General features: G+C 41.1%; 98 protein-coding genes, 3 pseudogenes and 4 riboswitches. Of the genes and pseudogenes, 71 read left to right on the top strand and 30 right to left on the bottom strand.

Going from position 1 to position 111,917, the window contains the following annotated elements:
• Positions 1 to 101 precede the first annotated feature (101 nt).
• The 3 genes from J2S74_RS21710 to rnz form a co-directional block, all read right to left on the bottom strand.
• Positions 102 to 290, bottom strand: a complete 189-nt coding sequence (locus J2S74_RS21710) for a hypothetical protein (RefSeq protein WP_307330025.1) — start codon at positions 288 to 290, stop codon at positions 102 to 104.
• A complete protein-coding gene (locus J2S74_RS21705) occupies positions 291 to 875 on the bottom strand; it encodes a hypothetical protein (RefSeq protein ID WP_307330023.1) in 585 nt (194 codons plus the stop codon).
• Between the two features lie 44 nt (positions 876 to 919).
• Positions 920 to 1,003: riboswitch (cyclic di-GMP riboswitch) on the bottom strand.
• 206 nt (positions 1,004 to 1,209) lie between these two features.
• Entirely contained in the window at positions 1,210 to 2,127 is a 918-nt protein-coding gene (gene rnz, locus J2S74_RS21700) for a ribonuclease Z (protein ID WP_307330021.1), read from the bottom strand.
• Positions 2,128 to 2,387: 260 nt separating this feature from the next.
• Between rnz and pgaC the strand changes: the two genes are divergently transcribed.
• The 10 genes from pgaC to J2S74_RS21650 all read left to right on the top strand — a co-directional run bounded on the left by pgaC (position 2,388) and on the right by J2S74_RS21650 (position 16,893).
• The gene (gene pgaC, locus J2S74_RS21695) at positions 2,388 to 3,617 is read left to right on the top strand and encodes a poly-beta-1,6-N-acetyl-D-glucosamine synthase (RefSeq protein ID WP_307330019.1); all 1,230 of its coding nucleotides are present in this window, start codon (positions 2,388 to 2,390) and stop codon (positions 3,615 to 3,617) included.
• Positions 3,614 to 4,018, top strand: coding sequence for a poly-beta-1,6-N-acetyl-D-glucosamine biosynthesis protein PgaD (gene pgaD / locus J2S74_RS21690; protein ID WP_307330016.1), 405 nt, complete (start codon positions 3,614 to 3,616; stop codon positions 4,016 to 4,018). Before pgaC ends, pgaD begins: the two co-directional genes overlap by 4 nt.
• Before the next feature lie 372 nt (positions 4,019 to 4,390).
• Positions 4,391 to 4,496, top strand: a riboswitch (SAM riboswitch).
• Positions 4,497 to 4,889: 393 nt separating this feature from the next.
• The gene (gene sfnG, locus J2S74_RS21685; RefSeq protein ID WP_307330013.1) at positions 4,890 to 5,990 is read left to right on the top strand and encodes a dimethylsulfone monooxygenase SfnG; all 1,101 of its coding nucleotides are present in this window, start codon (positions 4,890 to 4,892) and stop codon (positions 5,988 to 5,990) included.
• A gap of 277 nt (positions 5,991 to 6,267) precedes the next feature.
• Entirely contained in the window at positions 6,268 to 6,714 is a 447-nt protein-coding gene (locus J2S74_RS21680) for a PNPOx family protein (protein ID WP_307330009.1), read from the top strand.
• Positions 6,715 to 7,033: 319 nt separating this feature from the next.
• Positions 7,034 to 8,062 carry an agmatine deiminase family protein gene (locus J2S74_RS21675; protein WP_307330006.1) on the top strand — a complete coding sequence of 343 codons (1,029 nt, stop codon included), beginning with the start codon at positions 7,034 to 7,036 and terminating at the stop codon, positions 8,060 to 8,062.
• Between the two features lie 46 nt (positions 8,063 to 8,108).
• Positions 8,109 to 8,987 carry an N-carbamoylputrescine amidase gene (gene aguB / locus J2S74_RS21670; protein WP_307330003.1) on the top strand — a complete coding sequence of 293 codons (879 nt, stop codon included), beginning with the start codon at positions 8,109 to 8,111 and terminating at the stop codon, positions 8,985 to 8,987.
• 123 nt (positions 8,988 to 9,110) lie between these two features.
• Positions 9,111 to 9,983: a glycerophosphodiester phosphodiesterase gene (locus J2S74_RS21665; RefSeq protein WP_307330000.1), complete on the top strand. Its 873-nt coding sequence runs from the start codon at positions 9,111 to 9,113 to the stop codon at positions 9,981 to 9,983.
• Positions 9,984 to 10,062: 79 nt separating this feature from the next.
• A complete protein-coding gene (locus J2S74_RS21660; protein ID WP_307330034.1) occupies positions 10,063 to 11,253 on the top strand; it encodes a class I SAM-dependent rRNA methyltransferase in 1,191 nt (396 codons plus the stop codon).
• A 227-nt stretch (positions 11,254 to 11,480) separates the two neighbouring features.
• Positions 11,481 to 14,963 carry a BadF/BadG/BcrA/BcrD ATPase family protein gene (locus tag J2S74_RS21655; RefSeq protein ID WP_307329997.1) on the top strand — a complete coding sequence of 1,161 codons (3,483 nt, stop codon included), beginning with the start codon at positions 11,481 to 11,483 and terminating at the stop codon, positions 14,961 to 14,963.
• A 277-nt stretch (positions 14,964 to 15,240) separates the two neighbouring features.
• Complete coding sequence (locus J2S74_RS21650) at positions 15,241 to 16,893, top strand: 2-hydroxyglutaryl-CoA dehydratase (protein WP_307329995.1); 1,653 nt, start codon at positions 15,241 to 15,243, stop codon at positions 16,891 to 16,893.
• Positions 16,894 to 17,176: 283 nt separating this feature from the next.
• On the opposite strand, the gene J2S74_RS21645 is transcribed toward J2S74_RS21650, so the two are convergent.
• Positions 17,177 to 18,502 (bottom strand): DUF2254 domain-containing protein, encoded by a 1,326-nt coding sequence (locus J2S74_RS21645; RefSeq protein WP_307329992.1) that lies wholly within the window; start codon positions 18,500 to 18,502, stop codon positions 17,177 to 17,179.
• Between the two features lie 546 nt (positions 18,503 to 19,048).
• A riboswitch (cyclic di-GMP riboswitch) is annotated at positions 19,049 to 19,135 on the top strand.
• 157 nt (positions 19,136 to 19,292) lie between these two features.
• Between J2S74_RS21645 and J2S74_RS21640 the strand changes: the two genes are divergently transcribed.
• The 12 genes from J2S74_RS21640 to J2S74_RS21585 all read left to right on the top strand — a co-directional run bounded on the left by J2S74_RS21640 (position 19,293) and on the right by J2S74_RS21585 (position 28,363).
• Complete coding sequence (locus J2S74_RS21640; RefSeq protein WP_307329989.1) at positions 19,293 to 19,634, top strand: DUF192 domain-containing protein; 342 nt, start codon at positions 19,293 to 19,295, stop codon at positions 19,632 to 19,634.
• Positions 19,635 to 19,662: 28 nt separating this feature from the next.
• Positions 19,663 to 19,866 carry a Flp family type IVb pilin gene (locus tag J2S74_RS21635; protein WP_307329986.1) on the top strand — a complete coding sequence of 68 codons (204 nt, stop codon included), beginning with the start codon at positions 19,663 to 19,665 and terminating at the stop codon, positions 19,864 to 19,866.
• A gap of 22 nt (positions 19,867 to 19,888) precedes the next feature.
• Entirely contained in the window at positions 19,889 to 20,119 is a 231-nt protein-coding gene (locus J2S74_RS21630) for a Flp family type IVb pilin (RefSeq protein WP_307329983.1), read from the top strand.
• Between the two features lie 229 nt (positions 20,120 to 20,348).
• Complete coding sequence (locus tag J2S74_RS21625) at positions 20,349 to 20,873, top strand: A24 family peptidase (RefSeq protein ID WP_307329980.1); 525 nt, start codon at positions 20,349 to 20,351, stop codon at positions 20,871 to 20,873.
• The gene (locus J2S74_RS21620; protein ID WP_307329977.1) at positions 20,870 to 21,283 is read left to right on the top strand and encodes a TadE/TadG family type IV pilus assembly protein; all 414 of its coding nucleotides are present in this window, start codon (positions 20,870 to 20,872) and stop codon (positions 21,281 to 21,283) included. Before J2S74_RS21625 ends, J2S74_RS21620 begins: the two co-directional genes overlap by 4 nt.
• 10 nt (positions 21,284 to 21,293) lie before the next feature.
• Positions 21,294 to 22,238: a pilus assembly protein TadG-related protein gene (locus J2S74_RS21615; protein WP_307329975.1), complete on the top strand. Its 945-nt coding sequence runs from the start codon at positions 21,294 to 21,296 to the stop codon at positions 22,236 to 22,238.
• An 8-nt stretch (positions 22,239 to 22,246) separates the two neighbouring features.
• Positions 22,247 to 22,939, top strand: coding sequence for a Flp pilus assembly protein CpaB (gene cpaB / locus J2S74_RS21610; protein ID WP_307329973.1), 693 nt, complete (start codon positions 22,247 to 22,249; stop codon positions 22,937 to 22,939).
• Positions 22,940 to 22,972: 33 nt separating this feature from the next.
• Positions 22,973 to 23,788, top strand: coding sequence for a CpaE/TadZ family protein (locus tag J2S74_RS21605; protein WP_307329970.1), 816 nt, complete (start codon positions 22,973 to 22,975; stop codon positions 23,786 to 23,788).
• A gap of 15 nt (positions 23,789 to 23,803) precedes the next feature.
• The gene (locus J2S74_RS21600; protein WP_370876049.1) at positions 23,804 to 25,294 is read left to right on the top strand and encodes a TadA family conjugal transfer-associated ATPase; all 1,491 of its coding nucleotides are present in this window, start codon (positions 23,804 to 23,806) and stop codon (positions 25,292 to 25,294) included.
• A 5-nt stretch (positions 25,295 to 25,299) separates the two neighbouring features.
• Entirely contained in the window at positions 25,300 to 26,262 is a 963-nt protein-coding gene (locus tag J2S74_RS21595; protein WP_307329967.1) for a type II secretion system F family protein, read from the top strand.
• Between the two features lie 4 nt (positions 26,263 to 26,266).
• The gene (locus tag J2S74_RS21590; protein ID WP_307329964.1) at positions 26,267 to 27,187 is read left to right on the top strand and encodes a type II secretion system F family protein; all 921 of its coding nucleotides are present in this window, start codon (positions 26,267 to 26,269) and stop codon (positions 27,185 to 27,187) included.
• 276 nt (positions 27,188 to 27,463) lie between these two features.
• Positions 27,464 to 28,363 (top strand): SDR family oxidoreductase, encoded by a 900-nt coding sequence (locus J2S74_RS21585; RefSeq protein ID WP_307329962.1) that lies wholly within the window; start codon positions 27,464 to 27,466, stop codon positions 28,361 to 28,363.
• Between the two features lie 73 nt (positions 28,364 to 28,436).
• On the opposite strand, the gene J2S74_RS21580 is transcribed toward J2S74_RS21585, so the two are convergent.
• The 6 genes from J2S74_RS21580 to J2S74_RS21555 all read right to left on the bottom strand — a co-directional run bounded on the left by J2S74_RS21580 (position 28,437) and on the right by J2S74_RS21555 (position 34,099).
• Positions 28,437 to 29,441 (bottom strand): ABC transporter substrate-binding protein, encoded by a 1,005-nt coding sequence (locus tag J2S74_RS21580; RefSeq protein ID WP_307329959.1) that lies wholly within the window; start codon positions 29,439 to 29,441, stop codon positions 28,437 to 28,439.
• A 92-nt stretch (positions 29,442 to 29,533) separates the two neighbouring features.
• Entirely contained in the window at positions 29,534 to 30,532 is a 999-nt protein-coding gene (locus J2S74_RS21575) for an ABC transporter substrate-binding protein (protein WP_307329957.1), read from the bottom strand.
• Positions 30,529 to 31,284, bottom strand: a complete 756-nt coding sequence (locus J2S74_RS21570; RefSeq protein ID WP_307329954.1) for an ABC transporter permease — start codon at positions 31,282 to 31,284, stop codon at positions 30,529 to 30,531. The genes J2S74_RS21575 and J2S74_RS21570 overlap by 4 nt, the downstream gene beginning before the upstream one ends.
• A complete protein-coding gene (locus J2S74_RS21565; RefSeq protein WP_307329952.1) occupies positions 31,281 to 32,060 on the bottom strand; it encodes an ABC transporter ATP-binding protein in 780 nt (259 codons plus the stop codon). The genes J2S74_RS21570 and J2S74_RS21565 overlap by 4 nt, the downstream gene beginning before the upstream one ends.
• Positions 32,053 to 32,727, bottom strand: coding sequence for a thiaminase II (tenA, locus tag J2S74_RS21560; protein ID WP_307329950.1), 675 nt, complete (start codon positions 32,725 to 32,727; stop codon positions 32,053 to 32,055). Before tenA ends, J2S74_RS21565 begins: the two co-directional genes overlap by 8 nt.
• A 61-nt stretch (positions 32,728 to 32,788) precedes the next feature.
• A complete protein-coding gene (locus tag J2S74_RS21555; RefSeq protein WP_307329947.1) occupies positions 32,789 to 34,099 on the bottom strand; it encodes an acetylornithine deacetylase in 1,311 nt (436 codons plus the stop codon).
• 190 nt (positions 34,100 to 34,289) lie between these two features.
• Positions 34,290 to 34,390: riboswitch (TPP riboswitch) on the bottom strand.
• A gap of 156 nt (positions 34,391 to 34,546) precedes the next feature.
• Here J2S74_RS21555 and J2S74_RS21550 point away from each other — a divergent pair.
• Positions 34,547 to 34,726 (top strand): hypothetical protein, encoded by a 180-nt coding sequence (locus tag J2S74_RS21550; RefSeq protein WP_307329944.1) that lies wholly within the window; start codon positions 34,547 to 34,549, stop codon positions 34,724 to 34,726.
• A gap of 105 nt (positions 34,727 to 34,831) precedes the next feature.
• On the opposite strand, the gene J2S74_RS21545 is transcribed toward J2S74_RS21550, so the two are convergent.
• A complete protein-coding gene (locus tag J2S74_RS21545; RefSeq protein WP_307329941.1) occupies positions 34,832 to 35,008 on the bottom strand; it encodes an H-type small acid-soluble spore protein in 177 nt (58 codons plus the stop codon).
• A gap of 251 nt (positions 35,009 to 35,259) precedes the next feature.
• Here J2S74_RS21545 and J2S74_RS21540 point away from each other — a divergent pair, with 251 nt between their 5' ends.
• Positions 35,260 to 35,784, top strand: coding sequence for a DUF6944 family repetitive protein (locus J2S74_RS21540; RefSeq protein ID WP_307329938.1), 525 nt, complete (start codon positions 35,260 to 35,262; stop codon positions 35,782 to 35,784).
• Between the two features lie 126 nt (positions 35,785 to 35,910).
• Here the strand turns inward: J2S74_RS21540 and J2S74_RS21535 are convergent, their stop codons facing one another.
• The gene (locus tag J2S74_RS21535; protein ID WP_307329935.1) at positions 35,911 to 37,089 is read right to left on the bottom strand and encodes a pyridoxal phosphate-dependent aminotransferase; all 1,179 of its coding nucleotides are present in this window, start codon (positions 37,087 to 37,089) and stop codon (positions 35,911 to 35,913) included.
• Positions 37,090 to 37,301: 212 nt separating this feature from the next.
• Here J2S74_RS21535 and J2S74_RS21530 point away from each other — a divergent pair, with 212 nt between their 5' ends.
• From J2S74_RS21530 to J2S74_RS21520, 3 genes are all read left to right on the top strand, one after another.
• A complete protein-coding gene (locus J2S74_RS21530; RefSeq protein WP_307329932.1) occupies positions 37,302 to 38,396 on the top strand; it encodes an iron-containing alcohol dehydrogenase family protein in 1,095 nt (364 codons plus the stop codon).
• Positions 38,397 to 38,435: 39 nt separating this feature from the next.
• Positions 38,436 to 39,224 (top strand): carbon-nitrogen family hydrolase, encoded by a 789-nt coding sequence (locus J2S74_RS21525; RefSeq protein ID WP_307329929.1) that lies wholly within the window; start codon positions 38,436 to 38,438, stop codon positions 39,222 to 39,224.
• Between the two features lie 65 nt (positions 39,225 to 39,289).
• Positions 39,290 to 40,414, top strand: a complete 1,125-nt coding sequence (locus J2S74_RS21520; protein ID WP_307329926.1) for an NAD(P)/FAD-dependent oxidoreductase — start codon at positions 39,290 to 39,292, stop codon at positions 40,412 to 40,414.
• Between the two features lie 340 nt (positions 40,415 to 40,754).
• Here the strand turns inward: J2S74_RS21520 and J2S74_RS21515 are convergent, their stop codons facing one another.
• Positions 40,755 to 40,934 carry a small acid-soluble spore protein H gene (locus J2S74_RS21515; RefSeq protein WP_307329923.1) on the bottom strand — a complete coding sequence of 60 codons (180 nt, stop codon included), beginning with the start codon at positions 40,932 to 40,934 and terminating at the stop codon, positions 40,755 to 40,757.
• A 378-nt stretch (positions 40,935 to 41,312) separates the two neighbouring features.
• Here J2S74_RS21515 and J2S74_RS21510 point away from each other — a divergent pair.
• From J2S74_RS21510 to fdhD, 16 genes and pseudogenes are all read left to right on the top strand, one after another.
• A pseudogene (locus tag J2S74_RS21510) lies at positions 41,313 to 41,657 on the top strand (peroxiredoxin family protein); the annotation flags it as partial.
• An 810-nt stretch (positions 41,658 to 42,467) separates the two neighbouring features.
• Positions 42,468 to 43,511: an N-acetyl-gamma-glutamyl-phosphate reductase gene (gene argC / locus J2S74_RS21505; protein ID WP_307329920.1), complete on the top strand. Its 1,044-nt coding sequence runs from the start codon at positions 42,468 to 42,470 to the stop codon at positions 43,509 to 43,511.
• A 24-nt stretch (positions 43,512 to 43,535) separates the two neighbouring features.
• Positions 43,536 to 44,762 carry a bifunctional ornithine acetyltransferase/N-acetylglutamate synthase gene (gene argJ, locus J2S74_RS21500; RefSeq protein ID WP_307329917.1) on the top strand — a complete coding sequence of 409 codons (1,227 nt, stop codon included), beginning with the start codon at positions 43,536 to 43,538 and terminating at the stop codon, positions 44,760 to 44,762.
• A 12-nt stretch (positions 44,763 to 44,774) separates the two neighbouring features.
• Positions 44,775 to 45,584: an acetylglutamate kinase gene (gene argB / locus J2S74_RS21495; protein WP_307329914.1), complete on the top strand. Its 810-nt coding sequence runs from the start codon at positions 44,775 to 44,777 to the stop codon at positions 45,582 to 45,584.
• Positions 45,577 to 46,797: an acetylornithine transaminase gene (argD, locus tag J2S74_RS21490; protein WP_307329911.1), complete on the top strand. Its 1,221-nt coding sequence runs from the start codon at positions 45,577 to 45,579 to the stop codon at positions 46,795 to 46,797. The genes argB and argD overlap by 8 nt, the downstream gene beginning before the upstream one ends.
• On the top strand, positions 46,794 to 47,870 hold the full coding sequence (locus J2S74_RS21485) for a carbamoyl phosphate synthase small subunit (protein WP_307329908.1): 1,077 nt from the start codon (positions 46,794 to 46,796) through the stop codon (positions 47,868 to 47,870). The genes argD and J2S74_RS21485 overlap by 4 nt, the downstream gene beginning before the upstream one ends.
• Positions 47,857 to 51,126 carry a carbamoyl-phosphate synthase (glutamine-hydrolyzing) large subunit gene (carB, locus tag J2S74_RS21480; protein ID WP_307329906.1) on the top strand — a complete coding sequence of 1,090 codons (3,270 nt, stop codon included), beginning with the start codon at positions 47,857 to 47,859 and terminating at the stop codon, positions 51,124 to 51,126. Before J2S74_RS21485 ends, carB begins: the two co-directional genes overlap by 14 nt.
• The gene (gene argF / locus J2S74_RS21475) at positions 51,105 to 52,085 is read left to right on the top strand and encodes an ornithine carbamoyltransferase (RefSeq protein WP_307329904.1); all 981 of its coding nucleotides are present in this window, start codon (positions 51,105 to 51,107) and stop codon (positions 52,083 to 52,085) included. The genes carB and argF overlap by 22 nt, the downstream gene beginning before the upstream one ends.
• A gap of 78 nt (positions 52,086 to 52,163) precedes the next feature.
• A complete protein-coding gene (locus J2S74_RS21470; RefSeq protein ID WP_307329901.1) occupies positions 52,164 to 53,447 on the top strand; it encodes an argininosuccinate synthase in 1,284 nt (427 codons plus the stop codon).
• A gap of 403 nt (positions 53,448 to 53,850) precedes the next feature.
• Positions 53,851 to 55,224 (top strand): argininosuccinate lyase, encoded by a 1,374-nt coding sequence (gene argH / locus J2S74_RS21465; protein WP_307329896.1) that lies wholly within the window; start codon positions 53,851 to 53,853, stop codon positions 55,222 to 55,224.
• Positions 55,225 to 55,575: 351 nt separating this feature from the next.
• Positions 55,576 to 56,271, top strand: coding sequence for a Na-translocating system protein MpsC family protein (locus tag J2S74_RS21460; RefSeq protein WP_307329894.1), 696 nt, complete (start codon positions 55,576 to 55,578; stop codon positions 56,269 to 56,271).
• 161 nt (positions 56,272 to 56,432) lie between these two features.
• On the top strand, positions 56,433 to 57,161 hold the full coding sequence (locus tag J2S74_RS21455; RefSeq protein WP_307329890.1) for a Na-translocating system protein MpsC family protein: 729 nt from the start codon (positions 56,433 to 56,435) through the stop codon (positions 57,159 to 57,161).
• 118 nt (positions 57,162 to 57,279) lie between these two features.
• Complete coding sequence (locus tag J2S74_RS21450) at positions 57,280 to 58,506, top strand: ATP-binding protein (RefSeq protein ID WP_307329888.1); 1,227 nt, start codon at positions 57,280 to 57,282, stop codon at positions 58,504 to 58,506.
• 333 nt (positions 58,507 to 58,839) lie between these two features.
• A complete protein-coding gene (locus J2S74_RS21445) occupies positions 58,840 to 59,595 on the top strand; it encodes a Cof-type HAD-IIB family hydrolase (RefSeq protein ID WP_307329885.1) in 756 nt (251 codons plus the stop codon).
• Between the two features lie 353 nt (positions 59,596 to 59,948).
• Entirely contained in the window at positions 59,949 to 62,300 is a 2,352-nt protein-coding gene (locus tag J2S74_RS21440; RefSeq protein WP_307329882.1) for an FdhF/YdeP family oxidoreductase, read from the top strand.
• 41 nt (positions 62,301 to 62,341) lie between these two features.
• Positions 62,342 to 63,151 (top strand): formate dehydrogenase accessory sulfurtransferase FdhD, encoded by an 810-nt coding sequence (gene fdhD / locus J2S74_RS21435; RefSeq protein ID WP_307329880.1) that lies wholly within the window; start codon positions 62,342 to 62,344, stop codon positions 63,149 to 63,151.
• Between the two features lie 360 nt (positions 63,152 to 63,511).
• Here fdhD and J2S74_RS21430 read toward each other — a convergent pair whose 3' ends face one another.
• Positions 63,512 to 63,703: a YwbE family protein gene (locus tag J2S74_RS21430; protein WP_307329877.1), complete on the bottom strand. Its 192-nt coding sequence runs from the start codon at positions 63,701 to 63,703 to the stop codon at positions 63,512 to 63,514.
• A 167-nt stretch (positions 63,704 to 63,870) separates the two neighbouring features.
• Between J2S74_RS21430 and J2S74_RS21425 the strand changes: the two genes are divergently transcribed.
• A complete protein-coding gene (locus J2S74_RS21425; RefSeq protein WP_307329875.1) occupies positions 63,871 to 64,854 on the top strand; it encodes an aldo/keto reductase in 984 nt (327 codons plus the stop codon).
• Between the two features lie 44 nt (positions 64,855 to 64,898).
• Here the strand turns inward: J2S74_RS21425 and J2S74_RS27475 are convergent, their stop codons facing one another.
• Entirely contained in the window at positions 64,899 to 65,366 is a 468-nt protein-coding gene (locus tag J2S74_RS27475; RefSeq protein WP_370876048.1) for a VanZ family protein, read from the bottom strand.
• A 571-nt stretch (positions 65,367 to 65,937) separates the two neighbouring features.
• On the opposite strand from J2S74_RS27475, the gene J2S74_RS21420 reads away from it, so the two are divergent.
• From J2S74_RS21420 to yidC, 3 genes are all read left to right on the top strand, one after another.
• Positions 65,938 to 66,699, top strand: a complete 762-nt coding sequence (locus J2S74_RS21420; RefSeq protein ID WP_307329873.1) for a SurA N-terminal domain-containing protein — start codon at positions 65,938 to 65,940, stop codon at positions 66,697 to 66,699.
• 347 nt (positions 66,700 to 67,046) lie between these two features.
• Positions 67,047 to 67,412 carry a hypothetical protein gene (locus J2S74_RS21415; protein ID WP_307329870.1) on the top strand — a complete coding sequence of 122 codons (366 nt, stop codon included), beginning with the start codon at positions 67,047 to 67,049 and terminating at the stop codon, positions 67,410 to 67,412.
• A complete protein-coding gene (yidC, locus tag J2S74_RS21410) occupies positions 67,358 to 68,182 on the top strand; it encodes a membrane protein insertase YidC (RefSeq protein ID WP_307329868.1) in 825 nt (274 codons plus the stop codon). Before J2S74_RS21415 ends, yidC begins: the two co-directional genes overlap by 55 nt.
• Before the next feature lie 77 nt (positions 68,183 to 68,259).
• Here the strand turns inward: yidC and queF are convergent, their stop codons facing one another.
• The 4 genes from queF to J2S74_RS21390 form a co-directional block, all read right to left on the bottom strand.
• The gene (gene queF / locus J2S74_RS21405) at positions 68,260 to 68,754 is read right to left on the bottom strand and encodes a preQ(1) synthase (protein WP_307329865.1); all 495 of its coding nucleotides are present in this window, start codon (positions 68,752 to 68,754) and stop codon (positions 68,260 to 68,262) included.
• On the bottom strand, positions 68,744 to 69,433 hold the full coding sequence (locus tag J2S74_RS21400) for a queuosine precursor transporter (protein ID WP_307329861.1): 690 nt from the start codon (positions 69,431 to 69,433) through the stop codon (positions 68,744 to 68,746). The genes queF and J2S74_RS21400 overlap by 11 nt, the downstream gene beginning before the upstream one ends.
• 382 nt (positions 69,434 to 69,815) lie before the next feature.
• Complete coding sequence (locus J2S74_RS21395) at positions 69,816 to 71,780, bottom strand: electron transport protein (RefSeq protein ID WP_307329859.1); 1,965 nt, start codon at positions 71,778 to 71,780, stop codon at positions 69,816 to 69,818.
• Positions 71,781 to 71,937: 157 nt separating this feature from the next.
• Positions 71,938 to 72,744: a DUF2935 domain-containing protein gene (locus tag J2S74_RS21390; RefSeq protein ID WP_307329856.1), complete on the bottom strand. Its 807-nt coding sequence runs from the start codon at positions 72,742 to 72,744 to the stop codon at positions 71,938 to 71,940.
• Positions 72,745 to 73,120: 376 nt separating this feature from the next.
• Between J2S74_RS21390 and J2S74_RS21385 the strand changes: the two genes are divergently transcribed.
• The gene (locus J2S74_RS21385) at positions 73,121 to 74,770 is read left to right on the top strand and encodes a glutamine--tRNA ligase/YqeY domain fusion protein (protein WP_307329854.1); all 1,650 of its coding nucleotides are present in this window, start codon (positions 73,121 to 73,123) and stop codon (positions 74,768 to 74,770) included.
• A 426-nt stretch (positions 74,771 to 75,196) separates the two neighbouring features.
• On the opposite strand, the gene thrB is transcribed toward J2S74_RS21385, so the two are convergent.
• The 5 genes from thrB to J2S74_RS21360 all read right to left on the bottom strand — a co-directional run bounded on the left by thrB (position 75,197) and on the right by J2S74_RS21360 (position 81,622).
• Positions 75,197 to 76,138, bottom strand: coding sequence for a homoserine kinase (gene thrB, locus J2S74_RS21380; RefSeq protein ID WP_307329851.1), 942 nt, complete (start codon positions 76,136 to 76,138; stop codon positions 75,197 to 75,199).
• The gene (gene thrC / locus J2S74_RS21375; RefSeq protein ID WP_307329848.1) at positions 76,135 to 77,202 is read right to left on the bottom strand and encodes a threonine synthase; all 1,068 of its coding nucleotides are present in this window, start codon (positions 77,200 to 77,202) and stop codon (positions 76,135 to 76,137) included. The genes thrB and thrC overlap by 4 nt, the downstream gene beginning before the upstream one ends.
• Complete coding sequence (locus J2S74_RS21370) at positions 77,199 to 78,512, bottom strand: homoserine dehydrogenase (RefSeq protein WP_307329846.1); 1,314 nt, start codon at positions 78,510 to 78,512, stop codon at positions 77,199 to 77,201. The genes thrC and J2S74_RS21370 overlap by 4 nt, the downstream gene beginning before the upstream one ends.
• 263 nt (positions 78,513 to 78,775) lie before the next feature.
• Entirely contained in the window at positions 78,776 to 79,939 is a 1,164-nt protein-coding gene (locus J2S74_RS21365) for a M20 family metallopeptidase (RefSeq protein ID WP_307329843.1), read from the bottom strand.
• A 114-nt stretch (positions 79,940 to 80,053) separates the two neighbouring features.
• On the bottom strand, positions 80,054 to 81,622 hold the full coding sequence (locus J2S74_RS21360) for an FAD-dependent oxidoreductase (protein ID WP_307329840.1): 1,569 nt from the start codon (positions 81,620 to 81,622) through the stop codon (positions 80,054 to 80,056).
• Positions 81,623 to 81,802: 180 nt separating this feature from the next.
• On the opposite strand from J2S74_RS21360, the gene mscL reads away from it, so the two are divergent.
• The 3 genes and pseudogenes from mscL to J2S74_RS21345 all read left to right on the top strand — a co-directional run bounded on the left by mscL (position 81,803) and on the right by J2S74_RS21345 (position 83,972).
• Positions 81,803 to 82,315: a large conductance mechanosensitive channel protein MscL gene (gene mscL / locus J2S74_RS21355; protein ID WP_307329837.1), complete on the top strand. Its 513-nt coding sequence runs from the start codon at positions 81,803 to 81,805 to the stop codon at positions 82,313 to 82,315.
• A 77-nt stretch (positions 82,316 to 82,392) separates the two neighbouring features.
• Positions 82,393 to 82,717 (top strand): annotated as a pseudogene (locus tag J2S74_RS21350) (anion permease); the annotation flags it as partial.
• A gap of 103 nt (positions 82,718 to 82,820) precedes the next feature.
• Entirely contained in the window at positions 82,821 to 83,972 is a 1,152-nt protein-coding gene (locus J2S74_RS21345; RefSeq protein ID WP_307329835.1) for a thiolase family protein, read from the top strand.
• 210 nt (positions 83,973 to 84,182) lie between these two features.
• Here the strand turns inward: J2S74_RS21345 and J2S74_RS21340 are convergent, their stop codons facing one another.
• The 5 genes from J2S74_RS21340 to J2S74_RS21320 form a co-directional block, all read right to left on the bottom strand.
• Complete coding sequence (locus J2S74_RS21340) at positions 84,183 to 85,103, bottom strand: ABC transporter permease (RefSeq protein ID WP_307329832.1); 921 nt, start codon at positions 85,101 to 85,103, stop codon at positions 84,183 to 84,185.
• 15 nt (positions 85,104 to 85,118) lie between these two features.
• Entirely contained in the window at positions 85,119 to 86,120 is a 1,002-nt protein-coding gene (locus tag J2S74_RS21335; RefSeq protein ID WP_307329829.1) for an ABC transporter permease, read from the bottom strand.
• Between the two features lie 410 nt (positions 86,121 to 86,530).
• Positions 86,531 to 88,222 (bottom strand): ABC transporter substrate-binding protein, encoded by a 1,692-nt coding sequence (locus tag J2S74_RS21330; protein ID WP_307329826.1) that lies wholly within the window; start codon positions 88,220 to 88,222, stop codon positions 86,531 to 86,533.
• A gap of 177 nt (positions 88,223 to 88,399) precedes the next feature.
• Positions 88,400 to 89,383, bottom strand: coding sequence for an ABC transporter ATP-binding protein (locus J2S74_RS21325; RefSeq protein ID WP_307329824.1), 984 nt, complete (start codon positions 89,381 to 89,383; stop codon positions 88,400 to 88,402).
• Entirely contained in the window at positions 89,376 to 90,392 is a 1,017-nt protein-coding gene (locus J2S74_RS21320; RefSeq protein ID WP_307329821.1) for an ABC transporter ATP-binding protein, read from the bottom strand. Before J2S74_RS21320 ends, J2S74_RS21325 begins: the two co-directional genes overlap by 8 nt.
• Before the next feature lie 607 nt (positions 90,393 to 90,999).
• On the opposite strand from J2S74_RS21320, the gene coaA reads away from it, so the two are divergent.
• From coaA to J2S74_RS21290, 6 genes and pseudogenes are all read left to right on the top strand, one after another.
• Positions 91,000 to 91,950, top strand: a complete 951-nt coding sequence (gene coaA, locus J2S74_RS21315) for a type I pantothenate kinase (RefSeq protein ID WP_307329818.1) — start codon at positions 91,000 to 91,002, stop codon at positions 91,948 to 91,950.
• 124 nt (positions 91,951 to 92,074) lie between these two features.
• Positions 92,075 to 92,455, top strand: a complete 381-nt coding sequence (locus J2S74_RS21310) for a RidA family protein (RefSeq protein WP_307329815.1) — start codon at positions 92,075 to 92,077, stop codon at positions 92,453 to 92,455.
• A 215-nt stretch (positions 92,456 to 92,670) separates the two neighbouring features.
• Positions 92,671 to 92,835, top strand: a pseudogene (locus J2S74_RS21305) (ribosome small subunit-dependent GTPase A); the annotation flags it as partial.
• A 275-nt stretch (positions 92,836 to 93,110) separates the two neighbouring features.
• Positions 93,111 to 94,118: a LacI family DNA-binding transcriptional regulator gene (locus J2S74_RS21300; protein WP_307329812.1), complete on the top strand. Its 1,008-nt coding sequence runs from the start codon at positions 93,111 to 93,113 to the stop codon at positions 94,116 to 94,118.
• Positions 94,119 to 94,280: 162 nt separating this feature from the next.
• The gene (locus J2S74_RS21295) at positions 94,281 to 95,237 is read left to right on the top strand and encodes a sugar kinase (RefSeq protein ID WP_307329809.1); all 957 of its coding nucleotides are present in this window, start codon (positions 94,281 to 94,283) and stop codon (positions 95,235 to 95,237) included.
• Positions 95,238 to 95,271: 34 nt separating this feature from the next.
• Positions 95,272 to 95,901 carry a bifunctional 4-hydroxy-2-oxoglutarate aldolase/2-dehydro-3-deoxy-phosphogluconate aldolase gene (locus J2S74_RS21290; protein WP_307329806.1) on the top strand — a complete coding sequence of 210 codons (630 nt, stop codon included), beginning with the start codon at positions 95,272 to 95,274 and terminating at the stop codon, positions 95,899 to 95,901.
• Between the two features lie 225 nt (positions 95,902 to 96,126).
• On the opposite strand, the gene J2S74_RS21285 is transcribed toward J2S74_RS21290, so the two are convergent.
• Complete coding sequence (locus tag J2S74_RS21285) at positions 96,127 to 96,876, bottom strand: 5-formyltetrahydrofolate cyclo-ligase (protein ID WP_307329804.1); 750 nt, start codon at positions 96,874 to 96,876, stop codon at positions 96,127 to 96,129.
• A gap of 168 nt (positions 96,877 to 97,044) precedes the next feature.
• Here J2S74_RS21285 and J2S74_RS21280 point away from each other — a divergent pair, with 168 nt between their 5' ends.
• The 14 genes from J2S74_RS21280 to J2S74_RS21215 all read left to right on the top strand — a co-directional run bounded on the left by J2S74_RS21280 (position 97,045) and on the right by J2S74_RS21215 (position 111,703).
• On the top strand, positions 97,045 to 97,665 hold the full coding sequence (locus J2S74_RS21280) for a TetR/AcrR family transcriptional regulator (protein ID WP_307329798.1): 621 nt from the start codon (positions 97,045 to 97,047) through the stop codon (positions 97,663 to 97,665).
• Positions 97,666 to 97,670: 5 nt separating this feature from the next.
• Positions 97,671 to 99,185, top strand: a complete 1,515-nt coding sequence (locus J2S74_RS21275; protein WP_307329796.1) for an o-succinylbenzoate--CoA ligase — start codon at positions 97,671 to 97,673, stop codon at positions 99,183 to 99,185.
• The gene (locus J2S74_RS21270) at positions 99,185 to 99,601 is read left to right on the top strand and encodes a MaoC family dehydratase (RefSeq protein WP_307329793.1); all 417 of its coding nucleotides are present in this window, start codon (positions 99,185 to 99,187) and stop codon (positions 99,599 to 99,601) included. The genes J2S74_RS21275 and J2S74_RS21270 overlap by 1 nt, the downstream gene beginning before the upstream one ends.
• Positions 99,598 to 100,596, top strand: coding sequence for a 3-oxoacyl-ACP synthase (locus tag J2S74_RS21265; RefSeq protein WP_307329791.1), 999 nt, complete (start codon positions 99,598 to 99,600; stop codon positions 100,594 to 100,596). The genes J2S74_RS21270 and J2S74_RS21265 overlap by 4 nt, the downstream gene beginning before the upstream one ends.
• An 85-nt stretch (positions 100,597 to 100,681) precedes the next feature.
• Positions 100,682 to 101,965 carry a substrate-binding domain-containing protein gene (locus J2S74_RS21260; protein ID WP_307329788.1) on the top strand — a complete coding sequence of 428 codons (1,284 nt, stop codon included), beginning with the start codon at positions 100,682 to 100,684 and terminating at the stop codon, positions 101,963 to 101,965.
• A gap of 337 nt (positions 101,966 to 102,302) precedes the next feature.
• Positions 102,303 to 103,589 carry a substrate-binding domain-containing protein gene (locus tag J2S74_RS21255; protein WP_307329783.1) on the top strand — a complete coding sequence of 429 codons (1,287 nt, stop codon included), beginning with the start codon at positions 102,303 to 102,305 and terminating at the stop codon, positions 103,587 to 103,589.
• 127 nt (positions 103,590 to 103,716) lie between these two features.
• Positions 103,717 to 104,475, top strand: a complete 759-nt coding sequence (locus J2S74_RS21250) for an ABC transporter ATP-binding protein (RefSeq protein WP_370876050.1) — start codon at positions 103,717 to 103,719, stop codon at positions 104,473 to 104,475.
• The gene (locus J2S74_RS21245) at positions 104,462 to 105,160 is read left to right on the top strand and encodes an ABC transporter ATP-binding protein (protein WP_307329779.1); all 699 of its coding nucleotides are present in this window, start codon (positions 104,462 to 104,464) and stop codon (positions 105,158 to 105,160) included. The genes J2S74_RS21250 and J2S74_RS21245 overlap by 14 nt, the downstream gene beginning before the upstream one ends.
• A 23-nt stretch (positions 105,161 to 105,183) precedes the next feature.
• On the top strand, positions 105,184 to 106,071 hold the full coding sequence (locus tag J2S74_RS21240) for a branched-chain amino acid ABC transporter permease (protein ID WP_307329776.1): 888 nt from the start codon (positions 105,184 to 105,186) through the stop codon (positions 106,069 to 106,071).
• A gap of 6 nt (positions 106,072 to 106,077) precedes the next feature.
• Positions 106,078 to 107,130: a branched-chain amino acid ABC transporter permease gene (locus J2S74_RS21235; protein ID WP_307329774.1), complete on the top strand. Its 1,053-nt coding sequence runs from the start codon at positions 106,078 to 106,080 to the stop codon at positions 107,128 to 107,130.
• On the top strand, positions 107,127 to 107,318 hold the full coding sequence (locus tag J2S74_RS21230; RefSeq protein ID WP_307329772.1) for a hypothetical protein: 192 nt from the start codon (positions 107,127 to 107,129) through the stop codon (positions 107,316 to 107,318). Before J2S74_RS21235 ends, J2S74_RS21230 begins: the two co-directional genes overlap by 4 nt.
• 16 nt (positions 107,319 to 107,334) lie before the next feature.
• Positions 107,335 to 108,354, top strand: coding sequence for a 3-oxoacyl-ACP synthase (locus J2S74_RS21225; RefSeq protein ID WP_307329770.1), 1,020 nt, complete (start codon positions 107,335 to 107,337; stop codon positions 108,352 to 108,354).
• Entirely contained in the window at positions 108,351 to 109,874 is a 1,524-nt protein-coding gene (locus J2S74_RS21220; RefSeq protein WP_307329768.1) for a class I adenylate-forming enzyme family protein, read from the top strand. The genes J2S74_RS21225 and J2S74_RS21220 overlap by 4 nt, the downstream gene beginning before the upstream one ends.
• Before the next feature lie 329 nt (positions 109,875 to 110,203).
• Positions 110,204 to 111,703, top strand: a complete 1,500-nt coding sequence (locus J2S74_RS21215; protein WP_307329765.1) for a winged helix-turn-helix domain-containing protein — start codon at positions 110,204 to 110,206, stop codon at positions 111,701 to 111,703.
• Positions 111,704 to 111,917 lie beyond the last annotated feature (214 nt).

Below are 111,917 nucleotides of genomic sequence, written 5' to 3'. Positions count from 1 at the left end.
TTTTCTTTTTTCTACAAGAAAATATTATCGGAATATTCTGTTATATCATATATTTGTTATTGACTTTTTTATTAGACTTTTATGCAACGCTAGTGAGGAAATTATATTTTTTCTGAATGTGGATAACAGTAGCTGAATAATCGTCTAGCTTCATGCGCCATCTGCTCGAGAAAATTTCTGCCCGAATAAAAAGCAAAAAAGCGCTTTTTATCGATCAGAGCATTTTCCGTTCGAATAGGCAACGCGCGCGTTGCCGCTTCGATAGGCAGGCGCATTGCGCTTTTGTTCAATTAGGGAGCAAGGTAAAGAACTATAAATTGATTTCCGTCTTTTTCAACTTCCTTTAAACCTGCTTCCCTATCTTTATGATTAAAGTTTGTATGATGGTTAATAGTTTGGCCATCTATTGTAATTGTGTAATATACTCGTACAGTATTATTTTCATTCCCCCCGTTCCAACTTGATGACAGGGTTGTCGCAACTGGTAAAACAGAATCTGGCTTTTCTATTACTGTTATTGTTATACTCTCACTAATTTGAGTGTGGATTTGTCCAATTTTCTTTCCATTTTTAAAATAAGTTGTTGCTGTTACTTCTACAGTATGCTTTCCAATCGTTGTAGGTAATTTTATTTCTTCAATTCCATTGATAACTAATGTATCAATAGGGCCATCGATAACTAAATTCTCGATTCCTACTATAATTTCTTCTCCAACATAATAAGGTCCTTCTGAAACAACAATATCAAAACTACCATTTTTTTCACTATTACCATTACGGCCATCTGTTAACTCTGGGTTGGGTTTTGCCATAACACTAGTAGCCATGCTCATAAGAATAACTGTCGTAAAAAAGACTGCAAATAATTTGTTCATTTTCCATTTCTCCTCTTAAATAAATTTTTACTTGAAAAAAAATTAAATAAGAGGGCCGGTTACACTATTGGCTCCATATAACCCAAGTGTCCAAATAAAGGTTATACTTCATGGCTTCCCTAGGGTGACAATTACAACATTTGAAATATTACATATTTCCTAGATGTGTTATGACTTTAAAGACGAAAATGTAGTCTTTACCACCCGTGGCCACGGTTATGTAGTAATTCCTAAGCTTAATTATAATCATCTCTAAAATATCCACCAATTTCATGGCTATTAGTTTATCAATATCGGCTAAATGGTGGTGCAATTAATTTTTCCATTTTTGAAATCAGCAATCGAAGCTGGAAAAGTCCTCTGCTATAAATGTATTAGGAAAAATCTCTCTTGCTTCAGCTAGAAGCTGGTGAGTATCTTCTTGTTGATACCTGGAGCTTATATGATTTAAAATTAATTGCTTTGCACTAGCAAGCTTTGCCACTTCCGCAGCTTGTACCGTAGTAGAGTGAAAATATTCCTCGGCTATTACATGGTCCTCACTGGAGAAGGTGGCTTCATGGATAAGTGTATCCGCTCCTGATGCCAATTGGACCGCTCCATCTGTAAACCTTGTATCCCCTAGAACAGCAATAACCTTTCCTTTTTTAGGAGGCCCCACAAAGTTTTTCCCATAAAAAAACCGTCCATCGGGGAGTTGAACTTTTTCTCCTTCCTTAAGCTTCTGCAATAAAGGTCCAATGGGAATGTCTGCTTCCTTCACCTTATCCATAAGCAACGAACCAGGGGAATCCCTTTGTTCCAATCTAAATCCAAAAGAAGGTAATCCATGAACCAATACTCCAGTCCATACTGTAAAGTCTTTCTCTTCAATGAGTTGGCCGGTCTCTTCAAATTCTTTGATTGTTAAGGGGTATCTTAAATAGGTTCCGCTAACCCGCAAAGAAATATCTATATACTCCTTTATCCCCTTTGGCCCATATAGTTTTAGAGGCGTTTCGCCCCCTTGAAAGGATCTGCTCCCTAATAAGCCAGGTAAACCAAAAATATGGTCTCCATGTAAATGAGTGATAAAAATTTTTTCTATTTTTCGAAGCTTAATTTTTGTATGTAATATTTGCTGTTGTGTTCCTTCCCCACAATCAAAGAGCCAAATAGCGCCCTTTTTATCCATTAAGTGCAAGGCAAGGGAGGAAACATTTCGATGCTTGGCTGGAACTCCAGATCCGGTCCCTAAAAAGGTAAATTTCACACTAAAGCATTCCTTTCTAAATACATCCTCGTTTTAGTTATACCCTATCCAAACTATTGTTTTCCTAGTTGCTTTTTCCTTATTACTTTTCCAAAAACAAGGTTACCAACATTTACCTAACACAAAAATGGTAGAATGTCAATAAATATCCATTGACGTACCTGGTGAATAGTGGTTATATAATACTAGATTTGTAGGAGTTTTCTCCTGCAAATGCAAATTATTAAATTATAATATAGATAGATTGGCGGGGATTTATAATGGCTGAAGCTTTTTTCTGGATTGCTAATTTTGTATTTTGGTACCCGCTTATTATGTGTGTTATTTGGATAGGAGGCGCGTTAATCTTCCATTTTAGAATTGAGAGGAAACCGCCACTTCCTGTAACGGAGACTCCATTTGTTTCTATTTTAGTGCCTTGCTATAACGAGGAAGAGAATATTAAAGAAACAATAACGCATCTAGAAAATTTAAATTATCCTCATTACGAAGTTATTGCCATAAATGACGGAAGTAGTGACAAAACCGCTTCTGCTTTGTGTGAGTTGGCGGAAGAAATGGACAAGCTCCGCGTAGTGGATTTAAAGGAGAATAGTGGGAAAGCAAATGCCCTTTATCTTGGGCTGATGGCTTCGAAAGGTGAATATTTAGTATGTGTCGATGCTGATTCCATACTAGACCCTAATGCTTTAAACTACTTTGTCCCACACTTTACAAACCCAAATGTTGGGGAACGGGTAGGGGCAGTTACGGGAAATCCAAGGGTAAGAAATCGAAATACACTCCTTTCTCGCATCCAACTGTGCGAATATTCAAGCATTATTGGGATGATAAAGCGTACCCAAAGAATCCTAGGTAAAGTAATGACCGTTTCCGGAGTTGTCGTTGCCTTTCGCAAACGTGCAGTTTTAGATTGTGGTCTGTGGGATAGGGATGCCATTACGGAGGATATAGCAATCACATGGAAGCTGCAAAAACGATTTTGGGATGTCCGGTATGAGCCTAATGCTCTATGCTGGATGCTTGTCCCTGAAACGTTAAAGGGACTATGGACTCAAAGAGTACGCTGGGCACAGGGAGGCATTGAAATCTTACTTCGCCATTGGAACATCTTTACGGACTGGCGGCAGCGACGGTTGTTTCCCGTTTACTTTGAGCAGCTCTTAAGTGTTACGTGGTCCATTTGCTGGACCATATTAATCTTGTACTTTTTGGTCACAATTGCTGCAGGCGGCGAGCTATTGCTTCCTATCTTTTGGGCAGGCTCTTATTTAACCATTATTTGCTTAATACAATTTTTCATCGCAATTATTATGGATCGTAAATATGATAAAGATTTGGTTAAATATTACCTTTGGGCCATATGGTACCCTGTTCTCTACTGGTATTTCAATGCACTCGTTTTAGTTCGCGCCATTCCAAAGGCCCTTAAAAGGAAAAAAGGAAAATATGCAGTTTGGGAAAGCCCAGATAGGGGGTTACCACTATGATAATTGATGGGAGAGCGAATAAACCTCATAGAAAAGCCATTGAAGGCAGTATTACCTTCATGGGCTGGACCTATGTACTTATAATGACCTTTCAAATTATTATTTCTTTAATAGCCTGGTACTTTAATCTAGCCTATTTAATGAATTTCTTAATTTTTGTACCAAATATTCAAGGAACCATCTCCATTATTATTGTAACACTAGTAACATCCATCGTTACTTTCCTATTTTTATATACCTGGGCAAAATATAATAAAAAGCGTTTTGGGATCTTAAGAAGAAGAAGTTTCCCTAAAGATGTGGATAATAAAGAGTTAGAAGAATTATTTCAAATTAGTGCAGAAGAACTGGAAGAGTATCAGAAAGATAAAATTATAGTTATTCAAAGGCCATTGATTTAAACTGGCTTTTTCACAAAATTCTTAAAGAGGCTGTCTAAAGGATAGAGGCACCTCTTTTTACAAAAAATAAAAGAAGTCATTTCTCAAGAGAGTTTTAAAAGCAAGGGAACAAGCTTTTCCTTAATCATGAGCTTTGGGACTTGTAAAAAATACAGTGATAATCAAATCAGCTAGTAGAAAAGGCAGAAAGCTATTCTACCAAGCAAAACAACTAGGTCGCAATTACATAGTAAATAGTTAAAATAATTGTAATTAGGGCAATACTACAGTATTCATAGTGGAAATGTTGGAAAAATATGTTGACGTCTGTGCTCTATATGTTAAACTAATTCTAAACTCATTATTTTAAATAATTAAAAAAATTAATAGCAAGTCTTATCAAGAGAGGTGGAGGGACTGACCCTGTGAAGCCTCGGCAACCAGCATTCCATGCCCGGTGCCAATTTCAGAGGAGTATTTACTATTCCAAAGATGAGATAATGTTGAGCATATGTTTATGTATGTAGCCAACCCCTTTTCTCATTCTGAGGATGGGGGTTTTTTATGTTTAAGGAGGTGAAGCCAAGTATTGTTTTATAGGAGAAAGGCGGCGACTCCAGCGACGAGTGTTTACTTCACGAGTAAGCTGAAGCGTTGCCCGCGCGGAACCAAGACTCTGACATTACACCTGTAACGAGTTCGAGCTATAATCTTAACCAACAGCAATAATCTTTTAAAAAATAGCTTTAATAAAAAAAGAAAAAAGATGCGGCAACATCTTTTTTCTTGAGGTAACTAAACCATCAGTCAGGACATGACGAATGAGCCTAGTTAAAATTATTATAGCATAGGTCATTCGTCCATTCTAAAACAATTAGGGAGGACGATTATAATGGGAAATTTGAAATTTGCATACTGGGTACCAAATGTCAGTGGAGGTTTAGTGGTATCTAAGCTACCACAGAGAACAGGCTGGGACTATGAGTCTAATAAACGCTATGCGCAAATTGCAGAAGAGGTAGGCTATGACTATGCTTTATTACAAACAAGATTTTTTGCAAGCTATGGTGCAGAGAATCAATTAGAAGCTATCACCCTTGGAGCAGCGTTAGCTAGTGTAACTAAGAAACTTAATTTAATTTCTGCGGTTCATCCAGGACTATGGCATCCAGGAGTTTACGCCAAGATGATAGCAACATTAGATAATATTAGTAATGGCCGTGCTGCGTTAAACGTTGTTAGCGGTTGGTTTAAACAAGAATTCATCGGTTATGGAGAGCCTTGGCTAGAGCATGATGAAAGATATCGCCGTTCGGAAGAGTTTATCCGCGTTTTGAAGTCTATGTGGACAGAAGAAACAACTACGTTCAAAGGGGATTTCTATCGTATCAACGAGGCACCATTAAAGCCGAAACCAGTAAATGGAAGACCACCGATTTTTCAAGGGGGTAACTCCAAAGCAGCCCGTGAAATGGCTGCAAGGGTTTCCGACTGGTATTTCATGAATGGAAATACGTTGGAAGGCTTTAAAGAACAAATTGAAGATGTAAAGGAATTAGCGAAAAAGGAAGGCCGTGAAGAGGAAATTAAATTTGCTGTTAACGGGTTTGCTATTATCCGTGATACGGAAGAGGAAGCTGTACAGCTATTAAGGGATATCGTTTCCAATGCAGATACGGAAGCAGTAAAGGGTTTTCGAGAGGCAGTAAAAGACGCAGGGCAATCCTCGAAAGAAAAAGAAGGAATGTGGGCAAACTCTACCTTCGAAGACCTTGTACAATATAATGATGGGTTTAAAACAGGCTTGATTGGAACAGCAGAACAGGTCGCTGATAGAATTATTGAATTGAAGAAAATAGGAGTAGAACTCGTGTTAACAGGTCACTTCCATTATGAAGAGGATTTGCAGCGCTTTGGAGAAGAGGTTATTCCCCTTGTTAAAGAAAAGGAAGCAGCACTTGAAAATAGGAAATTAACGGCGACAACAAAATAATGAAGTTATTTTCTATCCAAACTCCCATGTTTTTATAGACACCACGATATGAAAATAAACAATGTATGGAAACATAGTTTTCGTAGGAAACAGGGATACAAACGTGTTCATTGAGTAAATTATAGATGGAGATACTTTGAATTGTAGATTTGATTATAGAGTTGGAAGCCCTATGACTGGAGCTTAAAAAAGCAACTTTGTTATAATACTTAATGAAAGTTTTTCCAAAAGCTGAATGTTAAATGTGGGAATGATCACTGGAAAGGAGAGGTATCTCATGGGAAAAGGAATGGATAAATTAACTCCTGAGTTAGTTGAATTATTAAACGGAGAAGTATTAGTATCCCTTGTAACCATTGATAAGGACTCAAAAGAGGCGGATCTAGGCGTAATTTCTTGGGTTAAGGCTTCCTCCGATGGAACAAAAGTAAAGTTTGCGTTAGGACACAAGGCAAGAAGCGCGGAAAATATTCAAGCGGAACCATCGGTAACCCTAGGATTAATTGGTGCCGGCAGCTGTTACGCTGTTAAAGGAAAAGGTACTGTGTCTGATATTAAAGACGGAACAATGAAATACCGAATTGTAACAGTGGATGTGGAGTCGGTAGATGATGTTATTTTCTATGGCGGTAAAATAACCACAGAGCCGGCATACGAAAAAACATACGACGCTGACCTAGCAAAGAAGCTAGACGACGAAGTGTATGAACTATTAAAAGATTAAAGTTAAAAAACAAGACGGGAGCCAAAGAATGCTGGCCCCGTCTTGTTTTTCTTTTTTTGTAGTGTTGTGGAGGGTCGAGTAGTGTACGAAAAGAGGAGCAGAAGAGAATTCGGTGCATTGGATAGAGGCTTTACATCATTTGAATAACTACAGAATAAATGTACCACCATAACAAACATTAACTATGAAATTAAAAGGGATAGTCCCCTCAATACTTGTCTGAAAAAATAAAGGATTGTAGGACGAAATGGAATGGTATATGATGTTCCTTAGGTTGAATAGTAACCATTAAATTTTTTCGCAAAGAGAGAGATGGGTAATGAATCCAAAAGACTTAAATTATAAGATGCCTCCTGAATGGGAAAGGCACGAGCGAACGTTTATTTCATGGCCTGTTCAAGATTCCATGGTATATCCTGATGATTTTGAAAAGGTCCGTGATGGGTATATAGAATTGGTTAGGGGAATAGCCGAATTTGAACCGGTAACAATTATCGTTAATCCCCAGGATGAAGCACAGGTAAAGGAGTTTTTTCAGCAAGAGAAAAATGTGGACTTCTTAACAATAGAGCATAATGATGCATGGTTCCGGGATAACGGGCCTACCTTCCTAAAGAATCCCAATGGAGAAGTGGCTGGTGTAAACTGGAAGTTTAATGCTTGGGGCGGTAAATATGCTCCTTGGGACAAAGATGACGAGGTTGCCCCAAAGGTTCTCAACCACTACAAGATCAAGCGTTTTGATGCTCCTTTAATTATGGAGGGTGGTTCCTTCCATGTGGACGGAGAGGGGACCCTTATTACGACAGAAGAGTGTCTCCTTAACCCGAACCGCAATCCTGAACTAAGCAGAGAAGAAATTGAGCAGTATTTAAAGGATTACTTAAATGTGGAGAAGATTGTGTGGCTTAAAAATGGACTAGCAGGGGATGAGACAGACGGACATGTGGATAATGTGGCGTGTTTTGCTGCGCCGGGCAAAATTGTTATGCAGGTTTGCGACGATCCGGAAGATGAAAATTATCAAATAACAAAGGAAAACTTGGAGATTCTAAATAATGCCACGGATGCGAAAGGCCGTGAATTTGAAATCATATCGATTGTCCAGCCGCCAAAGGTGGAGCATGAAGGGAAAAGACTTACATTAAGTTATTTGAACTTTTATTTCGTAAATGATGGGATTATCTTACCTGTTTTCGGGGGGACAGCGACGGAAACAGACAAGCTAGCGAAGAATGTCCTCCAGGAGACATTTCCAGATCGCCGCATTAAAACAATTGACGGAATGGCAGTAATTAAAGAAGGCGGCAACGTCCACTGCACCACACAACAAATGGTGGCAAAATAAAGTTTATAGAGGCAGGCAGCCTCATTTGAAAAAAGAGGTGAATACGATGAGAAAAGTAAAGGTGGCAGCAACACAAATGAGCTGCTCTTGTGATATTGACGAGAACATCCGAAAAGGGGAAGCCCTTGTGCGGGAAGCGGCATCCAAAGGGGCAAACATTATTTTACTTCAAGAGCTTTTTGAAACCCCTTATTTTTGCCAAAAAGAAAAGTCGGAGTACTATAACTATGCTAGGACACTAGAAGAAAACAAAGCCGTAAATCATTTTAAGGAAGTGGCCAAAGAACTTCGTGTCGTCCTTCCTATTAGTTTTTACGAGAAAAAAAATAATGCACGTTATAACTCATTAGCAGTTATTGATGCAGACGGGCAAGTGTTAGGAAGCTATCGTAAAAGCCATATCCCCGATGGCCCTGGCTATGAAGAGAAATTTTACTTTAACCCTGGGGATACGGGCTTTAAGGTCTGGAACACCCGTTACGGAAAATTTGGTGTAGGGATCTGTTGGGATCAGTGGTATCCGGAAACGGCAAGGTGTTTGGTATTGATGGGTGCAGAAATGCTGTTTTTCCCAACCGCCATTGGCTCAGAGCCGCAAGATGTCAGCATCGATTCAAGGGATCATTGGCAAATGGTGATGCTGGGGCATTCAGCTGCCAATTTAGTCCCGGTTATTGCATCAAACCGAGTGGGTACAGAAGACGATGAAGATTCAAGCATTACATTCTATGGATCCTCCTTTATTGCTGGACCTCAAGGGAATAAGCTCCAAGAAGCGGACCGTACAGAAGAAACGGTACTCGTGGAGGAATTTGATTTAGATGAGCTGGAGAGCCAGCGCATTGAGTGGGGAATCTTCCGCGATCGCCGCCCAGACTTATACAAAATTATTGCCTCCTATGACGGAGATTTAATAATTAAATAATTGGTGAACAAAGCATCTGTTTCAATGAAAAGCAGGTGCTTTTTGTATAGAAAAAGGAAAAAAATTCATAATAGAAATTCAAGCTTTTTTCATTCTAACACCAACGGCAAGGAGTGATGAGTAATGGGGAAAAGGAATTTACTTGTTGCATTTTTTCTTATACTAATCTTTGTAGCCACGTCCACACCTGTTGAAGGGATAGAAGGCCCCCTAATGCCTGAAACGAAATACAAGGTGTATAATATCGCCCACCGGGGAGTACCCTATTACGCTCCAGAGCACACGATGCCCTCGTTAGAAATGGCAGTAGAAATGGGTGCTGATTTCCTAGAAATAGATATTCAAATGACAAAGGATGGAACGATTGTCGCCATGCACGACACCACCTTGAACCGCACTACCAGCGGTATGGGCCTAGTTAGATATGCTACCTTAAGGGAGTTAAAGGAGTTGGATGCAGGTTCATGGTTTAACGAGAAATACCCGGAAATGGCTAATGAGAAATTCATAGGGCTTGAAGTTCCCACTCTAGAAGAGATTTTTCAGCGATTCGGGAGAAACATTAATTATCTCATTGAAATAAAATCTCCTCAAAAAAATCCTGGTATAGAAGAAGAGCTTCTAAGGCTGATAGAGAAGCACCATCTCGGTGCAAGGAACGGTATGTCCAATAAGTTGGTTGTGCAATCCTTTCATCCAGAAACCTTGCAAAAAATTTACAAGGAAAATCCAAACCTTCCCCTGTTTCATTTATTGAAAAAAAGAGCAAGTGAGGCTGAATTAAGGAAGATTGCTACATATGCTGTCGGTACCGGAATAAGTGGGAAAAAATTAAGCAAAAGCTTTGTGAAAGTTGTTAAAGAGCATGGATTATACATCCACACCTATAGTATCGACTCCCCGAAACAAATGAAGGAGGCCATTAAATTGGGAGTGGATGGAATAGTTACCAACTATCCAGATCGGCTTCAAGAAGTCTTAATGGAACTGAAATAACCTTCTTCCTAAGTTTGATACGGAAAGGAAAAACGTGTACCATATGGGAAGAACCTTAAGGGAGAGGCAGACGAAGCGAATGATTTATTTAAAGGTAAAACCAAAGGAAGTAAAAAAATATAAAGGGGGCTATCCCCTTATCAGTAAAGATACTATCTATAATTGTCAGGATTTACAGGAAGAAGGCCAACTCGTGACCCTCGTGGATGATAAAAATCACTTTATCGCCCAAGGCTATTATGGTCGTCAAAATAAAGGCTACGGCTGGCTGTTAAGCTGGAAGGAAGGGGAGTCGATTGATCAATCCTTCTTCCAACGGAAATTAAAAGTAGCTTTGGATGGAAGGATAGATTTTTTCTCAGATCCGGATACGACTGCCTTTCGAGTTTTTAACGGGGAAGGGGACGGAATCGGTGGGCTTACCATCGATTACTTTGATGGATATTATTTAATCAACTGGTACAGTGAGGGCATTTATCAATTCAAATCCTTTGTGATAGAGTCCTTAACCAATTTGACTGATGTCAAAGGTGTATACGAGAAAAAGCGCTTTAATATAAATGGAAAATACATAGATGATGACGACTTTGTCACAGGTGAACGGGGAGAATTTCCAATTATCGTGAAAGAGAATGGAGTTAGGTTTGCCGTTTATTTAAATGACGGAGCTATGGTAGGAGTTTTTCTTGATCAACGTGATATAAGGAAGACCATTCGGGATAACTATGCTAGTGGCAAAACGGTGTTAAATATGTTTTCCTATACCGGTGCATTTTCTGTGTTTGCAGCCTTAGGGGGAGCAGAAAAAACAACCAGTGTCGACCTTGCTAACAGAAGTCGACCAAAAACCATTGAGCAATTCAGTGTGAACGGTGTGGATTACGAAGCTCAGGATATTGTAGTCATGGATGTTTTCAACTATTTCAAATATGCTGCAAAAAAACAGCTGAAATTTGATATGGTCATCCTGGACCCTCCAAGCTTCGCCCGATCAAAAAAACACACATTCAGTGCTGCAAAGGATTATAAGGACCTATTGAAAGAGACCATCGTAATAACAGAGGATGACGGTATCATTGTAGCTTCCACTAATAGTGCCTCTTTTGGAATGGGAAAATTTAAAGGTTTTATTGAAACAGCTTTCAAGGAAATGAACGGAAAGTACAAAATTTTGGAGGAATTCACCCTCCCAAAGGATTTTAGAACGACTCCCGCATTCAAGGAAGGAAATTACCTGAAGGTTGTATTTATAAAAAAAATAATTGGGTAATCCCCCCTATGAGATCACCAAGAAAAATTTGGTGGTCTTTTTTATGGATAATTTTTCCTATTTTTGCATGTGTTTGAGTAGATGGGACAAACTGATATAAATATATATTTCCAAATAAAACCAACAAATAAGTAAAAAATAAGTTTTCACTATGTATATATTGCAAACTTAAACTACATATTAGAATTATACTTTTTTACGTTAAAGGAATTATAGGAGGCAGGTAAATGAAAGCTTTGGATGCATTTATTATCGGAATTGACGTTGGATCTACCACAGTGAAGGCTACAGTAGTAGATCCAAATACAAAGGAAATCCTTTGGTCCGATTATCAGCGGCACAACACGAAGCAGGCAGAAATGGTCATGGAATTTCTTATTCGAATAGGTAACGAGTTTTCCCATGTGAAAAAGGAAAACATCCGCGTTTTTATCACAGGGTCTGGTGGTTCCGTTATTGCTGAACATATTGGAGCCAAGTTCGTTCAAGAGGTTAATGCTGTAACGATGTCCGTGGAAGAGCTGCACCCAGATGTGGGAAGTGTTGTTGAACTTGGAGGACAAGACGCGAAAATCATTATTTTTAAAGAAAACGAAGAAACGGGAGACAAGCAGGCTATTACATCCATGAATGATAAGTGTGCTTCAGGGACTGGAGCCACTATCGACAAATGTATGATCAAGGTTGGTCTGCCGGAGAACGAAGTAGCCAAACTGCAGTTTGACGATTCCAAGCTTCACCATGTGGCAGCAAAATGTGGTGTTTTTGCAGAGACGGATATCGTTAATCTCGTAAAAAGCAGCATCCCTTCAGAGGAAATTATGTGTTCATTGGCTGACGCCATCGTTATGCAAAACCTTTCCGTTTTAACTCGGGGAAACACATTAAAACATAAGGTACTGCTTCTTGGAGGGCCGAATACATACTTACCATTCTTACAGCAATGCTGGCGGAAGCGAATCCCAGAGTCGTGGGAACAGCGTGGCTATGATTACCCAAAGGATGTTCCGTTAGAAGAGCTTATCTTTATACCTGACAATGCCCAGTATTACGCAGCTTACGGTGCCGTCATGTATGGGATGTTCGAGCCGGCGCATATAGGAGTTTACAAAGGTATCGAGGATTTAAAGAAATTTATCACCTATGGTAGAAAAGCAAAACTAGGTGAAAATGCAGGGAAACCTCTCGTAAAAAGTCAAGAGGAGTTGGATCAATTCCGTGCGGAGTATAGCATTCCTAGATTCACATCAGCAACCTTCGAAACAGGCCAAAAGGTAGAAGGTGTTATTGGACTAGATGGGGGCTCCACTTCATCAAAGGCAGTCCTCGTGGATATGGAAGGGAACATCCTTCTCAAAGAATATCAATTATCGAAGGGTAACCCTATTCAAGACACGAAGGAGCTCTTGAGGAAAATTCAAGACCGTGTTCATGAATCGGGTGCTACGTTGGAAATTAAAGGCTTTGGAGCCACTGGCTACGCCGCAGATGTGCTAGAAAAAACATTAAATGCTGATGTGAACATAGTGGAAACGGTAGCCCATATGATGAGTGCCGTTCACTTCTTTGGGGACATTGATGTCATTTGTGATATAGGTGGACAGGACATTAAAGTACTATTCTTAAGAAATGGAGATATCCGAAATTTCCGATTATCCAATCAATGCTCTGCTGGAAACGGGATGCTTCTTCAGGCAATGGCAGATCAGTTTGGTATTCCTGTTCAGGAATATGCTGATACAGCATTTCAAGCCTCCTTATCACCGAAATTTTCATACGGCTGTGCCGTTTTCCTAGACTCGGACCGGGTCAATTTTCAGAAGGAAGGGTACGCCAAAGAAGAGTTATTAGCCGGTTTAGCGATGGTTCTTCCAAAGAATATCTGGCAATATGTGGTGCAAATCCCACGAATGGCAGAATTAGGCCGCAAGTTCGTCCTTCAAGGGGGAACACAGCACAACCTAGCTGCTGTTAAAGCGCAAGTGGACTATATTAAGGAGCGTGTGCCAGATGCAGAAGTTTACATTCATCCCCACACTGGTGAAGCAGGTGCCATCGGGGCTGCAATGGAAACGATCCGTGTCGTCAAACGCCGTGGTTACTCCACCTTCTTAGGGTTAGAGTCCGCTATTGGCATGCAATACAAATCTCGAAATGACGAATCGACAAAATGTCATTTCTGTCCAAACAATTGCAGCCGAACCTTTATTGATACAGAAACGCCAAGGGGAGATACAGCCCGATATATCTCAGGGTTCAGCTGTGAAAAGGGGACTGTGGAGGATAAAGAAGCCCTCGTTCAATTAACAAAAGAACGGAATAGCTTGAAAAAGCGCTTCCCGAACCTCGTGGAGTACGAAGCTCGCAGGATGTACCAGCATTTTTATGATCCAGCCCCAATGCCTGAACAGGATCAAATGGTCCAAGACGTAAAGGTAAAAACTGGATGGCTACGGACAAAGAGGGTAACGTACGAGCGTCCTTTCCAACGATCTAGTGAGGAAGCGGCAGCTAGGAGGAAAGAGCTTCGCATTGCCATCCCGAAGGTTCTAAATATTTGGTCCACGGCACCTTTTTGGCGAACCTACTTTGAAACACTGGGAATCGACCAAAGGAACATCGTTTTCAGTGATGATACAAGTGAAGAAATGTGGCAAGAGGGTGGGAAGTACGGTTCCATTGACCCATGCTACCCTTCTAAGGTAGCCCAAGCCCATATTCATAACATCCTTTTTAAGAAGCATAAGAAAAAGCCTGTGGACGCCATTGTGTTCCCTTGTATTACCCATATTCCATCCCAGCTGCAAAATGTAATGGATTCCGCAAGTTGTCCGATTGTTGCGGGAGCACCGGAGGTCATTAAAGCTGCTTTTACAAAAGAGACGGACTTTTTTGAAACAAATGGTGTGAAGTACATGGACCCTGCCGTGACCTTTACGGAACCGAACATGTTGCAAAAACAATTATTTGAGGCCTTTCAAGAGTTTTTACAAATAACAGAGGACGAAAGTGACTTTGCCGCTAATGAAGCATGGAAGGCATTGGAGCAATTTGAGCACGAAATGCAGGAGAAAGGAAAAATGATCCTAGAACAGGTGGAGGAAGAAAATCGCCTGGCGATCATGATGATTGGTCGTCCATATCACTCTGATCCGGGTCTGAACCATAGTGTTCTAGACGAATTCCAAGTACTTGGCTATCCGATCCTTTCTATGCGTTCTATACCAAAGGACGAAGAGTGGTTACGACGATTTTTCCAAAAGGATCTTGAAGAAGGACGAGTAGATTACGCCTTGGAAGTAACGGATGTGTGGCCGGAAAACTTCAGCTCCAATAGTGTCCAGAAGGTTTGGGCAGCTAAGTTTGCTGCAAGGCATCCAAATGTGGCGGTCCTTGACCTGTCCAGCTTCAAATGTGGACATGATGCACCAACGTACGGCTTAATTGACTCCGTCATATCAACGGCAGGTACACCATACTCGGCCCTCCACGATATTGATGCCAACAAGCCGAGCGGTTCCATCAAGATCCGCGTGAAGACATATGCCCACAGCTTAGGACTTCACGAAGAGCGACTTCAAGACCTAGCAGAGAAAAAACGCCAGCTACAGCAGCTTATAGATAAAAAGCAAAAACAAATGTTAGCAAAAACAAGACGAGAACTGACAGAACAACAATACAAAGAAGACGAAGCATCGTCCTTTAGGTAGGCTCTTTCGCATAGATTGTTGGTTTATTAATCGAAGGAGTGGAAGGCGGCGACTCCAGCGACGAGCGTGGTATCTAGAGTTTGCTACGAGTTGTCTCGACGGATGTGCTACGAAGCAATACTCGTAGAGGAAGAGACAGGATAATAGCTGAAGACATCGCAGGGTGGTTTTCCCGAGGAGGCTGAAGCATTGCCCGCGGAAAGCGTCCGCCTGTAACGAATTCGAATACAATCTTTTGAAAATAGCCTTTAGATAAAAATAGGAGGCGAGTAATAACATGAAATCCAGTGAAAAAACAGATGGAAATGTAGAAAATATATTTGAAGAAGAAATGGATCGATTTATCCGGAGAAAGGAAGCAGAACTAGGTTTAAACGAAGAAAAAAGCCAATGGTTTGATCCCGTACCAAGGCAATTCTTGATGCGAGACAAGGACTCCACAACCATTTTATTCGGGGGCTTAACGATGGCTCACGACTATTTAGTGGAAGGGGCTCTGAAAGGCTTAGGTTACAATGTAGCACACCTAGATTGTCCAGACACGGATTCCCTCCGTTTAGGTAAAGAATTTGGAAATAGAGGGCAGTGTAATCCTACGTACTTTACCGTTGGAAATCTGATTAAGCATTTGACTCACTTGAGGGATGTGGAAGGGAAGTCAAAGGAGGAAATCGTAAAGAATTATTTGTTCATTACGAGCGGTTCCTGTGGTCCATGCCGCTTTGGTACCTATGTTACGGAGTATCGGAAGGCACTACGGGATGCTGGCTTTGATGGCTTCCGTGTACTATTGTTCCAACAGCAAAGCGGCTTGAAGCAAGCTACGGGCGAAGAGTCCGCATTGAAACTAGACAGCTCTTTTTTCATTACTTTCCTTAAAACAGTGTTAATCGGAGATATTTTGAATGCTATTGGCTATCGTATTCGCCCTTATGAAGTAGTGGAAGGGTCTACAGATAAGGCTCTTGACCGCTGCAAAACAATATTGTATGAAGCTTTACGAGGAAGGAAATGGCTCCTGCCAGTTTTACGTCGCTGCCGTAAGGAGCTGCAGGCTGTTAAAGTTGACCGGACAGTTGTGAAGCCGAAAGTGAGTATCATTGGCGAATTTTGGGCAATGACAACGGAAGGAGACGGGAACTATCAGCTTCAGAAGTTTCTCGAGGAAGAAGGGGCAGAGGTAGAGGTACAATCTGTCACTGCGTGGATCTTGTTTTTAATCTGGGAAGGCTTATATGACACGAGAAGACGAATGGATTTGCGAAAAAATGATGGCGGCCGCCATGGTTTAGAAGGGAAGCATCCACAAAAACGTCTTGCCATGTTAAAGGTGGCGGATAGTGTGGTGAGGGTGATGTTCCAAACTTATGCAAAGGCTATTGGATTAAGGGATTACCATCTCCCAAATATGCATGAAATTGCCAAGGTTGCACAGGAGCATTACAACAACCACCTACGAGGTGGTGAAGGCCACATGGAGGTTGGAAAGCTTATTTTAAATGTGAAGAAGAAGAAGGTAAATATGACCGTTTCCGTCAAACCTTTTGGTTGCATGCCTTCTTCGGGGGTCTCCGATGGGGTTCAATCACTTATTACAGAGCGGTACCCGGAGGCTATTTTCCTGCCGATTGAAACAACAGGTGATGGAGCAGTGAATGTATACAGCCGTATTCAAATGATGTTGTTTAAGGCAAAGCAAGCGGCCCAGAAAGAGTTTGAAGAAGCATTGGCTGCTCGTGGAGTAACTGCAGATGGATTAAAAACTAACAGTGGTGATGTTACAAGGCATTTTTCTGATCCACTGAAAACAACTCGCCATTTCGTTGCATGCTCCGCAGCTAATATGGTCTATGGATATAATAAAGCATTAGGGAACTTTGGGTTTGGCAGAAACAAACCAGCAGTGCAGGATGTAAATAGCGGTTCTTAATAGAAGATTTTCACAGTGGTTATTTACCTTAGGGTCACTTTTAGAAGTGACCCTTTCCTTTTTATATTTAAACTTAAAAAAAGAGGGAAAGACGCTATAAAAATCTAATGGGGCCCGAAAAGCTGGGAAGGAAGAAGAAAAGGTTACTATGGAAGCGTTATGGAGTCTATTTGAGGGGGAAGGAAGAGTAAAAGGTCACTATGAAAGCGTCATGAGGCCCTTTTAACCGAGAAGGGAAAGCGAAAGGTCATCATAAAAAAGCACCATATAGCCTTCTTCCGATTTATAATCCCTTAAACAACTTTCCCCGCCCGGTTGCTTCTGCTAATTCTTGGAACTTTTTATTCAAATACTTTCGATCCAATGTTAATATCTCATCTACTTTTATCCCCTCCAACACATACTCCGTAAATTCCCAGACAACATCTTTCACTTCCTTCGAGTTTTTCCGAGCAATTAACGTTAGTGCCTTTATCCCGGATGCTAATACGGATATATCATGGAAGCCACTTTGCCTGATTTGGTAGAAGCATTTGTATAAATAATCCTCGAAGTCAGGCTTCATCAAAATGAGGCGTAGATTTCGATGCTTATCATTATGGTAGGAGCGGGGTAGGTATTTTCCCCCTAATCTAGCCAATATCTTTCCTAAATTATCAATACAATTGATTGCGGTGTTAGGGTCATTTATTCCTGGAGAGAGGGCCCTTAATGCTACCTCTACAATTTTTGTTAACCCAAACTGCAGGCTGTCAACAGGGGCATTTTCCCTGCCGATCGATATATACTTTTCATAATCTCCCAACTCTTTGCTTCCACTCAATGACCAAATGGATAAGACAGTCGTATTCTCATCCACATAATCACTAATATTTTTTTCCACTTGGACAATACAATCATCCTCGGTGGCTTGTTGCAGGAGCCCATCCATGTCAATAAACTTGATATAACCCGTCTGGTTGAAAAAAATTTGCCGGGGCTCCATCAGTTTAATTTCTTCGCTCTCCCAATCTTCCCAAGGAGCATCACCGTGAACATCCTCCACGTTTTCGTAGTCCCTATCAATTTTTTCCATAAGATTCATAGTAATGTTATGGATTAAGTTACTAACCTGCATCCAGCGGGATACATGATGGATAAAAAAGATAAATACCAGTAAGCAAATGATAGAAAAGAGAACGGCAAAGGATGGAACGATAAACCTTGTGGTCATTTCCGTTTCCCGCAAGAACAACAACAAAAGAATCGAGTAAACAAAGCCCCCAACAAACACACCCATGACTCGCTGTGTACTAACATCCGTTATGAAATTCTGCAGTGTCCTGGGAGAGTATTCTGACAGAAAGGTAGTAAGGACCACCAGAATTGTAGAGAAAGTGATTGTTGTCATGGTTAATAGGGAAGCAGAGATGGAAGAAAGTATTGTCCTTGTTAAATCAATATCCGCAAAAAATATAGATGGGGTAATTCGATAAATAATTTCTAGGCTCATTAAATAGGAATCAATGTAAATACTGATGTACGCAAACAGAGCTGCCAATACCCCGTATTTAGATGGAATATACCAAAAGCTAGATCGAATCGTAAATAGTACCTTTGAAGCCCACATTTAAACCCCCCCTATTATCGACATACTCTTATTGTGGACAAGCGATACAACGGTTTATTCATTTTATTAATTCGACATACTTTAGAATATTGAAGAGGGCGAAGGGTCCCGGGGAGTCTATTAGCAAAGGATGACTAAATGACTAGAAATGGAATAATAACGTGTATCGTTCATACTAGAGACCCTTTTTAAAATTGAACAGAGGGAACTCTCTTCATGTGAATAAATCAAGTCAATAGGTAAAAATTAGGGTTAATTTTCATGTGAAATTTGTCGAATCGTCATTTTGTATAAATAACTTGAAATATCTGTTTTGAGGTAAATATGACCATATAAATTACATAAATTTTCCTGTTGGTAGGGAACGAAAAGGGGGAGGTAGGACTATAGGAGCGCTAAAAATTAGTATTTTGTTGCAAAAAGTAAGAAAATTCACAAAATAACTTTACAAACCTGCAAAATAATTAAGCATTCTGTTGGATTTTGGAATTTTAAGGACTGTTTTATCATTTGGTCAAGAGATCAGTCGGAAAACAACGTAACTAATCTCGATAAAGGCAAACCTGGTGAAAACCAGTGACGCAAAGCTAAAGGGGCTTCTGTGCTAAAGCACAATGCCAGCCAGTTACCGAAGGATAAAGGAGTAATTAACCAAATGAAAATGGAAGTTTTCTCCAGGTGAGAGGTAGTATTGCTTCGCTGATAACTTCCAGCCCTATTTGTTTAATTGCAGCTACAACCCCTCCTTTCGGTAAAGGCGGGGTTATTTTGTTGAATCGGAGGTGAATCGTTGAAGTTAGTTAACCTTAGTAATGGGAAAGTGATTGCTTCTAATGTGAACGAGGCTAATACCTTTTTTAAGAGATTAAAAGGGTTAATGTTTACGAAAATGCTTCACAGGGACGCCGGCTTACACATCAAACCCTGCCAGTCCGTTCATACTTTCTTTATGAACTATTGCCTAGACATCTTATACATAGACAAAAGCGACACGATAGTGGCAATTGATGAGGCAATGGCACCTGGGAAAGTAGGAAGGCATTACAGAAAGGCAGCATCCGTTATTGAGCTACCCGCCGGCAAAGTTAAGGAAACGGAAACTAAAGTAGGGCAATCATTAAAATTTATTTAAATCTTAAAAAACTAAAGGAGAGATTGACATGTTAAACAAATTCAAAGAATTAGTAATAGAAGAAGAAGGACAAGGGATGACGGAATACGCGTTGGTGTTAGGGATTTTAGCTGTAGGGATTGTTGGAATTCTTGCTTTGTTTAGGGAAGAAATTACGGCAATGTACAATGAAGTACTTGGAGAACTTAAAGGAAGACATGATGTACCAACTTCAAACAACACCACCGAATAATTTATAAAAGGGTGTGTTAATTATGTCAAGCAAACTAAAGAGACTAGTCGTAGAAGAACACGGACAAGGTATGACAGAGTATGCCATTGTTTTAGGTGTTTTAATGGTTCCAATTGTAGCCCTCTTAACATCTCTTGGTGGCCATATTGAACAGATGTATTTAGACGTGTTGAGCAGCTATGATAGGTCCAATGCAGAGGAAGTGCTATTAGGGGATGAAGGAAATTCAACTCAAATCGTTACACCTATGTAAACTCACAAGTTAATTGATACTTTTTCGACAAAAGTTCACTATTTAGAACGAAAAGGCTAGGACAAAACTAAAGTGTTTAATTGGAAATACGAACAATGCACAAGCTTAGGGAAGTATATTTTCGAAGCGGGTAGATTGCACCTACATCTAGTTTGTTCGGATTTCTTATTAGTAAAAATACTTTTGTCCCAGCCTTTTTTCAAGAAACTACGATAGGAGGGTAATGAAATTGTTTCTTAATCTATTATTAATTACCGTCTTAATTATTTGTATAGTAACAGATCTTAAAAGCAGGAAAATCTATAATAAAGTAATATTTCCAGCATTACTTTTAGCCCTCCTATTGAATACTGTGGAATTTGGCTTGGCTGGGTTAGGGAGCAGTGTAGTAGGTTTTTTTGTGGGATTAGGAATACTAATTATTCCATATTTAATGGGAGGAATGGGCGCTGGCGATGTAAAACTACTGGCATTAGTTGGAGCAATAAAAGGAGTCTCCTTTGTTTTAATAACGGCAGTATATATGGCAATTATTGGAGGGGGCATTGGCTTATGCATCCTTTTATTTAGAAAAGGTTTTCTATACCGGATTCGAACCTTCTTATTTTCCTTAATTACCCTAAGGCTGAAAACTGGTATTAAACCTTCACTAGGTTTAGATAACAATACCCTTAAGAAAACTTATCCATATGCAGTGGCAATAGCAGGCGGAGCCTTTATGGCTTTCTTATGGAATGGAGTTGTACTGTTATGATTCGTGATGAAAAAGGACAATCATTGGTGGAGATGGCACTAGTTATCCCCCTTTTAATACTTCTTGTTGTTGGAATCTTTGATATAGGCAGAATCCTCTATACATATTCGGAACTTCATTTTACTACACAAGAAACAGTTAGACTGGGGGCATTTGGGAGAAGTAATAATGAAATCACTGATTTTGCCGAAAGAAACTTCAAATCTGGTAACTCCATAGATTTAATAGTGGAAATATGCACATTTAAGGTGAATGGGGAAAATAAAGTTTGTTCACCTGACTCACTTAAGTCTGGTGATTATGTAAATGTTAAATTACAATACCCTGTCAAAACTCTAGTTCCTTTCTTTAATAGTATTTTCCAAGATCCAATTCTATTAACTTCAGACTCAACGATTAGAATAGAATGAGGAATTAATTATGAAATGGATGAAAAAGCTTTTAACAAATGAAAAGGGAAATGTTCTTTTAATAGTTTCTATAGCATTTACAGGATTACTTGCAATGACGGGCTTAGTTATTGACGGTGGTTCCTATTTTATGAAAAAAACCGACCTGCAGAAAGTAGTAAATGCAGCTGCCCTTTCAGGAGCACAAGAACTAGTTGTAGGAGATATGAATCCTGTTTTGGTAGAAAGTAGGGTCAGACAAATAGTTCATGAGGTTGTTTCTTTTCATGACGAATCAATAGTTTTAAATGATGAGGATATAGAAGTACAGCTAAATAATTCCGTTACTGTAAATCTGAAAAAACCATTAGCCCTTGCCTTTTCTAGTCTGTTTGGAATAGAGTCTGTGGACATTGTTACAAGGGCCACAGCAGGACTTGGAATAATGGGAAGTGCACAAGGAGCTGCCCCCCTAGGGATTGAAAGGTCCACCCTAATTGAGAATGGACACGGACCTAATCATGAATTCAATTTAAAAGTAGACCAACGGAATGTAGAGACGGGGAATTTTGGTGCATTGGCATTGGGTTCAACTGGTGCGGATACATTTGAAGAAAATTTAAAGACAGGTTTTAACGATGTAATAAGTATTAACCAAATATTAGACACGGAAGCAGGTAATATGAATCAACCAACCAATCGAGCTGTTACTCATCTTATAAACCAGCCTTGTGATGGGCCAACAGAACGAAACTGTCCAAGGAGAATTTTAGTACCTGTATATGAACCAATTATTGTATCCAATGGTCGAATACAACAGATTAAAGTAGTAGGTTTTGCTTATTTCTACATTTCAGCACCGTTTAATAGCTCCGATTCAACCGTAAGAGGATATTTTGTAGAATATGCCGATACGGGAATAGTAAATGAAAATGCCGAATCCCATGGAGCATATAGTATTAGATTAATAGAGTAGGTGACATGATGAAATCAAGAATAATTTTAGCATTGGCTTTAATTATGGGAGCATTTACAACGTTTTTGTTTGTTCAATATGTGCAGCAGTTTAAAGCGGCAGAAGCTGTTAATGACAGTGTAGTAGATGTGGTAGTCGCGAAACATCCCATTGTGGAGAATCAAATTATAACTTCAGATATGTTAGAAATCATCCGCGTAACGGAGAATAATTTGCATGCAAACACAGTTCATTCAATGAATGAGGTTGTGGGGCACTTCGCCATCACCACCATAGAAGAAGGGGAAATACTTTTAAGTCATCGTACGAAATCAGATAAGGAAGAGATGACGCTAGTATCAAGAAAGGTGCAAGAAGGCTATCGGGCCGTGTCAGTGAATGCTGATTTCGTAAGGTCAGTATCTAACTTAATTGAGCCAGAGGATTATGTTGACGTCATTCTAACGGAAACGGTGGCGACAAATGAAAACGATACAGAACTGCAATCAACACTAATCTTCTCCGAGGTAAGAGTTTTAGCCGTAGGGAGAAAAATGCTGCCCCCAGTTAATGACCAGGTAACCTATATGGAATATAGCTCCGTAACTTTAGAGCTAGAACCAGAAGAAGCAACAAAATTAATTAATTCGGCAGAAAAAGGAAACATACATTTCACATTACATTCTAGTATTACTTCAGAAGACGAAAAAGAAAAAGATTAATACAACAAGGAATTTAAGTAAGGAGGTATCGCTATGGCAGAGGATAATCAACATCGTAAACGGAAACAAGGTAAATTAATTGCTATTTGTAGTGCAAAAGGTGGTATTGGCAGAACACTTGTCTCTGTGAACCTAGCTGTAGCGTTAAGTAAGAAAAATCTTAAGGTTTGCTTAGTTGACGGGGACTTACAGTTTGGTGATGTTAGTCTAGCATTAGACCTCCAATCATCTTTTACGATACAAGATGTGGCAGAAGATATGGAAGGAATGGATGACCATGCTCTAGTAAATTACTTATCTCAGCATACCTCTGGTGTCCATGTACTACCAGCGCCTGAGAGACCTGAGTATGCGGAATTAGTCACTAGTGAAATTTTAAAAAGAGTCTTGAAACTACTATTAAAACAACATGATTATGTAGTAGTGGATACGGCAATAGGATTGCAAGAGCAAACGATTGATGTTTTAGAACTAGCAGATGAAGTTATCATGTTAACAAACTTAGAGATGACCACATTAAAAAACTCAAAGCTCATGATAGAAACATTGGAGCAGTTGGAGCTTCGGGAAAAGGTTCAATTAATTATAAACCAATATAATATTGACAGCCTTATAAATATTGATGATGCTACTAAAATGCTAGGAGAAAGAAGGGCTATCTCCATTGCCAATAATCCAAAAATAGCAATTCATTCTATCAATGTAGGTATACCTTTTGTTATTGGTCAAGGAAAATCGGATCTATCGAAAGCTATTTTTAAAATGGCGGAAAGTCTGATTTCCACTAAGGAATTTGCATTAGAAAAAAGAAAAAAACGTTCAATCTTGAAAAATGTTTTTGGTCATTAAAGGGGTGAATTTTGAATGAGTCTCTTAACTCGCTTAAAGGATAAAAATGAACAGGGCCATTCCAGTGCTTCATCAAATATGAATACTAGGGTAAACATAGATGATAACGATCCCATGTCCTTTGTGAGAGCTGCTCGTAATCCTAATGGAGAAGCAGAGAATTCTCACGGAGGGTCAATTACTATGAAAGTACAAGAATCACCACGAAAATTAGAGTTGAACAAAAAGAAGATAGCGAACCCTAAAGCAGTAGAGAAGCACCGAGAGTTAAAAAGCTTGTTACATAAACAAATTCTTCAAGAAATGAAGGATGAAGAAGATATAGACAAGGTTGTTTCGAAAATTGATGAAATGGCCATTGAAATTATAAAAGAGGATAACTCTTTTAAAGGAACCATTGATCGAAAAAGAGTAGTAGATGAGCTCATAAATGATTTAACAGGATTTGGACCAATAAACCCACTTTTACTAGACGAAAATATATCGGAAGTAATGGTGAATGGGCCAGACCAAGTCTATTGTGAGCAAAATGGAAAGATAGTACTAACGGATGTCACCTTTAGGGATAACGATCATGTATTAAATGTAATTGAAAGAATCGTTGCTCCCATTGGCAGAAGAATAGATGAAAGTAGTCCAATGGTAGATGCAAGACTACCAGACGGCTCCCGTGTAAATGCCATTATTCCACCATTAGCATTGAATGGACCAACGATTACGATCCGTAAATTTGCTAAGGATCCATTTAAAATTGACGATCTCGTTCGTTTTGGAACATTAACGGAAACGATGGCTGTTTTCCTTGATGCTTGTGTAAAAGCAAGATTAAATATCTTTGTCAGTGGTGGTACAGGCTCCGGTAAAACAACCTCCCTAAATGTTTTATCGAACTTTATTCCAAATGATGAACGAATTGTAACAATTGAGGATGCTGCTGAGCTTCAATTAGGGCAGGATCATGTTGTTTCCTTAGAGTCCCGGCCTCCAAATATTGAAGGAAAAGGGGCAATAACCATACGAGATCTCGTTAGGAACTCATTACGTATGCGTCCTGATCGTGTCGTCATTGGGGAGGTTCGTGGGGCAGAGGCATTGGATATGCTTCAGGCCATGAACACAGGTCATGATGGGTCCTTGGCGACAGGCCACTCTAATAGCCCACGTGATATGATTGCTAGATTAGAGACAATGGTTCTCTTTGCTGGGGTAGAACTCCCTATTAAAGCTATTAGGGAACAAATCGCAGGTGCTATCGATTTAATTATTCAGCAAACAAGATTAAAGGATGGCTCTAGAAAAATAGTAAAAATCACGGAAGTACAAGGGTTAGAAGGAGATGTCATTGTTCTTCAAGATATTTTTACCTTTAAACAAGAAGGTGTAGATGAAAACGGAAAAATAAAAGGTAGATTAATACCAACTGGAATTCGGCCCAAATTCTATGAGCGTCTAGAAACGTCAGGATTATCTATTCCACCGAGTGTATTTATTAATGATGAGGGGTGAAGAGAATGATAATAATAATTGCATTAATGGTTCTCTTCACAACGTTTCTATTTTGTATGTATATTTTACAGAAAATTTTCTTAAGTGATAAACGAATTGAAAAGCGAGTACAACGATATTTACAGCAATCGGATAAGGAAATTTTGGAGTCTAAGAAGTTTCGTTTAGCCCTTCAGTTTATGCAAAAAAGAAATAGCATTAAAAATAAGCTATTAACAAAGGAGAAAAACTCAAAACTGGAGAGTCTTTTAACTCAAGCTGGACTTCCTTTGAAACCAGAAGAATATATTATGTTCCAAGGTATAGCAACGATACTAGGGACGGGCTTGTTCTTTCTATTATTTGAAAATGTATTCATCATGATAATAGGTGGTATTTTCGGTTTCTTGTTACCAAAAATTATTGTTAGAAAGAAGATAAATGAAAGGTTGAAGAAGTTTCAAGACAGTTTACCAGAAATGATTTCTACTATTGTCGGTGCATTAAGGGCAGGTTTCAGTTTTCCCCAAGCCCTCAATTCTGTTATGGAAGAAGCACAATCTCCAGTTAAAGAAGAAATTTCTATCGTTTTAAAAGAAATGCAATATGGGACATCGGTGGAAGAGGCCCTCAATAACCTTAAGGAACGGATGCCAAGCGAAGATTTGGATATTATGATCCAAGCTATTGTCATTCAAAGACAAGTGGGTGGAAATTTAGCTACGGTATTAGAAACGATTGTAGATACCATCAGGGATCGGATTAAAATTCAAGGTCAAATTAGCACATTAACAGCACAAGGAAGAATGTCAGGATGGGTATTAGGCTTATTACCAATATTCGTTGGTGTCATGATTTATTTTGTAGAGCCCAGTTACATGAGTGTATTATTTATGGAACCAATCGGAATTATCCTATTAATCATTGCTGCTATTTCTTGTTTTATTGGATTTATGCTTATACGAAAATTGACGTCAATAGAGGTGTAAGTTTATGTTATTCCTAGGATTTTTCTCAACGATAGTCTTATTGATATATGGTTTATTTCTGTTCAGGGGAGAAAAGAAGGATAGAATTAGAAGTCGAGTCACTACTGTTTTTCAAGGCAATTACACAGAAGCAACAACAGACGAAAAGGATGAAATAAAGAAACTCTCCTTTTCTAAACGAATAGTAGCCCCTGTCTGGAAAAAAATGAAGGGGAGTACTCAAAAGAAGATCTCAAATGAAAAACTAGAAAAAATAGAAAATAAACTCCTTCAAGCTGGAAGCCCATTTGGGATGACTCCTGGTGACTATAGGATATTACAAATAGTAGTAATGATTTTGCTCCCCGTTTTATTTGGGTTTTATGCTTATATTCTTGATTCTACAAACACTGGTTTCATAGTAATGTTAGTTTTCGGTGGGATTATATGTGGGCTTTTTCTTCCATCGTTTTATTTAAAAGTGAAAACTAACTCAAGAAATAAGCTGGCTTCAAAGGAGCTTCCAGACTTTCTGGATTTAGTAACAGTAAGTATTGAAGCTGGGTTAGGTTTTGACTCTGCCTTAACAAAAGTAGTGGAGAAAAGGCAAGGTGTCCTTTCCTATGAATTTCAAATTTGTCTTGAGGAAATGAGATTAGGTAAAACAAGGAGAGAAGCCCTATCAGGAGTTAGGAACCGGTTAAACAATTCAGATGTTAAATCGTTAATAGGAAGTATTATCCAGGCCGAGCAACTAGGGATCGGGTTGGTTCAAACTCTACGAGTTCAGTCCTTAGAAGTACGTCAACGGAGAAAACAACGGGCAGAGGAAGCGGCAATGAAAGCTCCTGTTAAAATGCTTTTTCCACTGGTAATCTTTATTTTCCCATGTATTTTCATAGTAATCTTAGCCCCAGCAGTGTTGCAGTTCCTTAACGGATTTTAATATATGCCTACCCAAGATAAGTTAGTGCGATTTGGAGCAGGCATTATTTATTTTTTACAATTTAATAGGCTGACCTATCTCTGCTGAGTCGTTAGCGGCAACAGTTACCTGTTGCGTTTGCCACGCATCTTCATAGTTGGGAGAGGATCTTTGATTTATCACCAGTTCTTACGGCAGGTACTGTTACCCCATCTTCCAAGGGGAGAGAAAAAATCACTTCGGTCAAGCTTTTAGAATAGGCTATAGGGTACAAACGCCTAAGAGGAGGAGTTATCATTGTATCCCCAATATCCTTATTATGATAAAGAGGTTGAATGTGAGGAGAAACCTATATCCTTTCCACCTCAGCATCAGGAGCAGCATCCAGGCTTAGAGTATCCCATGGTTCCAAGGCCAATAGCAGAAAACCCCAACTACACAGGTTCACATAAATTACATGATAAAGTGGCTATTATTACTGGGGGAGATAGTGGAATCGGCAGAGCGGCGGCCATTGCCTTTGCAAAAGAGGGAGCCCATGTTGTTATTGTGTATTACAACGAACATAGAGACGCGGAAGAAACGAAGGAGAGGATCCATCAGCTGGGGAGGAGTTGTCTTACCATCTCCGGTGACTTAAAGGAGGAACGTTTTTCGTACCATGTCGTACAACAAACAATGCAAACCTTTGGGCAAATAGATATTCTTGTTAACAATGCTGCTGTTCAATATCCTAAGAAATCCATATTGGATATTTCCACCGAACAATTAGAAACTACTTTCCGAACAAACATCTTCTCTTTCTTCCATATGACAAAGGCAGTGCTCCCTTATTTACAACGGGGAAGCACCATTATAAACAACGGATCTGTTACTGCCTTCCGTGGTCATAAAAAATTAATTGATTATTCCGCATCCCAAGGTGCTGTTATCACATTTACCCGATCGTTAGCCATGTCCTTAGTGGATCAAGAAATACGGGTAAACGCTGTTGCACCAGGACCCATATGGACACCATTAATTCCTTCATCCTTCGAAGAAGAGGATGTGAAAACATTTGGAACAAGAACTCCGATGGAAAGGGCAGGCCAGCCATTTGAATTAGCCCCAACCTTCGTTTATCTGGCATCAGATGACTCCAGTTATATTACCGGCCAAGTGATACATGTGAATGGCGGAGAAATAGTAGGCTCATAAAAAGACAAGGACCCGGTTCCGCACAATTTTGTGACAGTTCACAAAACTGTGCGGGACCGGGTCCTTGAACAAATTAGTCTACGATATTGACAAAGATATCTTCTAATGATGGTTCTACGTCGATAATACCGAACTTCTTCATCCAATCAATGGTTTCTTGCCAACCATTAACATCCTGACTGCCGAATCCATCGGTTGATTCCATCTTTGGAAACAATATTTCTAAGCTTTGTTTTTCTACCTCTTCAATCAGTGGAAAGTTTGCTGCGTCTTGGTTGCGTAATAGAATATCAAGAGCCTCATCTGGGTTTGCTACCATGAAGTCATAACCCTTTGTTGCTCCACGCCAGAAAGCACGAATGATATCGCTTTGTGTTTCCCATGTCTCATCGCTTGTAACAAATAAAAGCTGATAGAAGCTAGGAACACCGTACTCCACTGGATTAAAATGACGAGTTTTATAACCTTCATGTTTGAGTACAGGAACTTCGTGGTTAATATAGGCACCAGTTACTGCATCTACACGTCCGGTCACAAGAGAGGATCCTAATTCAAAACCAACATCAATTAATTGAACTTTTTCAGGGTTTCCCCCATCTGTTTCCACCATTGTTTTAATAAGAGCTTGATTTACAGGGGTTCCAGGATACCCAATCGTTTTACCTTCCAAGTCTTTAGGTCTCCGTAAAGGACTGTCTTCCAAGAAAATCGTATGGTTTAAGGGAGAACGGACAATTACTCCAATGGATTTAATTGGGACGTCTTGGTTCGCCCTGGCAGTAATAACATCAGGTTGATAGGTAATTCCTAATGTAATTTGTCCTGAGGCAGCTAAGTTAATAGGATCTGTTGGGTTAGCGGGAAATTGAATATTGACCTTAAGACCTTCTTCCTCAAAATAACCATTTTCTAGAGCGGCATATAAGTAACTATGTACAGCATTTGGATACCAGTCTAGCATAATATCAATCTCTGTTAATTCTTCCGAAGCTCCCCCGGCAGAAGATTCCTGATCTCCACAAGCTACAAGAGCGATTAGAACTACAAAACTAAAGAATAAAATGAAAACCTTTTTCATTCAACTTCCTCCAATTAAAATTGTAAGGGCCCGGGTCCCGTACAACTTTGTGACAGTTCACAAAAAGTTCGGGGACCGGGTCCTTGAACAAATTAGTCTACGATATTGATAAATATATCTTCTAAAGAAGGCTCTGAGTCAATGAGACCGAATTCCATCATCCAGTCGATGGTTTCTTGCCATGAAACTTCATCTTGACTTCCAAAACCACTGCTAGACTCCATTTTCGGCAGTAAGATCTCCAAGCTTTCTTTCTCTACTTCTTTTACTAATGGGAAGTTAGCTTCGTCCTGGTTGTTTAATAGGATGTTTAATGCTTCCTCTGGGTTCGCTACCATGAACTCGTATCCTCTTGTTGCCCCACGCCAGAATGCACGAATTACATCACTTTCATTTTCCCAAGTCTGATCATTAGTTACAAACACAAGCTCGTAAAAGCTAGGAACCCCATAATCTACTGGGTTGAAGTAACGAGTCTCATGTCCTTGATGACGTAATACTGGAACTTCATGGTTAATATAAGCTCCAGTTACGGCATCCACACGGCCACTAACGACGGAGGAACCCAGCTCAAAACCAACGTCAATCAATTGAACTGCAGAAGGATCTCCACCATCATTTTGAACCATTGTTTTAATAAGGGCTTCATTTACAGGAATCCCAGGGAAACCAACTTGCTTTCCTTCTAAGTCCCTAGGTGTTTGAATTTCGCTGTCCTCTAAGAAAATCGTATGGTTTAATGGTGAACGAACGATGGCACCAATAGATTTTACAGGAACATCCTGGTTGGCACGGGCTGTAACAACATCGGGTTGATATGTAATCCCTAGCGTAATTTGCCCCGCTGCAGCTAAGTTAATAGGATCCGTTGGGTTAGCTGGGAATCGAATGTTAACCTGAACACCTTCTTCTTCAAAATAACCATTTTCGATTGCAGCATACAAGTAACTATGTACTGCATTAGGATACCAGTCGAGCATAACGTCAACTTCCGTTAACTCTTCCTCTCCTGCTGCTGACTCCCCTTCTCCACAAGCAGCAAGTGTCAATAAAACTACCACGCTAATAAACAAGATTAAAAGCTTTTTCATTCTGTTTTCCTCCATTTTAATGTTATTTTTTCTAGTAAAATAACGAGTAAGAATAAAACAATACCGACGATAGATAGTAAGACAATAGGAGCAAATACCCCAGCTCCATCAAATTGGGTCATCATCCGCCGGCTAAAATACCCTAAGCCAGCTTGTGCACCGAGCCATTCACCGATAGCAGCCCCAATAACACTTAACGTAACAGCCACCTTTAGCCCAGAATAAAAGTGGGGTAAGGCAGAAGGAACTTGGAGTTTAAAAAAGATGTCCATTTTCCTCGCCCCCATCGTTAAAAGCAATTCTTTTAATTCTTTACTACTGGAACGTAAGCCATCAAAAGTATTAACTGTTATTGGAAAAAATGTTATTAAAATAGTAACGACGACCTTAGCCCAAATCGTCGTGTAACCAAACCATAGGACAAAAATTGGAGCGATGGCAATAATGGGAATCGTTTGTGACGAAATGATAATAGGATAAAACGTTTTTTCCGCCACTTTACTAAGATTCATCCAAACGGCTAACCCTACACCTAAAACGATAGATAGGAAAAGGCCTGTTAGAATTACCTGCAACGTTGCTGGTAAATGAACCAATAATAAAATATTTTTTAACTCCCATAGTTTTACAACCACTTGGGTAGGCGATGGTAAAATAAAGGCCATTCCAATAAATCGAGCAATCATTTCCCAACAAACAATTAAAGCAAAAACAAGTAAACTGGGTGCAATAAAATCTTTTAGCCTTTTCATAGCTCTACCCTCGCCCGAAGTTGATCTAATAAATGCTCCTTCAATTGAATAACTTCGGGATGATGAATATCCCGTAATTTCCTAGGACGGTCAAGGGGAACATTTACTTCCTCTAGTTTTTTCACAGGCGATTTTGTAAAAACAAAGATACGATCTGATAAAAATAAAGCTTCATCTACATCATGTGTAATAAATAAAACGGTGGTTTTCCACTTCTCCCATTGATCAAGAAGCCATTCTTGCATCGTTAATCTAGTAATAGCATCCAGTGAGCTGAAGGGTTCGTCTAACAGTAACACGTTGGAACCACTTAAAACGGTTCGTAAAAAGGAAACCCTTTGCCGCATACCACCGGATAAGTCGCTCGGATATTTATGTTCTGTCCCCTTTAAACCAAATTCTTCAAGAAGCCCCATCACTTGATGATGGGCATCTTGTTGTTTAACCCCTTTTAATTCAAGTGGTAAGGCAGCATTAGAAAGAATGGTGCGCCAGGGCATAAGCAAATCCTGCTGTGGCATATAGCCCACCCGGCCAAGTCGATTGTCGTAGGACTCACCGTTTATTAGGATGTCTCCGAAGGATGGCTCTTCAAGGCCTGTGATTAATTTAAATAAAGTACTTTTTCCGGAACCACTTGGCCCAACAATACTAATAAATTCTCCAGGCTTGACATTGAAACTCAACTTTTCTAACACATTCTGCTCAGGAGCGTTTTCGTTACTGTTTTTATAATGAAAGGAAATATCCTTGAACTGTAGAGCCGAATTACTCATCCGTCGGCCACATCGCTTGGTTGTATGACATCTCCCAGAACATATACTCGAAGCGCGTAGTATTTAAGAAGATTTCCTCAAGATGAGCAAGCTCCTCTTCCGGCTTTTCTTCTGTTAATTCGTCAAGAAGATCGATGCACCATTGTGCCACTTGACCAAATTCTTCGGAACTGTACATTTTAATCCATTCTCCATAAAATTCATGTTCACTAGCTCCTGGAATTTGGCTTAACTCCTTACCAATTTCCCAGTAGCTCCAAGCACATGGCAGAAGTGCTGCAACAAGGTCAGCCAAAGTTCCATTTTGCCCCACATGCAGCATGTAATGAGTATACGCAAGGGTTGTAGGAGATGGAGCTGCTTCCTCAAATTCCTTTGGAGTAATACCGAACTTCTCCCCATATTGACGATGGAGGGACATCTCTTCATTAAGGGTGGAATCTAGCATTGCTGCAAACTTCCCCATTGTTTCCACATCCTTGGCTTTTGCAGCACCAATGGCAAACAGTTTTGCGTATTCAATTAAATACAAATAGTCTTGAATCATGTAAAAACGAAACTTTTCCTTGTCTAACGTTCCATTTCCGATCTCTTGAACAAAGGGGTGGTCATGATTCTTTCTCCAAATTGGCAACAGCTTCTCATGCAATCTCTCACTAAATTTCATCCTTTATCACCTCAATTAAAATTGTTGGAGACCCGGTCCCCGAGAATTTTGTGAACGTTCACTAATTTGTACGGGACCCGGTCTGTGAATTTTCTTTCTTTGTATGGCTCCATTCGTAGATGAACGTTAATAATGTTTTCGTATACTGAATTAATTGATCAATGGACACTTGTTCGTTAACGGCGTGGGCATTCTTTAAATCTCCTGGTCCATAAATAACGGTTGGGATTCCTTCTGCACCTAGCCAACCTCCATCTGTTACAGTTGGGGAAACATCGATCACTGCTGACTGCCCTGATACAGTCTCATGGACACCTGCTAACATTTGAACACCAGCATTTTCTGGATCCACTTCTAAAGATGGGAAGATTTCCCCTCGATCCTCAATCATGGAGGTTCCACCCCACTCAAATGTCGGTGGGTTATCCTTCAACCACATATCCCCTTTTGCAACATTTAAAATGTGTTCTTCTATTTCCCCGGACACCTGTTCATAGGACTCGTTCGGGTAATAGTGAACCGTAATCCATAGGCGACACTCGTCGGCAACAAAGGCTGCGTGTCTACCTCCTTCAATGACCGCAGGGTTAATCGTATTAGCTCCTGGTGGGCAACCGGGATAGCTCTTTGTCACTGCCCAATGCCTTTCCAGTTCCTGCAAACCTTGAATTATTTTCGTCATTTTTTCAATGGCGCTGGCTCCAACCAAGCCACCCCCGGCATGAATCATGTTTCTCCGGGTAGCGTCATGAAATGTCTTCTCACTTTTAACGGTGATCCAACCAGTGATAACACCACCCTGCCCTTGAATATGTAAATCACTCGTATCCACAACCACGGCAAAGTCTGCCTTAGCTCCGCCATTTCGTTTGCACGCCTGTAAAGTTCCTGCCTCACCAACCTCTTCTCCAATCACTGACTGAAGAGTTAAATCTCCCGGAAGTTCAATCTCATTTTCCCTTAGTAATTGGATAGCAAACAATGCTCCGGCCAAACCGCCCTTCATATCAGCAGCACCACGACCAATCACTACTCCATCTCTCATGATAGGAGTAAAAGGATCCTTTTCCCAGTTTTCATCCTCACTAACCTCTGCCACATCCATATGTCCGTTAATAATTAAACTTTTGTGGTTGTCAGAGTCAGTCCCTTTTAGAAGACCAACCACATTTGGATCACCAGGATAAACGTCCCACATATCAATGGAAAACCCTAAGCTCATAAGATAATCAGCAACATAGGACTGTGCTTCCTTCGTATTCCTCGCTGGTGGAGCGGGAGTCTCAAACCGAATTAACGTTTTCAATAACGCAATAAGCTCTTCTTGCCGATCATCCACCTGTTTCAACACCAATGCAATATCCTTCGCCAAAACAATCCCCCTCTTTTTTGTCACAGACCGGGTCACCGAAGTTTTTGTGAACATTCACATAATTGTGCGGGACCCGGTCTCTGAACATTTTCAACACAAAAAACCACTTCTTTTGGAAAGAAGTGGTTGTATACATATAAATTCATACGTATGTACATAGACCCAAACGTAAACAAATACCATTTGGCTATACATCTCCACACTTCTTCCCTACGCTAGTTCTAACTAGATCAGGTTATAAGGGTTAAGACAAACGTCTCTCTCAGCTTTCAAGCACCCCTAGGAGTGGTTCCATTATTAAATTGAAAAACAATTAACAAAATTAATAACTCGATTATAGTTTTATCATAATAATGGAAATACTTCAACATAAAAATTTAGACTCATAGTATTTTAGGGAATGTTCTATCCATTTCTTGTTGCCTTCATATGATGGCAGTTGTAGCGATGAATAATTGGATAACAGGGGAAGCCACTGGCGTGTTTGAAGTCCTATTTGGATTCAACAGCATGGCTTATTTCCTTGTTTTCCTTGTCTCCTATGGATTTCTAGCAATTGTAGCCATCATTATCACCCTGTTCGGGAGAAAGTTTAAATATCCAATCACTATAAAATTCATCAAATAAACTCAAGGCAGTTCCTTTATAATAATTAATTTCCGGTAAATTATTTTAGAATATTAATGAACCATCTGAAGGTTTTGTCAGATGGTTCATTTTCGTTATTATGTATTATTTCCCCTCAATTAACCCTTCCACATCTACTTCCTGAACATTATCCATTTCGTCCAGTGGAAAAACCGTCGCCATATTATTGTTCACTTCTTTAATGTAGACAGGAATCCCATTGTAAGAAACGTTAATCATCGTTGGGGAATCAATTATTTCCTGTGCTCGTTGTGTATCCATAATGAAAAGCCTCCTTATGTTATACTTCCTCAAATTATCTTTTGTCGCCAGTTGGGTTTTTATTCAAGGTGAAAAAGCCAAAAGTGTTATTTGCCAAAATAGGAGAAGAAATTTTTTTTCTGGTTCCTCTACCTCAAACCATGATAGTTGTCCATTCTGTGGGAGACCTGTGCTATCAGGCTATACCAGTTTAGGACAGGTGAATAAGATGTACTAGCGTTTACCTTGTAATAAAGTAAGGTGGGCTCATTATGAACGAGGCTCTAATTTTAGTTGGACTTTTGGTAGAAGTAATTGGACAAATTACATCAGCAACATCTGAAACGAGGGAACTACTAGAAGAGAGTGACCTTAATATATTATTAACTGTTATTGGAGAGGGATTACAGTCCATTGGAGAGGCATTACAGGGGATAGGGGTGGAGGATCCTGTTATCAGTGCCAGCAGTTATATTGAGTCAGCAGGTGCCGGAGCCAGCTCCTTCGCAGCTTGGAAAGAGTTGATGGAAAACGGGGAAGAAGCTATTAAATTAGGAATACTTGGAGACGGATTGCAAGGGTTAGGGGCTGCGTTATCTGCAGAAGCAGGTGATGTACCAGTCCTTCAACTTGGGGATAGTCTAGAATCTATCGGAGCTACATTAGAATCTATAGGAGGAGTCGCGGAATTGAAAGGGGAAGAGGTGCACGCACAGCACCTCGCTGTACTAGGAAGCTGGCTGCAAGCTACAGGAGGATTAATTCAGCTCATTTATTTGACCTGGGAGGCGCGGTAGTAACGGTTTCGGAAGTGGCTGTAAAACCCCAACCTCCCCTATCTGGTAAAGAATGACCTCTTTTTTCATAAAAAACCAATAAAAAGCAGGCATTTCACAAGAAATACCTACTAAACTAACTATCTATTATTTAAAATCAATCTCCAACTTCGAAATTCGCTCTACAGCTTCTCGCAATCGTTCCTCACTGTCCAGCAATCCGATGCGAACATAGCCTTCACCGTATTCTCCAAAGCCGTTCCCCGGTGCCACTACAACATGAGCTTTTTCCAACAACAAGTTTGCAAATTCTTCAGAGGTGAAGCCCTTAGCTACAGGTGCCCAAACGAAGAAGGAGCCCTTTGGAGCCGAAACCTTCCAGCCGATTTCATGGCAGCTGCTGATAAATGCGTGACGGCGCCCCTCATATGTTGCGACTAACTCATCTACGCAAGCTTGGTCCCCCGTTAGCGCTTTTGCTGCGGCCTGTTGGATACCGCTGAACAAGCTTACATACAAGTGATCCTGAATTAAGTTGATACTCTCAATAACAGACGGATTTCCCACAGCAAAGGCCACGCGCCAGCCTGCCATGTTATAGGTTTTGGACATGGTGTATATTTCCACCCCAATATCCTTCGCCCCTTCTGAAGAGAGGAAGCTTTGAGGTTTTTCTCCATCAAAACCTATGGCACCATAGGCAAAATCATGAATCACGCAAATGTTATGCTTCTTTGCTACCTCCACCGTTTCATCGAAGAAAGCCTTGTTGGCAATTCCTGCCGTTGGATTATTTGGATAGTTTAAAAACATTAGCTTTGCCCGATCCAATGCGCTTTCGTCCATTTCCTGATAATCTGGCAAAAAGTCATTTTCCTCACGCAACGGCATTAATGTGGTCTCTGCATTGGCTAAGGCTATTCCTGACATATAATCCGGATAGCCTGGATCCGGCAGCAGGGAATAGTCTCCTGGATTCAACAGACACTGACTGACCTCCACTAACCCCGTTTTTGCCCCGAACATTACAGCAACCTCTGTCTCAGGATCAATGTCTACATTATATTCCCGTTTATAGAACTCAGCGATAGCTTCCTTTAAGAAGCGCTGCCCTCGGAATGGGGAGTATTTATGGAAATTAGGATTATCTGCGGAGTTCTTTAATTCCTCCACTACATGCTGAGGCGTCGGCAAATCAGGGTTTCCTTGCCCCAGATTGATTACGTCATGCCCCTGTTTTTTTAACGCCTGAACCTTCAGTACTAAATTAGCAAAAAACTGTTCCGGCAACCGCTTTAATGTATCTGAAAACTCAAAGTTACGCACTAGACCACACTCCAAAAACTATTATAATAATATACATACAGTACTTTATCCTATTAAATTTGTAAAGTGAAGGTAAGGATATTCCATCCTTGATATAACAAGGATTAAATGTCATAATTTTCTTCATATAATTATATGATCAAAAGGCTTTATATTACAAGGATGTGTATGCAAAAACTAGATTTAACTCTTACATAAAATGAGGTGAAAAAATGTCTATTATAACTGTCCAAGGAGCACCAAACATCTACCAATGTACCGAAGGAGCACTTAAGTTAATACCAGAACAAGTAACAAAGCAAACTTTCAAGCAAGGTCTATTAATTAGAGGGGAAAAATCGTGGGAAGTGGCCAAGCCATTTTTTGAGGAGCTAGACTTAGACCTCAAAGATGTTATTTACAATGGGGAATGCTCCTTTGAGGAAGTAAAACGTATAAAGAGCATAGCCCAAGAGGCCGATTACGTCCTTGCTGTTGGTGGCGGCAAGGTGATGGACCTGGGGAAAGCCGTTGCCGACCAACTGGATATTCCTTATATTTTAGTTCCCACATTAGCTTCCAACTGTGCCCCATGGACACCGCTGAGCGTGTTTTATGACGAAGACGGAAATTTCATAAAATACACGATTTTTTCCAAAGGAGCTTTTATGGTTCTTGTGGAACCGAAAATAATTATAAACTCACCGGTCCCCTACCTTACAGCAGGAATTGCCGATACTATTGCCAAGTGGTATGAGGCAGATGTGCTATCTAGAGAGCTGGAGCCCAAGCCAATTACCGTGGAAATTGCCCTTCATGCGGCCAAACTTTGTCGTGATGCCCTTTTGGATGAAGGGCGTTCCGCAGTAGAAGCCCTTCATAAAGGTGAAGTAACGTCCTCCTTTGTCCGTGTAGTGGAAACAATCATCATGGCAGGGGGAATGGTAGGGGGCTATGGGGACAAATACGGCAGAATCGCTGGTGCTCACTCCATACATAACGGCCTTACCCATGTGGAGGAAACCCACGCCTACTTGCATGGGGAAAAGGTAGCCTACGGTATTCTTGTTCAACTTGCCTTGGAAAAAAACTTTGATGAGATCGAAAAACTATTGCCTTTTTACGCAGATTTGAAGCTTCCAGTAACATTAGCCCAGCTAGGAGTTGGGGAAGGAAGACTGGAGGCGGCGATGGAAACGACGGCGAGGCTTTCAACAAAAGAAGGGGAATCCATACGACTGATGAATGTAACGGAGCCGTCCCAAGTTGTTACGGCCATTAACGAATTAGAACAATTTATTAAGGAAAAACAACCGAGTCACTCCTAATCAGAAGGAGGGGCTTTTCATTAGAAGGGAGCGAAATATATGAGTTTTCAAGTTGCAATTGTACAAATGGACATTGCCTTCGGAAATCCAGAGGCAAATTTCCAATATGTGAAAGACCGTTTTCAACAGGCTGAGTCAAATAAACCAGATGTCATCTTATTACCGGAGCTATGGTCCACTGGCTATGACCTTACCCGTTTAGATAAAATTGCCGATCCTGATGGGGAGAAAACGGTGGACTTTATTTCCCAGCTAGCGAAGAAGTATCAAGTAAATGTGGTGGCGGGATCGATTGCAAAAGCTACGGACAAAGGTGTGTCCAACACGATGCTTGTGATTAACCGTGACGGAGAGCTAGTGAAGGAATATAGTAAAGCCCACCTATTTCGCCTTATGAGTGAAGAGAAATTCTTAATTGAAGGAAATGGAGATGGACTTTTCCAGCTAGACGGAGAGCTATGCGCCGGGGTCATCTGCTACGACATCCGTTTTCCGGAATGGATCCGCACCCATATGCTAGACGACACGAAAGTCCTTTTCGTTGTCGCCGAGTGGCCGAAGCCGCGCATTGACCATTGGCGTGCCTTGCTCATAAGTCGCGCTATTGAGAACCAATGTTATGTGGTGGCCTGTAATAGGGTAGGATCCGACCCTAATAATGAATTTGGGGGACACTCCATCATTGTAGGGCCGTGGGGCCAGATTGTGGCCGAGGCCCAAGATGAAGAAATGATTTTAACTGGGGAAATCGACTTTGCTGAAGTAGATAAAGTAAGAAAAACAATTCCTATTTTTACAGACAGAAGGACGGAATTATACAAACTGTAATTTTCGTTAAAAAGCATCCATATATTTTTACAAGGGAATGGGACATTGAAAAGAGGGGGATTTCCGTGAAAATAATTGTTATAGGTGCCGGTATCGTTGGCAGCAGTGTTGCCTACCACCTCACCAAAAAGGAAGCGGAAGTAGAAGTCATTGTGGTGGACCATGGCCATGAAGGCCAAGCAACTGCTGCAGGGGCAGGAATCGTCTGCCCATGGTTTTCGGTACCAGATAATCCAGACATATACCGTTTGGCAAAAGCAGGAGCCTGCTATTATCCCAACCTTATTTCCGAATTGAAGAAAATGGGCGAAACGGAAATAGGTTATAAGCTCGTGGGAGCCATTAAAGTGAGCGCTGACCCTGAAGAATTGGATGTTATGGAAAAATTAGTAAGGGTCCGTCTTTCGGAAACCTCCGAGGTTGGTGAAATTACTAGGCTGTCTGGCGAAGAAACGAAGAGGCTCTTTCCTCCGTTAAGGGAGGATCTACAGGGAATTCATGTTACAGGTGGAGCCCGAGTAGACGGTCAATTATTAAAAGATGCCCTTTTACGTGTAGCAGAAAAACAAGGTGCCAAAGTTCAACACGGAGATGCTCGCCTGAAAGTAGGGGATGGTCAAGTAGCTGGTGTACATGTGGAAGGGGAATTTATAGTAGGAGATGCTGTCGTGGTAACAGCAGGTGCGTGGGCAAAGGAGTCGTTGTATACAGCTGATGTGAATGTACCGGTGGAGCCACAAAAGGGGCAAATTGTTCACTTGGAATTACCAGACGTGGACACATCGGAATGGCCGGTTGTCTTGCCGGAAAGCAGCCATTATTTGTTGGCCTTTGATGATTCCCGGGTCGTTGCCGGTGCAACAAGGGAGCGGGGCTCTGGGTTTGATTACCGTGTTACTGCACGTGGAATGGATGAGGTCCTTAGGGAGGCACTCACTGTCGCCCCTGGTTTAAAGGATGCCACGTTGAAGGATGTGAGGATCGGCTTCCGTCCAGTCAGTCCTGATTTGCTGCCGCTAATTGGTGAAGTACCAAGTGTTCCGAACATAGTTGTGGCTAATGGATTAGGTTCATTGGGACTTACTATGGGGCCATATGTTGGAAAGCTTGCCAGTCAGCTTGCCTTAGGGGAGTCGGTAGATATGGATTTAGAGGCTTACTCTCCAGTTCGGAAGGTGGAGGAGAAGTAGTAAAGGGTAGTTGCATATTCATAAGGACGAGAATGAGTGTTGGAGGCTGGGACATAACTAAAGTGTTTAAATGAAAATGTGAACAATGCAATACCGTAGCGTAGGACATATACGTAGACTCCTCGAAAATGTTAGCACATTTTCTTCGTGCGTGGGCAATCTCAAGGATGTGTAATCAGTGTCCTGCAGGAGCAAAGGCAAAGGTGAGACCCCACAGTGCGTATGCACAAGGAGGCTCACCAGCCGCCCGCGTAAAGCAAAGTATATTTCCGAAGCGATTTATAGGCTCCGTTCGGATTTCTCATTAAGAATACACTTTTGTCCCAGCCTCTTGAAGAAATTACTCCTCAATTAAATTATCCACTTGAACCTCTTGCTCATTTTGCGGATCTTCAAGAGGGTAAACCCGTGCCGTTGCATTTTGATCATCTACGTGTTGTATGTACACTCGCTGACCATTGTACTTTACATCCTTCATATCTGGTGACTGTGCAATTTCTTTCGCTCGCTGTACGTTCATCGTTTCCTCAACCTCCTTATAAAAACTACAAGGATATTTTGCTCCGATTCCACTCTTGTTATGCTTATAAAATATATTTAAATATATGCACTTTCAAAACAGTGCAAATACAATAAATTGGGAACTCTTCTGAGGGCTTTGGTATGTTATTTGAAAGGGGCGAAGGCGTCCGTTATTATAAAGGAAAATACTTGTTTTTTTTCAAAAGAGAAAGGAAGTTTATCTATGCCGAGAAAGAATAAAGGTTTGAATCCTGGGTCGCAAGCTCCTACCTTTCACCTGAAGGGGATTGATGGGAAGAGTTATTCCAGTGAACAGTATAGGGGAAAGCCGTATATTCTCTATTTTCTTCGGGCTACGTTTTGACCGAATTGCCGGAAGCAACTGGGTCAGTTGCGTGAAAATGCACATAAATATGAGGAACTGGGGGTTCCTATTGTTGTGATTGTTGGTCAAAAGGGGGAAGCAGTGGCGAAATGGGAGAGGGAAAATCCAATGCCGTTTCCTATGTTGATTGATGAGGATCGCAGCGTCATTAAGGCTTTTGATGTTTATAATCCCATCAATATTGATGCTTTTCGGATGGCGCACCCAAGTACATTTTTAATGGATGCTCATGGAGAAATTGTTTACGCCTATGTAGGCTCCAACCAAAGGGACCGTCCCAAGCAAGTCGAATTATTGGAGCAAGTGCATCAATTGTTGTCTAGTATAGAGGTTTGATATTTTATTTTGAATTTTAGATATGAGGGATGAAGGAAATACTAATTTTAGAAACACCTACCTATCTACTACGGGGAATGGATTTGAAACTCTCGGGCTAAACCGAATTGTTGGGGATATATTCTTTGTTAAAATCGGAATATGAAGCACAAATAAAATAAGAAATTTACAAGGGATGCACTGTCAGTTACGGTGCTTTTTCTTTTTGTATGAATATAAGGATCACCTGCGATCGCGACAAGTTGAAAGGAAAGAAAGAGCGAAGTGTCACGAAAGTGTCTATCAATACTGTGATCAAGGCTAGAATGGTACCCAAAAATGGCGTCCCCATTGATTTGGGTAATAATAAAGCCAAAAATGTTCCCGAAATTTGTTGGATCCATCCTGTTCGGTAACAATTAAGCCTTAAATGTTCCCCAAAATCGACCAATCTATAAATTTCAGTAACAATTAACCAACAGAAGCCCCTAACTAGTTTATTTTTACAGTTTTCGCCCCTATTAATACCATCCTTTCGTCCTTTCTCCATCCATTCATCCTCTCCCTTAAAATCCGCAAATTGTAAATTTTTATGCACATATATAACCCTACTTTAATACTGTAGAGTAGTTACTTACCTACATTCCTAAGAGCACTCCTAAACGGAAAAGCTAGTGTTTACAAGCTTTTCTCCTCAACGACCAAAATAGGTTATAAGTAACTTTACTACCAACACCAAAAATATCAGAAAAATTTTTTAATATCTATTGCATAAAAATGTAACCACGAGTATAATAATTAACTAATTGAAGGTATGGGAGGTAAATTAACGTGTTAAGAGCTGCAGTTGTTGGAGGAACAGGATATGGGGCGGTTGAGCTTATAAGATTAATAGATAAGCATCCGCATCTACAATTGAATACAGTTATTTCCCATTCTCAGAGCGGGACGGAGATAGAAGAAATTTATCCTCACTTAACAAATCTCATCCATATAACGATGGATGAATGGAATATACAGAAGCTTGCAAAAATCATAGATGTGGTATTTTTTGCGACCCCTCCGGGAGTGAGCCAGAAGCTAGTTCCAGAGTGTCGCCAACACGGTTTACAATGTATTGACTTGTCTGGAGATTTCAGACTAATAAATCCAGAAACCTATGAAACTTGGTATGCATATTCCGCGGCACCGCAGGAATATCTCAATGAAGCAACTTACGGTCTCACAGAAATATACGGTGACGACATAAAAAACAGCAAACTTATTTCTAACCCAGGATGCTATCCGACGGCAACCTTATTAGCCCTCATTCCAGCGGTAAAACAAGGCTGGGTGAAGATGGATTCCATCATTATCGATGGGAAATCAGGGGTTTCAGGTGCTGGAAGAAAGGTCTCACTAGCTACGCATTTTTCAGAAGTTAATGAAAATTTAAAAGCTTATAAATTAGGAGCTCATCAGCATATCCCGGAAATTGAGCAATACTTACAACAGGAATCGAAGGAACCAAACACACAAGTGACCTTCTCCACTCACCTCATTCCGATGACGAGAGGACTTATGTGCTCTATCTATTTCGATTTAACAGAAAAAAAGACTACAGAAGAACTAATTAATTTTTATACAGAAGTATACAGTAATCATCCATTCATAAGGATTAGGCCAGAGGGAATCTTCCCGGCTACAAAAGAGGTTTCTGGTAGTAACTACTGTGATATTGGTATTCATTCGGATCCAAGGACAGGAAAGGTAACGATTATATCCGTTATCGATAATTTAGTAAAAGGTGCGTCAGGTCAGGCTATTCAAAATTTGAATCTCATGAACGGTTGGGACGTTCGGACCGGACTATTAGAAATCCCCATTTACCCGTAATAAACAAAAGGAGGCGCTGATCAGATGCAATCAGTAATAACAGAACACATTCAAATGGTGAAGGGCGGTAATGTAACTACGCCAAAGGGATTTACAGCAGGAGGTCTCCACTGCGGGATTAAGAAGCGGAAGCTGGATTTAGGCTGGGTGTATTCTGAAGTACCAGCAACAGCTGCTGGAGTTTATACAACAAACCAATTTCAAGCGCCCCCACTGAAGGTGACAAAGGAAAGCATTTCCGTAGAGAATAAGCTTCAAGCTATATTAGTAAATTCCGGAGTTGCTAACGCCTGTACCGGCGAGCAAGGTCTCCTGGATGCCTATGAGATGCGAAATGAGTTTTCCAAGGCAATGGGGGTGGAAGATCATCTTGTTGCTGTTGCTTCCACAGGGGTGATTGGAACACATCTCCCAATGGATCGACTAAAGGCAGGGATCGATCAGATAGGAACGAATGAGCATAACGGAGCAGAACTCTTTGAGATGGCGATACTTACAACAGATACATGTATAAAGAATATAGCGGTACAACTTGAAATTGACGGGAAAACTATCTCCATTGGTGGTGCTGCTAAGGGGTCAGGGATGATTGACCCGAACATGGCAACGATGCTTGCCTTCGTTACGACCGATGCGGACGTAAACGGGGAAAGTCTTTCCACTGCCTTAAAGGATGTAACCAATAGAACATATAATCAAATCACTGTTGACGGTGATTCAAGTACGAACGATATGGTTCTTGTGATGGCAAACGGCCAGGCTGACAACAATCAGCTTTCTGAAGTTCACCCACAATGGGAGCAATTCAAGAACGCCCTTGAACTAGTTTGTCAAATACTAGCAAAGAAGATTGCTAGAGACGGGGAAGGGGCAACAAAACTTATTGAGGTTCATGTTCAAGGGGCAGCAACGGAAGAAGCTGCGCGTAAAATTAGTAAAACAATTATTTCTTCTAATTTAGTAAAGACAGCCATATACGGTACTGACCCGAATTGGGGGCGAATCGTATGTGCTATCGGTTACAGTGAGCGGCCTATCGATCCAGATAAAGTGAAGGTTTCTTTAGGACCATTTCCAGTGGTGGAGAATGGCTTACCACTTTACTTTGACGAAGAAGAGGCGACGGAATATTTAATGCAGGAAACAGTAGAGATTTTCGTAGATCTCCAGCAGGGCAATAAAAGTGCGGTTGCTTGGGGCTGTGACTTAACGTATGACTATGTGAAAATCAATGCTTCCTATCGAACGTAAGGAGTGTAAATAATGGGTGATTATTTGGTCATTAAATGTGGCGGTAGTGTTTTAGAGAATTTACCGAAATCCTTTTATACAAATCTCGTGGAGCTTCATCAGCAAGGCACCTGTAAGCCTGTGATTGTACACGGTGGCGGGCCCCTAATTTCCTCCCTATTAACGAAGCTCAATATTGAAACGACCTTCGTAGATGGATTGAGGGTCACATCCAAAGAAGTGCTGGATGTTGTGGAGATGGTCTTGAGCGGCTCCGTTAATAAAAAGATAGTAGAGAACCTTCAGAAGGCTGGAGGGAGTGCTTATGGGATCAGTGGTGTAGACGGCGGTCTTATCCAAGCGGAGCCGACAGATCATACCATGAAGCTTGGCTTCGTTGGAGATGTTATCCACGTAAAAACGGAGTTAATTGATCAAATATTGGGTCAAAATCACATTCCCGTAATTTCACCCATCGGGATGGACGGATCCGGTCAGAAATATAACATAAACGGTGATATTGCTGCTTCAGCAGTGGCAAAGGCACTTGGTGCAAAGCTTTGCTTTATCAGTGATATCCCAGGTATATATGTTGAAGAAAATGGTGTTCAGACCACCATTCATGAGCTGTCAAAAAGGGAAGCGGAGGACCTCATTGAACAAGAGGTCATTACTGGCGGAATGATTCCAAAGGTAAGGGCAGCCATCGACGGACTCACCCATAACGTACAGCAGGTCGTTATTCTTAATGGAATGGAAACGAACAGTATTCACCAGTACTTAGCTGGAAACAAAATCGGTACGAAAATGATTGCAGATAAGGAGATGCACCAACATGTCTGAAGTAACGAACACTCCCGCAGCACAAATAGATTCCATTATGAACACCTACCAGCGTTTTCCCGTAACATTTGTGAAAGGGAAAGGGAGTTATATTTGGGATGATACAGGAAAAAGATATTTGGATTTCACCTCAGGGATTGGGACGTGTAACTTAGGACACGTGCCTAACTCTGTAAAAAACGCAGTGGAAGCACAGCTTCAAGAGTTATGGCATTGTTCCAACCTATATCATATTCCAGCCCAGCAAAAGCTGGCTGACCTACTGACCTCTAACAGCTTCGGGGATCAAGTTTTTTTCTGCAACAGTGGGGCGGAAGCAAATGAAGGGGCTATTAAATTAGCAAGAAGGTACGCGCAAAAAGTAAAGGGAACAGATGCCTTTGAGGTGGTAACCTTTCAACGATCCTTTCATGGGAGAACAATGGCTACACTAACGGCAACGGGCCAATCCAAAATTCAGGATGGCTTTGGACCTTTAGTACCTGGATTCCGTTATTTACCGTACAACTCTGTTGAGGCACTATCGGAAATCTTAACTCCACAAACCTGTGCCGTATTATTGGAGTTGACACAAGGGGAGGGAGGGGTTGTTCCGGCAAAAAAAGATTGGTTACAACAACTAGTTGCTATTTGTAAGGAAAATGATATCCTTCTTATGGTTGACGAAGTGCAAACGGGGATGGGCCGTACAGGAAAGTTATTTGCTTACGAGCATTACGGCATCGAGCCAGACGTGCTGACTCTAGCAAAGGGCTTAGGCTCAGGACTTCCCATTGGTGCCATTGTAGCAAAGGGGGAAGTAGCGGAAGCCTTTGGACCGGGTACACACGGCACAACCTTTGGAGGGAATCCAATAGTTGCAACGGCAGGGGTGGCCACCTTAACGGAGCTTGTGGAAACGGACGTTGTCCAACAAGCAGGAGAACTTGGTGCTTACTTAGCTGATCAACTTCAGGAACTAGCTGAAGATTATCCAGCGCAAGTGAAAGAAATTCGTGGTATCGGCCTTATGCAAGGAATTGTCACGGAGGGGCTTGCAATAGATGTTTTAAATGAGGCAAGGGAGCAGCATAATGTTCTTCTCCTTGTTGCAGGACCAAATGTGGTTCGCTTGCTGCCGCCGTTAACAACTACTCAATCTGAAATTGATCAAGTCATTAATGTCTTGAAAACTATATTTGCAAATCAAACGGAAGGGGGGAAATCCCTGTGAAACAAGGCTATTTAATTCTAGAAACGGGAGAGGTCTTTGAAGGGACACTTATCGGTGAGCTGAACAATATGATTGGGGAAGTAGTCTTTAATACGAGCATGACTGGTTACCAAGAGATCGTTACAGACCCTTCCTACGCAGGGCAAATCCTTACCTTTTGTTACCCATTAATTGGAAACTACGGACTAAATGATGAGGACAATGAAAGTTTCTCCACTGCTGTCTCCGGGGTCATTACTGGAGACATGTGCGAGGCGCCTAGTCACTACCAATCAACAAAAAACTTTTCTGAGATGCTTCAGCAGGCTGGTGTTCCCGGCCTCACGGGGGTAGATACCCGGGCACTTGTAAAGGTGATCCGTAAACATCATACGGTTAAGGGAATGATCGCAACGGAACCGTCCCTTAAGGGCGGAATGGATGTTTCTCAAGAATTCTGGGTAAAAAAGGTTTCCGTAGATGAACCGGTTACCTACACGAATGAAGGACCTCATGTTGTCCTAATAGATTACGGGTATAAAAAATCAATCTTAACGGCTTTATTACATGAAAACTGCCGTGTGACCGTTGTGCCATACGACTTTTCTTACGAACAAATAAAGGCATTACAGCCGGATGGAATACTCCTAAGTAATGGACCTGGGGATCCAATGAAGCTGGAACCTTACTTCAATGAAATTAAAAAGATTACTGAGAGCTACCCTACGCTGGGAATTTGTCTCGGCCATCAGCTTATCGCCCTTGCACATGGGGCGAAGACAAAGAAGCTGGCCTTTGGGCATCGGGGAGGAAATCATCCTGTAAAGGAACTGCTCACTGGGAAGGTAAGTATGACCTCCCAAAACCACGGCTATGTCGTCGTGGAGGAATCCATTAACTATTCTCAATTTCAAGTGCTATTCCGTAATGTAAACGATAAAACGGTTGAAGGACTGAAACACGTCAGTCTACCGATCCAATCGGTGCAATTCCATCCTGAAGCCCATCCAGGACCAAGCGACACGGAATATATATTCAACGAATTTTTGCATCAGGTGGTTTCTTCAGGAGGGAAGAGGTATGCCAAAGTATAGTCATTTAAATAAAATTCTTGTTATTGGCTCCGGCCCCATTGTTATTGGGCAGGCGGCTGAATTTGATTACGCAGGGACACAGGCCTGTCTCGCCTTAAAAGAGGAGGGCGTGGAGGTTGTCCTTGTGAACAACAATCCAGCAACAATCATGACAGACGAAACGATGGCGGATAAAGTGTATATTGAACCACTTAATGTCCAAACCATCGAAAAGATCATTGCCAAGGAAAATCCTGATGGTATGATCGGTACTCTTGGGGGCCAAACGGGCCTTAACTTAACGGTGGAGCTTCATGAAAAGGGGATTCTCCAGAAATATGGAGTAAAGCTCCTTGGAACCTCTGTAGAATCCATTCAAAAAGGAGAAGACAGAGAGAAATTCCGTAACCTAATGCTTGAAATTGGGGAGCCAATTCCAGAGTCGAAAATTATTGAGGACTTTGATTCGGGAGTAGCATTCGTGAAGGAGGTAGGCTTTCCTGTTATCATCCGCCCAGCCTATACATTAGGTGGTGCGGGCGGCGGATTTGCTAACAATGATGAAGAGCTAGAATATATTTTAAAGCAAGGCTTAACTCAAAGTCCTATCCATCAAGTGCTCGTGGAAAAGAGCATCAAGGGCTGGAAAGAAGTAGAGTACGAGGTGATGCGGGATGAGAACGACACCTGCACCATCGTTTGTAATATGGAAAACATGGATCCCGTTGGTGTACACACTGGAGATTCCATCGTCGTAGCACCGTCTCAAACATTATCAGACGTCCAATACCAAATGCTCCGAAATTCTTCGTTGAAGGTTATTCGGGCATTGAATGTGGTAGGAGGATGTAATATCCAGTTTGCATTGGAGCCAGATTCTAATCAATATTACATTATCGAGGTCAACCCAAGGGTAAGTCGTTCTTCCGCTTTGGCATCCAAAGCAACGGGATACCCAATTGCAAGGATTGCTGCTAAGTGTGCTATTGGCTATCATTTAGACGAAATACTTAATCCTATTACTGCCAATACGTATGCTTCCTTCGAGCCAGCTTTAGACTATTGTGTCGTAAAGCTGCCACGATTCCCATTCGATAAGTTTTCTGAAGGAGATCGTACATTAGGGACGCAAATGAAGGCTACTGGAGAGGTAATGGCTATCGACCGTTCCTTTGAAGGGGCGCTGAATAAAGCACTTCGTTCCATGGAAATGAACGCACACAGCTTGTTTGCCAAAGGGATGGCCACAAAATCACAGGAACAAATTATCAAATTGCTTAAAACACCAACAGATTTACGATTATTTGCTATTGCGGAGGCCTTTAAACGAGGTTTTACCATAGAAGAAGTGATCATTTATACAGAAATAGACCGTTGGTTCCTCACAAAGGTAAAGAGAATAGTAGACTGCGAACTAGAATTAGCAGCATACCCGTGGGAGGAAGCACCGGCTGCATTGTTAAAGCAGGCGAAGCTTATGAACATGGGGGATAAGCGAATTGCTGAAGTCTTTCAAATTACCGAAAAGGATGTTCGGACGAAGTGGAAGGAAATGAAGGTGCAACGTGGCTATAAGCTTGTTGATACTTGCGCAGCGGAGTTTGATGCCGTAACACCGTACTATTACTCTACCTTCCAAGGCGCCGATGAGGTGGAGGCAACGGATAACAAAAATAAAATTCTTGTCATTGGATCTGGACCTATCCGAATTGGTCAAGGGATTGAATTCGATTATTGCTCCGTACATGCGGCACTTGCCGTAAAGAAAAAAGGTTACGAAGCTATCGTTATGAATAACAATCCGGAGACAGTTAGCACCGACTACTCCATCGCAGATAGACTATATTTTGAGCCGTTAGCAGTAGAAGATATACTCGCTGTAATTGAAAAGGAAGGGGTAACGGGAGTCCTTGTTCAATTCGGCGGCCAAACAGCTATCAATCTAGCTAATGAATTGGAGGAGGAAGGGGTTAACATCCTTGGTACCTCCACGAAGGTTATTGATCAGTTAGAGGATCGCCACCATTTTTACGATTTATTAAATGAATTAGACATCCCGCATATTGCCGGGAAAACAATATATAGCGGGGAAGACCTTTTACCTGCAGCAAAAGAGTTAGGTTACCCAGTACTTATTCGTCCGTCCTACGTTATTGGTGGTCAGTCCATGTTCATCTGCCACAATGACAGGGAGTTAACGAAATACCTGCATCGTATTTTAGAAGATGGAAACGATCGTTGTTGGCCACTACTAGTGGATCAATACCTTCCAGGAATGGAATGCGAAATTGACGTTATTAGTGACGGGGAATCCATCGTCGTTCCAGGGATTTTTGAGCATTTGGAAAAAGCAGGTGTCCACTCTGGAGACAGCGTAGCTTTATTCCCACCAGTTACCATGTCGGAGGAGCTGAAGAACACGGTTGTTAATTACGGTGAAAGGATTGCGAACCACTTGCCAGTCATTGGGATGATGAATATTCAGTTTGTGGTTCATGATTCAGTAGTTTACGTATTAGAAGTGAATCCACGATCATCAAGAACGGTTCCAATTATGAGTAAGGTCACTGGTGTTCCAATGATAGAATGGGCGACCCATGTTCAGCTAGGAGCTAAGTTGAAGGGATTAAGCAGTGAGAGAGGCCTCGGCCTACTTGAGGAGCCAAACTATTATTCTGTGAAGGCACCGATTTTTTCTGCTAGCAAGCTAAAAGGGGTAGATCACGTCCTTGGTCCAGAGATGAAATCTACTGGGGAAACATTAGGACTAGGTTCGACGCTCCAGGAAGCCTTATGGAAAGGAATGCAGCTTTCTGGGAAAAAATCAGAGCTAGAAGCTTCACCTACCATTTTTTGTTCCATAGCAGACAGGGCGAAGGGAGAAAGTCTTTGCAGTATCCAGGCCTTTGTGGACGCTGGTTATCAAGTGGTTGCCACAGAAGGTACAGGGAAGTTCCTTGTGGAAAATGGAATTGCTGCGGAGGAGTTGCCGAAGGATAAGAACCTATTACACGATTACTGGAAAAACAATAAACCGAGTCTCGTATTGAATATTCCAAACGAAGGTCGTGATGGGGAGAAGATAGGTTTTTATATTCGCGAGTTATCGGTACGCTATCAAGTTCCTTACTTTACTAGTTTTGATACATTAAAGCCGTGGATTCAGTCATTGGAAAATGGGGATGTTGTTGAAGAGCCGCGGACGTTAAAGGAATATCGTGGGATGAATAAACTATGCATAAATGAGGTGGAGACATGTCAACTGTCCAAAATATAAAAGATAACAAGTTAGCTATAGAACAGAAGCTGCGAGGGAAGGATTTCCTTACCCTTGCAGAGTTGGAGTCAGAGGAGATTCACTATCTCTTGCAAGAAGCGCTAGATTTGAAGAAGAAACAAAAGCAAGGGATTCCTACCCCTTATTTACAAGGAAAAACATTGGGGATGATCTTTGAAAAGTCATCTACTAGAACGAGAGTATCCTTTGAGGTTGGTATGCTCCAGCTAGGTGGTCACGCTATTTTCCTGAGCTCCAAGGACTTGCAGCTAGGCCGTGGCGAATCTATCTATGATACGGCAAATGTACTAGCGAGATATGTGGACGGGATTATGATCCGCACCTTTGAGCATGAAAAGGTAGAGGAACTGGCAATGCATTCCTCAGTACCTGTAATTAACGGCTTATCCGATACACATCATCCTGCACAGGTACTAGCCGATTTGCTTACAATATTAGAGCATAAAGGAAAATTGAAAGGATTAACCCTTTCCTACGTAGGAGACGGAAACAATAATGTGGCCCACTCATTAATGGAAGGTGCCGCAAAGGTGGGAATGAATATTTCCATGGCATGTCCAGTAGGGTATGAACCGAGCGGTGAGATTTTGCAAGGGGTAAATGAGGTTGCAAAACAACAGGGAAGTAAGGTAATTGTAGGAAATGATCCAAAGGCTGCCGTAAAGGATGCTGACGTGATCGTTACAGATGTTTGGGCGAGCATGGGGCAAGAGGAAGAGCAGGCGGTACGTTTAGAAGCATTGCAACCTTTCCAAGTGAATAGTGAATTATGTTCTTTGGCCAAAGAAGATTTTATTTTTTTACATTGCTTACCTGCTCACCGAGAAGAGGAAGTAACGGCTGAAATCATTGATGGACCGCACTCTGTCGTGTTTGATGAAGCGGAAAATCGACTGCATGCACAAAAGGCTTTATTAAAAGTTTTAATGAAAGATTAATTTTTTTGGTTGATTATGCATAAAAATACGTTATAATAGATATTAATTCGTTGATTAGGGAAAAGGAGAGTTTATATAATGGCTAAAGAAAAGGTTGTTTTGGCATATTCCGGTGGATTAGACACTTCAGTTTCAATTAAGTGGATACAAGAACAGTACGGTTATGATGTTATCGCGTTAGGCTTAGACGTTGGGGAGAAAAAGGATTTTGAAGCGATCAAAAACAAAGCTCTTGACGTTGGTGCAATAAAAGCAATTATGGTGGACGCGAAGGAATTATTGGCTGAGGAATATATTTTACCTGCACTAAAGTCAAACTGCCTTTACGAAGGAAAATATCCAATTTCCTCCGCATTATCTCGACCGTTAATCTCAAAATTGTTAGTGGAGGTTGCGGAGCAAGAGGGTGCGGTAGCCGTTGCTCATGGTTGTACTGGAAAAGGGAACGACCAAGTTCGTTTCGAGGTTTCTATTCAAGCTTTAAATCCTAACTTAAAGGTGATTGCTCCTGTACGTGAATGGGGGATGACCCGTGACGAGGAGATTGCTTATGCGAAGGAAAAGGGAATTCCAGTACCTGCTACATTAGAAAATCCTTACTCCATTGATGCGAACATTTGGGGAAGAGCGTGTGAAGCTGGTGTATTAGAGGATCCATGGGTAGAAGCACCTGAGGAGGCCTTTGAATGGACGGCACCAATCACTATGACTCCAGATGAAGCGGAATATGTTGATATTGAATTTGATAAAGGAGTTCCTGTAGCTCTTAATGGAGAGAAAATGGAGCTTGTTGAGCTTATTGAAACATTAAATGCTGTTGGCGGAAAACATGGTGTAGGTCGAATTGACCACATTGAAAACCGCCTTGTAGGAATCAAATCCCGTGAAGTGTATGAAAATCCAGGAGCGTTAATTTTGATTAATGCTCATAAGGAGCTTGAGTTTTTAACGTTGCCACGTGAAGTAACGCAATTCAAAACTCAGGTAGATCAACAAATGACACAGCTTACTTACGATGGACTTTGGTATTCTCCATTGAAGAAAGCTCTTGAAGCATTCGTGAATGAAACACAAAAGGTTGTTTCTGGTACAATCAAGGTAAAGCTTCATAAAGGAAACCACACCGTTGTAGCACGTAAATCTGCTAACAGCTTGTATAATGAGGAGCTAGCTACGTATTCTAAAGGAGATGCTTTCGACCACAACGCAGCAGTAGGCTTCATCAAGCTATGGGGCTTAACAACAAAGGTTTACACAGAAGTAAACCAAAACAGTGGAGCTACCCAGCAAGAGAAACTACTTAAAGAAGAGCACATCGCCCTCCAAGGAGAAAAACAAAACGACTCCAAGATCTACGGGTAAACGGTGAAATTAGTCCTATAATATAGAAATGAAATTCAAGTTTGCTGGCCACACCGCCAGCAAACTTTTTATAAGAAGTTGACTCTTGAGTCATCACAAGGTTTAGAATTACTTGTATAAACGTACAGTAATTAGATTCTACCATGTCATATGAAAAAGGTCGCATTAACCTTGTCTCTCGACTCCGTTACAGGCGGATCAATTACGCCTAAGGGCAGCCCACGTCCTGCGTCTGCGATTACTCGACGCAAACTATTTAGGGAAGCGTCTTAGGTCCCGCTTGTGGGCCCCACAGGGCGTGAGCACGAGGAGGCTTGCGGTTCGCCCGCGGAAAGGGAGTGGGTCGTAGCGAATGAACTCAATAGTTAGAGTTAGAGCCATAATTAAGGGAGGAAATTAAGTAATGTCTAAACTATGGGGCGGAAGATTCACAAAAGAAACAAACAAACTAGTGGAGGAACTAACAGCTTCCATTTCCTTCGACCAAAAGCTTGCATCTGAGGACATTGAAGGAAGCCTCGCCCATGTACAAATGCTAGGCGAGTGCAACATCATCTCCACGGAGGACGCAGAAACGATCAAAGCAGGGCTCCTAAAGGTAAAGGAAAAGCTAGAAAACGGTGAGCTGGAATATTCAGTTGCCAATGAAGACATCCACATGAATATAGAGAAATTTTTGATCGATGAAATCGGTGCTGTGGGTGGAAAGCTTCACACTGGCCGTAGTCGTAATGACCAAGTGGCTACTGATATGCACCTTTATTTGAAAAACCACACCCAGGAGATCATTGGGTTAATTGAAGGTGTCCAGGCTGCCATCTTAAAGCAAGCGGAGGCTAATGTGGATACAATCATCCCAGGCTATACTCATCTTCAGCGAGCGCAACCAGTATCCTTCGCCCACCATTTAATGGCGTACTTCTGGATGCTCGAGCGTGATAAGGGTCGCCTCGTAGACAGCTTGGAGCGTGTTAATTGGCTACCACTAGGTGCTGGTGCTTTAGCTGGAACGACATTCCCCATCGATCGTCACCGAGTAGCAGAATTACTTGGCTTCGAGCATATTTATCCGAACAGTATGGATGCTGTAAGTGATCGTGACTTTATTTTAGAATTTTTATCAGCAGCTTCTATTATCATGATGCATATTTCCCGTCTGTCAGAAGAGCTTGTTATATGGAGTAGCCAAGAGTTCCAATTTGTAGAGCTGGATGACTCCTTCTGCACAGGGTCAAGCATCATGCCACAGAAGAAGAACCCTGATGTACCAGAGTTGCTTCGGGCAAAAACAGGTCGAGTTTACGGTAACCTTATGGGACTGCTCACTGTGTTGAAAGGTCTCCCATTGGCCTATAACAAGGACATGCAAGAGGATAAAGAGGGCATGTTTGATACGGTAGAAACGTTGGAAGGTTCCCTTCAATTGTTAGGACCAATGATTGATACAATGACCGTAAATGATGAAAAAATGCGTCAGGCTGTTAACCAAGATTATTCTAATGCCACAGACATTGCAGATTACTTAGTGACGAAGGGCCTCCCATTCCGTGAAGCACATGAAGTCATTGGAAAAATTGTATTATATGCCATTGAAAATAAAAAGTTCTTGCTAGAATTAAGCATAGATGATTATCAGAAGTTCCATGAGCTGTTTGAAGATGATATTTACGAGGTGCTGGCCCCAGATAACGTAGTTGCCGCAAGGGGAAGCTACGGAGGAACCTCCCAAGCTCAAGTAAAAGAACAAATTGAGTTAGCGAAAAAACAATTAAGCTAAATGAAGGTTTGGCGCTCTACGTTCTTCTTGAACGATAGAGCGTTATTAGATATGTTTTATCTTACTGTAAACAAACAAGGGTAATGTTTTACCTGCGCAATTGTCTTTGTATACAAAATATGTTACACTCTAATAGATTAATGTCTAGCGGTCATTAATATATTAATATAGTATTTTAGAAAATTGAATTTGAGCTTCATAGTTATAATAAGATATAATATTAGGATTGGTAAATGGAAGAACAGTTTATTATTAATTGAGTCTTATCCATGGCCTAACTTCAAGGGACATTGAAGTTAGGTCTTTTTTTATTATATTGAGATAGGGATGTTTTCGGAGGGATTTAGCTTAATGATAAAGGAGAAAAAAGATCAGGAAGATTTAATATATATTAGCAGTCAGCTAAGTAAGTTACTTAAGAAAAGCTTTGGTAAGGGACCAGACTCTTGTTTTAGCATATTGCATCAGAACATGTTGTTTGTAAACCTTCGTCAATTTACAACTCCAGCAGAAGAGGTCCTTCTATTTAAGAAGGAAAAATCCTTTGCTTTAAAGTTTCGTTCGATTATTTTACAGTCGGTATTTGAGAAATTTAAACCAGAAATGAAAAAAACGTTATCCTTGGAGTTCGATAGCTTTTTTCACGACTGGAATTATGATACGAATTCAGGTTTTATATTGTTTACAAAAAAAACAAAAACAGCAAATCAGACTGGGAAACTAGATCGTCTAAAAAATCAATACTTAGAGGAAAGTATTTTTAACTGCTATTCAGAAACTTATAAAACACCTCAATCAATTGACCTTTGGAAAATAAATAATAATCTTATTATGGCAAAGTGTCACGATATTTTATTACCCATTGAAAAGGAACTGTTTAGACAAGGCCATTATGAACTCCTTTATAACCACCTTGTGGAAATAAAATATAGTATCATAGAACATAAACGTAATTTCTCTTTTTCCTTAGATCGTGAAATTATCGATATGTTTCTTGTTTGGGATTACGATCTTAACAATAATTATTTAATCCTATATTTGAAATAAATTATTGTTCTAAAGATGTTAAAAAAATGAAAAAAGAGTAATACTAATATGGAGGCATTAACAAAAATACCAAGGGATGCCAATATATTTTTGCCAGAAACACCAAAGTTCTTTAATAGTTCACTACTCCTATGCTATTATAAAAGAGATTATTGTTATAAATGGCAATAATTAAAACGATTGGCCCCCCTTTCGAAAGAAGTGTTTCCATGCAAATTCAGGATAAACTGAAACATATTAGCAGTTACACAAGTAAGTTGTTAAGGAAGAAATTTGGGAGGGGTCCCGAATCATGTCAAGCTACAATGAGTAAGAAATATCTAATTCTATATATTCGTGGGTTTATTTCCCCAATGGAAGAAGTTTTAATTAAAAAGGGGCAAATTTCCTATGTAGATCATGCCCGGGAAGTCATTATTGGTCATTTACTAGAGGAAATTAAGGGTGTTGTTCAAGTAGACCTTGATGTAAACGTGGAAGGGTATTTTCACGATTGGAATTTTCCAAATAACTCTGGAGTAATCTGTATGGTACTGGATGATGATACTTGTGCTCCTGTACATAGCCCAACCTTTAGCTTAAAGGATTTGGAACTAGAAGTTGCAAGAATTACTGCAATGGTGCAAAAGGAACCAGATAAAATTAAAACTTACCCCCTTTCACCGCATATTGTACTAGTGGAAAGGGTTGGGATTCTAATTCCCATAGAAAAAGCATTGATTCAAAACGGTTACCAAGAAGAGTTAAAACTAACAAAGGGTAATTTAGAAAAAAGCTATTTTCATCACCAAAGCAATTTCGATGATATATTTAATACATATGTCCTTGATATTTTTATCGATTGGGATTTTAAAATGGATAAATCAATGATTTGTTTCGTACTTAAGTAATAGGTAAATGATGTGGAAAAGTCACTGCGATAAAAGTCACACATGGCCTGATCTGATTACGTTTATTTTGTAGTCTGATTAGGCTTTTTTTAATTGTGGATAAAGGATGATGTAAATTATGGGACAGAATAGTGGTATAAAAATGATTGACCCTAAATTTTTTCTCGTGATGACAGTTTTAGCAGCAACTCTATTTTGGCTGGTCATAGCCCTTAGTTCAAATTTAAACCTGCTGGCAGTTCTTTTAATTGTCTTATTATCTTTAATAATTTTTACAGGTATAATTTATCTACTATGGGAAAGGAAAAGGGCTAGGTGTAAAGAAAAGGAATATGAGCTTTTTATTGAAAATTTACCCATTACTGTTCTATTTATAAAAAAGAACAAAATCCATTATATTAATAACCGGGGTCTGTATTTATTTGAGGCCGAGTCAAAAGATGATATAACAGGGAATTCCCTTTATGATTTTACATCCATAGATAAAAACATGTTTTTGGCTGAAGAAAAATCCGACCTCAATGAAAGCGAGGGAGGCACGATCATTGGCAAGCTGCGAACCTGTCAAGGACAAATGAAAGATGTAAAAATAAATTATTTTTATAATAGCTTTCTCCAACAAGAAGGCTACAGTGTAGTAATTAAAGATATAACGGAATTTAAAGAAAATGAGAAAAAACTTCACCATTCAGAACAGCTTTCTGTCATAGGTGAGCTAGCAGCGGGAGTAGCCCATGAAATTCGAAATCCATTAACGAGTATTATGGGATTTCTCCAGCTAATTGATAATGATGGGCATTCTACGAAAATGTATAAAGAAATTATGGCGTCTGAGCTAGATAGAATTAATCTCATCGTAAATGAACTTCTATTGTTAGCGAAACCGAAGGAATATGAATATGTACCAAGGAATTTATTATCACTAATAAATACAGTTGTAACGATCGCCAATACCCAGGCAATTTTACATAACATACAAATTGTAACGAAATTCTCTGATGATATAAGACACCTTTTGGTAAATTGTGAAGAAAATAAACTAAAGCAGGTTTTCCTTAACCTTCTCAAAAATGCCATCGAAGCCATGTCAAAGGAAGGTCAGATTACAATTGAAATAAGGAAGAAGTCTGATCAATATGTAATCATTTCCTTTATCGATCAAGGTGATGGTATTCCCGAGGAAATGCTGCACAATCTAGGTAAAAGGTTTTACACTACGAAAGATGATGGCACGGGTTTAGGCTTAATGATTAGCATGAATATCATCCGAGAGCACAAAGGAGAATTGAACATTACTAGCAAGAAAGGTGTAGGCACGAAAATCGACGTAAGCTTACCTATATAAGTTCAATATTGAGAACAAAGCAGTATGATAGCCACTAATTATCATACTGTTTTTTTAAGGAAGGCACTTTGAGTATAAATTGATTTTTTATATAGCTCGAATGAGTGAAGAGCAATAATTCCAGCGGCGAGTGTTTACTTCACGAGTAAGCTAAAGCGTTGCCCACGGAGCCAGGACGGTGACATTACTGTAACGAATTCGAGGGATAACCTTATTATGAACAACAGAATTTTAGTAAAAATCTTTATGGTAATGGATTAATTACTAAAAGTTCATTGGAAATTAAGGTATACTAACCATATCTCATAGAGATAAAACTGGGAGGTAATAAAAGTGGAGCAAGATATTAAATTGATCGCCTTGGATATGGACGGAACACTTTTAAAGGACAATCACGAAGTATCCCCAGCCAATCGCAAAGCCATCAAGGTTGCCAAAGAGCAAGGAATACATATTGTACTTAGTACGGGAAGGTCTATTTTGTCCTGTAAGGAATATGCAGATTCCCTGGAGCTAGACTCCTATTTAGTTACAGTAAACGGCAGTGAGATTTGGGATACTCAAGGGAACTTAATAGACCAGAATCCAATTGATGCTGAGTTAATTGAAATGCTTTGGGACTTAAAGATGAAGCACAACACGCAATATTGGGCCATTTCTTCGGAAAAAGTTTGGCGGGATGATTTTCCAACAGATATTCAATCCCAAAATTGGCTGAAGTTCGGCTTTCATTTTGAGGATGCCAAAATTCAAAAGGAGGTTACTGAATTACTAACGAAGCACGAGGCTTTAGAAGTGAGTAATTCTAGTCCGACCAATTTAGAAATTAACGCTGCAGGAATTAATAAAGGGTTCGCATTAGAAAAAGTGTGTAATTGGTTAGATATTACGATGGACAACGTTATGGCCGTAGGTGACAGCCTTAATGATATAGTCATGATAAAGGAAGCGGGTGTTGGTGTTGCCATGGGCAACGCCCAACAAAAGGTAAAAGACGCGGCCAATTGGGTAACCAGCTCTAATAATGATGACGGTGTCGCCAGGGCTATAGAAAAGTTTATATTAGACAAATCTAAAGCTGTAGAATAATACTCCGTATATCTTTAATTACTCCTATATGCTAACGGTTTTTAACCGAAGTGAGATGAACCCGGTTCAGGTGACCGGGTTCATTGCATAAATCAGGGAAAAAGTGAGTCTTCCCTACATCCTTTCCACAGCAATTCTAACTATTCAACAGGTCGGCACACAATTAAGCTTCTATAAAACATATTAAAAGCAGGACAATCGTGCTTAATGCTATAATAATAAATATATAACATTGTATATATAGTATAAATGGCGAAAAAGGGCGATATAATCTTTCAATCTTCTTAGTTTACAGAACCTTTCGAATTTTTTCACATAAAAATCATTGGATGTAAATAGAAGGGGTGTTTGTGGTGGGGAAGACGAAGCATGAAGGACCGATGAAGTTACCGAAGTGGCCGGATCCGAGGCTTTGGGCGAGCTGGGTTCCTTTTGGCTTAGGGAAGGTGAAGCAGAAGCATATTCGGGATACGGCGAAGGTGGCGTGGGAGAACAAGGATAATTGGCCTTATGCGACAAGGATTTTGACGCAGGGTGTTTGTGATGGCTGTGCTTTAGGTGTTTCGGGGTTGCGGGATCAGACGCTTGTGGGGACGCATATTTGTACGACTCGTTTGAATGTGCTGCGCTTAAATACGATGTCGGCGATCAAGGATGAGGTTCTCTTTCAGGATATCGTTCATTTAAGGACGTTGTCTAGCTCTCAGCTGAGGCAGCTTGGGAGGATCCCTTATCCATTGTCGAGGAAACCTGGGGAGAGAAAGTTTAGAAGAATTTCGTGGGATGAGGCGTTGGATCGTATTGCAGCAAAAATAAAGCGGGTGAAGCCAAAGCAGCTGACATTTTTTTTAACGGCTCGTGGAATCACGAATGAGTCTTATTATGTGGCTGGGAAGGTTTCTAGGTTTCTTGGAACAAACAATATTGATAACGTGTCTCGAATTTGTCATTCTCCAAGTAAAACAGCGTTGAAGCGTTCTATTGGGGTAGGAGCGTCAACGTGTAATTACCAGGACTGGATAGGTACGGATGTTCTTGTATTCTGGGGATCGGTGGTTGCAAACAACCAGCCTGTATCTACGAAATATATGTACGCAGCAAAACGGAAGGGTACAAAAATAATTGTCATCAATCCTTACCACGAGCCTTCCATGGATAAGTATTGGATTCCGTCTATTCCTGAAAGCGCTTTATTCGGGACAAAGATGGCAGATGATGTGTATCAGGTGAATATCGGTGGGGACATTGCTTTTATGAATGGAGTCATGAAGCATTGGTTTGAGATGGAGAAGAAGGAGTCTGGTTCTGCCATTGATAGGGAGTTTGTTAGGGAACATACAAATGGTTTTGAGAAGCTGAAGCGGCACGTGGAGCAGCAGGATTGGAAGTCGTTAGAGAAATCAAGCGGGTTGTCCAGGGCAAGGATGCTGGAGTTTGCACGGTTACTGGCTGGTTCAAAAAGCGGTGTGTTCGTTTGGTCCATGGGCTTAACCCAGCATCGCTTTGGAACGGACAATATCTCACAGGTTGCTAATTTAGCGTTGCTCCGTGGATTCCTTGGGCGAAAGCATTGTGGTGTCATGCCTATTCGTGGTCACTCTGGGGTGCAAGGATCCGGGGAAATGGGGGCAGATCCTTTCGTTTTGCCTGGAGGGGATTTTGATTCGGCGAATAAAAAGCGTTTGGAGAAGCTTTGGGGATTTACAATTCCTGACTGGCAGGGGGATATTATAGGGGTATCCTTGGAAAATGCCATGCTGCCGAAGGGGCACGAACGGAAACTGAAGGTTTTATACACTTCTGGAGGAAACTTTTTGGAAACGATGCCCAACCCAGATTTTGTTCAAGAATGCTTGGAGAATGTGGATCTGCGAGTGCACCAGGATATTATTTTAAATACATCGGCGCTGCTGGATGCCCGGGAAGAGGTCATTGTTTTACCGGCCATGACACGCTACGAGCAGCCTGGGGGTGGTACCTCCACTTCAACGGAGCGTATGGTTTATTTTTCCCCGGAAATTAAAGGTCCTCGAGTTGGAGAGGCACGAAGCGAGTGGGAGATTTATGTGGATTTGGCGAAGCGGGTAAAACCTGAGTCGGCAGAGTTGATTGATTTCCGTGATGTTCAGGAGGTACGGGAGGAAATTGCTAAAGCCAATGTGAATTATGACGGTATTCAGCATTTGAAAAATAAAGGAGACGTATTCCAATGGGGCGGAGCATGGTTGTGTGAAGATGGTGTTTGCCCTACGAAGGATGGCAAAGGCCAGTTGCTCCCAATCGTCATACCAGAATTACGGAAGCCAGAGGGCCATTTCTATGTGACTACACGTCGTGGCAAGCAGTTTAATTCGATGATTTACGAGGGGGTAGACCCAGTGAACAATGCGGACCGCTATGATGTGTTAATTCATCGGGAGGATGCCCGGGAGCTTCGGATTTTAGAAGGAGAAAGGGTTGTAGTCTATAACAAATTTGGTGTGTTTCACGGCCGTGCCAAGTTCGAGAATACGAAGCGTGGTAATATTCAAGTCTATTGGCCGGAAGGAAATGTGCTTATCCCTAAAGGCATTTATGAACAGTATGCAGGCATCCCAGAATATAATACAGCAGTAATAGTGGAAAAGGCCGACACCTTCCACGCAAAGAAGGATACAAAATATGTGGAGCGCCGAATCGAAGAACTAGAGACAGAGATTAGTTAGATGGATTGGAAATGATAGAAGACACAAAGGAGTTTACTAGCATGGAAAACTCAGTGATGAGGAAACAAGCCATCGTAAAATATGATATTGGTGAATTCCTCGAAGTGGAGGATGTGGTAGCAATAGAAGCTCCCCTAACAATTGTGATTAATGGAGAGGAATTTGCTACAATGCTTTGCACCCCTTCCCACTTGGAGGAGCTTGTCGTCGGGTTTTTAGCGGCGGAAGGATTGATCAGAACTTACAAAGAGATCCAGAAAATAACGATCGATGAGGATAAAGGTTTTGCCTATGTGAAACTGGAGAAAGTTAGTTTGAGTACGAGCGATGCTACCACAAAACGGGTTGTTGGCTCATGCTGTGGGAAAAGCCGCCAGTTTTATTTTCAAAGTGACGTGAAGACAGCAAAAACAGTGGTGAAATGTTCCTCCATTTCCGTTGAGCAGTGCATTAAGTTGATGCGAAAGATGCAGGAAGGTTCTGATGATTATCAGAGAACCGGGTGCCTCCACAATGCAGCGTTATGCACCAAAGACGATATTGTCATCTCAAGGTCTGACATTGGCAGGCATAATGCTTTGGATAAAATTTATGGTTATTGCTTGATGAATGGAGTAGGGGTGCGGGATAAGGTGATCGTGTTTAGCGGACGGATATCATCTGAAGTTTTGTTGAAGGTTTCAAAAATTGGCATCGGTATTTTGCTATCGAAGTCAGCACCCACTACCCTTGCTATCGAGTTGGCTGAAGACCTCGGAATTACTGCTGTTGGCTTTATTCGGGGGCAGAGACTTAATGTGTATAGTAGGAGTGATAGGATTATATGTGATAAGGAGTTAAAGGGAGACTAGATGTAATTTCTATGAAGTAGGTAAGGGAATCTGAGTGAGGAAAAAATGTTTCATGGAAGCTTTTATGAGACGCGTAAGGAAGAGTAAGGTATACCCGTTTCATAAAGTGTTCATGAGACAGGTAAGGTATATACAGCGAGTAATACTTGTTTCATAAAGCTATTCATGAGACAGGTAATGGGGTGAGGGCAAGGAATACCTGCTTCATAAAGTGTTCATGAGACAGGTAAAGGCATGAGAGCAAGTACTACCTGTTTCATAAAGGCTTCATGAAACGTGAAAACGAAGCGAACAAGGGAAATGGCGTTTCAAAACGGTAGTATGAAACGCGAGAGCGAAGCATTCAAAGAAGTTCGCGTTTCATAGTATCTCTTTCACCCTTCCAACCTGTCCATCCTCCAGTCGGACTTTGATTCCATGGGGATGGGTATTTGATTTTGTTAAAATATCCTTCACTATTCCCCTTGTTAGCTTTCCTGTTCGTTGATCCTGTTTAAGAACAATATTAACTTCCATTCCTGGGGAAATATTTTTACGTTGTTGTCCATTCACCGTGAGCACCTTCTTTCGTTCACTTAATGTACTACGTTTTCCCCATTTTAGTCAAAAAATTTATTTCTCTTTAAAAAACGATCGGTTCATTATGGTAGTATGTAATCAGTAATACATAAAGTAGTTCAATGTACAAATAATTAACCAATAAATGGAGGATAATGAAAATGAACTATCGCCAACTAGGTAATACAGACTTGAAGATCAGTGAACTGAGTTTTGGCACATGGGCTATTGGAGGATCATGGGGTAAAACTGATGATCAAGAGTCCCTAAAAGCTTTACAAAGGGCCATGGATGCTGGGGTTAACTTTTTTGATACTGCTGATGTGTATGGTGATGGACATAGTGAGGAGCTACTTGCGAAAGCAACAAAGGGAAAAGAGGATGACATTTACATTGCTACGAAGTTTTGCCGGGGCGGTGATATTCACAACCCGGAAACGTACTCTGACGAAACGGTGAGACACTATCTCGAAAACAGTTTAAGAAGACTTCAAAGGGAAAGGATTGATCTCTACCAGATTCATTGTGCCCCTTTTGAAATTCTCAAACAAGGAAAAGTATTCGAGGTACTGGACAAGCTTCAGCAAGAAGGGAAAATCAGACATTATGGTGTGAGTGTGGAAACGGTGGAGGAAGGACTGTTTTGCCTTACTAACCCGAATGTGAAGGCACTTCAGGTTATCTTCAACATCTTTCGTCAAAAACCAATTGATGAACTCTTCCCACAGGCGCAAGAAAAAGGGGTGGGAATTCTTGCAAGGGTTCCTCTGGCGAGTGGCTTACTAACTGGTAAGTTCAAAACGAATACCGACTTTGAAGCAGATGACCATCGAAATTTTAACCGGGATGGGCAATCCTTTAATGTAGGGGAAACTTTTGCTGGGGTGGAATTCAAGAAGGGCGTTGAGCTAAGCGAAAAGCTGAGTTGGATAGCCGAAGGCCGAGGGACCATGTCCCGTGCGGCACTAAAATGGATACTGCAGCATGAGGCAATAACTACGGTTATACCTGGTTTCAAAACAACCAAACAGGTGGAGGATAATCTTGCTGCGACAGAAGTACCTGACTTTTCCCAAGAGGAATTGGAAAAGCTAGCGCAATTCTACAAGGAAGAAATTCACGAGCATATTCGAGGTGCTTACTAATCAATTAACAATAACCCCGAGCTTCCCTCCGGAGCTCGGGGTTATTATTTGTCTTTGAAAATTTTTGCAAGGGAGTTGTAAAGGAGGAACCCGATCCAGGCTCCGAGCATATTCAATAGTACGTCATCCACATCGAAGACGCCCATGACGGAAATGTATTGAATAATTTCCAGGGCAGTGATTGGAAATAGGGAGATGAGTAATATCTGCCGTGCTTGATTAAAGGTTGGGAATAGCAGGGCTATAAAGTATCCTAATGGGATGTAGGCGAGAATATTCCCAAATAGATTGTAAAACCAGATTGAAAAGTTATAGTGTTCGAAATTCATGATGTAGGTCAGGATGCTGGAAAAGGGTATGAAATTGGTAGCGGGTTCTTGATAATGTCCCAAAAATAAGACCAGCGTAGGGACTGTGCCCCAAATACTTATGGTTATTAGCAATAAAAGGTACAATAGGAATAGAAAGTAGAGGGATCTATTCTTACTGTATTTCACATAGTAAACTCTCATTTTCCACGGTCCTCTCTTGTTATCTATCATATTTCTAGATGTATGACGAAAGGACGAGATTATTCACAAGAAAAAAGACAACCCCCTGAATATTCCAACGTGAGTTACTTTGCCAACACAGTACGCAGCTTCTCGGTATAAATGTCTGGTTGAAATGCATAAGAGGTAAGATGACTGAAGTCTTCTATTCCTACAACATCAAAATGGCTTAATAGAATAACGTTTTTTTGGAAGGGATGTTCCCTTTAAACAGGGCCTCCATAGATGACCTCAAAGTGGGTCATTCTTTACTTGACAGTCCATAACTAGATCGGGATTCTGTTGAAAGGATGGTATTTAATTTATAGGCTGGCGCTGGCACTTTTACATGATTTTTTAGCTTTCATAAAAACATTTTACAAAAAGTGCTCTGACATGGGCTTTTCCAACGAGAGTTTGTCTTACAAAATTTCATAATTTCATATTTCGTCAAATTCCTCCTTGCTTATAATTAGGGTGTCCTTTTTTTTTATAAAAGAGATATGTTACAATGACCACTAATTGTTCCAAAAGAAAGGGAGGAGTTTTTGACATGAAAAAAATCGTAGGACTTTCACTTGCCGCAATGCTTGTACTTGCAGCATGTGGTGGGAATGAAGATGCAGACATAGAAAACACAGGAGAGGAAATAGAGGATCCAGCTGTTGAGGTAGCTGCGGAAGAAGAGCCAAGTGGAGATACACCATTTGATCCAGAGGATTATCCAGAGGTAATTGCCACTGTAAACGGTGAGGATATACAGAGGGAAATGTTTTTAACGCATTTAGAACAGCAAGCAAGCATGTTAGCTAGTCAAGGGATTAGCCTTCAAGATGAAGAGGGAGCAGAATTCCTTGAGATGTTAGAAATGCAGCTTGTAGAGCAGCTTGTTAATGAGCAAATTCTTGTTCAATCTGCCACTGATGCTGGGATAGAAGCTACTATGGAAGAAGTGGACGCTGAAATAGAACAGCTTATGGCTGAAGCAGGTATAGCTACAGAAGAAGAACTAGAGGAAATTTTAGCAATGCAAAATAACACGACGGATGACCTTCGTGAAGAGCTTATGCCGCTAGTACAGCGCAATAAATTTTTAGATTCTCAAATAGAGCTTCCGACTATTTCAGAGGAAGAAATCCAGGAAGTGTATGATGCTTATGTAGCGAGCATGGAAGGGGAAGACGTGGATATTCCTTCCTATGAAGAGGTTAGGGATGACATTGAACGTGACCTCCAAAATCAGCACAGACAGGAGCAATCTGCTGAAATCCTTGACCGATTAAGGGAAGAAAGCGAAGTTACAATCAACATCTAATTGTAATTGAAAAGGAATATGGACAAAGGAGGGTGTCTAAAAGGTATGTTTATAACCTTTTGGACACCCTCTTGTGCTATACGACCCATGGAGGTTGTAATTTTGAAACTGAAGATAAAATAAAACCGTAATAAAGGTTGCAACTAAATTTTTGAATGGTTGTTTACCCTACAGCCATAGATTGTAAAAGTTACGTTTAAATAAATAGGATTCATGGCAATGCTCGTAATACAGAGATTTTTGTGGAAAAAACCCAATAAATACTCTTTGACTTTTTCAGTGTAATCAACGATGATAAATATACTCATTTTGATTAGGACAGCCTTGTAAAGGAGGTGAATACAGAGATGTTTTTCGAGCTATCCAACGATCTAGTCCCCATAATACTATCCATGAGCTTATATTTGACGGTGCTCGGGCTGCAGCTAGTGAATGGAATGGCCCAAGACTATGCTATGAGCCGGCGGTCTATAGCCAATGAGAGCCTTCGCACAATCGAAGTCAATTCTTCCAATGAAGAAGAAGCGACGGAAGAAATGGGGCAGAAGCAAAACTTTATAACAAGAATTGTGAAACGAAAGGAAGCCCCTGAAGACGATTCAGATTATCTTTTCTCCTCGATTAAAATGGATTTTGATAGAAAACGAGGAGGACAACGATGGAAAATAAATCTGTATTCAACTTCTTTAAAAGGTATGGTATTTTCCTTTTAATCGGACTATTAGCACTAACATTAACGGGATGTGGAGCCACCAATGAACCTATTGATGAAAACACAGCAGGTTTTTTCAATCATTATGTGGTGTATCCATTTTCTTATTTGATTAAATTCTTTGCAGTATTATTTGATGGGAACTATGGCTTGTCGTTGATACTCATGACATTGCTTATTCGGTTGGCTCTGATGCCCCTAATGCTGAAGCAATACAAATCACAGCTTACCATGAGAGAGAAAATGGCAGTCATTCAACCGGCAATGAACGAGCTAAAAGAAAAGTACAAGGATAAAAAGGACTCAGAATCCCAACGGAAAATGCAACAGGAAATGATGCAGTTATATCAAAAGCATAATTTTAACCCCATCGCTTCTATGGGATGTTTGCCAATGATGATTCAACTGCCAATCATGATCGGTTTCTACTGGGCTATTATGCGTACTCCGGAAATTGCGGAGCACTCCTTTTTATGGTTTAACCTAGGAGAAACAGATATGATATTGCCTATCATTGCCATGATTGTGTATTTTGTGCAATTTAAAGTATCACAAATTGGCGTGCCGGTACAGCCTGGCCAAGAAGGTATAATGAAGATAATGGGCCTTATGATGCCTGTCATGATGGGAGTATTCTCCTTCTCCATGGCTGCAGCTTTGCCCCTGTACTGGACAGTGGGGGGAATATTCTTAATTGCCCAGTCACTCCTGTCGAAAGCCATCTACAAGCAACCTGAACCAGTAATGGCAACACCTTCCGTGGAAAAATAATTGGAATATATGAAACCGTAAAAAAGCAGCAAACCAACTAAAGGGTTCGCTGCTTTACTTTTTTTCAAAAAAGTCATTTAACGGTTATCAATGGTTTCCGGATACATATCGTGGTTCATCATACGGTGTTCAGCCATTTTCTCGTATTTTGTTCCGGGCTTACCGTAGTTCACGTATGGATCGATGGAAATTCCTCCACGTGGAGTGAATTTTCCCCATACCTCGATGTAACGTGGATCCATTAATTTCACTAGGTCATTTAAAATAATATTCATACAGTCCTCATGGAAGTCTCCATGGTTCCGGAAACTAAATAGATAAAGCTTTAAGGACTTACTTTCTACCATTTTTTTATCTGGAATATAACTGATATATATGGTTGCAAAATCAGGCTGACCTGTTTTGGGACATAGACTAGTAAATTCAGGGCAATTGAACTTAACGAAATAGTCGCGGTAATCGTGTCGATTTTCAAAAGCCTCTAAGATACCAGGGTTATATTCAAATTCATATTGTGTCCCTGCTTCCCCAAGCAAGGAAACCTCATCATGTCGACTATGCTTATGAGACATTTGGAACTGCCTCCTTATTGCTATTATTTGTTGATTTATTGCTGTCACCCTTTAACCATTTAACAGTTAAATAAATAAATGGTGTATCTGCTGCAGCAATGGCTAATTTTACTAAATATTGTGTTCCAATCATGGTAAATAATGCAGACAATGGCATTACTCCATAAAACGCGATAAAAACAAAGATCGTAGAGTCAATAAGCTGACTTGCCATTGTGCTTCCGTTGTTACGGAGCCAAAGGTGCTTTCCTTGTGTTTTCTCCTTCAATTTATGGAATAAATTCACATCAAACATTTGTGAAATAAAGTAAGCAATTAATGAAGCGGCTACCATTCGAGGAACAGCTCCTAAAATTGCCTCAAACTCTCCTTGCATTGGCCAATAACCGGCAGGAGGTAATGTAATAGCTAAATAGAAGAAGCCAATCATCAGTACATTCATAACTAAACCAATGATAATAACTCTCTTAGCAATGGATTTACCATAAACCTCAGCAATAGCATCTGAAATTAGGAACGTTAAAGGGTACATTAGAATCCCTGCAGTCAAAACGATGCCGCCAATGTCGAACAATTTGGCTGAAATGACATTTGATACAAGTAATGCCGTAAAGAAGATCCCCGCCAATAGCACAAGCTTATACACCTGTGTCTCGTTTAAAACTATTGAATTTTTCATAAAATCATCTCCCTAGTTTTTATTTATAGAGCGGAGGATGGTTTCGAACTCCGCTAACTAAACTACTTTAACACATATCTATGAAAAAAGAAAAAGGAAAATACAACTAATATTAGATCCGATGCAGAAGGAATTTTCCCACCTTGGAGAATAAAAATTTTATTCTGATTGGAATGGGCGAAGGTCCGTGAGACTCCCGTGGGAGAATGGCCTAGCCAAGACCCCACAGCGACGTAGTCGCGAGGAGGTTTGGCAGGTCACCCACGGAAAGCGAGCGGACCGTAGCGAATGACAACCTGATTTGTATTTTCAGGGTAGACTTATGCATAAAAAGAAGCAGATAAGGGTTCATCCCTTGTCCTGCTTCTAAATCACAATCATTTTATTCTTCGTTTTTATTATTTTCGTCTTTAATCCTCGTGATGGACATGAGATACTCCACCAATGCTTCCTTTTCTTCTTCTGTAAATCCTGCCTCTTCATCAACCCAAAACTCATGGCCTTCTCCGGTTACGTGAACCTTCTCCAAGCTAGGGTCAGCTTTGTTTGCCTCAATTACTTTTTGCCGAAGGTTACGGTCTACTAATGCCATTAAGCTGTTTGCTGGATCTGGCTTGATGGCTTTCCGTAGTGTCCCTGGTATTCCAAGATCCTTTTTAATATCTGGACCTACTGCAACCCCACCATCGTGTAAGTATGGAGCAGACCACACTAATCCAAGAAGTCCTTTAACCTTGTATCCACCTTCGTTTCCTTGTGCTAAGACAAGTTTCAACTGATCTTCATCCAAGTGATTCGTAGGCACCTTCAGTTTTTTTGCCCCCTTAGGAACGGGAACTGGTGTATCAAAGGAATAGATCCAAGCTGTATCCATGATTTTTACGGCGTCACGGAAAGCCTTTGCTCTTGAAGGTTCAGTCTTCATTTTTTCCGCAGGAATGACCTTATTATTGGTGTAGCCTTGTCCCGCATGGCAAGCTGTACATCCGGCTTTATCAAATACTTCTCGCCCAGCTTCAACTTGAACACTATCTTGTTCTACATTTGATGGAGGGCGTAAGGAATTCTGGAAAGCAGACATGGCATTTATTTGCTCGCCTACTTTAAAGCCAGGTGAACTTACAATTGTTCCATTTGGTGAAAATAACGATACATTTGGGAAATGTGGAGGCTTTACCATCTCATTCACCCCAGGTACTTCTGGTGAATCATCCAGTCTTGCAAAAAACTCGGATGGCTTCTCCCCACTTTGTGGGTCATATCGATAATTGTCATTAGCTGCATTTTGTAAAATGACTCCAATATACACTTCCTTATCAATGTCAAACAGCTCGTTACTTTGTTCAAACTGAGACAGTAAATCGGAGTTTTGTGCATGGACATTATTGTTCAGTGAGCTAAGTCCCTTGAAAGGACCGACGGACGCGAAACCGTTCCAGCCGTATGGATGGTCCTCAAAGGTAAAGGAATCGGGAATTTGTGCCGGATTACTTTCTAAATCAATGGTGGAATCGAAATTTCCCTTTGGCCAGCTAGCCAATGTCTTATCCACTTCTGCCTCCATTTTTTCCGGATCCGGCAGGGGAGCTTGTCCCCCTTCACTTGTAGCCACATAAAGGGAGTCCTCGCTTATATACTCCTCCATAACCTCCACTTCCGTGTTTGGAAAAAATGCAGTGGAGTTAGGAGCTAACGCCAACAGCATTCCCGCATCAAAATCAGCATTCGGAGCTCCTTCCACAACCTTCCCTGTACGATCATCGATGGTAGCGTGACAGGAGGCGCAGCTTGCTCCAACACGAATTTTTCCCCTTTCATAGCTTAAAGGCATTCCCATGGGAGCAAGGGCGCCCTTAGGTAAATCGAGCCCAGTGTCAATAAGTTCCCCTTTTTCATACGTACGATCTCCAATGGTCACGTCCTTAGCCAGCCTAACTTGCAGATTACTTGTTGGTTCACCACTTAGCTTTTGTTTTATGATAGCCATTGCCATACTTGAAAGAGTTATTCCACCATCAAGCACCCCAAGGATATCCGTTAAATACTCCTCATTATTAAAAGTTTCCCGATAAAATTGTTCCCTACCAAACTGAAGGAACTCCTCGTCAACACGAACAGCACCCTCCTTAGGGGTGAGATCATGACTATTAATGTTGGAATGGATCATTGTATTTGCTTGATCCATAGGAATTCTTTTTCCCCACACATCATAGCCAGTAAAGTTATCATATGTGTCATTCAGAAGGTCCTCTTCATTAGGGACATAGGCGTATTCAAATTCAATAGTAAAGGCTGCAAAAATTAGTGCAACCAATACACCCACTAGAATCCACCAACGTTTTTTCATTTTCTGTCATACTCCTTTCCTACAGATCTTCTTCATAATTTCTACCAATCGTCACAGAATATACAAGGACCCGGTCTGTCATGAACCGGGTCCCGTACAATTTTGTGAATATTCCTGGGATTTGTATGAGAGTGAGGTGGGGTATTATTTATGCTATTTATTCTGTCCTTGGTTTTGTTGGGTCACATTGTGGCATGGATAGCTCTGTTGTCTCTGCCAGTTTCATTAAGTAGTAGCATTCCTCTCTAGCCATATGATCTGCCATAAGGGGAGTCAGTACGCCTAATACTTCTTTACCGAGCCTCATTTCTTCTAATTCTCTTAAAAAGGCTTTAAACACTTCCATTTCTAATTCGATATCCTTATGAAACTTAGATAATGCAGGGAACTGGGTGATATTTGAGCGTAAATAACCGGCTAATTCCACAGCTTTAATGTAAAAGTCTTCCCACTCATTTTTAAACCTTTCACTCTTCAGCTTTAAATCATACTCTACATGATCTAGGTTATCATTTATGGCACCGGAATGACCGGCAGCATCCAGTAACCAAAGTAAGTCATGATGAAGAGGGTGTACTTCAGGGGGGGGTTCCCTTTTTAGTAAAAAGGAGAACAGCCTCAAGGCCTCTTCTAGCTCATTTACCATATGATTTAAAAAGGTAGTAGGAAGTGTGATTTTCACATCACCAACAAGTTGATCCCGTATAATTGCCAGCTTTAGTTTTCGGAATTCAAAAGTGGTATCATTGGCCTGTTTCAATAAAGTCATTAAGTTTTTATCGTTCAGTGATCGACGCGCTTCTGCAAGTAATTGATCATACCGTTTAATAAAATAATCTGCTGTTTCTACATATTCTGTTTCCCCGGGAGATAAGGAATCATAAATAAAACGACCATGGTCTCCTAACACCTGTAACCAGAAGTTCAACTCAAACAATGCTTCTTCACGAAAGGTCTTAGCCAATGTATTTTCCCACCTCCATATTCATGACACATTAAATATATGTATAGAAAGTAAGTATAATGATCATTATTCACATAAAAATGGGTGTAATCTAAAAACACCTTAAGACAGTATTAAATAGTGATCAATTGTAAATTCAATGAATAACTCCGGTAAAGAATCACCGATACTGTTTATATGTGCGTTTTCTCAAGAAAACGTGGTAAAATAGTAAAGTTATATTTGCAAGCAGGAAGTAAGCTACTAGCATTTCAAACGATTTTTTTCAAAAAGTAAGGGAGATTCTTTTTAATACATAGATATATCTATGCATTTATGTTATAACAACATATAAATATAGGTACTTGTGAAAATTGTCATGAAAGGTTGATACAGAATGAGTGAACTAAATAACACGTCATCCAATTTTATAAAAAGCATTGTAAAAGAAGATTTGGCGACAGGGAAGCATGATCAAATTATTACTCGTTTCCCACCGGAACCGAACGGTTACTTACATATTGGACACGCCAAATCTATTGTTCTCAACTTCGAGCTTGCTGACGAGTTCGGTGGAAAAACGAATCTCCGCTTTGACGATACGAACCCGTTAAAGGAGGATACGGAATTTGTTAATTCCATTAAAAAAGATATTGAGTGGCTCGGCTATGAGTGGGATGGCTATCATTTTGCATCTGACTACTTCGATGAAATGTATGACCGTGCTGTTCTTCTTATCAAAAAAGGTCTTGCTTATGTTGAGGATCTTTCCCAAGAGGAGATACGTGAATATAGAGGGACGTTGACAGAGCCTGGAAAGGAGAGTCCATCTCGTAGTCGATCCATAGAAGAGAATCTTGATCTATTTGAGCGTATGAAAAATGGGGAGTTCGGAAATGGCGAGAAGGTACTCCGGGCAAAAATTGATATGTCCTCCCCCAATATTAATATGAGAGATCCCGTTCTTTATCGTATTTCCCACACTACTCACCATAATACAGGGGATAAATGGTGCATTTACCCAATGTACTCCTTTGCTCATCCGTTAGAGGATGCCATCGAAGGGGTGACTCACTCCATTTGTACCCTGGAGTTCGAGGATCAACGTCCGTTATACAACTGGGTCGTTGAAAAGTGTGAAATGGAAGCAAAGCCAAAACAAATTGAGTTTGCCCGTTTGAATTTAACGAATACGGTGATGAGTAAGCGGAAGCTTAAGCTTTTAGTGGATGAAAACTATGTGGATGGTTGGGATGATCCACGTATGCCGACGTTATCTGGCCTGCGCCGCCGTGGTTTTACACCAGAGTCTATTAAGCAATTCTGTCGGGAAATTGGAGTGGCCCGCGCTGATAATACAGTAGATGTTCGCATGCTAGAGCACTTCATCCGTGAAGACTTGAAGATGAAAGCACCGCGGACCATGTCTGTACTGCATCCGTTGAAGGTTGTTATTACGAACTATCCTGAGGGTGAAGTGGAATGGCTTGATGCGGAGATCAACCCAGAGAACGAAGAGATGGGGACGCGAAAAATTCCATTCTCCAGGGAAATCTATATTGAACAAAGCGACTTTATGGAGAACCCGCCGAAGAAATATTTCCGCCTGTTCCCAGGTAATGAGGTACGTCTGAAGCACGCTTATTTTATTAAGTGTAACGAGGTTATTAAGGATGATGCGGGGAATGTGGTGGAGCTTCACTGTACGTATGACCCGGAAACGAAGAGTGGTACCGGCTTCACTGGACGAAAAGTGAAGGGAACGCTCCATTGGGTGGAAGCAACCCAATCGAAGGAAGCGGAATTCCGATTATATGATTCTTTGGTCCTGGATGAAGGCAGAGGGAATGATTTCTTAGATCACATTAATCCTAATTCCCTGGAGGTTGCACACGGATATGTGGAGCCAAATATGGTAGACGCGAAACCTAACGATAAATTCCAATTCTTCCGTCACGGCTACTTTAATGTAGACCCTAAGGATTCTGTGGACGGTAAGCTGGTATTTAACCGAATTGTAGAGCTTAAGAGCTCCTTTAAGCTGTAGTTATGTTTGTTTTGTTGGAACAACACTGTTGGTTTTATGCACCAGCATGTTGTTCTTTTCTTATTGTTTAGGAAATTATATTTTTTCTGAATGTGGATAACAGTAGCTGAATAATCGTCTAGCTTCATGCGCCATCGGCTCGAGAAAATTTCTGCCCGAATAAAAAGCAAAAAAGCGTTTTTTATCGGTCAGAACATTTTCCGTTCGAATAGGCAACGCGCGCGTTGCCGCTTCGATAGGCAGGCGCATTGCGCTTTTGTTCTTGCCTTGGGAAAATAAGAAAGAAATTACGCGCCCGCAGGAGTCTCGCGCCTTTCGCTACAATCAACCCTGTTTAAAAATCAACAATGACCTTTAACAGAGCCAACAAAAAAGGTAACCTTGAAGCATCTGCCCCAAAGTTACCATCTATCAACCAAACTATAATCAAGCCTCCATAGACCCGACTACCATTTTAACTGAAACCCCGTTCTTATCCGCCTTTAACACCTGCAGCTCGTGTTCGCGGAAATAACCACCAGCCTCCAACGCTTCGACTAACTTACTACCTTCATCTTCAGGAGTATAAAATAATACAATAGGTCCAGCTCCACTCAAGGAAGCTCCATAAACGTTCAAACCACCATCACCAAAACTATCAACCAACTCCAGGGCTACCTTCAGTTCTGGAACTACCTCCTTGCGGTATGGCTGATGCAAGAAATCCTTACTCATCATTTTTCCAGCTAAATCCCAGCGTCCTTGCAGCAAAGCAGCAACTAATACATTACTAACGCCGCTAGCCTTTACAGCCTCCCCAAACGCCAATTCACGAGGCAGTAAATCCCTAGAAACAACGGTCTTCAACTCATAACTAGGTACGACAGCCACAATGTCAATCTCCGGACACCCTCCTAATACAACATCCGTACCGTCATCTCCTCGATGACTTCCAATTACCAAACCACCATAAACAGATGCCGCAACGTTATCTGGATGCCCTTCCCAAACACTAGCCCGGCGAACCTTCGCCTCTGCACTCAACCCTAAATCTAATAATTGATTCGCTAGTTCAATTCCAGCTACAATAGCCGCCGCACTACTCCCTAATCCTCGGGACATGGGGATGTCGCTGTACATTCGAACCTCACAAGGGGGGAGTTCAAGCCCCGATTCATCCGCGACCGCAGTAGCAACCTCATAGATCAAATTATCCTTCCCTACTGGAATGCCATCCAAATTCTCGGACAAAGGGATAAAACGCCACTCATCGCCCCGTTCCACATGTAAGGTTAAATAACGGTCCACTGCCATTCCAACGGAATCAAAGCCAGGTCCTAAATTAGCCGTACTTCCAGGTACACTGATGGTAAAGACGCCCCGAATCATAGCCGAACACGCCCCAAAATATGATCAAATACCGCCTCTTCCTCATTTGGAAGAACAACAGGCTCGAAGCCTCCATTATCAATAGCACAATTAGGGTCCTTCAACCCATTTCCTGTTAATACAGCAACTACTCGCGAACCGCGCGCAATTTCACCAGACTTAACCTGCTTTAATACTCCTGCAAGGGAGGCACAGGATGCCGGTTCCGCAAAAACTCCTTCCGATTGAGCTAATAATTTATAGGCGGCTAAAATCTCTTCATCGGAAACCTCATCGATTTTTCCACCAGACTCCATAGCAGCATCTACAGCATAACCCCAGCTTGCTGGATTTCCAATACGAATGGCTGTTGCTACTGTTTCCGGTTCTTCAATGATCTCCCCCCGAACAATGGCAGCAGATCCCTCAGCCTCAAAGCCGCGCATTTCTGGGAGGCCGCTTCCCTTCAGTTCATTATATTCCTTAAACCCTTTCCAATAGGCTGTAATATTCCCCGCATTCCCCACTGGTATTGCCAATACATCCGGCGCTGAACCGCCCAACTGATCACATACTTCAAAGGCGGCTGTTTTCTGCCCCTCAATCCTATAAGGGTTAACGGAATTTACAAGGGTAATAGGGGAGACCTCGCTTAAATTACGGACCATCCCTAAGGCATTATCAAAGTTTCCTTTTATAGCGTAGATCTCCGCACCGTACATCACTGCTTGAGCAAGCTTCCCCATGGCAATCTTCCCATCTGGAATAACAACAATACAGCGTAATCCGGCTCGGGCCGCATAGGCAGCAGCTGCGGCGGAAGTGTTCCCTGTGGAGGCACACATAATTGCTTCACTGCCTTCCTCCTTCGCTTTGGCAACAGCCATCACCATGCCACGATCCTTAAAGGATCCTGTTGGATTTGCACCTTCATATTTTACATAAAGCTCTACACCCCATTTTTCTGACAAACGCTCCAAGGCTATCAATGGTGTGTTTCCCTCATTCAAGGAGAGCATCGGTGTCCCTTCATTTACTGGTAAAAATTCTTTATATTGCTGCAGTAAGCCTTGCCATCTACTCATCGTTGCTCCTCTCCTTCTACACGGTAGCTGCTTTTTACCTGATCAACTACATCTAAATCATTTAACTGCATTAATACCATCTCATAATCCTTCTTAGAAGCAGCATGGGTAACCATAATGATTTCCGCCGCCGCATTCGTAGCATCGTTACCCTTTAAAGGTAACTGCAGGATTTTTTCCAAGCTTACGTTCATTTCCGAAAACAACGAAGTCAACGCAGCAAAGGTTCCAGGCTGATCCTTCGCGTGAATTCTTAAAAAATACTTCGCTAAAATTTCTCTATCAGACTTCAGCTTCTTTTCAAATTGAGGCAAGATTGCGCTATTTCCATTCACACCTAGGCGCATATTTTTCACCACTTCTACAAGGTCAGACACAACGGCAGTTGCAGTAGGCAATTTCCCAGCACCTGGTCCGTAGAACATCGTTTCCCCAACAGCTTCACCGTACACATAAACAGCGTTGAACTCGTTGTTTACAGCTGCCAATGGGTGGGAAAGGGGAATGAAAGTTGGCTGTACACTAATTTCCACCTTGTCATCCATACGGCTTGCCAAGCCAATAAGTTTCATTTCATAGCCAAGCTGTTTTCCATAATCCAAATCTTCCTTTGACACTCCTGAAATACCAGCAACGCTCACATCTTCTAGATCTATCTTCATGGAAAAACCAAGTGTTCCGAGGATACAAATTTTTCGTGCAGCATCAAGCCCCTCCACATCAGAAGTGGGGTCACTCTCCGCATAACCAAGCGCTTGCGCTTCTGCTAAAACTTCGTCGTATTCTCTTCCATCTTGGGACATTTTCGTCAAAATATAGTTTGTCGTTCCATTAACAATTCCCATCATTTTTGTAATCCTGTCGGAGGAGAGACCCTCTACTAAACTACGTAGAATAGGAATACCCCCAGCAACACTAGCTTCATAGAAGAGATCACATCCATTTTCTACTGCCACAGCAAGCAATTCGCTTCCATGGAGGGCCATTAAATCCTTGTTGGCTGTTACGACATGCTTTTTATTTCGAAGGGCCTGCAATATATAGTTTCTCGCTTCTTCAATACCGCCCATAACCTCAATTACTACGTCTATTTCTGGATCGTCGATGACATCATTAGCGTCCGTCGTAAGGCGGGTTCCATTCAAATAAACATCCCGCTTTTTCGTTACATCATTAACTAGTATCTTCGTTATTTTTACTTGACAGCCCACTTGATGCATCAGCTTATCCTGATGGTGGTCAATAATTTGTACCACACCGCTTCCAACTGTTCCTAGACCAAGTAAACCAACGGAAACCTTCTCAACCATCTAACTCTCCCTTTCCTTCGTCCTCTATAAAAAGACATCTGTTTATATATAAAAGACATTATAGAGGTTGGAAGATATTTTTACAACCCCAAAAAAATGTAAAAACCCATCTGTAAACCCTTACACAAATCTTTTTGTAAACGCTATCACCGTTGGGGTGCATGGAAACTTACGTAACTTATAAAAAATTCAGAAAAAAGTTCTGGAATAAAAAAATCCCCCTCCTCCCATCAAAATTTAGAGGGGAGGAAGCGGGTTTCTACCTATTTATTATCTTTAAATTCTTTTTTAATGTCCTCTAACAGTGTACTATCTGTTAGAACATCGTACCCCGTCAGGGCCATTGTTTTTGCGGCAAGTATCATGCCCTCAAAGCCTCCCTCACTTAACGCCGCTTCACGGAACTCGTGAGTGTGGGCTACTATTGGTGTTTGGCTAATTTTAATAAATGGATGAATGGATGGTACTCGTTGACTCACATTACCCATATCCAAAGAACCGCCGCCGGATTTTTCCCCAATATCCTCAACAGCTACCCCGAGCTCCATTAAATTATGTGTGAAACGCTTAGATAAAGCCTCGTTTGTGATCATATCGTCGTAGGAAAACTCATAGTTTGAAATGGTAAGCTTGGCTCCTGTTGCCATAGCCGCGCCTTCTGCACAGCCCTTGACCTTCTTCACCACGCCATTTAGCTCTGAGCGCTTATTGGCGCGCACGTAAAATTGGGCTACCGCATAATCAGGCACCACATTCGCCGCTTTACCGCCTTCAGGAATAACCCCATGAATGCGGACATCGGAGGTGACATGCTGCCTTAAGGCGTTGATCCCGTTAAACGTCTGAATGACCGCATCTAGTGCATTAATACCTTCCTGTGGTGCTGCTGCTGCATGGGCAGACTTACCCCGAAACTCAAATTGAATGGCATCCATGGCTAAAGAGGACCCGCTCTTCACGTACGAGCTGCTAGGATGCGCCATAATCGCCACGTCGAGATGATCAAAGACTCCTTCTTCAGCCATCGTTACTTTGGCACCTCGGGTTTCCTCAGCAGGTGTCCCGTACACATAAATGGCGCCTCCCGTTTTCCCAATCACCTTACTTAAGGCGATTCCCGCAGCAATCCCCATGGTTCCAATTAAGTTATGTCCACAGGCATGTCCTACCTCTGGCAGGGCATCATACTCGGACATATAACCAATATGGGGACCAGGCTTCCCGCTGTCATAAAAAGCCTCAAAGGCAGTAGGCTGGTCCACCACCCCTGTTTTCACCGTAAAACCATGCTTTACAAGCTCCTCCGTCAATGCCTGGCACGCCTTGAACTCCTCATTGCCAAGCTCCGGATTATTCCCTATGTATTGGCTTATTTGATAGAACGCTTCTCGGTTTTCTTCAATGGATTGAATAATTTTGTCTCTCATAAATGTTGTAACCCCCTTTTTTTCATTGTATCATGTGGGGCGGGTGATACTGGAATGAAAAGGGGCGAATCAGTAGTGTTACACTTTACACACTTATTCACCCCGCCCTTTTATTTAGCTTAATTTCTCATCGGGCTCTACTTTTCTTAGTCCTTCCTTGGCTGGGCCTTCGATTACATCTCCATTGTAGGCATAGCGGGAACCGTGACAAGGGCAGTCCCAAGTTCTGTCGCCGCTGTTCCACTCTACCTCACAGCCCATATGTTTACAGGTTGTATCTACACAATGGAGTGTGCCGTTTTCCTCCCGATAAGCGCCACAGCGATTTCCGTTGATCATCACAAGGTCACCTTCACCCGGCTGTATATCTTCAGGGCGCTTCCTTGTGAATTCCAGCTTCCCTTTAATGAACTGCTTCGTAACATTCCAGTTTTCTTTAAAGAAATGCTTTAGGCTAGGGTCTGCATGGAAGCGTTCCGTTGAGAATACCTCCATTTCCGGTGTGTCCTTTTCTAGGACATAGTCCCGTAGGATGTGAGCAGCTACTGTACTGCTGGACATACCCCATTTTCGGTAACCTGTTGCCACAAAAATATTTGTTTCATTGGCAGAAACGGGACCTATGTAAGGGACTTTGTCCTGGGTATATAAATCCTGTGTGGACCATCTGTATGGAAACTCCGTTACTTTAAATGTTTCCTGACCGAAAAGTTTCAAGGCTTCATAATGCTTCATTTCCGGCTCCCCTTGGCCCGTTTTATGCCCCTCACCACCGAGAAGCAGGTGAGTTTCTCCATTAATTTTTACTGTACGAACAGAGCGGCTCGGACTATCCACACTTAAGTACATTCCGGGCAGCGTTTCAATGTCTGTTTTAGCTGCAACAACATAGGAGCGTTCCGGGTGCATTCTCATGAAGTAATATCCTTCCCCTTCGTAAAATGGAAAGTGAGAGCAGGAAAGGACCTTGTGGCAGGAGATTGTATGACCATCCCGTGTATCCACAACTAAGGTATCTCTGCCAGTTTTTGATTCCGTCAGGATACTTTCTGCTGTTGTCTCCTCAAAGATTTTTCCACCATTAGTCAAGAATTTATCCACAAGTGTGGATAAATATTGTGTAGGGTGGAATTGTGCCTGGCTTTTCATGATTAATGCCCTTTTAACCTCCACATCGAATGGAAGGGAATCAGTAATTTCTGAAGGAATGTTAAGCTTTTGATAAGCTTCATATTCCTTTTCTAATTTCCGAACAGACTTATTTGTGTTTCCGTAAAGAACAGCATCCTTTTCCTCAAATTGACAATCGATTTGAAATTTTTTAACCGTTTGGCGAATGAACTCTAACGCCTTCGTATTTGCTTCGTAATAGTTTTTTGCAAATGTTTCACCAAAGTGATGAATAAGCTCATCATAAATAACATTATGCTGAGCTGTAATTTTTGCCGTTGTATGACCGGTCGTTCCATTCATAATTTTGGACGCTTCCAGAATGGCAACATTAACTCCTTCTTCGCTCAGAAGGTAACCCGTTGTAATTCCTGTAATACCACCACCTACAATAACCACATCAAAATGAGCGTCTTCTTTTAATTTCTCAAAATTAGGTCGTTCTGTAGAATTTAGCCAATAGGATTCCGGATATCTTGGCAATCCCTCATAATTATGTCCACCATTTTCCATAGCTCGGTTCCTCCTTCATACATAAAAATACAATATATTCCTCTTATTTTTAGAAGAAGGGTGCCTTTCTATACGGAAAGAAGGACTTTAATTCGTAACTCTCCATTTGAAGTAATAACTCCACTGGACAACCTCATACAAATATATAGAAGAACATTAATTAAAGGAGTTATTTTTTATATGGGTTTTTTAAAAGGATTTAAGGAGTTTGCCGTACGGGGGAATGTGGTGGATATGGGGATTGGGGTAATCATTGGTGCTGCCTTTGGGAAAATCGTTTCCTCCTTTGTCTCTGATATTCTTATGCCGCCGCTAGGATTGTTAGCAGGGAGAGTGGATTTATCTAATCTGTATATTAACCTTTCAGGCGGTCGTTATCGCACTTTATCTGAGGCTGAAGAAGCAGGAGCAGTAATGATTAAATACGGAAACTTCATTGAAACGATTCTACACTTCATTATTGTCGCCTTTGCCGCCTACTTGATTATCATTCAAACGAATAAGTTGAGAAGGCTACCTAAAGAGGCAACGAAAACGAAGGATTGTCCCTATTGCTATTCTGATATTCCGATGCGGGCACTTCGTTGTCCTAACTGTACCTCTGAAGTTGCTGAAGAGGATAGGAGAAAAAACGATACGAATAATGGACACCGATCAGGACAAAGAACCGTTGTTAAAATAAATTCCCGTTAGGTTAGCACCTAAAAAAATCTTTCCCCATCCCCCTTCACAAAACATTCAAATATGTGAAGTGCATCACAATAACTCCAGAGGGGGCTTGGGACACCCTTATCTGGTTTGCTGTCCTGGTGACCAAGGCAATGTATTTAAATGAATTGGGGATGGTTCCATGGTTTAGCGACACAATGGGGGGAGCGGTGAGTGGTATGAACGGATTAATAGCCCTCGTAGTGTTTGCTGTCGTTTATTTCTACTCCCACTATTTTTTTGCCAGTAATACAGCCCATGTGACCGCCATGTATGCCGCCTTTTTATCGGTAGTAGTTGCTGCTAGGGTTCATCATTTCCATTATCCATATTATCGTGTGGATTGGAATAGGGGGCCTATGGTGGAAGCTATTAGGATATTGGTAATAGGGGTTTAATCCATTTTTTACCGCAGGAAAAAGACATCTACCTATCGAACATTTATCATATAAATGTAAGATAATATATCGATAAAGGGGAGTGGATTGCTATGAGGGAAACGGTGATTATTGGTGGAGTCAGAACTCCCATTGGTAGACGAAATGGGAAGTTAAGTCACGTGAGACCGGATGAATTATTGGCAAAAACTCTTGCTGGGCTTATGGAAAAAACAAAGGTTGATCCGAAGGTAGTGGAGGATGTCATAGCGGGCTGTGTTAGTCAAGTAGGAGAGCAGGCCCCTGATATAGCTAGAACAGCAGCACTTATTGCAGGGTTTCCGATCCATGTTCCGGGAGTAACCATTGATAGACAATGTGGATCCAGCCAGCAAGCGGTACACTTTGCTTCTCAGGCCATTGCCAGCGGCGATATGGATGTGGTAATAGCCTGCGGTGTGGAAAGTATGTCGAGAGTACCCATGTTTTCCAACATGCAAGATGCAACCTACAGCCCTGTTCTAACAGAAAAATATGAACTTATTAACCAAGGCTTATCGGCTGAGAGAATCGCTGAAATATGGGAGATGTCCCGTGAGGAGCTGGATACTTTTGCATTGGAAAGCCACCAAAAAGCCTTAAAGGCTCGGGAAGCAGGTATTTTTAAAAAGGAAATTCTCTCGATAAAAGTTCGGGCAGAAGGAATAAATGAATGGGTAAATGATGACGAAGGTCCCCGTGAAAATACATCCATTGAAAAACTAGGGCAGCTGAAAACAGTTTTTCAAAAGGATGGGGTAATTACAGCTGGTAACTCCTCACAAATTAGCGACGGTGCTGCCGCTATTCTTCTGATGAGCAGAGAGAAAGCAGAGGAACTGGGTTTAAAGCCTAGATTCCGTATTGTTGCTCGGAGTGTGGTAGGTTCCGATCCAACGTTGATGCTTACAGGACCCATACCTGCCACAAAGAAGGTGCTAGAAAAGGCAGGTTTAACCCTTGATGATATGAATTTATATGAGGTAAATGAAGCCTTTGCTTCTGTTCCCCTTGTTTGGCAAAAGGAGTTGAATGCTGATCCGGCTAAATTGAATATTCATGGTGGTGCTATCTCCCTGGGACACCCATTAGGGGCAAGTGGAGCTAGGGTTATGGTAACCCTAATGAATGCCTTGGAGCAGACGGGGGGAAGGTACGGACTTCAAGCCATTTGTGAAGGCTTCGGAATGGCTAACGCTACGATAATTGAACGGTTGGATGAGTAGGTGAAATTACAGGGGGAGTAAGGGATAGGGGGTATTTTTAACTCGAGTTTTCCCGCTAAATCACTGGCTATCTCTTGAATTTAACCGTAGTAATTTGAAGCAGGTTCAGCTGAATCTGGTTCATTTTGCTGCGGTTAAGACTATGCATAAACGGGACCAGCAAAAGCAAGTAAACTAGCTAACTTGCCCTTGCAAAGTCCCGTTTCAAAATTAACTCTTCATCTTCGGATCTAGGGCATCCCGTAACCCATCTCCAATCATATTGAAGCCCAATACAACGAGCATAATTGAGATACCTGGAAATAGTACTAGCCAAGGGGCGCTTTGGATATATTGTCTGGAATCAGACAGCATTTTTCCCCATTCTGGTTGTGGTGCTTGAGCTCCAAGTCCGAGGAACCCGAGTGCAGCAGCCTCAAGAATGGCTGTGCCGAAGCTTAAGGTAGCTTGAACGATAATCGGTGCCACACTGTTAGGCAATACATGATGGAAAAGAATTCGACCATTTTTCATCCCCTGTGCTTTGGCTGCCATAATATATTCCTCTTGCCTTATGGAGATTACCTTAGATCGGACTAACCGCCCGAATATAGGTATATTTACGATGGCAATGGCAATCAATGCGTTTTGCAGGGATGGCCCAAGGATAGCAACAATAGCAATAGCTAGTAAAATACTAGGGAAAGCTAGCATGATATCAAAGATTCGGGAAATGAGCATATCCACCCATCTTCCAAAAAATCCGGCGATAATTCCTAGTAAAGTACCGAAAAATAATGCCCCAGTTACAGCAAAGAATCCTACTATTAAAGAAATTCTTGCACCATATACAATTCGCGTAAACGTATCCCGACCTAAATCGTCGGTTCCAAACCAAAATTCAGCAGAAGGGGCAGTTAAACGTGGACCTGCATTAATTTTATCGTAGGCGTACGTTGTTAAGAGTGGTGCAATTAAAGCTACTAAAATAAAGAACGTAATAATAATTATTCCAAGGATAGCTAATTTATTTTTTCTTAATTGCCAATAAGCTTCCGTCCAAGGGGAAATGGATTCTACCTTTTCTAGCTTCGGTTTCTTATTTTCCGGCCCAGGGATAGGCTGTTTATTTGTTGAAGATACAGTTTCCATGAATTGTCCCCCCTGTTAGTATTTAATTCGAGGATCGATATAACTGTAGAGTAAGTCTACGACTAGGTTAATAAGAACGAATATAAATGCGATGACTAGAATACCAGATTGAATGACTGGATAATCCCTCGAGCCAATAGCTTCAAAGAGATATCTCCCAATTCCAGGCCAACTGAAAATAGTTTCTGTGAGAATGGCACCACCGAGAAGGGTACCCGTTTGTAAGCCCACAACAGTCAATACAGGTATAACCGCATTTTTAAATCCGTGACGGTAAATAACGGAAAGGGGACGAGATCCTTTAGCTTCAATCGTACGAATATAATCGGAACGTAATACCTCTAACATGCTGGATCGGGTCATCCTTGCGATAATCGCCATTGGTATTGTTCCTAAGGCAATCCCAGGGAGGACGAGGTGTTTAAAGGATGTCCATAATTGGTCTGGTCGTCCATTGATCATGGAGTCAATAATGTAGAGATGGGTTATTGCTTCCACCGGATCTCGTGGATTACCGCGGCCAAAGGCTGGCAGCCATCCTAATTCCTGTGCAAAAATCCATTGCTGCATAAGTCCTAGCCAGAAGATAGGCATGGAAACGCCGATCAGAGCAATAACCATACATGTATAATCAAACCAAGAATTTTGCTTCCAAGCACTAATAATTCCAGCATTCACCCCTACAACAACAGCAAAAACCATTGCGAAAACCGTTAGTTCAACGGTTGCAGCTAAATGGGGCCAAATTTCTGTTGCAATGGGACGGTTGGTTCTTAATGATGTACCAAGATCCCCTTTTAGAAGATCAAAAACGTAACTAAAGTATTGAACATAGGCAGGCCGGTTCAACCCTAACTGTTCTTCAAGATTTGCTATGGCAGTAGCTGTCGCTTGATCCCCTAAAATGATTCTTGCAGGGTTCCCCGGAATGAAATGAATGATGGCAAAGGTCACGATGGACATTCCAATCAACACGGGAATAAGCATCAATATTCTTCGAACGGTATAAGCGAGCATAGAGTTCACCCCTAACATCCATTTACTATGTACATTTTGAAAAATAGACTCCTATTTTATAAAGGCTGTTTCCGTAAACATTGTTATTTTTTAAGAAGCTTGGAGAAGCAAAAGGCGACAATTCCAACGACGAGTGAAGCTTCATGAAACAACTAAGGAGGACGCTTTTCCCGAGGGAGGCTGAGCCATTTCCCGCGGAACCAGGACGGTGACATTACGCCGTTACCCACAAGCGGGACCTAAGACGCTTCCTCGAGTAGTTTGCGTCGAGTAATCGAAGGAGAAATCTTTCAGAAAATAGAGTTAATTATAAATAAGGACAGGGGAGGAAATGCTTCAATGTAACACAACATTTCCCCAAACACCTGCCCCATCAGGCTTCATTGACTACAAGAAGTGTTACCTATCTATTAGTCAACTAATTCAACTTTTGTTAAAGGCTCACTTGTTGATAAGTGAGGAACGTAGTTTTTCACACGGTCGCTACCGGCTAATACTGGAATAGAGTGTACCAATGTAATCATTGGAGAATCCTCATGGATGATTGCTAGTGCCTCTTGGTAAAGGGCTGCACGCTCATCCTCATCTACTGTTGTTCTAGCTTGTGCTAACAGATCATCCACCTCTGTGTTAGAGTAGAAGGTAGAATTGGTATCAGGGATACCTGCTGTACTTAATAGATTACCTAAGAAGTAATCAGAGTCACCGTTTGTTCCAGACCATCCAAGCATGAATACGTCCTGGACACCTTTTGTGATCTCATCTAAATAAGTAGCCCACTCTAGCGTAAAGATATTCGCCGTTAAGCCAATATCAGCGAAGTTAGCTTGTAATACTTCCGCAGCACGCTCAGGGTCTGGCATATATGGACGGGCAACAGGCATTGTCCATAGGTCAAACTCAAAACCATCTCCGTATCCTGCTTCAGCAAGAAGCTCTCTCGCAAGCTCAGGGTTATATTCATATGGCTCAATATTATCGTTATAGCCTAAATATGCTGGTGGAAGTGGGTTCTTAGCAGGTTCTGCTAAACCAGCATAAAGTAATGCAATTAAGCTTTCTTTATCAACAGCGTGGTGCATGGCACGACGAACTAAAGGATTATTAAATGGTTCCTTCTCCATATTGAAGCCAAGGTAACCGAAGTTATTGGTTTCACGTTCGAAGGCTTGTAAGCCTGGCTCGTTTTTAATTGTTTCATAGTCATCTGGAGCTAACCCATCCATAATGTCGATTTCACCAGCACGTAATGCGGTTAAACGTGCAGAGTTATCAGGAATTACTTGGAAGATAACTTCATCTAGCTTAGGGTAATCAGACATCCAGTAATCTTCAAATTTCTCTAGTCTAATGTTGTCGTTTCTAGTCCAGCTAACAAACTTAAACGGACCAGTTCCAACTGGGTTTTCGTTAATAGTTGGACCATATTCAGCTAAAGCTGCAGGGGAAGTTATGGCAAAATAGCTCATGGCCATATTTTGTAAGAAAGCACCAAATGGCTCTTTCAACACGAATTGAATTTCGTAATCGTTTATAATATTGATTTCTTGAATGATATGCCCTTCGTCCCCTTTAAAACCGCCAAATTGGTTACCGTATACGCTATAAGTGTACCCGTCATCCTTAAAGGCAAACTCGTGATCAGGATCAGACCAGCGCTCGAAGTTAATTTTTACTGCTTCAGCATTGAAGTCTGTACCATCATGGAACTTCACTCCTTCACGTAAATAGAAGGTATACGTTACATTATCATCGGCAACTTCCCATCTTTCCGCTAAGCTAGGTTCCACATCAAAGGAGTGTTCGCTAAATCTTAATAAAGACTCATAGATTTGAAGGGTAATACGGGAAGATTCACCGTCTTGGGTACTGGCAAAGTCAAGGCTTTGAGAATCTCCACCACGGGCAAAGATTAATGTTCCCCCTGATGCACTGTCTTCTGTTGCATCGTCATCTGTTCCATCATCTGAACCACCATCTGTTGTGTCTTCCGTGTCTTCTCCTTCGTTTCCTGAGTCTGCAGGTTCATCACCACCGCCACAGGCTACAAGGAAAGCTGCAAGTACGAAAGAAAGCAACACTAACCAAAAGCTTTTCTTCATTTCGTTATCCCCCTTCAATTTAGGTGCTTTTTTCTTGGCAGTTTTCTAAATGATGTTGTTTTTAGGAGAATATATTTTTGGCTTGGATACGCTACAGGCGGACGCCTTCCGCTTCTCTAAGCTTTAAAAAACAACAAAGTTTATGAAAACAGCCTTTTTATAAAACTTTGTATTCTATCATCTGGGAACATCAGTGTCGTATAGATGACAGGCTACAAAGTGTTTATCATGGACTTCTTGAAATTCTGGTCTTACGGCTTTACACATATCCATTACATCTGGGCAGCGAGTGTGGAAGGCACATCCTGACGGTGGATTAGATGGACTGGGTACATCCCCTTCTAAAATAATCCGCTCCTTTTTCATATCTGGATCAGGGTCTGGTATGGCGGATAGCAAGGATTTAGTGTACGGATGTAATGGGTTATCATATAGCGCTTCATTTCCTGTTAATTCCACCATACGGCCTAAATACATAACACCAATACGGTCACTTATGTGTTTAACTACACTCAAGTCATGTGCAATAAAAAGATAGGTTAAGCCAAACTCCTCTTGTAAATCCTCCATGAGATTCAAAATTTGAGACTGAATGGAAACATCTAACGCAGAAACCGGTTCATCACAAACGATGAGCTTCGGGTTGACAATAAGTGCTCGGGCAATTCCAATACGCTGCCTTTGCCCACCGCTGAATTGATGAGGATAGCGGGAAGCGTGCTCCCCAGAAAGACCAACTACTTCAAGAATTTTTTTCACCTTTTCCTTTCGCTCTTCCTTTGTACCAATACCATGGACAATCAATGGTTCACTAAGTATTTTTTCTACTTTATGTCGAGGGTTTAACGAAGCGTAAGGGTCTTGAAAAATAATTTGCATATCCCTACGCTTTTTTCGCATCCCATCTTCATCTAAATTGGTAATATCTTCTCCGTTAAAAAAGACCTGGCCATCCGTTGGTTCTATCAGCCGTAGTAGGGTTTTTCCTGTGGTGGACTTTCCACAGCCCGATTCTCCAACAATACCAAGGACTTCCCCTTCGTACACTTCAAAGGAGACATCATCAACAGCTTTTACTTCTCCAATTTTTCGGGAAAAGATTCCGCCAGTTACATCAAAATATTTTTTTAAGCCTTTAACTTCTAATAAAGGTTTAGACATGGACGACCTCCCCCTCCTTTTCATAAAGGAAGCAGCGACAAGTGTGACCCTCTGATAATTGGATTAACTCCGGATCTTCCTTATAGCAACGATCAAAAACATCGGAACATCTCGCGGCAAAACGACAGCCCTTTTTGATGGAACCTGGTTTTGGAACGTTTCCTGGAATGGAATAAAGTCGCTTTTCACGAAGAGTCATTTTCGGTAGAGAGCGGATAAGGCCTTTTGTATAAGGGTGCTTAGGTTCCTTTAAAATTTCTCGAACGCTCCCTTCCTCTACAACCTTTCCGGCATACATTACCACGACTCGATCACACATTTCTGCAACCACTCCGAGGTCATGGGTGATTAACATAATGGCTGTTCCTTTTTCTTTATTTAGTTTCTTCATTAAATCTAGTATTTGTGCTTGGATAGTCACGTCGAGTGCTGTTGTAGGTTCGTCAGCAATGAGCACTTCGGGGTCACAAGCCATGGCAATCGCTATCATAACCCTTTGGCGCATTCCGCCTGACAGTTGATGAGGGTATTCGTCCACAATTTCTTCTGCTCTTGGAATTCCAACCAATTTGAGCATGTCAATTGCTTTATGACGGGCTTCTTTTTTAGAAACCTTTTGATGGTTTTTTATCACTTCAATTATTTGGAAGCCGATAGTAAAAAGTGGATCTAGTGAGGTCATAGGCTCCTGAAATATCATTGCAATTTGATTGCCACGAATTTGCCGCATTCTTTTTTTGCTGACTTTCACTAGATTTTCTTCTTTGAGGTTATTAGATTGTTGCTCCCGAAAAATAATTTCCCCTCCGACGATTTTTCCAGGGGGATTTGGAACAAGTCCCATGATAGAAAGGGAAGTAACACTTTTGCCGCAGCCAGATTCACCAACAATACCAAGGACTTCTCCTTCATGGATGGAAAAGCTCACATTATCAACTGCAGGAATTTCCCCTCTATCAGTAAAAAAATGGGTTTGTAGATGATTGATTTCAAGTACAGGTTTCTTCATATAGGAAATCATCCTTCTTTATTTGAGGATTTATAAAACTTCCTGTCAATTATTGAAAAGAGTGGATTCTTTTATAGTTAAGTAGTTTTTAAATGGAAAAAAATCCCGATATCAGAAAAATACTATAATTCCGATAATAAAGCAATATATTATTTGAAATTTTGTAATATTTATGTAATCGAAATATAATATTCCATTTCTGGCACCGTAATAACTGTTTTGTACAAAAATTCTTTGGTTTATCTTAATAGTGTACTATTTTCTTGAATAACTAGTAGATAAGGAATCTTTTTATACATTTTCATCATTATTCGATGGAGTATGGAAGGAATGATCAAGGGAAAATCTTCAATTATTTTCTATTATTCTAAAGCTTTAATTCTATTTTTCCCTAGTATTTATATGGTAAGTTTCCTATAAGCATTCCATTCCCAAAAGTTAGTCCTCTTGTTGTATAATAAAGAACGGTTTGAATTTTGAAAAAATATATTGGAATTTACATAACAAAAGTAGGTTTTCCTAGTAGTGCGTTCCTGCTAAAAATCATATACAATGGTAGCAATGTAACAAAGCTAATATTTCTGGAAAGGCATAGTTGAGGTGTCCTATGAATAATCAAGATAATTTTACTCCGTACATAACCTTTGACCGGAATGATTGGGCAAGTCTTCGATCGTCCGCACCAATGACCATTACAGAAAAGGATATTGAAGAGCTTAAAGGTTTGAATGATGTGTTGAATATGGATGAGGTGGCAAAAATCTATATGCCCCTTTCCCGGCTTCTCTATTTGCATGCTAAGGCGTCAAGGGAGCTGTATGAAAGCCGAAACACCTTTCTTCGGACAAAAGTTAAGAAAGTACCTTATATAATCGGGATAGCCGGCAGCGTTGCTGTTGGGAAAAGCACGATGGCCCGTATGTTAAAAACATTAATTTCCCGCTGGCCAAATAAGCCTAATGTGGATCTGCTGACGACAGATGGTTTCTTACTCCCGAACAAAGTGCTGGAAGAAAAGGGTTTAATGAACAAAAAAGGCTTTCCAGAGAGCTATGATATATCGAATCTCCTCCATGTTTTATCCCAATTAAAGTCGGGGAACGAAAGGGTAACTGCACCAGTTTATTCCCATATTACATATGACGTTATCCCTGGTAAAGAACAAGAAATTGAGAGTCCAGATGTAGTCATTGTGGAAGGAATTAATGTATTACAGCCACCGAAGATTACCGATGCTAAAACATTAGATCAAATTTCCGTTTCTGATTTTTTTGATTTCTCTATTTTTGTGGATGCCGACGAAAAAAATATATTTCAATGGTATGTACAAAGGTTTAAGATATTAAAAGAAACGGCCTTTCGCCACGAGGACTCCTATTTCAGGAAGTTCGCTGGAATTGGAGATAAAGAGGCCTATGATATGGCAAAGGGTATATGGAATACCATAAACCGCACAAACTTATTGGAAAATATCCTACCAACAAGATCCCGAGCAGATTTAATTCTGTATAAGGGGGACGAGCACTTAGTAGAATCCGTAAAAATGCGGAAAATATAAAAAAGTATCAATGAAAATTTGTACGATGAATAGCTACATTCATGGTTTAGATGAACGAACGAACAGTAGCGAATGAATAACAAGATTGTTATTTTCAAAATAGATAATGGAAAGGATGTTTATAATGACAAAACAAGTAGTAAGCACAAACAACGCACCTGGGGCAATCGGTCCCTATTCCCAAGCAGTTATCACAGGTAATTTCGTTTATTCTTCCGGTCAGTTAGGAATGGATCCACAAACGGGAGAATTGTTAGAAGGCTTAGAAGGGCAAACGAAGCAAGTATTTAGTAATGTTCGCGCAGTACTTGAAGCGGCAGGCTGCAGCATGTCCGATGTGGTAAAAGCAACTGTTTTCATGAAAAACATGGATGACTTCGCCGCAGTAAATGCTATTTATGCAGAGCAATTTGAGGAGCCATTCCCAGCAAGAAGTGCTGTGGAGGTAGCGCGTCTTCCAAAGGATGCCCTAGTAGAAATTGAAGTAATCGCAGTAAAAGGCTAATATTCAATTTAGGACTGTTTAAAAACAAAGGTTTGGCAGATATTAAATATAAAAATATAGGCAAATCGTTATTTAAATTGATTCCTCCGTTATTCTTTGTGTACAAACATATAATGAATGAAACCATGGGCTGTAAAAGGTCCATGGTCTTTTGTTGTTAACAAAGTGTTGACGAAAAACGAACTTGGAAATTTTATTCAAGTGCGGGAGGACTGCCCGCACTTGGGGACTGGGTCATTATCGACGAACGATCTCAAGAAGAAAAGGGAACGATCCATCATTTCCTAGAAAGAAAAAGCTGTTTCTCCAGAAAGGCTCCTGGAGAAAAAACGGATGAACAAATTGTAGCAGCAAATGTGGATACTGTTTTCCTTGTTAATCCGGGAAGATGATGCGAAGGGTCGTCATACAACAACCCATAGAGAATTATTTCTCATGCCTGCTGGTGGTGCAAGGGTGGGGTGGAAGGTGTGTTTTTACCTTTTACCTCACCCTTGAATTGTAATGATCACAACTATATAAAAAATTCAAAATTCTTCTACAAATGTCGTTGACATGGAACAAAGACATCCTTTAAACTTAAAATAAACCGATTTACTAAAACGGTTTATAACAAAAAAATTGCTAATGCTCCTATAAATGAGGGGAGAAAAAAATGAAAAAAGTCACGATACAAGATGTGGCACATAAAGCGGGTGTATCTAAGAGTACTGTTTCCCAATATCTCAATCAACGTTTTGAATATATGGGAGTAGAAACAAAAGAAAAAATTGAAATCGCTATCAAAGAATTAAATTATCAACCAAACATTTTAGCTAGAAGCTTGAAGCAAAAGAAAACATTAACGGTGGGAATCATTGTAGCTAACATACTCCATCATTATTCCACCCAAGTTTGCAGGGCAATTGAAGATTTTTTCCAAGGTCATAATTATCATGTGATTATTTGTAATGCTGATGACAATCCGGAGAAGGAAAGAAAGTATATTGAAATGCTTCGAGCAAAGCAAGTGGACGGTCTTATTATTGTTCCAACAGGGGAAAATAGGGAGCTTTACAAAAGACTAGTTGCTGAAAATTATCCCTTAGTATTTATGGATCGAAAGGTAGAGGGAATTAACATAAATAACGTTATATTAAACAACCGCTTAGCTGTTCATGCTGCAGTTTTCCATTTCGTAGAACATGGCCATAAAAAAATTGCCATGATTACAAGAACCCCTAAAGTTAGCGTTCGCGAAGAGCGGATTAAGGGATATTTTGAGGCTTTAGAACATCATTTCCTTGGAAATGATGTCGAATTTCTTCGAACGACGGAATTGGAAAACATTCAACATGAGTTTGCAAGGTTGATGGAGCTAAAATCACCACCTACAGCCCTTTTAGTGGGAAATGACCTCGTTTTAATGGAGGTTTTAAAAGGAGTAAAAAAAGGCAGGGTGGCAATACCTAAACAACTATCCATTCTTACGTTTGATGAAGTTAATTTTGCTGAATTATATGATCCACCCATATCAACAATAGCTCAACCAGCTTACGAAATGGGAACAAAAGCTGCTGAATTATTGCTTGATCAAATAAATGGGAAACAAATGGAAGAGTCACGAGATTATCTTTTTGAGGGAATCCTTCATATAAGGGAATCCATTGCAAGCTTAAAGTAAGTATAAAGTTTTAATTAGAAAAGGCTGTTTTCTAAAACTTTTATTGTTTTTTCAGCTTGGAGAAGGGGAAAGAGTCCGCCTGAAGCGTTTCCAAGCCATATTTTCTTCTAACAAAACAATCTTTTAGAAAAAGGCCAAGGAAAAAGAAAGGGTGTGAGGTGTATGTTGATGGATGTATTAACAATTGGCGATGGGATGATTACGATGGACCCGAAGGCAAGGGGGCCTATGAGATTCGTAAATGAGTTTCAAAGAAAAGTAGGGGGAGCAGAGCTAAACTTTGCAATTGGAGCTTCCCGTCTTGGCTTGAAAACAGGGTGGATTAGCCGCCTAGGAAATGATGAGTTTGGCCGAGTTATTCATAATTTTATGCGTGGAGAAGGGGTAGACATGTCTCAGGTGGAGTATGTGGAAGGTATTCCTACATCTGTGTATTTCAAAGAGATAATGGAAGATGGATCAGGGCGTTCTTTTTATTATCGAAATCCAACCCCAATGTCGGTCCTTACACCAGAAGATATTAAGGAAGAGCATATAAAAAACTTTAAGCTTATCCATTTAACAGGTGTATTCCTAGCATTAAATCCAACAAAGCATTTAGAAATTGTGGAAAGAATTATTTATTATGCGAAAAAGCATGATGTGAAAATTTCCATGGACCCGAATATTAGATTGCGTCTATGGTCGAAGGACAAGGCTCGAGAGGTTTTAACGTCACTTCTTCCACACGTTAATGTACTATTAACAGGGGAAGAAGAGGGGGAAATTTTACTTGGAACAACTTCCGTAGAAGAGATGATTGAACAATTTAGAGGCTATGGAATTGATCACGTGGTTATTAAAAAAGGTGCTGACGGTGCATCCGTAACAACTGCGGAAGGAACATTAGAAATGGCTGCCTTCACTCCACGCAAAGTGGTAGATACAGTAGGTGCTGGAGACGGATTTGATGCTGGCTATATTACTGGTTATTTAAAGGACTGGTCTGTGGAAAGGTCCCTTCGATTCGCAAATAAAGTAGGATCCATGGTTGTCTCAGTAGTAGGAGATAATGAAGGACTGCCATATTATGAAGATGTACTAGCTGAATTAGGTGAAAGAGAAACCATTGAACGATGAAATCTCGATTATTTTATAGGAGGGTACAAGAAAAATGACAGCAAATTCAGAGACGATGCAATACTTGTTAGAACCAAAGGCGGTTGCCGTTATACGTAAGGTTGATCGCACAAAGGTGATCCAGGTAATCGAAGCTTTAATTGAAGGCGGTATTACTGGAATAGAAATAACACTAGATTCGGACGATGCTCTAGGAGTAATTAAAGAAGCAAAAGAAAAATTTGCAGGTAGAGCGGGCGTTGGCGCTGGAACAGTATTAAATGCAAAGGAAGCGGAAGCAGCCATTGATGCAGGTGCTGACTTCGTATTTGCTCCAATACTAGATAAAGAGACAATTGAAGTGACGAAAAGACATGGGAAAATATCCATTCCGGGTGTATTTACTCCAACGGAAATGCAACAAGCCTATGAGTGGGGAGCAGATATGGTAAAGGTTTTCCCAGCTAGTGTAGTAGGGGCACAATTCGTGAAGGATGTACAAGGTCCGCTGGGGCACATCCCGATCATTGTAACGGGTGGAATAAACGTAAACAATTTTAAAGATTTCCTAAAAGCAGGAGCCGTTGCAGTTGGAGTAGGGGGATCATTGTTAAATAAAGAGTATATTGCAAATGGAGAGTTTCATAAAATCACAGAATTAGCGATACAATATACAGGAGTTTAATAAAGAAGTTGTTAAAGTGTGAGCATATTATTTGAAAAAGGTATAGGAAGCCTTTAACATTATAATTGCCTTACAATTTTGTTTCCCCTTAATTGTAAATAAAAACAGAGGGATCTCGTCTTTTTATGAGCGAGATCCCTTTGTTATTTTTGAAAACTATATTTTTCTAAATGTGGATAACTGTGGCTTACTAATCGTCTAGCTTCAGCGCATACTCGCTCGAGGTCAAAAGCATTTGCTTGTCGCTCGTGAACAAGGCGCTTGCGCTTTTGTTATTTCCCAAACTTCCTTCAGTACTGGCATTTCTTCCATCTCTTTTTCTGTTACTTCCGACCAAATAATTCCCGTTGGCTTTTCATAGGGAGAATTGGTTTTAATTAATTCCTTTTCCGTTGCAATCCAATCACATGTTAGATCGAACTCATCTTTTGGTATATCTTCACCTACAATTTGCACGGAATGGGCAGTGCCAATAACAGGAATTGGTGGATTCCCCAGTTCCTGAAGGATGGCATATTCCCTATCGGCATATCCTTCCCCTTTACCAATTCGTTTTCCATCCCTAGTTAATGCAACAGATCCAGCAAAAAATAGATCAATGGTAGGTAACTCTATTAAAGAAATTACCTTTCCATATTGGTGGATGTTCTTTAAGCTCGCGGCTTTCTTTTCTTCTCCAGGGGGAACAACTGCAGGATCGACATGAATAAATCCATCCTTCAGTCGAGGAGTAGGTACTAGGAGTGTTTTTCCGTCTTTTAATACTTGTGCCCTAATAGGAAGCTGCGGAGAATCAGGATTCACCTTCACTACCTTTGCTCTTTTGTACTCTTCTAGCTCAAAAACGAATTGTGCAGCCTTTTCCGCACCTTTAAAATTAGGTATTCTTCCCTTCAAAGGAAATGGGAATCTTCCAATCTTTTCTTCCATCATTTTTTCCCAAATTTCCTCTCGAATCATTTGCTTTTCCCTCATGACCAATTCACCTCACCCCCATTATAGACACAGACCGGGTCCCGTACAATTTTGTGAATTATTTTTGTTAATTTTGGAGCAATCTTTATGCATTCAAAAATGTTATTGAAAAAAAATGTTGTATTAACTGAAAATTATGTATATTATAAAAACTGAGAGGTGAGTCATATGTCAGAAAATCAACAAAATTATTTATCCCCTCCTGCTCCACTTACGAAAAAAGGAGAGAAAACTCGTTTACATTTATTAAACATTGCGGAAGAGGTTTTTGGGGAAAAAGGATATTTTAATGCATCCATTGTGGATATTACACAGAAAGCGAAGGTGGCACAGGGTACTTTCTATAATTACTTCCCATCGAAGCAAGCTATTTTTGAAGAGCTTGTGCGGAATATGAGCCACAGCTTTAGAAGTGAAATTAGAAATGCTATCAAGGATGCTTCTAGCTTTGAAGAATCACAACGAATAGGCTTCAAAACGTTTTTTTCTTGGGTGAAAAATCATAAAAATTTATACAGTATCGTTCAGCAAAGTGTTCTTGTGGATGAGAATCTGTATCGCTGGTATTACGATCGGTTAGCTTCTGGATACATTAAAGGCTTGGAAGAAGCGATTGGAAGGGAGGAAATTAAGGATTACGACACAGAAACGATCGCCTACTGCCTGATGGGAATCAGCCAATTTATTGGGATGAGATGGATTTACTGGGACGATCAAGATGTACCAGAAGAGAACTTTCAACAGGCCATGGACTTTATTTTTCACGGATTAAAAAGGTTAGAGGAGTGAGATCTATGCAGGATATATCCTATTGGGTTAGTAAACGTGCAAAAATATCTCCTGATAGAATTGCTTTAATTGGAGAAAAAGACCGTTATACCTATAAAGAAATGAACTACAAAGTAAGTAAGTATGCACGAGTATTGCAATCTGCTTATGGGCTGAAAAAAGGGGATAGAGTCGGTATTCTCTCCACAAATAATTTAGAATTTATTATTCTACTTTTTGCCGTGGCGAAGCTAAATGCCATTGCAGTACCCCTTAATATACGCTTAACGGGAACGGAACTGGAATACCAAGTGAAGGACAGTGGATTAGAAACCCTAGTCGTAAATGAGACGTTTAAGGGCATGGGAGAAGCTTTGAAGGCAAGTGCGGAATTGAAGTTCCTTTTAACCTTTGAACGCCTCACTGTATTTGCTGAAAGTCTAAAGGAACTGCCGGCTGAGTCTGAGAATATCGTTGACGCTGATGCTCCTTTTATCATTTGCTATACATCTGGAACAACAGGAAAACCAAAGGGTGCCGTGTTAACCCAGGAAAATATGTTTTGGAATGCTTTAAATAATACGACTGCCATTGATATTACGTCAAAGGACACGAATATTGTCCTGCTCCCACTATTTCATATAGGGGGAATCGGACTGTTTACATTTCCAGTTTTATTTGCGGGTGGGACTGTTGTTGTACTGGAGAAATTTGAACCGGAGAAGGCCCTTCGGTGGATAGAAAAATACAATGTTACCCTTGTTATGGGTGTCCCTACCATTCATGATGCCCTTCGGAAGGCAAGTAACTTTGAGACTACAAATCTTTCTTCTGTTCGTTGGTTTTACAGCGGGGGAGCGCCGTGTCCGGAAGAGCTTATTTATTTTTATTTATCCAAGGGAGTTGCATTTGGGCAAGGCTTTGGCTTAACTGAAACGTCCCCAACTGTTTTCATGCTACTTGAAGAGGATTATAAACGGAAAATTGGCTCCATCGGCAGACCGGCAATGTTTAATGATATTCGCATCGTGGATGAAATGGGGGAGGATGTAGTAACTGGAGAGGTGGGAGAGCTTTTTATTAAGGGGCCAAACGTCTTCAAAGAATATTGGAATCTCCCAGAGGCAACTGCAAATAGTATTCAAAATGGATGGTTTGCAACGGGAGATTTAGTCTCCCAGGATCGGGAAGGGTTTATTTATATTGCTGGTCGTAAGAAAGAAATGATCATTTCCGGCGGGGAAAATATTTATCCGTTAGAAATTGAAAAAGTCCTCTATGAGCTCCCTCCTGTTGTAGAAACGGCAGTTATTGGTGCCGCCCATGAAAAATGGGGAGAAACGCCTATCGCCATCGTTGTATTAAAGGAAGGGGAAGCAATTTCAAAGGAGGATTTAAGGAGACATTGTCTTAATCGACTAGCCTGCTACAAGGTGCCAACGAGCTTTAAATTTGTAAGCGCTTTACCTAGGAATGCTACTGGTAAAATTGATAAAGCGACATTAATAAAACAGTATGCAAACGAAGGGGTGAAAAAATAATGGTCCCTTTTAAAATTGGAGAGGAAGCATCCTTTAGCCGGACAGTTACAGAAACAGATATTGTCTTGTTTGCGGGCTTAAGCGGAGACTACAATCCTGTCCATGTTGACAAAGAATATGCAAAGGACACGAGGTTCGGGCAGCGGATTGCCCACGGTATTCTCACTACCACCTTCTTATCTAGGCTTCTTGGTATGGAGTTGCCGGGTCCGGGAGCCATATACTTAGATCAAACCCTAAAGTTTAAAAAACCAGTATTCATTGGAGATACGATTACAGCAAAGGCAATCATAACAGAAGTAGATGAGAATCGAAGAATTCTCACCTTATCAACCATTTGTACCAACCAAGAAAACAAAGTTGTTCTAGAAGGATCAGGAAGGATGATGGTACCAGAGGAAGGGGGAAAAATATGAGCCATATTGTAAAAACAAGTGTTTTCTTTCCTGAAAACGTAGAGACAGCACAGGAATTAGAAGGGAAAACGGGGATCCCAGAGGGGGTTATAAAAGAGAAATTTGGTCTGTATGAAAAACATGTTGCCGATTCCACTATGCATGCATCGGACTTAGCAGTGAAAGCTGCAGAGCCACTGTTAACATCTGTTAACCCAATGGACATAGATGTGGTAATTTATTTCGGCAGCCCCCACAAGGATTATTCCGTTTGGTCCGTTGCACCGAAGATTCAGTATGAGCTTGGGACAAAAAATGCCTTTGCCTTTGAAATTATGAATGTAAGTTCTTGTTTTCCCATTGCCTTAAAGGTAGCAAAGGATATGCTGAAATCAGATGATTCCGTGAACCATATTTTACTTGTAGCAGGGTGTAAGGAATCTCAAATAATAGATTACAGTAATCCAAGGTCCCGATTCATGTTTAATTTTGCAGATGGAGGAGCAGCAGCCCTACTTTCAAAAAAGGGTGGTCAATTGGAAATATTAGAATCCTCCATACATACGGATGGTTCCTTTTGGGAGGATGTTTTAGTTCCAGCAGGGGGGTCCGTACATCCAGCTAGTATGGAAACGGTAAATAACAAAAAGCACTTCATTGATGTAAATAATCCATCAAATATGAAGGGAAGATTGGACCCAGTATCCGTTCCTAACTTTATTAAGGTGGTAAAGGATTCCGTTGAAAAAAGTGGGTACCTCCTAGAGGATATTGACATGCTACTACCTTTGCATACGAAACGATCAATGTTCCATCAATTGCTGGATGGTCTTCAGCTATCGGAGGAAAAGGCCATGTATTTGGATCATTACGGGCATATGTCAGCCTTGGATCCTTTAGTGGGACTGCATTTAGCTGAAAAGGAAAACAAAATAAACAAGGGAGATATCATCGTTGCTGTCAGTGCAGGTACTGGTTATACATGGGCCGCAACAACATTGAAATGGAACGGTTAACCCTATGTAAATGAAGGCCACCATTCAAAATATAACAAGTTTGGAATGGTATCAAATAAATTTGTTCAAAGAAGGGGAGAAGAAAATGAAGAGCATTTTTCGATCGTGGGTGGTTGTATTGTTATCGGTGCTGTTTATGCTTCTTGCTGCATGTGGTGATGAGGATGTTAATACGGAGTCCACATCGGGGGAGTCTGGAAATGGTTCAGAGCAAATGGGTGATGGAGACGGTGACGAAAAGGATGGAGTAGCTGAGGCCACTGGTGATCCTATTAAGATAGGTATCCTTACCTCACAAACTGGTATTTTGGAAGCTTATGGGCATCAAATGATTAAAGGGTTCGAGATTGGCTTGGAATATGCAACAAATGGTACTAGGGCAGTGAACGGCAGACCAATAGAAATTATTATTCGTGACACCCAGACTGATCCACAAGTGGCGGTTCAGCAGGCTACGGAGCTGTATGAAAATGAGGAGGTGGATATTCTTGTGGGTGCTGCAAGTAGTGGTGATACGTTAGCAGTCTTACCTCTGGCAGAGGTATATGAGCGGATCATGATTGTGGAGCCTGCCGTGGCTGATTCCATAACTGGATCGGAATGGAATCCGTATATTTTTCGAACAGGCCGTAATTCATCCCAGGACGCGGTGGCTGGTGCGGCTGCCATTGCAAGTGAAGGAACAGAAATTGCTATTTTAGCACCAAATTATGCTTACGGATTGGACGGGGCGGAGGCATTTAGGGAAGCGGCAGAAGCTTTAGGGGCAAAAATTGTGCTAGAGGAATTTCCGGCAACGGATGCTACAGATTTTACGGCAAATATCCAGCGTATTATTGATACCAAGCCAGAGTATCTCTTTGTTATTTGGGCAGGTGCTAATTCTCCATGGCAGGCCCTTGAGGAAATGGGTGTACAGGAGCGGGGAATTACTATTTCAACAGGAGCACCTGATATAGCAGCTTTATACACAATGGATGCTTTAGTGGGAATGGAAGGCTTCACTGTTTATCACTACACGTTACCAAATAATTCAGTGAACGATTTCTTAGTGGAGGAGCATAAGAAGAGGCATAATGGAGAAGCTCCCGACTTATTTACTGCAGGAGGTATGGCAAGTGCTATGGCAGCGATTGAAGCATTAACGAAAACAAATGGGGACACTAACGCCGATGTATTAAGGGAAGCTATGAAGGGAATGAGCTTTGAAACACCGAAGGGAACGATGATCTTCCGTGAAGAGGACCATCAAGCATTGCAAGTCTTATATGCCATAGAGCTTCAAGATCACCCTGATTACGACTATCCATTACCAGTATTAATTAGAGAGTTGTCTCCAGAAGAAACAGCACCACCAATTCGTAATTAACATAGACCGGGTCCCACAACTTCCTGAACCTTTTTCACATAAGAAAAAGCTATTTTCGTGTAAACTGTGTGGCCTTTTTTTAAAAGCTTGGAGGAGCGGAAGGCGTCCGCCTGAAGCGTATTCAAGCCAATTCTCTCCCCCAAAAACAAACTTTTAGAAAACAGCCTAAGAAAATGACATAAGCCCTTTATTTATAGGGTTTTCCCTGGAAATCAAATTCTGAAAATTAAGAATAAAACAACGAAATGAAACTCATTTGTAACTAGAATAAGTTAGACTAACATCACTTGGAAATCCCAAGTTTATTATGTGGAGAAATGAAAGGGGAGAAAAGCCTGTGAAAAGGGGTTTACGGTCATTTTTGTTGTTATTGGTGTCTTTCTTTTTAGTTTTGCTAGTGGCATGTGGGGATGATGATGTGGATGCAGATCCGCCAGCAGACACGGGAAATGGTGGAGAAACAGCTGGGGAAGACAGCGACGACGATGATGAATCAGAAAAGGAAGCAGAGGTTAGTGGAGATCCAATTAAGATCGGAATTCTCACTTCCCAAACAGGTATTTTAGAAGCCTATGGTAATCAGATGATTAAAGGATTTGAGATTGGTTTAGATTATGCCACAAATGGTACTCGGGCAGTAAATGGACGGCCAATTGAACTGATAATTCGCGATACGCAAACGGATCCGCAGGTTGCCGTTCAACAAGCCACGGAGCTTTATGAAAATGAAGAGGTGGATATTCTTGTTGGGGCAGCAAGTAGCGGCGATACATTAGCTGTTCTCCCTTTGGCAGAGGTATATGACCGGATTATGATCGTAGAGCCTGCGGTGGCAGATGCCATTACTGGTTCAGAGTGGAATCCAAATATTTTCCGTACGGGCCGTAATTCATCTCAAGATGCTGTTGCTGGTGCCGCAGCTATTGCAAGTGAAGGGACGGACATTGCTATTCTAGCACCAAACTATGCCTTTGGTTTAGATGGTGCAGCTGCATTTAAAGAGGCGGCTGAAGCCTTAGGTGCCAATATTGTTCTTGAGGAATTCCCAGCGCCTGATGCAACAGATTTTACAGCCAGTATCCAGCGAATAATTGATTCCAATCCTGAATACCTGTTTGTTATTTGGGCAGGGGCAAATTCTCCATGGCAAGCACTTCAAGAAATGGGAGTGAAGGACCGAGGGATTACCATTTCCACAGGGGCGCCGGATATTGCAGCCCTTTACACAATGGATGATTTAATTGGAATGGAAGGATTCTCTGTATACCATTACACATTACCTTCTAATCCAGTAAACGATTATCTTGTGGAAGAACATAAGAGTCGCCACAACGGTGAAGTCCCTGACTTATTTACTGCTGGAGGTATGGCGAGTGCCATGGCTGCAGTGGAAGCATTAACAAAAACAAATGGGGATGCTAGTGCCGACGCATTAAGGGAAGCGATGAAGGGAATGACCTTTGATTCTCCTAAGGGTCCAATGACGTTCCGTACAGAAGATCACCAAGCCCTACAAACCTTATATGCCATTGAGCTTCAAGATCATCCGGATTATGATTACCCATTACCGGTGCTTCTCCGTGAGCTGTCACCTGAGGAAACGGCACCACCTATAAGAAACTAACGGAAATGCAATAGTACAGGAGCATTATTGCATCTCTTCTAAAATTATTGGAGAGGGGGCCCTCGTTTTGACTACTTCAACGACGGCGAAGACGATGGAGTCAACGCCAGTACATGAGAAGAAAAAGATGATTGAAACGGTTAATTTAACAAAATCCTTTGGGGGACACACCGCAGTAAGTGCGGTGTCCCTCACCATTTTTGAAAAGGAACTAAAGTCCATCATTGGCCCTAATGGAGCGGGAAAAACAACGTTTTTTAATCTACTATCTGGACAGATGAAGCCAACAAGTGGAGAAATCTTCTTCCAAGGGAAAGAGATTCAGCATTTACCTCCCCATAAACGAACCAAATTGGGAATTGGACGTTCTTTTCAAATCACTAATGTTTTTCCAACGTTAACGGTCTTAGAAAATGTTCGCTTAGCCGTACAGGCGAAATACAATATCCATTATTCCATGTTCCGTCATTTCAAGCATTATAAGCATTTAGAAGAGGAAGCGTACGAATCCCTGGAAAAAGTGAAGCTAGCCGATAAAGCGGGTCAGCTTGCTTCTAATTTAGCCCATGGGGAAAAGCGGAAGCTAGAAATTTCCATTCTCTTGGCATTAGATACAAAGCTGTTGCTATTAGATGAGCCTACTGCAGGGATGTCCATTGATGAAGTACCACAAATTATTGAGGTTATTGAGGAAATTAGGGATCAACGGGACCGCACCATTATTCTTATTGAACATAAAATCGATCTCGTAAAACACTTATCCGATTCCATCGCTGTTTTGTTTCACGGAAAGCAACTGGCTGATGGATCCCCTACAGAAATTATGAACAACGAACAAGTCCAATCCGCCTATTTAGGAGGGCTGTATAACGATGCTGAAGATTAAAGACCTACACACACATATTGAACAATTTCACATCCTCCAAGGGGTTAATCTAGAAGTTCCTGATAATAGTGTGACGGTTGTCCTTGGAAGAAACGGTGCGGGGAAAACAACGACGATCAGGTCCGTCATGGGCTTTTATCCAAATATGTCGGGAGAAATTTTGTTTCAAGGCAAGTCCATTGCCAAGCTTCCCCCATATACCGTTGCTAAACAAGGAATTGGTTACGTTCCAGAAGACCAGGATATATTCGCCGGTCTCACGGTGGAAGAAAATATGCGGGTGGCTATGCGAAGGGAAGATGATACCACATTAGAAAGGCAAGAGTGGCTCCTTGACCTGTTCCCAGATTTAAGGGAAGCCTGGAAAAGGAAGGGAGGGCACTTGTCAGGGGGGCAAAAGCAAATGCTTTCCATAGCGAGAGCATTGGTGAACGAAACGCCGCTCCTCCTTGTAGACGAACCATCAAAAGGGCTAGCACCAATTATGGTAGAGAAGGTCATGGAGGCAATGAATGTCATTCGAGAAACGACCACGATCCTTCTCGTGGAGCAAAACTTTATAATGGCTAGCCAATTAGGAGATTATTTCTACATGATTGACGAAGGACGAACCGTTTTCCAAGGAGAAATGCAGCTCCTTAAGGATGACGAAGTCTTAAGGAAAAAATATTTAGGCATTGCCTAATACATGTTTCAAGGGGTGAGATAATGGAGCTTCATTTAACATTAATTTTTAATGGTTTAGCAACGGGGATGTTAATTTTTTTACTTGCAGCAGGGTTATCCCTCATTTTCGGTCTTATGTCCGTTTTAAATTTTGCCCATGGAGCATTATTTATGTTCGGTGCCTACATGGGTACATGGGTTTACATTCTTATAGGGGGCTGGAACTCCCCATGGGGAAATCTTAACTTTTTCGTCGGAATGATTGCAGCAGCACTTATTGGAGTCGTATTAGGTTATCTCGTGGAACGGTTTACGGTTCGGCAGGTTTACGGAAACCATTTACGGCAAATTTTGATTACCACAGGAGTTATGCTCGTAGTGGCTGAGCTAGTAAAGGTGTTCTGGGGACCGAACTTAATCAGAGTGGTTCAACCGGAGTTTTTACAGGGGCATTTCCTTGTGGGGGATGTTCGACTCACTTATTACCGGGTATTTATTATTTTATTTAGCACAATGATCTTAATCCTTTTGCTTTTCATGCTAAAGAAATCAAAGATTGGTGTCGTTGTAAGGGCTGGGGTAGAGAACAGCCAGATGGTTCAAGCACTTGGTATCAATATACGTAAAGTATTTACGTTAGTATTTATTTTCGGAACAATGCTTGCTTGCATTGGAGGTTATATGTGGGGGCCCTTCCAAGGACAGGTGAATCCCGGAATGGGGCTCGATCTCATGCTCATTGCCTTTATTGTTGTAGCCATTGGTGGACTAGGAAGTGTAGCAGGATCTGCTATTGCTGCTGTCCTTGTTGGATTGTCGGAGGCATACATGGCCTATTATTTCCCACCAGGGTCATTAGCAGTAAACATGTTAATAATGGCAGCGGTATTACTTATTAAACCTACTGGGTTATTAGGGGCAGGGAGGTGATTATGGATGAAAACGACGACGAAAGTAACAGCCTATACGAATCCTTCTTCAGGGCTTAATCCCCTCCGTATCATAACGTGGCAAAAAGGAGCTTGGATTGTTTGCTGCCTTATGCTCTTTGCAGTACCACTATTAATTACCAAAAATAGCTATCTATTTTTATTAACAAACATTTTTATTTGGTCCGTTTTTGCCATGAGCTATAACTTGCTCCTTGGTTTTACAGGAATTATCTCCTTCGGTCACGCCATGTTTTTTGGGATAGGTGCTTACAGCCTAGCTTTAACAGCGCGCCATGTACCTGGTGGGGAAGTGGGATTTATACTAGCGATTCTAGCAACGGTTGTCATTTGTTTTGTATTAAGTCTCATTGTGGGGCTCCTTTCTTTACGGCTGAGAGATACATTTTATGCCCTGATTACATTAGCGGTAGCAACCATTTTTGTCATCATCGCTGAGCAGTGGCGCTCTATGACCATGGGGAATGATGGTTTTAACTTTACTGCATCTCTATCAAGGGATCTATTTGGATTTATTAATCTATTAGATCGTCGACATGTGTACTATATTGCCCTTATTTTTCTAATTGGAATGTTCCTTCTCTTAAAGAGATTTATTGATTCTCCTGTGGGAAGAACGTTACAGGCTATACGAGACAATGAGGCTCGCGCTGCATCTCTCGGTTACGCTGTTTTAAATTATAAACTCATCTCTAATATTCTTGCTGGCGTGATGGCAGGATTGGCAGGGGTTGTGTATGCCATTTCTATTCGATTTGTCAGCCCAGACAGTGTTTTAGGGGTAGAAAATACGATAGATGTACTTCTTATGACCGTTATTGGGGGTGTAGGTACGTTACTAGGTCCCATTATCGGTGCTGCTGTTGTAGAAGTATCTTCCCATTACTTAATGGGTTTAGCAAATATCCATCCAATTTTTGAACGATGGGTCATTTTATTTGGGGTTGTCTTTATCCTAATCATCCTATTCTTCCCAGCTGGTATTGTGGGAACTATTAAACAAAAGTTTTTATCAAAAAAGAAAGGGGTGTCCTCATGAATGATTTCATTTCCTCGTACGTTATTCGCATAATGAGTTCGGAAAAGGCTCCTGGTAAGAAGAGCTATAGAATCAAACTAAGCCATGTTCAAAGTGGAGAGGAAATGTATCTTCATTCCTTTGAGGAGTTAAAAACCTATTTAGAGGAGTCTGTAACGTTAGATAAGGGTGCAAAGGAATTTCAATGAAAGGAGGGGGAAGGAGATGAGCTATCTAAACAATACGATTGGTATTCGGGCTATTGGCACTTATATTCCTGAGGGAAGGCTGACTGCAGAAGAAATTGCAGAAAAGTCTGGCCTTCCTCCCCTCGTTATAAAAGAAAAGATGGGTATTGAATCCATAGCAATTCCAGCTAGGAAGGATCATCCGGTGGCGATGGGGGTAAAGGCCGCTCAAATAGCTTTAGAAAAAACAAACCTCCATCCCTCTGAAATTGATCTGATCATTTATGTAGGTGAGGAGTATAAGGAATATCCCGTATGGACCGCAGCCATTGAGCTGCAGCGTCAGCTTCAAGCATCGAAAGCTTGGGGGTTCGATATTTCCATGCGCTGTGGTACAAGTGTGATGGCAATGAAAGTAGCAAAGGGGCTTATGGAAACGGATGAACGAATAAACACAGTCCTACTTGCAGGTGGATACCGCAATGGCGATCTTATAGATTTTCAGAATCCGAGAACGCGATTTATGTATAACCTCGCCTGTGGAGGCGGGGCTTGTATTTTACAAAAGGACTTAGCTGAAAATGTCGTCATGGAAACGGAGGTTATTACTGACGGGCGCTTTTCCAGAGACGTTCTCGTAACAAAAGGTGGCAGTTTACATCCACTGGATTCACCGGAAGAGGCAATGAAATTAGACGTGACAGATCCAGATGGGATGAAGAAAAGGTTAGAGGAGGTTTCATTAAAGAACTTTTTACAAGTTATTCGTCAATCTCTCACGAGAAGTGGGCAAAAACAAGAGGATTTAGATTATTTAGGGATTCTTCATATGAAGCCTTCCGCCCATAATTATGTGTTAGGGCAATTAGGATTAACGGAAGAGCAGAGTATTTATTTAAAGGATATTGGTCATGTTGGGCAATTTGACCAGTGGATTTCCTTAGAACGGGCCGTTGATCAAAGAAAGGTTACAGATGGATCATTAATAGCTTTAGTGAGTGCAGGGATTGCTTATGCCTGGGCTGCGACGACGATTCGGTGGGGGCGATGGTCATGAACAAAGAATGGAACTGGCTGAAGAAACGGGCTGATATACATCCCGAAAAAACCGCTGTCATTGACGGGGAATCGGGACATAAGTGGACCTATGGTGAAGTCTATAAGAAAAGCTTGTCCTGTGCCAAAATGTTGGAGGGAAAGGGAATTAAATCTGGAGACAGGGTTGTATTAATTGCTCCAAATGGTGTTGAATATCTCATTCTCCTTTTTGCGTGCCGGGAACTGGAGGCTATTTTTGTTCCCTTTAATTGGAGACTAACTGTTCACGAGCTAAACGACCTTATTTCTGACTGTAAGCCAGTCCTTTTATTCATTCATCCTTCTTTTCTTCACCTTCAGGAGAAACTTAGCATGGATGCTGTTGCTTATGATGTGGGGGAATGGAAAGAAGATATTGTTTTTTCAGCGGGAAAGGAATCCCTCGCACTGGACCAACCATGGATGATGATTTATACAGGGGGAACGACAGGAAAGCCTAAAGGTGCGGTCCTTTCTTATCGTTCTGTATTTACTAACTCTGCAAATACGATTATTACATGGGGATTATCGGAAAAGGATACCACCTTAACGATTTTGCCCATGTTTCATACAGGTGGCATTAATGCCCTTACCTTACCAGTACTGCATGCTGGTGGTACAGTGGTTATTTATTCTCAATTCAAGCCTCAAGCTATTTTGGAAGGTCTCCTTTCTTACCAATGTACGGTCGTTCTCATGGTTCCCACCATGTATCGTGCTTTTATCAAATTAGAGGATTTTCAGAAGGAGACCTTTCCCCACATGGATGTGTTTTTATCTGGAGGAGCTCCATGTCCCGTTAGTATATACGATGCCTTTGAAGGAAAGGGACTACCTTTTAAGGAAGGCTATGGGTTAACAGAGGCAGGGCCAAATAATTTCTTTATTGACCCCTCTGTTGCAAAAAAGAAACGGGGGTCCGTCGGAAAGCCAATGCTCTTAAATGATGTGAAACTTCTCAATAAAAGAGGAAATGAGGTAAAGTGTGGAGAAATAGGAGAAATGGTTATTTTCGGAGATCACCTTTTTCAATATTATTGGCAGAAAGAAGAGGAAACGAAGAAGGCTGTCCGGAATGGAGGACTTCATACTGGTGATCTTGCCTACCAGGATCAAGATGGGGATTTCTTTATATTAGGGAGAAAAAAAGAAATGTTAATATCAGGTGGAGAAAATGTATATCCCATTGAGATTGAAAATATATTATCAGCATACCCTGGTCTCCTCGAGGCGGCTGTCGTGGGCTTACCCGATGAAAAGTGGGGAGAAAAGGTTGTTTGTGCAGTTGCTTTAGAAGGATTAGACCAAGGGGATAAACATACAGATCAATTGCTTCAAGCCTTTTGTCGTGAAAAACTAGCAGGCTATAAAGTGCCGAAGGAATTTTATCTGATGGAAGAACTCCCAAAGACCCATGTTGGTAAAATAGATAAAAAAGCAATAGTAGAGCATGTTCAAAACTCCCGTCTGTTTATAGACACCACGATAAATGAAAACTAATATTGTCTGTACTAAATTTGGAAGTTGATTTACGCTTCAGCCGTTGCTTTTCCCGCAGGAAAGAGCGTTGCTTCGTCGAATTTACATCAATTTGTCTCGACGGATTCGCTTCGAAGCTTTGCTAGCAGAGGAAGAGACAGCTCGTGCCTTTCGCTTCAATCAACTTCGTTTGAAAATAAACGACGTATTCAAACATTTTTTTGTTTAAAATCGAAAGGGAAATACGTCCCTTATATAACATAGTATACTTATTAATAAAGAAAGCGTATTCATAAAAGGGTTTGGTTTCTGATAAAATGGAAGACAGAAAAGGGGAAGGGGGATGTAGTGTGAATTATACAGAGCATTTAGTTTTAAAAACGAAGCTGGAGGCGCCCGTTGTAGATAGTCAGGTATTATTTCGCCCTTCTATAATGAAGCGTTTGAAAAGTGCTCGTAAACGGCCCCTTACCCTGATGCAAGCTGGTCCAGGATATGGTAAGAGCACCGCCATCTCTGCTTTTTTACGAATGGAAAATACACCTTATGTATGGTATACCGTAACGGAGCAGGATAATCATCTGTCCCGATTCCTTGTTTATTTCAAAGAGGCCATCCTGCCCATAACTGTCGACTTGGATGAAAAATGGCTCACAGAAGCCTTTATGAATATTCATCGTGGGGATGAGAAGGCCATCTATGAATGCTGCTCCCATTTTATTAATGCCTGTGTGGATATAAAGGAAGATTGGCTATTTATCATTGATGATTTTCAACTAGTTTCTGAGAATAGGGAAATTAATCAATTTATGAAGTGGTTTCTCATGCATTTACCACAACGTCTTCATATTGTTCTTGTGAGCAGAACAAAGATAGATTGGGAGTTTCTCCACTCCATGAGAGTGAAGGGCCAATTAGTGGAGGTTAATGAAAGGGACCTCTGTTTCTCTCCTGAGGAAATTGAAATTTTATTCGAGGACCACTATGGGACTCCCATGTCTTATGGGAATGCCCATTCTATTTTTGAAAAAACGGAAGGGTGGATCATGGCCATCCAGATGGTTTGGCAGCGGTTAGAAGAATCCAATACGTTAGAGGAGATTTTCCATGATGAAGCGAACTCCATGGAGGAACTGTTTGAATACTTAGCCCTAGATGTATTAGAAAAGCAGCGGGAAGTTGTTCGCCGGTTTTTAATGGAGGCATCCATTTTTCCCACACTAACGGCTGAGATATGTGAAAAAGTATTAGAGATAGGAAAAGAAGAAGATCTATTAAGCTATGTAATGAGAAAAAACTTATTTTTACATACAACAAAACAAAAAGAAACCTTTCGCTTCCATGCCCTGTTCCAAAACTTCCTGCAAAATCGGTTGAAAAGGGAGGAACTCCGCTGGGTGGAGCTACATGAACGGGCAGCAAAGTTTTATAGGGAGAAAGGATTATTAGAGCAAGCCCTTCATCACATGAAAAAAACAGAAAGTATCGAAAAACTTAGTGCATTTCTTCATAGGCATGGGAAGGACCTCATTCACCAAGGTAATTCGCAGCTGCTGGAAGAAGCAATCAATAGCATAGACGAAGCTGCCTTAGACCGTTTTACTCGGCTGTGGATTGTCAAAGGGGATATGGAACGTTATCGATGTAAGTTTGAGCTAGCCATATATTATTATAAGAGGGCAAGAGAATTGGCTGAGGAACAAAGGGACCCTGTCTCAGAGAGTTTGGCCTTAGAGGGGATGGCTTGTGTTTACTTAGATACCATTCAGCCAAGACATGCCCAGGATTTCTTAAAAAAAGCCATTTCCCTGCTCGAGGAAAAATATATTGAACCACTAGCATTGCATTAATTAAATCAGATGATTCATAATACTTAAAATCTTCGATTTTTTAATGGTTATACAACAAAAAAATCCTTTACAATGGATGTACAGGGGTCCTGTCCAAATCCAAAAGTAAAGGATATCAACTATGGACAAGAATACACTATTTTCTTCATTTGGTAAATGGGTTTCACCATTAAATATTGAAAAACTTTCTGAATTAGTTATGGAACACAATCAA

Source organism: Evansella vedderi (assembly GCF_030813435.1).
In the GTDB taxonomy this organism is placed as follows: Bacteria; Bacillota; Bacilli; order Bacillales; family Salisediminibacteriaceae; genus Evansella; species Evansella vedderi.
This window is presented reverse-complemented; position numbering and strand designations above follow the sequence as displayed.

Bases quoted from the DNA above. Each gene is read 5' to 3' on its own strand.
- J2S74_RS21250 (WP_370876050.1), top strand. From the start codon at position 103,717: ATGATTGAAACGGTTAATTTAACAAAATCCTTTGGGGGACACACCGCA.
- argH (WP_307329896.1), top strand. From the start codon at position 53,851: ATGTCTAAACTATGGGGCGGAAGATTCACAAAAGAAACAAACAAACTA.
- J2S74_RS21300 (WP_307329812.1), top strand. From the start codon at position 93,111: ATGAAAAAAGTCACGATACAAGATGTGGCACATAAAGCGGGTGTATCT.
- J2S74_RS21550 (WP_307329944.1), top strand. From the start codon at position 34,547: ATGAATAATTGGATAACAGGGGAAGCCACTGGCGTGTTTGAAGTCCTA.
- J2S74_RS21525 (WP_307329929.1), top strand. From the start codon at position 38,436: ATGAGTTTTCAAGTTGCAATTGTACAAATGGACATTGCCTTCGGAAAT.
- J2S74_RS21275 (WP_307329796.1), top strand. From the start codon at position 97,671: ATGCAGGATATATCCTATTGGGTTAGTAAACGTGCAAAAATATCTCCT.
- tenA (WP_307329950.1), bottom strand. From the start codon at position 32,727: ATGAAATTTAGTGAGAGATTGCATGAGAAGCTGTTGCCAATTTGGAGA.
- J2S74_RS21400 (WP_307329861.1), bottom strand. From the start codon at position 69,433: ATGAAAAATTCAATAGTTTTAAACGAGACACAGGTGTATAAGCTTGTG.
- J2S74_RS21220 (WP_307329768.1), top strand. From the start codon at position 108,351: ATGAACAAAGAATGGAACTGGCTGAAGAAACGGGCTGATATACATCCC.
- J2S74_RS21545 (WP_307329941.1), bottom strand. From the start codon at position 35,008: ATGGATACACAACGAGCACAGGAAATAATTGATTCCCCAACGATGATT.
- J2S74_RS21240 (WP_307329776.1), top strand. From the start codon at position 105,184: ATGGAGCTTCATTTAACATTAATTTTTAATGGTTTAGCAACGGGGATG.
- J2S74_RS21680 (WP_307330009.1), top strand. From the start codon at position 6,268: ATGGGAAAAGGAATGGATAAATTAACTCCTGAGTTAGTTGAATTATTA.
- J2S74_RS21420 (WP_307329873.1), top strand. From the start codon at position 65,938: ATGAAAAAAATCGTAGGACTTTCACTTGCCGCAATGCTTGTACTTGCA.
- J2S74_RS21590 (WP_307329964.1), top strand. From the start codon at position 26,267: ATGTTATTCCTAGGATTTTTCTCAACGATAGTCTTATTGATATATGGT.
- J2S74_RS21650 (WP_307329995.1), top strand. From the start codon at position 15,241: ATGAAATCCAGTGAAAAAACAGATGGAAATGTAGAAAATATATTTGAA.
- mscL (WP_307329837.1), top strand. From the start codon at position 81,803: ATGGGTTTTTTAAAAGGATTTAAGGAGTTTGCCGTACGGGGGAATGTG.
- pgaC (WP_307330019.1), top strand. From the start codon at position 2,388: ATGGCTGAAGCTTTTTTCTGGATTGCTAATTTTGTATTTTGGTACCCG.
- J2S74_RS21460 (WP_307329894.1), top strand. From the start codon at position 55,576: ATGATAAAGGAGAAAAAAGATCAGGAAGATTTAATATATATTAGCAGT.
- J2S74_RS21450 (WP_307329888.1), top strand. From the start codon at position 57,280: ATGGGACAGAATAGTGGTATAAAAATGATTGACCCTAAATTTTTTCTC.
- J2S74_RS21540 (WP_307329938.1), top strand. From the start codon at position 35,260: ATGAACGAGGCTCTAATTTTAGTTGGACTTTTGGTAGAAGTAATTGGA.
- J2S74_RS21595 (WP_307329967.1), top strand. From the start codon at position 25,300: ATGATAATAATAATTGCATTAATGGTTCTCTTCACAACGTTTCTATTT.
- yidC (WP_307329868.1), top strand. From the start codon at position 67,358: ATGGAAAATAAATCTGTATTCAACTTCTTTAAAAGGTATGGTATTTTC.
- J2S74_RS21605 (WP_307329970.1), top strand. From the start codon at position 22,973: ATGGCAGAGGATAATCAACATCGTAAACGGAAACAAGGTAAATTAATT.
- J2S74_RS21565 (WP_307329952.1), bottom strand. From the start codon at position 32,060: ATGAGTAATTCGGCTCTACAGTTCAAGGATATTTCCTTTCATTATAAA.
- carB (WP_307329906.1), top strand. From the start codon at position 47,857: ATGCCAAAGTATAGTCATTTAAATAAAATTCTTGTTATTGGCTCCGGC.
- J2S74_RS27475 (WP_370876048.1), bottom strand. From the start codon at position 65,366: ATGAGAGTTTACTATGTGAAATACAGTAAGAATAGATCCCTCTACTTT.
- J2S74_RS21335 (WP_307329829.1), bottom strand. From the start codon at position 86,120: ATGCTCGCTTATACCGTTCGAAGAATATTGATGCTTATTCCCGTGTTG.
- J2S74_RS21320 (WP_307329821.1), bottom strand. From the start codon at position 90,392: ATGAAGAAACCTGTACTTGAAATCAATCATCTACAAACCCATTTTTTT.
- J2S74_RS21575 (WP_307329957.1), bottom strand. From the start codon at position 30,532: ATGAAAAAGCTTTTAATCTTGTTTATTAGCGTGGTAGTTTTATTGACA.
- J2S74_RS21705 (WP_307330023.1), bottom strand. From the start codon at position 875: ATGAACAAATTATTTGCAGTCTTTTTTACGACAGTTATTCTTATGAGC.
- coaA (WP_307329818.1), top strand. From the start codon at position 91,000: ATGAATAATCAAGATAATTTTACTCCGTACATAACCTTTGACCGGAAT.
- J2S74_RS21580 (WP_307329959.1), bottom strand. From the start codon at position 29,441: ATGAAAAAGGTTTTCATTTTATTCTTTAGTTTTGTAGTTCTAATCGCT.
- J2S74_RS21225 (WP_307329770.1), top strand. From the start codon at position 107,335: ATGAGCTATCTAAACAATACGATTGGTATTCGGGCTATTGGCACTTAT.
- J2S74_RS21385 (WP_307329854.1), top strand. From the start codon at position 73,121: ATGAGTGAACTAAATAACACGTCATCCAATTTTATAAAAAGCATTGTA.
- argD (WP_307329911.1), top strand. From the start codon at position 45,577: ATGTCTGAAGTAACGAACACTCCCGCAGCACAAATAGATTCCATTATG.
- J2S74_RS21600 (WP_370876049.1), top strand. From the start codon at position 23,804: ATGAGTCTCTTAACTCGCTTAAAGGATAAAAATGAACAGGGCCATTCC.
- J2S74_RS21260 (WP_307329788.1), top strand. From the start codon at position 100,682: ATGAAGAGCATTTTTCGATCGTGGGTGGTTGTATTGTTATCGGTGCTG.
- J2S74_RS21330 (WP_307329826.1), bottom strand. From the start codon at position 88,222: ATGAAGAAAAGCTTTTGGTTAGTGTTGCTTTCTTTCGTACTTGCAGCT.
- J2S74_RS21635 (WP_307329986.1), top strand. From the start codon at position 19,663: ATGTTAAACAAATTCAAAGAATTAGTAATAGAAGAAGAAGGACAAGGG.
- cpaB (WP_307329973.1), top strand. From the start codon at position 22,247: ATGAAATCAAGAATAATTTTAGCATTGGCTTTAATTATGGGAGCATTT.
- argF (WP_307329904.1), top strand. From the start codon at position 51,105: ATGTCAACTGTCCAAAATATAAAAGATAACAAGTTAGCTATAGAACAG.
- aguB (WP_307330003.1), top strand. From the start codon at position 8,109: ATGAGAAAAGTAAAGGTGGCAGCAACACAAATGAGCTGCTCTTGTGAT.
- J2S74_RS21285 (WP_307329804.1), bottom strand. From the start codon at position 96,876: ATGAGGGAAAAGCAAATGATTCGAGAGGAAATTTGGGAAAAAATGATG.
- J2S74_RS21370 (WP_307329846.1), bottom strand. From the start codon at position 78,512: ATGGTTGAGAAGGTTTCCGTTGGTTTACTTGGTCTAGGAACAGTTGGA.
- J2S74_RS21620 (WP_307329977.1), top strand. From the start codon at position 20,870: ATGATTCGTGATGAAAAAGGACAATCATTGGTGGAGATGGCACTAGTT.
- J2S74_RS21455 (WP_307329890.1), top strand. From the start codon at position 56,433: ATGGCAATAATTAAAACGATTGGCCCCCCTTTCGAAAGAAGTGTTTCC.
- J2S74_RS21295 (WP_307329809.1), top strand. From the start codon at position 94,281: ATGTTGATGGATGTATTAACAATTGGCGATGGGATGATTACGATGGAC.
- J2S74_RS21615 (WP_307329975.1), top strand. From the start codon at position 21,294: ATGAAATGGATGAAAAAGCTTTTAACAAATGAAAAGGGAAATGTTCTT.
- J2S74_RS21425 (WP_307329875.1), top strand. From the start codon at position 63,871: ATGAACTATCGCCAACTAGGTAATACAGACTTGAAGATCAGTGAACTG.
- J2S74_RS21340 (WP_307329832.1), bottom strand. From the start codon at position 85,103: ATGGAAACTGTATCTTCAACAAATAAACAGCCTATCCCTGGGCCGGAA.
- J2S74_RS21235 (WP_307329774.1), top strand. From the start codon at position 106,078: ATGAAAACGACGACGAAAGTAACAGCCTATACGAATCCTTCTTCAGGG.
- J2S74_RS21270 (WP_307329793.1), top strand. From the start codon at position 99,185: ATGGTCCCTTTTAAAATTGGAGAGGAAGCATCCTTTAGCCGGACAGTT.
- J2S74_RS21630 (WP_307329983.1), top strand. From the start codon at position 19,889: ATGTCAAGCAAACTAAAGAGACTAGTCGTAGAAGAACACGGACAAGGT.
- J2S74_RS21515 (WP_307329923.1), bottom strand. From the start codon at position 40,934: ATGAACGTACAGCGAGCGAAAGAAATTGCACAGTCACCAGATATGAAG.
- J2S74_RS21310 (WP_307329815.1), top strand. From the start codon at position 92,075: ATGACAAAACAAGTAGTAAGCACAAACAACGCACCTGGGGCAATCGGT.
- J2S74_RS21570 (WP_307329954.1), bottom strand. From the start codon at position 31,284: ATGAAAAGGCTAAAAGATTTTATTGCACCCAGTTTACTTGTTTTTGCT.
- J2S74_RS21265 (WP_307329791.1), top strand. From the start codon at position 99,598: ATGAGCCATATTGTAAAAACAAGTGTTTTCTTTCCTGAAAACGTAGAG.
- thrB (WP_307329851.1), bottom strand. From the start codon at position 76,138: ATGATTCGGGGCGTCTTTACCATCAGTGTACCTGGAAGTACGGCTAAT.
- J2S74_RS21290 (WP_307329806.1), top strand. From the start codon at position 95,272: ATGACAGCAAATTCAGAGACGATGCAATACTTGTTAGAACCAAAGGCG.
- thrC (WP_307329848.1), bottom strand. From the start codon at position 77,202: ATGAGTAGATGGCAAGGCTTACTGCAGCAATATAAAGAATTTTTACCA.
- J2S74_RS21245 (WP_307329779.1), top strand. From the start codon at position 104,462: ATGCTGAAGATTAAAGACCTACACACACATATTGAACAATTTCACATC.
- J2S74_RS21395 (WP_307329859.1), bottom strand. From the start codon at position 71,780: ATGAAAAAACGTTGGTGGATTCTAGTGGGTGTATTGGTTGCACTAATT.
- J2S74_RS21345 (WP_307329835.1), top strand. From the start codon at position 82,821: ATGAGGGAAACGGTGATTATTGGTGGAGTCAGAACTCCCATTGGTAGA.
- sfnG (WP_307330013.1), top strand. From the start codon at position 4,890: ATGGGAAATTTGAAATTTGCATACTGGGTACCAAATGTCAGTGGAGGT.
- J2S74_RS21230 (WP_307329772.1), top strand. From the start codon at position 107,127: ATGAATGATTTCATTTCCTCGTACGTTATTCGCATAATGAGTTCGGAA.
- J2S74_RS21325 (WP_307329824.1), bottom strand. From the start codon at position 89,383: ATGTCTAAACCTTTATTAGAAGTTAAAGGCTTAAAAAAATATTTTGAT.
- J2S74_RS21280 (WP_307329798.1), top strand. From the start codon at position 97,045: ATGTCAGAAAATCAACAAAATTATTTATCCCCTCCTGCTCCACTTACG.
- J2S74_RS21675 (WP_307330006.1), top strand. From the start codon at position 7,034: ATGAATCCAAAAGACTTAAATTATAAGATGCCTCCTGAATGGGAAAGG.
- J2S74_RS21655 (WP_307329997.1), top strand. From the start codon at position 11,481: ATGAAAGCTTTGGATGCATTTATTATCGGAATTGACGTTGGATCTACC.
- J2S74_RS21365 (WP_307329843.1), bottom strand. From the start codon at position 79,939: ATGAGAGACAAAATTATTCAATCCATTGAAGAAAACCGAGAAGCGTTC.
- J2S74_RS21530 (WP_307329932.1), top strand. From the start codon at position 37,302: ATGTCTATTATAACTGTCCAAGGAGCACCAAACATCTACCAATGTACC.
- queF (WP_307329865.1), bottom strand. From the start codon at position 68,754: ATGTCTCATAAGCATAGTCGACATGATGAGGTTTCCTTGCTTGGGGAA.
- pgaD (WP_307330016.1), top strand. From the start codon at position 3,614: ATGATAATTGATGGGAGAGCGAATAAACCTCATAGAAAAGCCATTGAA.
- argJ (WP_307329917.1), top strand. From the start codon at position 43,536: ATGCAATCAGTAATAACAGAACACATTCAAATGGTGAAGGGCGGTAAT.
- J2S74_RS21360 (WP_307329840.1), bottom strand. From the start codon at position 81,622: ATGGAAAATGGTGGACATAATTATGAGGGATTGCCAAGATATCCGGAA.
- J2S74_RS21665 (WP_307330000.1), top strand. From the start codon at position 9,111: ATGGGGAAAAGGAATTTACTTGTTGCATTTTTTCTTATACTAATCTTT.
- fdhD (WP_307329880.1), top strand. From the start codon at position 62,342: ATGGAAAACTCAGTGATGAGGAAACAAGCCATCGTAAAATATGATATT.
- J2S74_RS21645 (WP_307329992.1), bottom strand. From the start codon at position 18,502: ATGTGGGCTTCAAAGGTACTATTTACGATTCGATCTAGCTTTTGGTAT.
- J2S74_RS21415 (WP_307329870.1), top strand. From the start codon at position 67,047: ATGTTTTTCGAGCTATCCAACGATCTAGTCCCCATAATACTATCCATG.
- J2S74_RS21470 (WP_307329901.1), top strand. From the start codon at position 52,164: ATGGCTAAAGAAAAGGTTGTTTTGGCATATTCCGGTGGATTAGACACT.
- J2S74_RS21660 (WP_307330034.1), top strand. From the start codon at position 10,063: ATGATTTATTTAAAGGTAAAACCAAAGGAAGTAAAAAAATATAAAGGG.
- argB (WP_307329914.1), top strand. From the start codon at position 44,775: ATGGGTGATTATTTGGTCATTAAATGTGGCGGTAGTGTTTTAGAGAAT.